A 115343-nucleotide genomic window follows, 5' to 3' on the forward strand; every position below is an offset into this window, starting at 1 on the left:
TTGTCGCGCTCATCAACGGGTATCGCCTCTATCGAGTCGTAGCGGCTGTAAATCTCATACAGCTTATTGGCGCGCATAGGGAACAGGGTGCCACGCTTGACGACCTGTAGCTTAACGCCCATCTCAAACATGTCTGCGGCCGGAGCCATGGTTACATCCGCCATTTCGGTTGTGGCCAGCAGCTTACGGGTGTGGTCGCTGGCGCCAGCCTCGACACAGGCTTGGTTGATGGAGCCTGTGACTATGTAGGCGGCGCCCATGTTAAAGGTGGCCAGGGCCGCATCTGGGGTACCAATGCCACCGCCACAACCCACGCGCAGGGGCGTCTCATATTGATACTTGGCCTGGATCTCCTCCTTAAGCGCTAGGATGGTGGGCAGCAGAGTCACCAGAGGACGGTTGTCTGTGTGACCACCTGAGTCTGCCTCGGCGGTGATATCATCCGCCATGGGCACCAGTTGAGCCATTGCCATCTGATCATGGGTGATCAGGCCTTCATCGACCAGCTTTTGCAGCATCTTGACGGGCGCAGGTTGCATAAACTTTTCTGCTACTTCGGTGCGGCTCACCTTGGCAATCACCTTGTTGCCGATAATGACGTGACCGTTGGCGTCGCGGCTTAGGCCTGCGGCGCGGTAGTAAACGATTTGCGGTGTTAGTCCCAGAAAGGCCGAGGCTTCTACTGTGCGTACCTTGTGTTTAAGGAAGAGCTCGACACTGCCGCGCTCGAGCGCAGGCTCGCTGGGGCTGTGGATCAGGTTAAACATGTAGGGGCCATTAGGTAGCGCGGTTTGGATACGCTCGATTGCCTGCTCGACTCGGCTTGGGATCAAACCTGCCGCGCCAAAGGAGCATAAGATCCCCGCCTTGCCCAGGGCGATCACTAACTCTTCTGATGAGATGCCGTTGGCCATGGCGCCGGCGTAGTAGGCGTATTTGACGCCGTGAACCCGGCGGAAGTTGCTGTCGCCCAGGCTCTCTGTGCCCAGTGCCGGGGTGAAGGCGCTGACAGGATGACCGGTTGCCTGCTCGCCTGTCGCCAGGCTGGCCTCTGTGGCGATACCTACGCCTTGGTCGCCATCGTTGACCACATAGCAGGCGCGGCTGAAATCTTTAAGCTGGCTCGCCATGGTGGCGCTGTCAAAGCTTATCTTGCTGTCGCTTACCTGCCATGGCCAAGGTGAAAGCTGCTCGTTTGCGGTAGTTGGATTCATTTAAACAAGAACCTTATTTAATGATGGCCGACTTAGGCAGTGCCTTGCACCTCTCCTAAGCCAGCCGCTTTTATTATGATTATTGGCTGAGCCGGATATCGGTCCGCTCAGTATCCCCTTAATTACTGCGCTTCTTCGATGCAGATCGCGATGTCGGTGATCTCGTAGATCCGCAGGCCATCCTTGCTCAGGCTGGCATTACCTGTGATCACTCTCTTACCGGCTTCCTCTTTAATGGAGGTGATGCTGACATCCATCGACATCTGCTTGTTCAGTGGGTTTATCTGACCACGATACTTCCACTTGATATTGGAGAGGATCTGACCAAATTTCGGGTTGGTAAACCCGGCGCCCAAGTCTTTGCTGATGGCATAAGTCTGCATGGTTTCTATGATAGCTTCAACGCCTAATGAACCAGGCATTACAGGATCCTGATGGAAGTGGAACTGGAAGAACCAATCGCTAGGATCTATGGTGCGCTCGGCGTAGAGATAGCCCAGGCCGTGGGTGCCGCCGTTATCGACAATCTCGACGCTGTCGATAAAGTTCAGCTGGCCGCCTGCCAGACGATAGTGGGGCTGACCTGTCGGCGCATTGAAGTGACGACTCTGTTTATCCAGCAGGTTGACCTTGATATCTGGTGCTATCCCTTTGGCCTGATGCCAAGGCTGAGTGACCTTACCATTGTCTAATCCCAGCTGATCTTTAAGCGCCTCGGCCTTGAAATAACCAAACACAGCTGTGCCACGATAGAAGGGTTCACCATCTGTGCTCAGCTCGAAGCTAAAGCTCTGAATGATGTTGGTGCCAGCCATCACGGTTGAGAGTAGGCGTGAATCATTAACTATGGTCTTGCCGCGAAGATCCACCTGACGCAGCAGTTCGCCACTACCGTCTAAGTTGCGGAAGAAGAGCTCGAGACCAGGGAAACCGAGTGTGGTGCCCATGTAGCCTGAGATAAAGCCGTTTGGCTGCAGGGCGATCTCCATCATCACAGAGTAGGGCATCAGCGCCTGATGGCTGTTGTTATCGAAATACCAGGCATCCTTGGGGACCTCATATTCGGCAATACAGCTGGCAGGGCGCTTGAAGTCGCCGCGCTGGCCGTTAACCTCTATCACACGCGTGGTGAGCTGCAGATCACCACAAGGAGTGCGCGGCGGGATCATGCCGCGGTAGATGGCAAACTCTGGGCCGAAGCATTTTTCGATATCGCCGGTGGCAAACTCGAACAGATGATACGGCGTAAAAGGCACAGTGTCTGGCACTCGATTTGGATAATCCGGGATGACAGGCGCTTCCACATGCGTTAGCGGGATCACCCCCTTGTTGGGCTCGGCGTTGAGATCGGGGATCTGAGCCATCAGCGGAGCATTAGTCATCAGCGGAGCATTAGTCATCAGCGGAGCATTGGCTGATACACCTTGACCGTTTTTGGCCTGTGTAGCGCCTTGCTTCGTCTCGAGAGCTGGGTAGCGGGTGCACTCAGATTCTTCTTTGATCATTACCCCCAGATTCTGGAAGTCCACCACCACCTTGCCATCAAGCAAGATATCGATATTCGCTTTGGCGTAAGGGCGTGGGCTAAAGCCTATCTCGGTCACTTCCATACGGTAGGTGAGACGGGCCGATTGCGGCAGCACCTGACCACGGCAACGTACCTTCTGCGAGGCATTCTCCAGAGGCTGGAAACGACCATTTTGGGTTTGGGTGTGCATACCAAGGTGCAGCATGTAGAACTGCAGTAACTGGCCACAACCTTCGGCCATCAGTGAGCCGGCCATCACCTGGTCCCCCTTGAAGTGACAAGGGAAGTACCAGTGGTTAGGCTCGAGCTGCTTATGGCCTTCGACCAGTCCAAGGCCCCAGGCGCCGCCGTTTCGTTCTATCTTGCTGACCTCTTCGATCATCAAGAATTTCTCGGAGGCAAAGCAGAGTGAGGGTTGCGCCGGGCCTGCGTGGGATGGACCGAAACAGCCTTGAATATCGGCCGACAAGAGTTTATGGATCGCAGCATAATCAAATTGGCTGCGCGGACAGTCCAGGAGTGGATTAAAGGTCTGCTTAGCGGCGCGGCTGCGAGCCAGCAGCTCCTCTTCGGTGCGGATCACCCCTTTGCCGTCAGCCAGCTCGGCGTCGGTGAAGAAGCCAGCGCAGCCGCCATCCATCTTGAGGATCATGGTATCGCCAACGAAACATTCGTAGGAGAAGAAGAACAGCAGGGTATCGCCATTTCGGGCGAAGTTGTTGATCTTAATCTCATACCTTAGGGTATCGCCGCCGCGGGGTAGGTCCCCTAAGAAGGTGAGGGTACAGTCAAGCAAGCGATAGACTCGCTCGCCCTTGTTCTCGAAGTCTATGCCCAGGTAGCTAATTAGCATGAGGTCACACTGACCCGATTCCACCGCGACTGCCCAAGGGATCTGACCATCGACCAGGTAGGGGGCATCCACTGGAATGTCGTATTCCGTGGTCATGGTGCTGGGCTTATATTCGCCCAGTTTGGCATCAAGCTCTGTGACCCGTGATACCAGCAGATAATCTGTGGTGGGCAGGCGCACACGGCGTGAATAACTGTCGATGACGTCATACTCTGGGCCGAATACTTTGGCAATATCGCCCTCGGCGTATTCCACCAGATCATGGTAGTCCCAGATGCAGGGCTTATGGGCCGGAACTGGCGCGCGGTAGGGCGAGACCAGATCATGCCTTGGCCTGAGTGGCATCTGGGTGACGCTTGAGGCCGCAGCTGACGCCGATGGGCTACCTATGGCTTGGGCCAGTTGCTGATTAAGCAGCAGGTCGGCCACTTTCAGGCCTGATTCACGGCTCTTGAGGAAAGCGAGATGGGCCTGACGGGCCTTTTGTTGATTGTCATGAAAGGCGCTGAGATCAGGGTTGCTGATCGGTGAGCCTGGTGGCTGAGCTGAATGCTGGGTCATAGTGGGTAAGTTACCTGTTGCATCGCCTGTCATCGACGGCGTGGCAAACTGTGATTCTTGAGTCGTGTTCGAATTAACCTGGCCTAAATAGCTTATAAGCTTGGCCACTTTTTTCGGTTTAGTCTGAACTTGTCCATTGGCCGCGGCCAACTTATCTTGCAGCGCTGACAGTTGCGTCAGCGGCTGGGTCAGTATGTGGTCTATGATGCCGCGTCCACCCAGGGTGACCCGCTTGATCAGGCTACGCCCCTCATGGGTGGTGAGATCCTGGTCTAGCCTTTGGGTCAGCGCGCTGCGTTGGGTATGGGTTTGAGTAAGGTGCACCAAGGCGCTCTGATCTTCGCTGAAGTTGGCGACCAGGGCATTGTCCGCGTTTTCTTGTGTCATGCGCAGCAGTGTGGCGATAAGGCTGGTCATGCCGGCGGCGGCAAAGCTGTGGCCCAGTTGTTGGTCGCTCTGCACCAGACGAGCCTGCGCCGTAGGCAGCTCTGCCATCAGTTGTTGGGGCTGATGCTGGCTGCAAGGCGCCACACTCATCTCGACCAGTGAGATCTGATCGGCATCTGTGCCATTGAGAGTCAATAGCTCATCGCACAGGCGCGGCAATTGGTGTTGAGGACCAAAGTTGAGGCTCTCTATCTTGCCATAGGCGCTAGCGCCACGCTGGCTTTGGTGAGATGAGGTTTCCAGCACCAGGGCGCCGGCGCCTTCCGCCAGTCGCCAGCCGTTTGGATGGCTCTGACTGGCCACGGGGGCGATAGCATTTTTCAGCATCACCTGCTCCAGGCTGCCACAGAGATCGACCGCGGCGATCACCACGGCATCAAGCTGCTCCTGCACCATGATATTTTCCGCCACATCCAGGGCGCGGCCCACAGATTGCTCGCCAGCGGAGATGGTGAAGGCCGGACCGCTGAAGTCCCACAGGGAGGCGATACGCGAAGCCATGATGTTGCCGATAAAGCTGGTGTATTGGTTTAGCTTGGCGGCGTCGAGCACGCTGTCCATGGCTAAGGCCTCAAGCTCGCGATACTGACTGTCACTCAGGCTGGCGCCCATGGCATCCAGACTCTGTTTGAGCTGAGTGTGCAGGTTTACCCGTCCGCGGAACTGGTGCAGTTCCAGCTCTGTCTCCATGGCGACCAAGACGGCCACTTTTTGCCCTGGCTGTAACGCTGCGTCGCGTATCGCTTCGTCGGCGACTTTCATCAGCATCAGCTGTTGGCCGATAAGGCGATCGTCTTCATTGGGAGGCAGTTTAAAGCGCAGAAAATCCAGCTCGAAGCTATCTACATAGGCGCCTTGGGGGGCCGAGTCGAGGCCAAATTTTGCTAGCAGTTCTGGGTGCTGATCTAACCCTTTCCAGCGCGCTGGTGGCAGGGGCACAAAGGCCTCTTGCTCTTGGCGAATACAGGTGTCGAGTGCGTTAATGCTGCCAAGAGGGCCAAGATGCGCCGCAATACCACTGATCACAAATTGCGGTGTCGAGCCGTTGTGACAAGGCGCAGTTAACTGCGGCGATGTCACTGTGGTTGAAGGCTCGCACTCTGTGGGCGTATAGGATTCTAACAACAGATGAGCATTACAGCCGCCGAAGCCAAATACCGACACCCCGGCTAATCGCGCCGCGTTATCGGCCTTAACTGGCCAAGGCGTCACCTGACTGGGCAGGGTATGAGCGCCAAATAGGCCATTTGGCGATTCGATGGCCTCACTGAGGTTGATCCCCGGTGGTAACACGCCCTGGCGCATGGCGAAGATCATCTTCATGATCCCTGGCATGCCTGCGGCGGTAAGTAAATGCCCTAAGTTGGACTTGGCCGAGCCTATCATGGGCGCGCTTGCACCTTCGAGCCTAGGGGCAAAAAATTGCTCCATAGAGGCCAGCTCTACCTTGTCTCCCAGCGGGGTGCCCGTGGCATGGCATTCGATCACTTCGATATGTTTAGGATCGACGCCGCCGTCGCGATAGGCACGCTCGAAGGCCTTGACCTGCCCCTTACTGTTGGGGCTGAGCACAAACTGTCCCTTGCCGTCATTAGACAGGCCGATGCCGCTGACAATGGCGTAGATCTTATCATTATCACGCTCGGCGTCTTCGAGGCGTTTGAGTGCCAGTACCCCAGCGCCTTCTCCGGCAAACAGCCCCTTGGTATTACGATCGAAGGGGGCCGAGAAGCCATGCTCTGGGTAGGCGTGGAAGATGGAGAAGCCCATGTTAATAAAGAAAGGGTCGGCGCCGGAGACGGCACCCGCCAACATAAGATCGGCCTTGCCTGTATTGAGATAGTCGCAGGCCAGTTTCAGCGAATAGACTGAGCTGGCGCAGGCGGCATCTAGGCTAAGCTGAACGCGTCCAAGGCCAAGGGCGTCGGCCACTAGCTTAGAGGTGTTGTGGGCAATAGCACCATTGGCAACGTCTAAGGTGGTGGCAGCCGGACTATGGGCGTTGTAGTCGCTCAGGCTGAAGTCTGGACAGGCCAGCTTCTGCTTAAGGGCTTTTTCTACCGCCTTATGGTAGAGGGGCAGAAACAGCTCATTCGATTTTGCCGTAGGGAAAGAGAGGGTGCCCATGATGATGCCGCAGCGTGATAGCTGAGGAGAGTCCAGGGCAATGCCCGCATCGAGCAGGGCATTGCGACTGGTGTCTAGCGCCCACAGCAGGCTATCGTCCATCCCCTGAAGTTGTTCGGGCGGCAGCTTATAGCCATAGGGATTAAAGTGAAAATCTTCAATATACCCGCCCTTATCGCAGTAGAAGCGATCGGCCTCGCCCTGTTCGCCACGATAGTCGGCTAAATGGGCGCCGAGCTTGTCATCGCTGAGTTGGGTGCGAGAGTCGCGTTTGTCGAGCAGGTTTTGCCAAAACTGCTTAGGGGTCTTGGCGTCCGGGTAGAGGTTTGCCAGACCCACGATGGCAATCTTGCCATGACCTCGGGTCTTGCTTGGCGCTTGTTTGGCAGAAGGCGCTTCATTTGAAGGCATTAGACTTCCTCTTGAAATAGGGTATTGGCGAGCGGGGGCTCACCTTGAGCGCTGCGCTGTTGCAGCTTAGCCAGTTCACGCTTGAGTCCCAGTTGCAGCACAGTGAGGCTGACGGGGACTCTGTGGCTGATCAGTGTGCCCAAGGCTTTGAGCAGGGTGATCACCTCGTTTGCGCCGCGGGCATTGACCGGCACGCTGACGTGGGGTGTCTCGCTGGCTTTTAGAATTTTATCTATCAGGGTGCAGTTTTGTCTGTCGGCACCGACCTCGACAAATAGCGCTGCGCCCTGATGGGTTGCGCTCTGGATGAGCGACTCAAAATCGAGGCGATGGCAGAAGGTCTTGGCTATCGAGGTTGCGATAGCTTCGGCACTCAGGGCCTGAGTCTCGTTGACGGCGCCATCTTGGCCATCGATGAGGCTGGCGGCGCTGATAAATTTGACCGGATGCTCGGCGGCTTCGGCCATGAGAGTCTGATGATAGAAGGTCTGCACCTGCGACTGCAGGCTTAAGGCCGGTGGCGTATGCATGGCGGTCACTCGATTGGCGGCTATGCCACGCTTACCCAGTTCCTGTAACAGGGCCTGGCAACTGGCCTGACAGCCAGCGATCACGCAGGTATCCCCCTGGGTGATAGCAAGATAGGCTCTGGGGTAACGCTCTAGCAAAGGCTGAATATCATCGCCTTGGCATCGCACCAGAAAACTGTTCCATTCGAGAGGGTCGTTCTCTGACAGTTGCCAGTGACGACGAACCGCCTTGAGCGGACCTGAGATCTCCTCGGTAAACAGGGGATCGCTCAGGGTCTTATCGATCAAGCTATGGGGATCTTGCCACACATCCAAGCTTGCCCACATGGCGGCTTCACCCATGGAGTAACCCAGGGCAAAGTGAGGCTGTACTGCAAATTCATCCACCAAGAGCTTAGTCAGCAGGTAACTGGCGCCCACACCGGCAATGGCCATCTTGCTTAGAGGCATCTGCTGAGTGTCGGCCTTATCTTCTTGATAGATCATATCGGCCTGCAGCATCGCCTTGAGATCTCCTTGCTGCTGCAAGCGGCTAAACAGGGCCGGAAAGTAGCTGTGCAGCTCATGCAGCATATCTGGGTAGATGGTGCCAACGCCGGGATAAACGAAGGCCAGCTTGGCCTGACCCAGCGGCGCGGCGCTGAAATAGCTACCCGATGGCGTACGGTATTCCCCTTTCTCCTTACAGATCTTGGCCAGCGCCTGGCTCATGGCGGTGATCTCCTGCCCAAGCGCCTCGATACTTATGGCCTGTAAACCGATCACAAAACGTGTCGGACCGCTGGTGACAAAGGCATCGAGATTTTGCTGCATCAGCTCAATGATCGCCATCTCCCGCGCTAAGGGCTCGGTCTGTGATAAGGCGAGCTTATCCAAGGCCGCCGCCAGGGCCCAGAGACCTTGGTTGAGCGCGGCTTCACTGCTACCGGGTAGCAGAAAGAACAGCTGGCTGGCCGATAGTAGCGAACGCGCCTTGAGCCGGCCTGTGCCCTGTGTCAGCACCATGGCCAGATGAGTTTGCGCTTTCCTTTGCTGAGGCTGGGTATTCTCCAGGGTAAGCGTCGCCACTCGCCCTTGATAGGGCTCGGTAAACCAATAGTGACGCCGAGTATCTGAACGCCTAATGGTTCGCTGTGCAATATCAGCGATCAGGCGACACAAGGCGTCGAAGCCCTTGTTCATGTCATTGATATGCACTCTGCACTGAACACTATCCGGTTGGCGTTTGGCCTGTGCCAGCGCGCCTTGCTGTGCACTGCTCTGGCTTTGACCATATTGCAGCGCCGCCAGATGGGCATGAGGGTGTAGCTTGTGCCGCGCTGCCTTGAGCGCTGGCATCAGCAGCAATGTTTGCTGGGCGCCTTGCAGGCAAACCAGATCGCCTGTGGCGACCCAGCTCACTGCTTGCTCTAGCGTCTGAGCCAGCTTATTCTCAGTAAGGTCAGTCTCAGTTTGGTCAACTTGCAGCTCTCGAACTGGCTGATTGGCTAAGGTATCGGGCAAGGCTGCATCTTTTGGCAACAGCAAGAGGGCTACCCGCAGTGGGGTAGCACCTTCGCTGTTAGCGTTAGCATTGCTTACCTTTTGGCCAAACTCCTGGGTCACTGCGTCGCCTCCTCGTTGGCCGTTTCACCGCGCGCGCCGTGTGGCACGAAGGCGGCATTGAGGGTTGAGCTGATGGTGATCCTGGCTCCTTTCATCAGGGCGCTCAGGCGGCCATCTTGATGGTAAAGCGACACATCGGCCGTCAGGCTTCTGCGATTGCTCTTGACCACGTTCAGCTCGATATAGCCGGTTTCGCCGCCGTGAATCGGCTGCACACTGATGAACTCGTCGATGGCCGATGGCAAACTGGCCGCCCCATAGCTGAGCCTTGCCCAGACTAACATGGCTTGGAGCAAGAGATCCTCGGCAAAAGGCTGACAGCCTGCGCTACTTAGGCTAGGTACAAACTCGCCGCAGTCGGCTTCGCGCACCTGGGGCAGGCTAACAGAGGCGATAAGGCCCTGCTCATCGAACCTCAGTACCTTATCCAATCCTTGCAGTCTTGGCCCATGAAACAGGGTGCCGTCACTGTAGAGCGTGCTGGCATCGGTCACCGCCTCGCCATTGTACTGCCCCTCGAAGGCCTCGATTGGCGCCGAGCTGTCCTCGCTATCCATCAAACAAAGGCTCGCCTGGTACTGCGGCCGTCCCTCGCTGCTTATTGAGGCCTGAATGGCCGTCAGGCTATCGCCCTTATATTCAGGGGTTAGCGTTAGCACTAAGTTTTGCGGTGCTTCAGTATCGAAAATAATGCCTTTGAGCAGCTTATAGCTGCGCACCTTTACCGGGGCGCCAATGTGCGCCCGAGCGGCTTCACGCATCCATTGGATAGCACAAACCGTCGGTAATACCGGGTTACCGCCGATCACATGGTCTGAGACAAAGGCCATGGTCGCGGGCGTTAACTGGCGCGTTAAGGTGACAGGCGGCAGCGGATGCTGTGCGACGTGCACCTCATCCGCATCAGGCTTTTTTACTGAACTTGCCTCATCGGCTTTAGCTGTGTTGCCTTGCATATCACTGCCTACCAGCAACTGCGCGCCACTTGGGCTTAGCAGCTTGGTGGCAAACAGCTCGGCACCCGCCAGCAGTGGGATCACATAGACGCCGCGATCGACAAACATCTTCTTCAGCGCAGGATTGACCATGCCGCCATCCCAAGGGCCCCAGTTAAAGCTCATCACCTTGGTCTGCTCGTTTAACTGAGTCAGTTGCAGTGCCGCCTTGTTGAGGATCTCGTTCGCCATGGCGTAGTCACTCTGGCCTGTGTTGCCATAGAAACCCGCCGCCGAAGAGAAGAGGGCAACCAGCTTAAGCTGGGTCATATCAAGTACAGAGAGCAGAGCTTGTAAGCCTCTGACCTTAGTGCCATAAACACGCGCTAGCTCGTCGAGCTGCTTGTCTTGAATATGCTTATCGGCCAATACACCTGCGCCGTGGATAAGGCCTGTGATAGGGCTTATCTGGGTGATGATCCCCAGCGCATGGGTGATAGACTCGCTGTTGGTCACATCCATGGCGAGATATTCGGCCGATGCACCTACCGCCTCGAAGGCTTTGAGGGCGGCGTCAATCTCAAGGCTGCTCTTGATCGGCCAGATTAAGGCATCTATCTGCTTAGGCGTTGGCTTGTCACCGCTAGCCATAATATGGGCGATAGCAGCCTGCTTGAGTTGATCGACAGACTTACCTTGTGCCCAGCTTGGTCTTTCTGTCGCCGAGAGATGTTGGCTGCGACCTGCGAGGATAAAGTGTGACTGACAACGCTTGGCCAGCGCTAAGGCGCATTCGAAGGTCACCCCTTTTGCACCCCCGGTCACCAGTATTTTATCTGTACTGTCTAGGTTGGCGGCTTGGGTGTGTATCGCTGCCTGCCCTGGCCGTAAAGCGTGGCGGGACAATTGTCCGTCGGTATCGACACTGAGCCCCACCTCGCTAAGCTGGGTCTGGGCATCGAATAACTCAGCTACTATGGCATCGCCCAGCTGAGCGGCGCTCATCGTTGGGGCGAGATCCAGCGCGCGGCAGAACACCTCAGGCCACTCGTGGCTTAGTGTCTTAGTCAGGCCCGACAGTGCTGCCTGATTGAGCTCACTCTTGGCCAGCAGTTCAGGTGATAGGTAGCCGAAACCGCCATCGATACGGCTGACGCTGAAGAAACAGCGGCGTCCAGTTTGTTGACTCAGTTGACCATGCAGGTGCTTAGCCCATAAAAAGGCTGAGCTGAGATGGTTAAACCCTGTCTCGGTTAGCGAAAGCGCTGGCGTGGCCTCACTGTCAGCCATGGGCTGCAGGTGAACAAAGCCTGTGATAGCGCCATGCTCGGCCAGGATCTCTGCCATGGTCTCCTGAATGTCGGCTTCGCTTAACCCTTTTGGCTGCACGCTAGACACGGCGCTGCTTAGCGGTGACTGTGGCATCCCCTGAGGAAGTCGCACCACCACGACATTGAGTCCTTTGTTGCTGAGTTTTTCGGCCAGTACCCCGGCATTGTGACCATCATCTTGGATCACCAGGGTAGCATTGGCGGCGAAACCCTCGGCATCAGGCTTCGCCGCTTCAAGCTTTTTTAGCGCCACCTCGCTGTGAGGCGGTAACTCGACTACAGGTTCGGCGGAGATGGCTTGCACCTGGGTAACCGCGGCGCTCTCCTCTTGCTTGCCTGTCGTTTCTGCCATAGCGCCTGCGGCGGCTTGTTGAACATGATAGCCCGCGGCGGCTTGCTGGCCATGAGCGCCCGCGGCGGGCAGCTTGCTATTCATGTAAGCGACGATTTCACCCAGGGTGCGGCACTCGGCCAGATCTTCTGGGTTGAGATCCGGTAGTCCCGGTAGCTCATCCTGAACTGTGCCTAAGATCTCGACCCGCTTGATAGAGTCGATACCAAGGTCGGCTTCCATATCCATCTCAAGGGCCAGCATTTCAGTTGGGTAACCTGTCTTGTCGGCCACCACGCTCAGCATGGTCTGCTGCACCTGTGATGATGACAAGCCAGCTTGAGTTTGTGCTGTCGGCTGTTGGCTGGTCATAGCGCCCGCGGCGGCTTGTTGACTATGAGCACCTGCGGCTGGCTGTTGGCTGTTCATAGCGCCTGCTGCGGGCAGCTTGCCTGCCATATATGCGACGATTTCACCCAGGGTACGGCACTCGGCCAGATCTTCTGGGTTGAGGTCAGGCAATCCTGGTAACTCATCCTGCACTGTGCCTAAGATCTCGACCCGCTTGATAGAGTCGATACCAAGGTCGGCTTCCATATCCATCTCAAGGGCCAGCATCTCAGTTGGGTAACCTGTTTTATCGGCCACCACGCTCAGCATGGTCTGTTGCACCTGTGTTGATGACAGGCTATTAGCAGGCGTAGTGCTCGTTTGTGTTTGTAATGTCGGCTGTTGGTTGGTCATAGCGCCTGCGGCGGCTTGTTGAACATGAGCTCCTGCAGCTGGCAGTTTGCTGTTCATATAGCTAACAATTTCACCTAGGGTACGGCACTCGGCCAGATCTTCTGGGCTGAGTTCAGGCAGTCCTGGCAGCTCATCTTGAACCGTGCCTAAGATCTCCACCCGCTTGATAGAATCGATGCCAAGATCGGCTTCCATATCCATCTCAAGGGCGAGCATCTCAGTTGGGTAACCTGTCTTATCGGCCACCACGTTCAGCATGGTCTGCTGCACCTGTGATGATGACAAGTCATTAGCAGGCGTAGCGCTCGCTTGTTGAATATGGGCATCTGCGGCCGGTAGTTTGCTGTTCATGTATCTAACAATTTCACCTAGGGTACGGCACTCGGCCAGATCTTCTGGGCTGAGTTCAGGCAGTCCTGGCAGCTCATCTTGAACCGTGCCTAAGATCTCCACCCGCTTGATAGAATCGATGCCAAGATCGGCTTCCATATCCATCTCAAGGGCGAGCATCTCAGTTGGGTAACCTGTCTTATCGGCCACCACGTTCAGCATGGTCTGCTGCACCTGTGATGATGACAAGTCATTAGCAGGCGTAGCGCTCGCTTGTTGAATATGGGCATCTGCGGCCGGTAGTTTGCTGTTCATGTATCTAACAATTTCACCTAGGGTACGGCACTCGGCCAGATCTTCTGGGCTGAGTTCAGGCAGTCCTGGCAGCTCATCTTGAACCGTGCCTAAGATCTCTACCCGCTTGATAGAATCGATGCCAAGGTCGGCTTCCATATCCATCTCAAGGGCGAGCATCTCGGTTGGGTAACCTGTCTTATCGGCCACCACGTTCAGCATGGTCTGCTGCACCTGTGAAGATGACAAGTCATTAGCAGGCGTAGCGCTCGCTTGTTGAATATGGGCATCTGCGGCCGGTAGTTTGCTGTTCATGTATCTAACAATTTCACCTAGGGTACGGCACTCGGCCAGATCTTCTGGGCTGAGTTCAGGCAGTCCTGGCAGCTCATCTTGAACCGTGCCTAAGATCTCCACCCGCTTGATAGAATCGATGCCAAGGTCGGCTTCCATATCCATCTCAAGGGCGAGCATCTCGGTTGGGTAACCTGTCTTATCGGCCACCACGTTCAGCATGGTCTGCTGCACCTGTGAAGATGAAAGACCGTTGACTGCTGCGGTGCTTGTTTGAGCTTGTACTGCTGGCTGCGCGCTATTCTTAGCGCCTGCGGCTTGTTGACTATGAGAACCTGCGGCTTGTTGAACAGGAGCGCCTGCGGCGGACAGTTTACTGTTCATATAGTCGACGATTTCACCCAGGGTGCGGCACTCGGCCAAATCTTCTGGGCTGAGTTCGGGTAGGTTTGGCAGCTCATCTTGTACTGTGCCTAAGATCTCCACCCGCTTGATAGAATCGATGCCAAGGTCGGCTTCCATGTCCATCTCAAGGGCCAGCATCTCGGTTGGGTAACCGGTTTTATCGGCTACAACGTTTAGCATGGTCTGCTGCACCTGTTCACTGCCCAGGTTAACACTTGGTGCAGTGCTCACTGGCTCAATGGCAGGTGATTGCACTGGTGCCATTGGTTGAGGGGCGATAGGCTGCACAGTTTGCTGCACCTTAGCAGGTGTAGCCACTGGCGGATTAACCGTCGCTTGTACCTGAGGTGCTGGCGTAACTGCTGGCGCGGCCGGCGGCACAGTGGCTTTTACTGGGTTTGGCGCCGGAGTCGATGCTGGCGTGAATGCAACCTGGCTAGGCGTGCTCGCCTGCTCAGCCACAGCTCCTTGGCTGAGCAGGCTTAAGGCGCTTTGATGGCTTTGGGCTTGCAGCTCAAGGAACTGGGTATGGCTCTGTAGTGTCTGGGCCTGGTGTTGGTGGAACTGCTCCATTGAACGTTGCAGACTCTCAGGGATCGCCACACCAGCGGCTGCCATTTGAGCTTGCGCCGTCATCAGCTGAGTGAAGGTGTCACCATATTGCTGAGGAATGGCGAGGAACTGCTGATGCAGCTGGGCCGTTTGTTGCTGCGCCGCGAAGAATTGGCTCAGGGCATCGCCATTGCCAGCTTGTAGCTGACTGCTTGCTTGGGTGTGGCTCTCGATGGCTGTTTGAGCCGGAGAGACCTGCTGTGCTGGGACTGATTTTTCCACTATCTTCTCTACTTCTACAATTTTTTCAACTTCGACCAGTTTTTCCACTTCCACGATCTTTTCTTCGATCAGGGTATTGGAAGAGATGGTGCCTGCATGGAGTGACTTTTCCATCTTGGCTTTGGTCGCCGGACTAATATAGTTGGTCGCGTTGAGGGTGATGTTCATTGGCGATGCTGGCTCAATCGGCGCCGGCTCGGCGCAATAGGGATCCAGTTGCTCGAGCGCTATGCCGTTGACGGCCAGCTGAATCGCCGCCTGGCGAAGTTGCAGGTCGCTGTCGCCCTTAGGGTTAGGGTTTAGGCTGATGGTACTGATGGAATCAAGCTGCTCGCTCAAGGTACCCTCGACCAATTTTTGCAGAATATTCTTAGGGCCAAACTCGACAAATATCCGCGCGCCATCGTCATACATCGCCTTTAACTGCTCGCTAAAGCGCACCGATTGCAGCATGTGCTGCTTAAACTCACTCTTGATGGTCTTGGCGACATTGGCATAGCGACCACCGCTGGCATTGGCATACACAGGGCGATGCGGCTTAGTAAACTTCACCTTATCGATCGCCTTGGCAAAAGGTGCCTGTGCATGGCCCACGAGTGGGGTGTGGAAAGCGCCGGAAACTGGCAGGGCAATCGCCTTAAAGCCGAGTTCGCTCAGGGCGCTGGCAGCTTGCGCCGTGGCCTGGGTTGGACCTGCGATGACCAGCTGAGTCGGTGCGTTGTAGTTGGCGACCTTAACCCCCTCAAAGGCGGTAAGGGTTGATTCCAGTCGAGTCAGATCTTCGGCGGTTTTGGTGATGATGGCATACATGGCACCGCGATCGGCACCCTCGGCACTTTGGCTGGCCATGGCATCGCCACGGGCAAATGTCAGCTGGTAGTAGTCTTCCAGGCTGATCACGCCGCCAGCGCACAGGGCGCTAAGTTCACCAAAGCTATGGCCGGCGACCATATCGGCTTCAAAGCCCGCGGCGCTCAGCAGAGCATATTGCCCCATGGAGATGGCGCCGATGGCGCTCTGGGCATTAGCGGTATTGGTCAGTAATGCCTCTTGTGCCTTGCGCTCCTCAGTCGTGAAGACTGGCACCGGGTACACAAGTTGCGACAACGGCGTCTTATCCTGGCTGGCAAACACCTTGTCGGCCAGTACAAATTGCTCGCGCATCTCAGGGAAGTGGCAGGCAAGCTCAAGCCCCATATTGAGGTATTGGGCGCCTTGACCGGCAAACAGGGCGGCAACCTTAGCCTCTGTTGGCGCGGCGCGGCGGTAATATACGCCTCCCGGTAGTGACCATTGTGCCTGGTCATCGCCTTGTAATTTGGCCTCGGCCTGACTCAGTAGTTTATTGAGTTCATCTCTGTCTCGTGCAACCAGACCCAGTCGCGGCGCATCGGCCGTCAGGGCGCGCAGCGGGTGTTGCTTGGCCAGGATTTCCAGAGACTCACTTGCGTTTGCCGTTAACAACTGACGCAGGTTTTTGAGCAGGTCAGCCTTATCGGCGCCGCTGATCAGCAAGCTTTGAGGCACGGCGCGCTGGCGGAATTGGGTCAGCTTGCCCTGATCTCGGCTATGTTCGCTCTGGTACTCTTCGAGCACAAAGTGGAAGTTGGTGCCACCAAAACCGAAAGAGCTGATCCCGGCGCGGCGCGGCGTGCCATCGGGACGCGGCAGCCAAGGGCGGGTCTCGGTATTGAGATAGAAGGGTGACTGCTCAATATTTAGCTTAGGGTTAGGCAGATTCACATTGATAGTGGGCGGTAACACCTTGTGGTGTAGCGCCAGCGCCGCCTTGATAAGGCCAGCGGTACCCGCAGTGGACTTAGTGTGGCCTATCTGAGATTTCACCGACCCCAGGGCAATATGTTGTTTGCTGTCGCAGCCTTCGCTAAACACAGAGGTCAGGCCGTTAAATTCGGCCACATCGCCAGCGGCGGTACCAGTGCCGTGAGCCTCGACAAGGCCGAGAGTGTGCGGCGCAAATCCCGCATCATCATAGGCGCGTTTCAGTGCCTTGGCCTGGCCTTCTGGGCGCGGTGCATAGATAGATTTAAACTTACCGTCCGATGAGGCGCCAACGCCTTTGATCACCGCATAGATGCGATCGCCATCGCGCTCGGCATCTTCCAGACGCTTAAGCGCTACCATGCCAATCCCTTCGCCTATCATCATCCCTTTTGAATCGACATCAAATGGTTGTATCGTTTCGTTGGTGGTAAAGGCTGGGGTCTTGGAGAAACTCATGTACATAGAGGGTGAGTTATCTGTGCAGACGCCGCCGGTGATCATCATCTCAGAGCGGCCTTCTACGAGTTCGCTGAGCGCCATACGCATGGCGGCCAGAGAGCCGGCGCAGGCAGCGTCGACTACGCAGTTCATGCCGCCTAAGTCGAAGCGGTTAGCGATACGTCCGGCGATCACATTACCCAGCGAACCGGGGAAAGAGTTTTCTTCCCAGTGGATATATTGATCCCGGAACTTCTTGATCAGCATCTCGCTGTCGGCGTCGCTGATGCCGCTGTGTTTAAAAACCTTTTTGAGCACAGGATATTGCAATCTGGCATTGAGGCTGTGGCTGATCTTCTGACCACCGCCCACCCCTAAGGTGATACCTATCTTGTTTCTGTCATAGTCGCCAGGCAGATTAGCATCGGCGAGTACCTCTTTGGCCACAATGAGAGACAACAGCTGCGAGGTGTCGGTGAGCTCCAAAATGTTGGGCGGCAGACCAAACTCCATAGGGTTGAAGTTAACCTCAGGCATGAAACCGCCACGCTTACAGTAGCTCTTATCGGGCGTGGATTTGTCGGCATCATAGTAATCTTCTGCCTGCCAGTGGGTGTCTGGCACCTCGGTAATGGCATCTATCTTGTCGCAGATAATATCCCAAAACTTGTTGAGATAGCGCGAGTTGGCAAAGATGCTGGCCATGCCAACAATGGCAACGGGCATATCTTTTAGACGCTTATTGAGTCGCTTGTCTTCGCTGTGCGTCGAGCTTGTTGTATCGGTTTGGCTCATTATGAGTCTCCGTTAACCACCTGAAGCTCAGGTGTTTGAATGTCAGCGCCGGGTGTTAGCTGTGCCATGGTGGCACCGGGGAAGCGCTGTAAAAATGTGTGGTAGTTGCGCACCAATAACTTACGCAGATGAAAGGGGCCAAAGCGCAGTACATGTTTAATGTAACGCTTGGTCGCCTGGGTATTACCGTCTTGATAGATATCTAAGTAGATCCAGTCACTATCGGGATCTATGCCCAGCAATACAGAATTTGGTTGTGCGTCTGTGAGCTGAGGCGGTAGCGTGAGCGAGGCCACCTGCAACACGCTGTCGCCATCTGCTTGGGGCAGGGCTAAGGTGCGAGCCAGTGTCTCTGGATTTAAGGTATAGGTGACTATGTCGCTGCCCTGAGCGATAGGTAGCTGGTTAAAATAGTGCTCGGGCACCTGAGGGGGTTCGATACTGCCGATGCGCGATACGCCATAACGTTTGAGGCAACGGGCGAGTCCAGAGCGTGACACATTGGGATTGATAAACTCCTGGGTCACCTTCAGTAGTCTGTCCAGGGGCATCTTAAGCTGATAGCGCAGGCCGACCACCACATATTCCTGCATAGGGGTCAGCGTGGTATTGAGGTGATGGGGCGTATTGGGCGTGTCGTTGATCGAGTCACGCCTGCGCCATTTACGCACCGTTGCCTCGCTGATATTGAGCACTTTTGCCAGCTGACTCACAGGTAGATCTGAGTCCTGAATAAAGCGCCTCATCTCGGGCGTGGTGGTGGCATTCTTGTGCCGGTACTCACTGGCGCTCAGTTTACCCCCGCTAGAATGGGTCTCGGCGGGCGGCGTCTTGTGATTGGGCTTTTCGCGCATAGATATTATCGGTTTCCATCAATAATCTATTGGGACAAATCATAAATCGGCCTATGTTACCGAGGACGAATTCCCCTAGGTATTTTCGCCTCTGGCCGTTTGTTCTATCGCTAATAGAGCAGCAGACTACAGTAGCTTGCTGACCAATACAATCACCTGGGACTTAAAAGTCATCAAAGCTACTATTTTGGCTTACACATGTTCACTATTTGTGGCGAAAGTTGGCAAAATTCTTCCTGTGAGTTAAAGCGTGATCTCGATCAAAAGTCCTTGCTGTTTACAGGCCTATACTGGTTGTTAATAGACCGATTACAACTCTCTGTTTTTGTTTGCAGCTAACACGATTTTTAGTGGCAGGTAAGGAGGTCGTGGTGCTGTTACCTATTGGAATAACAGATCAAGGAGGCCAATATGGCTGAGTTTACCACCGAGCAGATTCGGAATCTGGCGGTGCTCGGACACACAGGGGCGGGCAAGTCCACTTTGTTAGAGGCACTGCTGTTTCAGGGAAATGCGATCACTCAAAAAGGCAGGGTGGACAAGGGCACAAATCATGCTGATTTCACTGCCCAGGAAAAAGACCACCGACATAGCCTAGAACCTTCCTTCCTCAATCTCGATTTCGACAATCATCACATCAATTTTATCGACACCCCGGGCCTGCCCGATTTCTTCGGCCGAGCGCTCTTACCCCTCAGCGGTGTGGAGTCTGTGCTCTTGGTGGTTAATGCCGCAACCGGCATAGAAACCATCACTCAACGTGCGTTCGAGGCCGCCAGAGCCCAGGGCAAGGTGGTAATGATCGCCATCAACCATATCGACGGCAATGGCGCCAATCTGCCTGGGCTGCTCGATGAGATCCAAACCAAGTTTGGCCACCGTTGCTTGCCGGTCAATCTGCCCAATGTGGCGTTGGATGATGTGATCGACTGTTATCTGCACCCGCAGCCCGAGTTGCAGGGCCAGGCGCTGTTTCACGATGTGGCCAGTGCCCGTGATGAGCTGGTGGATACTGTGCTGGAGGAAGATGATGAGCTGATGGCACTGTATCTGGAGCAGGGGGAAAACCTGACTCCCGAGCAGTTACATGAGCCGCTGGAAACCGCTCTGCGTATGGGACACATTGTGCCAGTTTGCTTTACCAGTGCCGAAGAGCAAGTGGGTATTGGCGCGCTGCTGGAGCTGATTATTAAACTCAGCCCTAACCCGCTAGAGGCCAACCCTCCGCAGTTTATTAAGGGACAGGGTGAGTCGGCATTGCCTGTGGATGTGACGCAATCGAGTGATGATCATGCCCTGGCGCATGTATTTCGGGTGGCGATCGATCCCTTCTTCGGTCGTATGGGGGTCTTTCGGGTTTACCAGGGTACCATCTCTCTGGGGATGAAGTTGTTTATTGGTGATGGTCGTAAACCGATCAAGGTAAGTAACCTGTTTAAATTGCAGGGAGATAAGCAGATCAGCGTGACCTCAGCCGTGCCGGGCGATATCTGCGCCATCTCTAAGGTGGATGAGCTGACGGTGGGCGCCGTGCTTCACGACAGTCATGATGAAGATGAGTTTCATCTGCCTGAGCTGGTATTGCCCCAGCCGATCTTTGGTTTAGCGGTATCGGCCAAGCGCCGCGGCGATGAGCAGAAGATTGCCGAAGTGCTTAATAAGCTGGTGGTGGAAGACCCGAGTTTGCATATCGCCAAGAATGAGGCCGAAGGGCAAACCATATTACAAGGCCAGGGGGATCTGCATCTGCAAATCGCCCTTGAGAAAGCCCATGACCTGTTTAATGTCGACATGGAAACCGATGTGCCAGCCGTGGCCTATCGTGAAACCATCACCCGCAGCGCGACGGCGCGTTACCGTCATAAGAAGCAGTCTGGCGGCGCGGGCCAGTTTGGCGAGGTGGAATTAACCGTTGAACCTTTACCAAGAGGAACAGGGTTTGAATTTGTCAGCAAGGTGGTGGGGGGGGCGGTGCCCAGCCAATATATCCCAGCGGTCGAGAAAGGGGTCAAGGAGGCGATGAGTGGTGGCGCCTTGGCGGGTTTCCCGATGCAGGATGTACGGGTGTCTCTGCTCGATGGTAAACACCATAGTGTCGATTCGAAGGAGATCGCCTTTGTGATGGCAGGCAAGAAAGCCTTCCTGGAAGCAGTGCAGGCGGCCAATCCTGTGATATTAGAGCCCATTGTTGAGATGCAGGTACAGGTCGCCCAAGAGCACGTGGGCGATATTACCGGCGATATCAGCGCTAACCGCGGCATCATCTGTGGCACTCAGGCTCAGGGCAATGGCAAGGTTGAGGTTGAGGTTGAGGCGCCGCTGGCGACCGTCGACGACTACTCGACCCGACTTAAATCCCTCACCGGTGGTGATGGCCAGTTTGCCATGACCTTCAGTCGTTACGATGTGGTACCGGATCATGTGCAGAAGTCACTGGTTTCTGAGGCCAGAAGCCATTAGCGGCTCTTTAAAACAAAGAGCCATTAGCCAATAAGGCATAGCCGTAAGGTCGAAGAGGAGGAGCTTGGCTCCTCCTTTTTTATTGCGCTTGCCTGAGCGGCCGATTAGGGGGCTTACTCACGGTAGTCGATGACGAGGAAATGGACGATGGTGATAAGCAAAGCGAGCGCCGAGCATTATCAGTGGGGTGAAGAGTGTGATGGTTGGCATCTGGTGAAGTGCCCGGCGCTTAGTGTGATTCAGGAGCAGGTGCCGGTGGGGCGAGGTGAACAGCGCCACTATCACAGCGTGGCCGAGCAGTTTTTCTTTATTCTGTCTGGCTACGCGCTACTGGAGGTGGAGGGCGTTGAATATCGACTCTCGGCCCATCAAGGGCTACATGTCGCGCCGGGTCAAGCTCATTGCCTGCGTAATGGTGGTGAGCAGGTACTGGAATTTCTGGTGACATCGACGCCGCCAAGTCATGGTGACAGGGTAAATGTCTAAATAAAGGCCTAGAAATAAAGCGGCTCACACTTTCGACGGTTTCCTTTTAGGACAAGTAGTTATAGTCTATTTTTAATAAGCCAGCCTGGCACTTAGGCTATGATGGTTGACAGTCATCGGGAGGTTTTATCATGGAAGGAGTAAGACCTTGGCGCTTTGGTTTATTGGGCCTTTTGCTAGGGCTCATGCTGTGCCTGGCACCAACAATAGATGCTCTAGCCAGCGATGAAAGTGTCACTGCCGAGCAGGCCCGTGAGATAGTGCGCCGCGCCGATGAACAGATGCGTGGTAATTCCAGTTACGTGGTGGCGACCATGAATATCGTGCGGCCGAACTGGACGCGCTCGATGAGTATGAAGAGCTGGACCAAGGGGCAAGATCTCTCCTTGGTACTGGTGACGGCGCCAGCTAAAGATAAGGGTAGTGTGTCGCTCAAACGCTACCGTGAGATGTGGAACTGGGTTCCCGCCATCGAGCGCATCATCAAGATAGCCCCCTCTATGTTGAGCCAGTCGTGGATGGGCTCTGATTTTACCAATGACGATCTGATCAATCAGTCATCCATTGTGGTCGACTATCGTCATCAGCTAGTGAAGCGCGAGGCGATTGAGGGCGACGACTGTTTCGTTATCGACGCCTTTGCCAAGCCCGATGCGCCAGTGGTGTGGAGCCGCATCCGTTTATGGATATCGACGTCTCATTATCTACAGCGCCGGGTTGAGTTTTTCGATGAGTTTGACGACTTGGTCAATACCCTGACTGCCTCTGATATTCAATCTATGGGCGGACGTATGTTGGCGGCCAAGATGGTGATGATCCCCGCCGACAAGCCGGGGCAGCGCACCGAGCTTATCACCCATGAGGCGGCCTTTGATTTTGAGATTGGGGATGACTTTTTCTCGAAGCAGCAGATGAAGGCGCTGCGAGACTAGCGTTACCCCAGCAACAGGAGACGGCTAAGCATGTTAATCAAGCTGGCATGGCGTAATCTCTGGCGGCAGAAGCGGCGTACCTTGCTGACCGCCTTTGCCCTGTCGCTGGCGCTGTTTTTATCGCTCTTTACGCGCAGTATGCAAGAGGGAAGTTATGAGCATAATATCGATAACAGCGCCCGCTTCTCCACTGGCTTGATCCAGCTGCAATCTCCCGAATTTGCCATCACAGAGAGCATCGAAGACTTGCTGCCCGGTGATGATGCGTTTATCGCGCCGGCAAAAGCCTTACCTCACATCACTTTTGCCCTGCCCAGAATCGAATCTTTTTTGTTAGCATCGAGTGACGAGCGCTCTAAAGGGGTAATGGTGTATGGCGTGCGCCCCGAAGCCGAAAATGCTTATTCAGGCATAGCGGATAAGTTGGTGGCTGGTGAGTACTTAACTCCGAAAGCGCCACAGGTGTTGTTGGGGCAGGGGTTAGCCGAATACCTGAAGCTTGGTGTGGGTGATGAGCTGGTGCTCTATGGTCAGGGCTACCATGGCCAGACGGCGGCGGGTGTCTACCTTATCGTCGGCATACTGCGTTTTCCCTTGGCCCAGCTGGACAATCAGCTGGTGTATATGCCGCTCAGTGCGGCGCAAGAACTGTTTTCGACCGGCGAACAGGTGACGCAATGGGTATTGCATAGCGATAGGTTGGATCAGGTCGACCAGCTGACGCAGCAGCTGTCGCACCACTATGGTAGCGCGGTGAAGGTGCGCGACTGGCAGTCGTTGGCGCCTGAGATGGCGCAGCAGATCGCCTTAGACAGGGCCGGCGGCCTGTTTATGATCTGTCTGCTATACCTTATCGTCGGCTTTGCCCTGTTTGCGACCTTGCTGATGATGACCTTGGAGCGCCGACGTGAATTTGGTGTCATGTTAGCCACCGGCATGGGGCGGTTAACCTTACTGCGTTTGTTGGTGATTGAGTCGGGCATGATAGCCGCGCTGGGTATGGCTATGGGCCTGCTGGTCAGCCTGGTAGTGATCGGTTACTTCTATTTTCATCCTATTTCTCTGACTGGTGAAACCGCCAAGATGATGCTGGAGATGGGCTGGGAGCCGGTGATCCCCATGAAGGTGTCCCTTAACCTGGTTGGTACACAAGTCTTGATTGTTTTGGCGCTGATGACGCTCTGTCTGCTCTATCCACTGTGGCGGACCCAGCGTCTCGTGGTGGTCGCGGCGCTTAAGGGAGGTGACGATGCCCAATAGATCACAAATTCGTCTGCAGCCGCCCATGTTGCTCCTGCTGGCCTGGCGCAATTTATGGCGCAATCGCCTGCGTACCAGCATCATGTTGTGCGCCATGGTGGTAGGCTTGGTGGGCGTGGTGGTCATGATAGGCTTTCTGACGGGCATGAACGCCAACATGATCAATAATGCCATCGCCTGGCAGACCAGCCACCTGCAGTTGCACCACAAAGAGTATCTCATCGATCCTGACATCACTTCCCGAGTGACGGCTCCAGCCCCTGTGTTGGCTAAACTGGCTCAGCTTCCTGAGGTGACAGGCGTTTCGCCGCGATTCTTGGTGCAGGGGATGCTGGCCTCGCCTAGAGCGAGCCGCGGCATTCGCGTCAATGGTGTGGACCCTGTCGCCGAGGCTCAAGTGACGCCCATCGCTGGCAACATTATTGAGGGCGACTGGCTCAACGCCACGGGACGCCACCCCATAGTGATCTCAGAGAAAACCGCTAAGCGGCTCAAGTTAAGACTCGGCGCCAAGGTGGTGCTTACCTTTAGCAATGCCGATAAGGCAGTGAGCGGAGCGGCCTTTCGGGTGGTTGGGCTGTATCGCTCGCCCTCGAGCAGCTTTGATGACGGTAACGCCTATGTGCGCCGGGAGGAGTTGTCGCAGATAGCGGGTTTGGATGGCGTACATGAAATCGCTATTCGCCTTAATGATGCCAATACCTTATCTAACAGCGCCGCTAAGGCGGTGGCGAAACGGCTGGCAACTGCGGTGGCCCATGAGGATGTAGTGCGCGACTGGCAGCAAATCCAGCCCATGTTGGCGACCATCATCGCTCAGATGGGCACCAGCAACGGTATCATTTTGTTGATCTTCATCTCTGCCTTGGGGTTAGGGATAACCAATATCATGTTGATGGCGGTGTTTGAACGAACCCGGGAGTTTGGCGTCTTGATGGCGATAGGTATGGTTAAGGGCAAGCTGTTTCGGCTGATTTTATTGGAGTCTTTACTGCTGGGACTTAGTGGCGCGCTATTGGGGCTGGCGCTGAGCATAGTGGTGATAAGGATACTGGCCCATACCGGCATCGCCCTTGGCAACATGGCCGAAGGCCTGGGCGCCTTTGGGGTGTCGACGACCCTTTATCCTCAGGTATCGCCCGGCCAGTACCTGGCGACCCTGCTGATGGTGGTGATCGTCAGTCTGCTAGCGGCCCTCTATCCGGCCCGGCAGATCATAAAGCAGCGACCTGTGGATGCCATGTCGCAAAAGCACTAACACTATGACTACTGACGTTGAATATTGATGATGAATAGTTCTTGGAGTCGAATGAGATAATGACCATAGCAACCAAAGGATTAACCAAGGTCTATAACCCTGAGAGCGATTTTCCCGTCACCGCGGTTAAGCCGCTGGATCTGACCATAGCTCAGGGGGAGTTTGTTGCCATCATGGGGCCGTCTGGTTCGGGAAAAACGACACTGCTGAACATGATAGGTGGCATCGACAGTCCCAGCAGCGGCGCTGTGTTGATTGACGGTGAGAACATCGCTAAGTTGGGTGAGCAGGCATTAATCGCCTTTCGCCGCGATCACGTGGGCTTCATCTTTCAGGACTATAGCCTGTTGCCTGTGTTAACGGCGCTGGAAAATGTGGAATTTGTCATGCAGCTGCAAGGGCGCAGCGAAGCCGAATGTCGTGAACGGGCCACAGAGCTGCTCACTCAGGTAGGGCTTGAGAGTCAGATGCATAAAATCCCGGCCAAACTCTCAGGTGGACAGCAGCAGCGGGTGGCGGTCGCGCGGGCCTTAGCGTCTCGTCCCAGATTTGTAATGGCCGATGAGCCCACCGCCAATTTAGATGCCAAGAGCACCGCCGAATTACTGGATATCATGCAGCGATTAAACGAGCAGGAGGACACGACCTTTATCTTCTCAACCCATGATCCCAGGGTCATTGCCAGGGCGAAACGGGTCATTGTCTTTGAAGATGGTCAGTTGGTGGAGGACAGATGTCAGTGACGCGCAGCGCCCCGGCGCTGTTTGGGCTCTTGACCTTAGGGCTGGCCTTGCCATTGCTGGCATCGCCTATCCCGGGTGTCGCCCCTGAGGAGCCCTGGCAACTTGATGGTTATGTAAGTTACTTAGGCTCTGTCATTGACCCAGATAATGGTGACGCGCTGTCGGATAACCTGATACATCAGCGGCTCAATCTGGAATATCGTTGGGATGCAGGTGTTAGGATGAATCTGGGGCTGCGTAATCGCCTGACGGCGGGTGACTCGGCCCGATTGCCTGGTTATGGCGAGCTCTTGGGCTGGGATCCCGGCTACTGGGATCTGTCACTCAACTGGCTCGACAGGGATGGTTGGGTTGGTAATAGCCAGTTAGATCGCGCCTATCTTAGCTGGCAAGTCAATGCCGATTGGCAGCTAAGTGCGGGCAGGTTCAGAGTCAATTGGGCCATGAGCACCCTGTGGAACCCAAACGATATCTTTAACGCCTATTCGATTTACGATGTCGATTATGCCGAGCGCCGCGGAGTCGATGCCCTTAGGGTCAATCGCCGTTTGGGCGTTGCCAGTCACCTCGAGCTGGTTTATAGCCAGTCAGGGGAGCAGAACCATTACTACGCCGGTCGCTATCTCGGTCATTACTCGGGGTGGGATTGGCAGATTATTGCTGGCAAGGCCGCCGAGGATATCGTCTTGGGCTTTGGGTTTGCTGGCGATATTGCCGGGGCAGGGTTTCGCGGCGAATATAGTCATTTCGAGCCTCAAGAGGAGTTATCGGTTCAGTCAGGCCCTGATGTTGCGCCTTTGGGGAGCGTCACGCACTTCTCGAGTTCGGTGGCGACGTTAGAGCTGGATTACAGCTTTGCGTCTGAGGCCAACTGGCGCGTGCTTGGCGCCGCGCTCTATATCTCATCGCCTCTATCCATAGACAATGCCCTGCTGTATCTGAATCTGCCGTTAACTGCGCGCACGTTGAGCTTTACGCCGTGGACCTTTTACCTGGAGACTGGCTTGGATCTGTCGCCGCTGAGCCGCCTTAATGGCGCAGTAAGCTATTATGATGACGGCTCCTATTTCTACGGCGTCACCTACCAGTATTCCCTGGCCGATGATTGGCAGTTAAGTGTGATAGGTCAGCGTTTCGATGGTTCGCCCGTTAGCCTCTTTGGTCAATCGGCGTCTACTTTGGGTTATCTGCAGCTCAAATGGAGTTTTTAGGGGAAGTCCTGTTTTTAGTGAAAGTGGTGTTCCACTTGTCCGAATGATACCCTTGAGTCGACGCTATTTTTGATGGATATCCCAGTTTTTGAACACCTCTCTCGCTTCTTCGCTGCCCGTTAACCTATACCTATGTGAGTTGTCACAGCCTATTGGCGAGGACACGAAGCAGGCGCTGCGCCAGTGGTTACCCCAAGATGAGCGCAATAAAGTAGATCGCTATCTGCAGCCTAAGGCTCGAGAGAAAGCGCTGCTGGTGAGGTGTTACCTGCGCGCGCTGCTCTCTGAGGTTGATGCGCGCCAGCAAGCCGATGCCAGTCTGGCAATTAAACCTGATGCATGGCGTTTCGATTATCTGGAGAAAGGTAAGCCTGTGTTAGCCAGTGATTGCGCCGAGCGTTCGGGGCTGATATTTAACCTCAGCCATAGTGGCGACTATTTGCTGCTGGCTATCACTCAAGGAACTGATGCCTTGGCATTGGGAGTGGATATCGAGCGAAAGCGGCAAAACACCAACATCCATGCCATTCTCAATCATTATTTTACCCCCCAAGAAACCCAGGCTTTGTTGGCTTTGCCACAGCATCAGCAGCGGGATCGTTTTTTCGATCTCTGGGCGCTTAAGGAGTCGTATATCAAGGCGAAAGGGATGGGGTTGGCCTTATCCCTAAAATCTTTTTATTTTGAACTCGCTAGCATGCAATCTCAGACCTTAAGCTTTGTTGGGAGAGAGCCGCAAACGGCCAGTATAGCGCAGTCGGTAAGCCTGTTTTTGCAGGGGGATGAGGGGCAGGGTATTCCAGCAGGTCAATGGCAGAGCTGGCTCGGGCAACTTGAGCGGGAATATCGTTTTGCGCTTAGCATTAAGACGGAGCGTGAAATTACCTGGCATTGCCACAGCGTGGGTATCCAACAACTGCTGTTATCTTGTTAAGTTAAAAAAGCAGGAAAACCTCAGTTTTCCTGCAAAAGGGAGTATTGGCGGCCTGCCACCCCTTAGGGCGACAGGTTAAGGCTTAGTAGTTCGCCTGGAAGGTTAACCAGAGTTTGTCTGTGTCGTTAGAGAAGCCATAACCTTCATCGGCGCCGCTGAAGCTTGCGTATTTCACACCGACACTGTAGTGATTGAGGAAAGGATAGGTCGCCGATACGCCCCATTCCTTACCCATGTCCACGTCACCGTAGTCGGAATCGAATTTGTGGTATTTGGCCAGCAGCTTGAGTCCGGCAACTTTAGCCGTGAGGATAAGGTGGGTATCTATGATACCGTTTTCCCAGTTCCCTTTGCCGCCGAAGAGGAACTTATCTGTCCAACCGTTGAAGGCATGTAGGGTCGCCAGTGGGGTAATGAAGCCCGCCTTGCCATCGTCAGAACCTAGTACCTCGTAACCAATTTTGGCGCCAAAGAGATCCAAGTCCACTCCCGCCCCAAGTTTATAGTAAGCCGCTGAGTAGCTGACAGGGTTATCGCCGCCTTCAGACTGCTGGGCGTATTCAGCTTCATAGTTGAACTTTAGTTTATCGAGTTTGATATCGCCCGAGGCACGCAGACCATAGGTGTCGGTCGAGAAGGCTGCTACATTGACGTTGTCGATCAAGTAGGCGTAGCCACTGAGCTTGATAAACTCTAACCCTTTGTAGTTAACATTAACTAGGTGAGTCTTATTCTTGTGCTCATCTTTGCCTGAGCCTTCGGCGAAGATGCGATTTACGTTATTCACATAGGCGTAGTAAGCCGTTAGTCCTGCAACCTCAGTGTTCTTCACCGAGAAAGCATCGTAGGTCTGTTCATTTTGGCGGAAGCCAACACCACCGACGAAACGCTGGTTGTCGAGCAGGATGCGCTGACGACCATATTGAGCCAAGGTGTTAGCTGGGCCACGATAACCGATAATGGCCTGATTAATCTGTGTATATTCATAGTCTGCAATCAAAGGTTCGTCGTCGGTAGAGCGCACATCGTCCACTTCAGCCAAGGCAAACAGCTTGTAGAAGTCACCAGTTTGATAGGTCAGGCGCGTGCGCAGTGTGGTTTGGTTTTGCTGGTCGACATCGGCCAGATCCACATCTTCATAGCGCAGGCGAAATTTCACTTTTACCTGAGAGTCATCGATAAAAGCCTTTTTTAGTGGGTCAACACTTTCTGCACTAAGGGCTGAGGTTGAAAGACTGGCAAGTACGGCGAGGCTGAGGGCGTGAAGTTTCATTAATTGTAATCCTTTTGTATGGTCATTGCTCTTGAACTGTTATAGGTCTGCAAAAGGATTGATTTGTTGATCTAAAACAATGTTACATTGTGATTGATTTTTTCTGTTAATAATTGTGATAAAGATCATTAGCTTGTACTTAATCAGAGGTATCTCCAAAGTGGTATTCGTGGCAGCCATTAAATAATTCTGCTTGCACTCTAATAGTGCCGTTGGAAGGGGGGCTTGCTTTTCATCTGCAAGAAAAGTGACTGTATGAGGGGAAAAAGGGATGGTATGGATAAAAAACAGCCCGCTGTTGCGGGCTGCTGATTGCTATTGCCTTGCCAGACGATGGTTTTCCGGCGGATTTTCAAAGTCGCTACGATAAGGATTGATGTCTAAGCCGCCACGCCGCGTATAGCGGGCATAAACGGTCAGTTTAGCGCAGTGACACAGACGCTTGAGATCGACGAAGATCCGCTCGACACATTGTTCGTGAAACTCATTGTGTTGTCTGAAAGAGATCAGATAGCGCAGCAGTTTTTCTCTATCAATCTTGGGCCCTTGGTAGCGAATCATCACACTGCCCCAGTCAGGTTGCGAAGTAATTAGGCAGTTTGATTTCAAAAGGTTAGAGGTTAGTGTCTCGGCCACTATACTCTTGTCATCGGTGCTATCGATAAGATAATCGCTGCTGAAATCGTAGTCATCGACTTCGATATCCAGATCGTCGATACAGGTTCCTGGTAGCTCGACCACTCTTTGATGAGCAAACTGTTTCGGCTCGATGATCTTAACCACTACTTCACCACCAGCGCAGGCGGATAAATCTTTAGCCAAGGTCTGTTGCACCGCTTCGATAGACTCAAAACGAGTCTGGTTAAAGCTGTTGAGATAGAGCTTGAAGGATTTAGACTCGATCAGATTGTCGCTGTTAAAGTCGAGGATAAACTCTGCTATGGCGACCATGGGTTTGCCCTTGGCATTCAGCCAGGAGAGTTCATAGCCGGTCCAGATATCGGAGCCATGGAAAGGCAGGGTATCGCCTAAGGCTATGGCGTCACGATTGAGCTTGCGTGGTACACCCTGTAACAGTGAGGCATCGTAATTAGCCTGATAGCCAGTCGATTTGCCTAAGGTTAGTTGGGATAACGCGGGAGCGTCGTGATAAGGGTCATGAACCTGTGTCATCAATCGTTTTTCCATGTCAAAATAGAGGCACATTATACTTAAATTTTGGGTAACTGCTAAGTGTCTTCTTTGTCTGCGTTGGATCAATTTTTTACGCTTTATCATCAAGTCTATAGCGACAAACTGGGTGAGTCTCCTCGATATTATCCCTTGGGCGAAGCTTCTCCCTGTGTGCTTGAGTGTGATCTTGATAGGGTCACTCAATCGCCTGAAAACTCAGTGCAGTGGCAAGCGATAAAACGCGAAGATGAAGGTCAGTTTGACAATATTGAGCATGCATTATCCATGAAGTTGCACCCCAGTATTCAGCCATTTTATGGACGCTATTTTTCGGCTCCTGTGATGTTTGGTTCGGCATTTGGCGAAGGTGAGCTGTTACAGGCCTGGAATCAGCAAGATTTTGAGTATCTGCAGCAGAATTTAATTGGTCACCTTATGATGAAGGCGAAGTTAAAACAGCCGCCGACCTGGTTTATCGGTGTCCTCGGGGAGGGCGATGAGATGCTGGTGGTCGATAATGAGACTGGCGGAGTCTGGGTAGAGGTGCCGGGTGAACTGCCCCATAGGCAACTGGCGGAAAGCCTGGAGGCCTTCATTGAAGGCCTGACGCCTAGGGTGAGTCCAGCGCAAAAGCCTCTCGAGGAGTCGCTGCCTGAGACTGATCATCCAGGGATCTGGCAGCGATTAAAGATGATGTGGCGTCACCTGCGGCCCAAGAAGTAAGGGGTTAAGCAGGCTAAGTGCTGGCTAACCGTCTAGAGATGATCCCAAGAGATGTTGGAGACGATACGGCAGTTATCGCACTTGAAATGGAACAGATCTAACAGCGGCGATGGTTGAAGCCAGTCTGTATTACCGCAGCGCGGACAGGGTCTTTGCTGCTCAGAAGCCAGACTCTCACCACCCACTCGATACAGATAGTAATAGGTCGGGATTTTGGTGAGGTATTCAATGCGCCCGCGCAGATCCCAGCCGCGGCGAAACAGGTCACTGTCGCAGCGGCTCAGTTCATCGAGGGCGGCGAACTCTGCCTTAGTAGCGGCGGCCATCTGCAGTTCATCACAGGCTTGCCATTCGGTTTGCCATTTGATCACCCGTTTATGGTCGCCATTAAAGGTGGCCGGGATCTGATACAGAGGAATAGGCTGCAGCGTATCGCCGTTGCGAAGGGGCGAGCACATATGTACATAGCTGGTATAAAGCAGTTGCCAGCTAGGGGGCTCTGTGCTGCTAACTTCTGAGTTAATATCCTGGCCAATATACTTCTCTCTGGGGTGCAGCAGCTTAGCTTGAGTGAGTTCACCTAAGGCAACATTAACCCAGGGACTGTTGAAGCGCTTCGCCAGACTGCTCTTTTCTGGTAACAGCAGACGGACTCTAAACTCCCCCTCGTTAAACGCCACGGCAAATTCGCGTCCTAATACCTGACCGTTGGCTCGGTAGGCTTCGAGCAAACCGTTGATTGCACGTTCGGCTGCGGTGATCGTGGTGTTGTCAAAACACTCAAATCTGAGTTCTACCACGTGCATTAAGATGCGTCCTCATTGTTGAGTCGCGCTTCAAGCTTGGCGATACGGTCCATTAGGGTTTCTTGATTAGCACTTAGGCGGCTGACTTCTTGCTGCAGCGCAGCGAGTGTGGCCTCCTCTTGAGGGGACTGTGTAGGCGCTGCTGGCGTGGCATTATTCAGTATTATGTTGGCGCGATCTTCGCTCGACATAGCCTTAAATCGTTGTAGGCCTTGTACCAGGATGGGCATGGGAAGAGAGTTACCCAAGCTCGCCTTAATCAGTGCCAGGCTGGGAGACTTACCAGCCAGACTTAATTTTTGTGCGGCGGCGAGCACCTGTTCGATAGGACTCATGGTTAGTTAAATTCCTTACTTTTTAGCATAGCTGACACACACTTAAGGATGAGTTGTTCATAACTTGTTGATATTTAAGTTTTTACTTTTTTGGCATACGCTTTGCTTTATCTGTGTCCAGTTATAATAGATAAACAGGACGTGAAAGTGAAAACAAAATTAATAACCGCATTAGTCTTCGGTGCTACTAGTTTAGCGCTATCTGGGTGTGTATTAAACGTGGGTGAAGGCGACAAAGGCTGGAGCAGTGGAAACTCTTGGGAGCGTATTCAAGAGCAAAATCGTGCCAATTTGTCTAAATTGACACTGGGGATGAGTCGAGATCAGGTGATGACCTTGATGGGGACGGCAGACTTCAATGAGGCTTATACCAAGGAAGATAAGGCGATCAATGTGCTTTACTACCGTACTCAACGCACGCGCGGAGACGGCACCACAACCAAGGATGAGTGTACGCCAGTCGTGATTAGTGATGATCGCGTTGTGGGCTGGGGCGAGAAGGCCTACCACAATATGTAATGTAAGCCGCTAATTAAAAGGCAAGCCTTTCGAGCTTGCCTTTTTTGATCGGTCAATATCTTACATCTATATTGGTGTCAGCGTTTTTATCTTAATTGGAAACCTGATTAGGCGCGCAGCTGAGCGTCTAAGTGATCGATCACCTCTGTCCATTGGGCATCTTCGGCCAAGGCTTCGGCTAAGAAGTGACGCTGAGCGGTATTCCAAAAAGGAGCCTGCGCAATATGTACGCCTTGGGCGATCGAGTGTTGTTTGAGGAATTCCTCTATGGCGTCGGGGTCACTCGATAGCCCGAGTTGGTCAAATAGGGCGGCTAGATCCGGTGGTGTAATATCCATTTTTCCCTCACTTAATTAATTGAAGAGGCGCTCTCATAAGTATGCAATAAATTGATAAAGTGTCGAATCGATTAAAGTTTGCACTTTTTTACAAGCTTGTTACATTGAGTGTTGTTGATCTGAATCAAGGAATAACAGCAATGACGCCAACAGACATCCCACCTGTTCAAGAAACCTATAAAGCTGTCTATTTAACTGCTGAAGACCTAAGGGTTGCCGCCTCTATTCTCTACAATGCCTACCATGATGATCCCTTTTTTATCGCCGCTCTGCATAAGGGGGACAAGGCGCAATATGAGCAGAAGTTGCGTGGTGCTATCCGTGAAGAGTTACACACCCTTTGGCAGGAAGAGCAGGCGCTGATAGGTCTGTTTGACCAAGATCGTTTAATCGGCTTGGCCTGTATCGTGACTCAGCAGGTACCGCTGGGAGAGGCCAGATATTGGCATTGGCGACTCAAGATGCTGTTAAGTACGGGGTGGCAGTCGACTCAGGCTTTAATGAAAAAAGAATCATCGATTCTTGAGCATCTTCCTAGCACCCACTGCGGTATCTTGCAGTTTATCGCCGTGACCCCCATTGAGCAGAAAAAGGGGTTAGGAAAGCGCCTTATCCAGGCGGTGATGAGTTGGTGTGATGAGCAGCCTGAGTTAGAGGGAGTTGGTGTTTATGTGACCCATGATGAGCATACACACCTATTTTCAACCATGGGTTTTGCACCCATAGAGCGATTGACCATAGGCAGCGTAGAAGGTGAGCTGCTGTTTTACCGGAGTCCTGAAGTTGAGTAAGCAATATAAGAGTTTTAAGGCGTTTTATCCTTTTTACCTGTCGCAGCATAGTGATGCCAGATGCCGCGGGATGCACTATTTGGGTAGCCTCTTGGTGTTAGCTTTACTGCTGACGGCTCTATTATCATCCAGCTACTGGTTGCTCTGGTTATTGCCTGTTGTGGGTTATGGTGCAGCTTGGATTGGACACTTTGTGTTTGAGCGCAATAGACCGGCGACTTTCGAGTATCCCTTGTATAGCTTTTTAGCCGATTGGGTCATGCTGGTGCAGTGGTTAACCCGCCGTCGAGATCAATAGTTGTTTGAGTAAGCTCACATTTAGCCTGGCCTCTTGTGAGAGATCGCTTACAAATGTGTGAGCTATTTTCCAGATATCCTAGCTGTTTATGACTGAGGATAATTTTTATTCTTTTGTTTTCAACAGCTTAAGCATTGAACTTTGATTGGTTAAAAATCAAGCTATTCACAATTGTTTCTTATGGCGTACATTTTTAGATTGGTCTGGTTATACTGACTCCAAGTTAACCAGCTTGCTTTAATCACGCAGATATTGATGTTCTAGGAGATGAAGGTCATAGCGTGTCAGGGACGAACAAGGATATGGACGGTGGCATGGAATGACACCGCTATGGATGAATAAGCGTCAGGGATGTTAAGAGCTAGCTGAAATAAAGGACTATAGTGCAGGATGCGCTGGATCCCATAGGATATGGGAGTGCGGTAAAATGAATTAACCGTCCAGGGATGATAAAGACAGGACGTTTCAGGAGTTTGGGAGACGGCAGGATGTCGATGTGATCAGGATGATGCAGGGAGCACGGCGAAAGCAGGAAAGCTTACACAAGAGTATAGAAAAGGCGCACTTTTATCAGTGCGCCTTTTCTATTTGTGGCCTTTGATCATATGTGATCAGCTCTGTTGTCTTTTGCCTTTAAGTTTTAGCCATTATAAATGCCCGTCATCGTGTGAGACATTTCTTACATTAATGTGCGACATAAAGCTGAAGGCAAGCTGATTATATCTGCATAAAGATATATTTTAAAATTATATCAATGGCTTATTTGATTTTGTTGATATGACAATCATGTGGCAGTGATTATAGTGTTTTGCGAGGTACTTTGTTTTGTTGCGGCCTTCGCTAGAATTAACAGTGTTCAGGGATGAATGGTTAGGGAAAGGTCAGGAAGACCTAAACATCATCAGGAAGATGATGGCAAGGATGGTACCAGGATGGACGCTCAAGGATGAGTGGTAACTAGGGAAGGTCAAACATTCACGGATGATTGAATTCTGCTCAGGATGGTAGATAACACGGAGTGTATGGAATGGAATCCCATGGAAGAAACTGGACATGCTTAAGGATTAAGCATACTTGGTAAATGGATCACCAAGCACAAGGAAGGTACCTTAGCACTGATAATAAATACTTCAACGAGTATTTAAGTGTTAACAGGTACAAGGAATAAAGGGACCAAGGAAGATGCAAGGAGCATAAATTCGCAAGGATGGAGCAGGGAGCACTTTCATAGCTGGATTGCTTAGCGAAAAGATAGAAGGCGCGACTCATGATTGAGCCGCGCTTTTTTTTTGCCCAGAATAAGGCATTGGACGTGAAGGCTTGTCTGGGTTATTTACACCCGCCTGGCTTACAACCACCGCGACTGCCGCAGCCGCCACCAACCGAGCCTCTGGCCTCAGGGGCCTCAAGCCATTCTGGTTCCGGGAATATAGGCCATTGAATTTTTTCTACTTTCTTACCATGCATCCATATGTGCGCGCGATATTGATTAAGGCCGTCAGTACTAAATTCCAGCAAAAACTTTGCTTTCCAGGTCAAGCCGCTGCTGCCGCCTATGCTAGGACGGGCAGACTCCATGGCGATGGCCAGGAGTTGTACTCGCTGTTTTTTACATTCGCTGTTGGCAAAAAGGCGGCTTAGCTCTGCCATTTGTCTGAGTTGCCAGAAGAAAGCGGCAATGACCACTAAGGCGGCGATCATTAAAAAATCTGTCATCATGCTTTGGTTACCTTAAAGAGTCCGCCGATGGCATTGGCTAGGTTGGGACTACGCTCAGGATCTCTTAATGCCATCAAAAACTGAGTTCGTATTGCTGGAATAGCCACGATATCAGCAAAGATCTGATTAAAGAAGGCCTGTGGTTGTTTTGCTAAAGCTTCGAGATAGATCTTGCGAGTCTGATCGTCTTTTAATGCTGTCCAGTTTCTACCTGCGATGGTCACTAAGGCGACGTCATCTAACGCCTCTTGCTCATCTAAGTATTGAATCGCTTCTTGAGCCAATGCAGGCATAGAGGCTAAGGCGCGCAAATAATAGAGTCGATGTTCGCCGCTCGCCTGATAAAACTCACTAAGCAAGCGCTGAGCGAGGGGCTCGCTTAGCGTCAAATGTTCAAGCTGCTGACAGAGGGCAATTTTCACCTCAATGGCACTGTGATCAAAGGCGCTGAGTAGCTGAGCGTCGTGGTCAAGTTGATTGGCACGCACGCAGATATCAGCCAGGCCCTGTAAACCGACATCTTGCCACCGCTCAGGGGAAACCTGTCTTGACAGATATTGGTAGGCAAATTCATATTGCGCCGAAGCTGGCAGTCCTAACTGCTTACGTACCAAGGCATTGAAGAGCGCCAGCTTTTCTGCATTGGGTTTGAAAGCAAAAGGGTGGTTAGCCAGCTTATCTTGTTGCTCCTGAGAAAGTGTCTGAGTCGGGTCGCTGCCAAGGGCTTCGAGTACCATGCGAATAAATTGGGTTCTTGGTGCTGGTGACAGCAAGCCTCTCTCATCTAAAGGTAATTTGAGAAACCAGATGTAGTGTTGATTGGAGTTATCCCAGAAGATGATGGCAAACTGTGCGTGCCCCTGAATCGGTGACGGATAAGGTGCTGCCAAAGCTTCTATCTGAGAGAAGGCCATCATGTCGATATGCTGCACCCGACGGCCCAGATCATAGACTTGGAATTGAGTATTTGCCGTGCTGAGAAATTGAGTAAGGGTCGTGATTTCAGTCATTAGAATGCCGTTTGCTTACAGGGGACAGAATAAATGGCGCTTATTATATGGAGAACTTAGGTGAGATGGTACAATTTCCCGAGAATTAGCCTGTGGTCACGCGGGCAAAATGGCGTTAATCATTATAGAGGTGAGTGTGTCTCTCTACAGCGAAAAACAGTTATGGCTTATCGAGTCTGAGTTAAAGCGATTGGAGCTTTGGCAAGAGACGCCACCTTCTCCAGAGGCGATGGCGGATCCGACGCCATTTGCCTGTGAGACGATGGCCTTTGAGCAGTGGCTACAATTTATCTTCTTGTCAAAGATGAGGGCGCTCATTGCAGCGCGAAGTGCACTGCCCACTAAGATTGCACTGGGCCCAATGGCCGAGCATGTATGGCAAGGTAGGGCAGAGATGGCTACGTTAATTAACATTATTATTCAATTAGATGAGCATTTGAGTGGATCCAATTAACCCAGCAGATTCAGCATTAGCGGCGACCGATAGGCCGGCCAGTACAGATGAAACGATAGCAGAGCAGGCTGCACCGAAGATTGAGATCCTCTACGAAGATGAGGACTTGGTGGTTATTCATAAGCCAGCAGGATTGTTGGTGCATCGCAGCTATCTTGCGCGGCGGGAGAAGTATTTTGCAATGCAGATGACCCGAGACATGGTGGGGTGTCATGTGTTTCCCGTCCATAGGCTAGACAGACCCACCTCCGGGGTACTCCTGTTTGCCAAGAGTAGTGAGATGGCGAATCAACTGTGCGAGCAATTCGCCACTAAATCAGTGGAAAAGCATTATCTAGCGCTTGTGAGGGGTAATATGCATACCGCTGGCCTGCTAGACTATCCGCTTAAACAGGAACTGGATGAGCTTGGCGATAAAGATGTCGACCCAAACAAGGCTGCCCAAGAGGCACAAACCAGTTATCGGCCCCTGCTGAACAGTGAGATCCCTTACCCATCGGGGCGCTATGCTAGCAGTCGTTATGCTTTAGTGCATCTGACGCCGCATACTGGCCGTAAACATCAGCTTAGGCGGCATATGGCGCATTTACGCCATCCCATTATTGGTGACACCACCCATGGCGATGGTAAGCAGAATCGTTTTATGCGCGAGCATAGTGGCATTAATCGACTGTGGCTGATCGCCAAGAAGCTAGCTTTTAACCATCCCAGAACCGGCGAACGTATCAGCGTTGAAACTGAGTTGGAAACCGAGTGGCTTGAATTGTTTGCGCTTTTAGGTTGGGATGAGACGGCGTTAAGCGGCGAACAAGCTCAGTTGATCTGTTAGGCTCGATCTTCTTAACGTAAATGGCGCCAGAAGGCGCCATTTTTTTACTATTTGGAGAGCACGCAGGCAGATGTTACCGCCTTAAGGGGCGTGACTCTATCCTCTGATGGATCAGTTTCTGAAGGGGGATGCGGGTTGAGAGAAAGGGATTGAACGGTTCGGAAATAACACATACGTCTGATGTGCGCGCTACGCTGAACATGCTTTAGATGTTTCTGTCGGCTCGAGTGTCGCATCTAATTGATCCTTGAAACTCAATAACCTAGTGTAGCTATCAAGCTTTCAATAAAGTATGTTTAGAGTATAAGTAAATATTGGGCTGAGGGCTAAGTAAAACATGAGAAAAGTGAATCTGGTTTTTGGAACTGTTTATGGTAATGCGCAGTTTGTTGCTGAAACCCTGCAGGAGCAACTGAACGCTGCCGGTGTAGAAGTGACCTTGATGGCGCCAGAAACTCTAAATGGTTTTGTTCCTCCTCAAGAGGAGTTATTGCTGGTGGTGACCTCGACCACAGGCCAAGGCGATCTGCCCGATGATATTAGCCCTTGGTTTGAAACGTTAAGAGGTGAGGCGCCCTACCTGCCAAAGTTGCAATATGGTGTGGTGGCCTTAGGAGATTCGAGCTATGAAACCTTCTGCAATGCCGGAATACGATTCGATGAACTGTTAGCTGAGCTAGGTGCAACCCGCATAGGTGACCTACTCAAAATTGATGCCTGCGAGACAATGGAGCCAGAGGTCGAAGCAAAAGCGTGGTTGAAACAATGGACCCAACAAGTCAGCGACAGCAAGGCAGAGTAAGCCGCATAAGTCGTCAATGGTTTAAGTTTGCCCAGCGGCTGAGTCAATCTCTGCTGCTGCCCATTGCTATCTTGCCCGCTGCCGGGGTAATGATTGGCCTGGCGACTAACCCTATCCCTTTTATCTCCGCCGATGTAGCAACCCTGATGTGGACCGTGGGCAATCTAATCTTTTCCATGATGCCCATGTTGTTTGCGGTAACCATCGCCATCGGGTTTTGCCGGGATCAGGGGATAGCCGCCTTTAGTGCCGTGTTTGGCTATGGCGTGTTTTTTTCCAGCCTATCGGCGCTGGCTAAGATCCATCAACTGCCTACAGAGGTGATTTTGGGTCAAGCCACCATAGATACTGGCATTGCCGGGGGCATGATTGTCGGTGCCTTTACCTGCCTTGCGGTCAAATACAGTGAGCGACTTCGTCTGCCTGCTGTGTTCTCCTTTTTCGAGGGGCATCGCTCGGCGCCGCTCCTTATGTTGCCTGTGGCAATGTCACTCGCCTACCTGTTTCTCTTGCTTTGGCCGCTTCTATCTCAGTGGATTGAGCAGATCTCTAATTGGACAGTTTATCAAGAGCCTGCTGCGGCATTTGCCGTCTATGGCACGGTTGAGCGTTTATTGATCCCCTTAGGATTACATCATATCTGGAATGCGCCTTTTTACCTGGAAATGGGGCAGTACTTTAATGGCGATGAATGGGTTCGTGGTGAGGTGGCACGGTATCTGGCAGGCGATCCTATGGCCGGTAATCTTGCTGGTGGCTACTTGATTAAGATGTGGGGCTTGCCTGCGGCGGCGCTGGCGATCTGGCGCTGCGCCGACAAGCATGAACGCAATCGGGTGGCCGGCATTATGCTTTCTGCGGCAACGGCCTGCTGGCTAACCGGGGTGACTGAACCAGTCGAGTTTGCCTTTATGTTTGTCGCGCCCCTGCTGTTTATTCTACATGCCTTGATGACAGGTATTGCCTACGCTATTACCATCTCACTGGACATCCACCACAGCGTGGTATTTTCCCATGGCTTAGTTGATTTCAGTCTATTGCTGGCTCAGTCAAGAAATGTAGAATGGTTTTTGATACTCGGGCCCCTCACCTCAGTGATCTATTACCTTGTCTTTCGCGCGTCGATATTGGCCTTTAACCTGAAGACCCCAGGACGAATGGAAGTCGGTAGCGGTCAGCGAGCTGGGCTTATCTCTATGATATCGGCCCTTGGCGGTCAAGATAATATCCTTGAGTTGACAGCTTGCCTTACCCGACTGCGCATCAGTGTTAAACGCGCAGAGCTTGTGGATAAGGCTCAGTTAAACAAGCTAGGTGCCAAAGGCGTTGTCTTGGTTGGTCATGGCGTGCAGTTGGTCTATGGCACTAAAGCAGAGAGTATCAGGCGTTTATTACAGCGCTATTTAGACAGGCACAAATCGTGAAAAATTGAAGATAGAGGTAGAGAAAATGCAGCAGAGAGTGTTAATCACAGATTGTGCCGATGCGCCAGGGCTTATCACTAAGATCACCGGTGTCTGTTATGCTCACGGGCTCAATATCGTTAAGAATAGTGAGTTTGTTGATAATGCCCAGGGGCGCTTTTTTATGCGCACCGAGTTGGAAGGGACCTTCGATGAAGCGCAATTTCTTGCCGATATCGATGAGGTTCTGCCAGAGCAGCGACATCGAACCTTGGTGGCAAAGGGGACTAAACGTGTCGTGGTGATGGTAACCAAGGAAGCCCACTGTTTGGGGGATATCCTGATGAAGGCCTATTATGGTGGCTTAGATGTGGAGATCGCGGCCATCGTAGGTAACTATGACACCTTGAAACCTTTAGCTGATAAGTTTGATGTGCCTTTCTATGAGGTGTCCCATGAGGGGTTGACACGTCATGAGCATGAACAGGCGATGTTGACCATTATCAATCAATATCAACCAGATTATCTGGTATTGGCCAAGTTTATGAGGGTGTTAACTCCTGAGTTTGTCGAGCAGTATCCCAATCGCATCATCAATATTCACCACTCTTTCCTGCCTGCCTTTATCGGCGCGTCACCTTATCGTCAAGCGTGGGAGCGCGGAGTGAAGATCATTGGCGCGACGGCCCATTTTGTGAATAACTGCCTCGATGAAGGGCCCATCATCAAGCAAGATGTTATTCCTGTCGATCATAGTTATAGCGCCGAAGAGTTAGCCAAGTGTGGCCGAGATGTCGAAAAAAGCGTGCTTAGCAAGGCCTTACAATTGGTGCTTCAAGAAGATGTGATAGTTTATGGAAACAAAACCGTGGTGTTTTAGTTTCTTAAGCGAGAAAAGAAGCAATAAAAAAGAGCCTTAAGGCTCTTTTTTACGCTAAATGATAGGCTTAGTAGTTAACCGCTAGAATCTGATCGTCACCATAATTCATAGTGATATCTTTAATGGTTACCGTACCTAAGGTGTAACGTTCAATCTTGGCTGCGGTGCGATCAGCGCCGTTGCTCAGGGCAAACTGGTGGAAGCTTTGATCGTTACAAACCAGGCGTGGGAAGACGCGTTGCTTATTGATACGGTACTCTTTCAGTGTGCCGTTAAACTCAATCATGCTGTTACTTGCGCCAGCTTTGCAGACTGCAACTAAGGTTTTTTCCATCTGAGGCGACATGGCGGCTTGTGTAGAGAAGGCCAGTGGGGCTAAGGCGATGGTGGCAATCGTTAGTAACTTTCTCATTTCGTGCTCCTAGCATATTTTCGTTGGGATCGAGTATGAGTAAAGCGCGTTATTAAATGAAAAGCTGTTATCCATTTGTCGCGAAATGTATCGGTATGTGAGGAGTGGATCGGCATGTGTCTAGGCGTAACAGGATATGTCTGCATACCTCTTTAGGTATAAAAAAGCCAGGTGGATACCTGGCTTTTACGTTTATTGGCTGCGGAGATTAGTCGACAATACGCAGTAGTTCGTTGATACCGACCTTGCCACGTGTCTTAGCATCGACCTTTTTAACGATGATTGCAGCGTATAAGCTGTAAGTTCCGCACTTAGAAGGCAGGTTGCCTGACACGACTACAGAGCCCGCAGGAACACGGCCATAATGCACTTCACCAGTTTCACGGTCGAAGATACGGGTGCTTTGACCAATATAAACACCCATTGAAATAACTGAACCCTCTTCGACGATAACGCCTTCGACGATCTCAGAGCGCGCACCGATAAAACAGTTATCTTCGATGATGGTTGGGCCGGCTTGCAGCGGCTCTAAAACGCCACCGATACCCACGCCACCAGAAAGATGCACGTTTTTACCTATCTGTGCACATGAGCCGACGGTAGCCCAGGTATCGACCATAGTGCCTTCGTCAACATAGGCGCCTAGGTTCACGTAAGAGGGCATAAGGACAGTATTTTTACCGATAAAAGAACCCTTACGCACGGCGGCTGGCGGAACCACGCGAATCGCTTCCTGTTTGAAGCGGGCTTCATCATAGTCGGCAAACTTCATCGGTACTTTATCGAAGTATTTGGTTTCAGCACCATCGATCACTTGGTTGTCGAAGATACGGAAAGAGAGCAGTACCGCTTTTTTGAGCCACTGGTGTACATGCCACTGACCGTCAATTTTTTCAGCGACGCGCGCTTCACCTGTATCAAGCAGGCTGATGGCTTTTTCAACGTCGGCTCGAACACTTGGTTCAACCGTGCTAGGGGTAATCTCTGCGCGAGCTTCAAAAGCTGCTTCTATACGTTGGCGTAAAGCCTCCATTAACGTCTCCCAATTATCATGAAATAGTTTGTTAATTAAACATGGTTTTGCGTATCGAGCGCCTTGACCAGTGCCTCACTGAGCGCCTCTTGTTGTGTCTCGTTCAGTTGCTGCCCATCGTCCGTTTGCAACATAAAGAAGTCTTCGGCGCGCTCACCTATGGTGGTGATCTTTGCCGCCAGCAAGGTAATCTGACAACGATAGAAGATATCCCCCACCTTAGCCAGTAGGCCAGGGCTGTCTAGGGCGATCAGCTCCATCATGCTGGTGCCTTGCTTGCGTGCGGGTAAGAAGCTGACCTGAGTCGGTACCCTGAAAGGCTTCATCTTACGGGGAAGCTTCTTAAACTTAGGCAGTTTTGCCGTATCACTGCTCAATGCTTTAACCAAGGCCTTTTTCAGTCCGTGGATACGCGAAATCTGCGACACCGGGCTGCCATCTTGCTCTAAAATGACGAAAGAATCCAGTGCATAGCCATCTTTTGAGTTCATAATACTGGCGTCATGAACGTTGATATTCTTGTTATCCAATACCGCCATCACTGTGGCGAACAGCTTGGGTTTATCTGGGCTGTAGATAAAGAGCTCGGTACCGCCCCGTGTGGTGTGTTTCGAGATTAAGACCAAGGCCTCGTCATGTTTATGTTTTAAGATGGCTTCGGCGTGCCAGGCGACCTGATTGGGCTGGTGGCGCAAGAAGTAATCGGCCTTGAATCGCTGCCAAAGTGTATCCAGGCTTTTTTCCTTGATACCGCGGCGTAGCAGTTCTTTTTTCGCCTTGGCTTGGTGCTCCCGCACGCGGGCGCGAATATCCACCGGTTTCTCTTTACCTCTTGCCAGTACCCTCTGGGTGGAGAAATAGAGATCCCTCAGCAGTGAGCCTTTCCAGTTGTTCCAAGTCTTTTCGTTGGTCGCGCAGATATCGGCCACGGTCAGGCAGTAAAGATAACTCAGGTGCACGGCGTCGCGCACGCGATCGGCAAATTCGGCGACCACATCGGGATCGGAAATATCCCGTCGCTGGGCGGTGACCGACATCACCAGATGATTTTCGACCAGCCAGCTCACCAGACGGCCGTCGTGTTTGTTCAGTCCATGTAGATCGCAAAAGTCTTGGGCATCGACGGCACCGAGCTTACTGTGATCGCCACCGCGTCCTTTGCCTATGTCGTGGAAAATGGCGGCGAGCACCAGCAGACCCTTTTTAGGCAGTTGGTTGATCAATATCGACCCGAGGGGGAACTCATCTTTTTGCTCGGTTTGTGAGAAGCGCTCGATATTGAGCATCAGCCTGTGGGTATGTTCATCGACGGTATAGGCGTGGAAGAGGTCAAACTGCATCTGGCCTTCGATGTTGCGCCAAGCAGGCAAGTACGCCGATAAGATACCATGACGGTGCATCAGTGAGAGTGAGGCAATGCCTCGTGGATGGCGCAGGATTTCCAGAAACACCTTGCGACAGGCCTCGTTGTCCATCAAGGGCTCGGTCAGTGCACGTCTGGCGCGTCTTAGGCTGCGCAGAGTAGGGGCGTAGATCCCCTTAATGTTAGAGTTACGGGCCACATGTAAAAACACCCGCATGATCTCTACAGGATCGCTGAACAGGTCTGTCTGAAGCGACTCGATAAAACCGCCACGACGTTGGTACTGATCATCGATGGGCTGGATCTTAAGCTCTTTGGTGTGCCCCAAGGTGGCGCGCTTAAACAGCTGCAGCAACATCTGGTTTAGCTCCATCACCCGGCGCACGGTGCGGTAATAGCGCTTCATCATCTGTTCGACGGCTAGCTGGGTTTCATCTTTGTAGCCGAGTAACTCTGCGACCTGGCGCTGCAGATCGAACAGCAAGCGGTTTTCGTCGCGACCCGAAATCAGGTGCAGGGCAAAGCGTAGCTGCCACAGATAGCCTTGACACTCTAGCAGCTCTTCAAGCTCGTCTTGCTCCAGAAAACCATGAGCGACCAGCTCTTCGGCGCAGCTGGCGTCAAAATAGCGCATGGCGACCCAGGTGATAGTTTGAATATCTCTTAATCCGCCTGGACAGGATTTGAGATTGGGCTCTAGGTCGAAGGCGCTGGCCTTGGCATGACGGGTCACCTGCTCGTCGCGTTTGGCGACAAAAAATTCGCTGGCCGGCCAGAAATCCTGGGCGCGCACCATGTCATACAGGGTATTGAACATGGCTTGAGGGCCACAGAGTAACCTGGCTTCGAGTAGGTTAGTGGCGATGGTGATATCGTCTTTGCCTTGGGCTATGGTCTCATCCAGCGTTCTGACACTATGGCCGACCTCGAGTCCAGCATCCCATAGGAAGGCGATAAACTGGCTCAGTTTCCCTTCATCAGAGGTGCTAAGGTTTGCTTGGATCAGAAAGAGTAGATCGACGTCTGACTGAGGGTGCAGCTCGCCCCGGCCGTAGCCGCCAACGGCAATTAAGGCAACGGGGGAGGTATCGAGTTGATGAGCTTGCCACTGCTCAATTAGCAGTTCATCGACGAAGCGGCAGCGTTGATTCACCAAAGCAGTGACGGATTCGCCAGCACTGAAACGTTCGAGTAGTTCTTGATTTTGTTGTTTTAAGGCGTTTTTTGCTGTTAGCGCTGTGTTCATTGCAGTCCTTAACCTGAGAGCAAGAATAGCAGGCCGAGCAGCCTGCTATTCGAGTAAACCACAATTTAGCCTAGGGTGCGATTAGTGGTTGATGATGCGGGGGAAGTTTTCCTCTTCACGCAGGGTTAGCACCTCGACACCCGTTGGGGTGATCAGTAGCGTGTGTTCCCACTGGGCAGAGTTTTTGCCGTCAGAGGTGGTGACCGTCCAGTTGTCGTCTTTGTCGAGCACGCTGGTGTGGCGACCGGCGTTGATCATCGGCTCGATAGTAAAGCACATGCCAGGACGCAGTACCGTCTTGTCGTTGTTCTTGTAGTGCATTACCTGAGGCTCTTCATGGAAGCCCGCGCCAATACCATGGCCACAGTAGTCAGTGACTATGCTGTACTTCTCTAGGCCCGTCTTCTTGCTCTTCACATATTTTTCGATGATGGTGCCAATCTCGCCGAGCTTCATGCCAGGACGCACCTTTTTGATTGCCTCATAAAGACTCTCTTGAGCCACGCGGCACAGACGCTTGTCTTTGGCGCTGACATCACCGATCAGGAACATCTTAGAGGTATCGCCATGGTAACCATCTTTGATGACCGTGATGTCGATATTGATGATGTCGCCATCTTTCAGGGCGCGGTCGCTGGGAATACCGTGGCAGATCACTTCGTTGATAGAAGTACAGATAGACTTTGGAAAGCCATGGTAGTCAAGCGGTGCCGAAATTGCGCCTTGCTCTTCCGTGTATTTAGCGCAGATATCATTGAGTTCATTGGTGGTCACCCCGGCTTTGACATAAGGGGCTATCATCTCTAATACCTCGGCGGCAAGTTTACCCGCCGCGCGCATTTTTTCGATCTCTTCGGCTGTTTTTATCACTATACTCATTAAGCTTTCTCTGTTGTGTCTGTCGTCAATTTTGAGACGCCTTGGGGCGCTAAAAATTTGTGTTGGCGTCGATATTATGGTATAAAGCGCGCCGTTATGTTTGACTCTTGTTGATGACATCGCTTGATGCATCATTAAAGAGTGAATGTGGCGGCCATTATACATGGCTATGACTAAATACTAAATCACACACGTATCGACACGTTCTTCGGGGTGCCTATTTAGGTCGGAGATATGGGATGCGTGGAGGTCTAACCCCTAATTTTTAAGGTAAAAAAATGACTACAGTTTCAATGCGCGACATGCTTCAAGCCGGTGTTCACTTCGGTCACCAAACTCGTTACTGGAACCCAAAGATGAAGCCTTTCATCTTCGGTGCTCGTAACGGTGTACACATCATTAACCTAGAGCACACTGTGCCTATGTTCAATGAAGCACTAGCGTTCATCAGCAACGTAGCATCTAAGAAAGGTAAAGTACTTTTCGTGGGTACTAAGCGCGCTGCAAGCGAAGCGATCAAAGAAGCAGCAATTTCTTGTGATCAATTCTACGTTGACAACCGTTGGTTGGGCGGCATGTTGACTAACTGGAAAACAGTTCGTCAATCAATCAAGCGTCTAAAAGACCTTGAAAGCCAGTCTGTAGACGGTACTTTCGACAAGCTTACCAAGAAAGAAGCGCTAATGCGCACTCGTGAGCTTGAGAAGCTAGAAAAGTCTCTTGGTGGTATCAAGAACATGGGCGGCCTACCTGACGTTATCTTCGTTATCGGTGCTGACCATGAGCATATCGCTATTAAAGAAGCTAACAACCTAGGTATTCCAGTTGTTGCTGTTGTTGATACTAACTCTTCTCCAGACGGCATCAACTACATCGTTCCTGGTAACGATGATGCGATGCGCGCTATTCGTCTTTACGTTGAGTCAGTTGCAGCGGCTGCTAAAGCAGGTCGTGGTCAAGACCTAGCTGTACAAGCTGAGCAAGACGGTTTCGTAGAAGCTGAATAATAAAGGCGAGATGAATTTCATCGCCCTTATTAACCAAAGATAGTTTATTGGTGAACAGGGGCCCTTAAGGCCCCTGTTTTTTCACATTTGATTTGTAGAGTTACCTATAGAGGATTTAACAATGGCAATTACTGCTGCCCAAGTTAAAGAACTACGCGAGCGTACTGGCGCTGGCATGATGGATTGTAAAAAAGCGCTAACTGAAACCAATGGTGACATTGAGCTAGCGATTGAAAACATGCGTAAGAGCGGTGCTGCGAAGGCAGCTAAGAAAGCGGGTAACATCGCTGCTGAAGGTACTATCCTGATCAAGCAAGGCGAAGGTTTCACAGCGCTTCTAGAAGTTAACTGTCAAACTGACTTCGTTGCAAAAGACTCTAACTTCCTAGCATTTGCTAACGAAGTACTGGACGTTGCTGCAGCCGCTAAAGTGTCTATCGCTGACCTACAAGCTCAGTTCGAAGAAACTCGTGTTGCGCTAGTTGCTAAAATCGGTGAGAACATCAACGTTCGTCGCGTTGAGTACATCGATGGTGCTAGCCAAGCTTCTTACCGTCACGGCGACCGTATCGGTGTTGTTGTAACTGGTGAAGCTGACGAAGAGACTCTGAAGCACGTTGCTATGCACGTTGCGGCTTCTAAGCCTGAATACGTTAACCCAGAAGACGTACCAGCTGAAGTTGTTGAAAAAGAGAAAGCCGTTCAGATCGAAATCGCGATGAACGAAGGCAAGCCTCAAGAGATCGCTGAGAAGATGGTTGCTGGTCGTATGAAGAAGTTCACCGGTGAGGTTTCTCTGACTGGTCAAGCTTTCATCATGGAGCCTAAGAAGACTGTTGGCGAAATCTTAAAAGAGAAAGGCGCAACAGTAACTAACTTCATTCGTTTAGAAGTTGGTGAAGGTATCGAGAAGAAAGAAGAAGATTTTGCTGCTGAAGTTGCAGCGCAAATCGCCGCTTCTAAGGCGTAATCGCCAGTTGTAAGATACCCTAAAAACCGCAGCATTCGCTGCGGTTTTATTATGCCAATTAGATTACTGCACAGCGCACTTTTTTCGATATAATTGGCTCGTTACCCATCGGCATTTATCAGGATAAACAACTATGAGCACAAATCCAAAACCTGCTTTTCGACGTATTCTTCTCAAACTGAGTGGCGAAGCCTTAATGGGCGAAGAGGGCTTTGGCATCGATCCCAAGGTGCTAGATCGTATGGCACAAGAGATTAAAGAGCTGGTTGAGCTTGGTATTCAGGTAGGTGTTGTGATTGGTGGTGGTAACCTCTTCCGTGGTGAAGGCCTGGCAAAAGCGGGCATGAACCGTGTAGTAGGTGACCACATGGGCATGTTGGCTACCGTAATGAATGGTCTGGCGATGCGTGATGCGCTGCACAGAGCCTATGTAAACGCGCGTCTGATGTCAGCAATCCCGCTAAAAGGTGTCTGTGACGACTACAATTGGGCTGAAGCGATCAGCTTGCTCAAGTCTGGTCGAGTGGTGATTTTTGCGGCCGGTACAGGTAATCCTTTCTGCACTACAGATTCTGCGGCATGTTTACGTGGAATCGAGATTGAAGCCGAGGTTGTGCTCAAGGGGACTAAGGTTGATGGTGTTTACTCCGACGATCCAGTCAAAAACCCAGAAGCAGTAAAATATGATGAGATGGGTTATGGCGAAGTGCTCGAAAAAGAATTGAAAGTGATGGATCTTGCTGCATTTACCCTTGCAAGAGATCACGATATGCCTATCTTAGTCTTTAATATGAACAAGCCTGGTGCGCTTCGACGTGTTATTATGGGTGACCATGAAGGTACGCTTATTAGAAGTAGCCGTAAGACTGCCGAATAAATAAACCTGATACGAACGAATTAAAGGATATTAAACGTGATTAACGAAATCAAACAAGATGCCAAGAGCCGTATGGCGAAATGTGTTGAAGCGACTAAGAATCAAATGGCTAAAGTACGTACTGGTCGTGCTCATCCAAGTCTGCTTGATTCAATCAAGGTGCCTTACTATGGCTCGCTGACACCGCTTAAGCAGGTAGGCAACGTTTCTATTGAAGATTCTCGTACTTTGGCGATTACCGTTTTTGATACCACAATGATCGCAGCGGTAGAAAAGGCCATCATGAGTTCAGATCTGGGCCTAAACCCTATGTCTGCCGGTACGACTATCCGTATTCCACTGCCAGCATTGACTGAAGAGCGTCGTAAAGACCTGATCAAAGTGGTTCGCGCCGAGGCCGAAAACGGTCGTATCGCGGTACGTAACGTACGCCGTGACGCTAACTCTGACGTGAAAGCGCTAGAGAAAGAGAAAGAGTGTACTGAAGATGATGTACGTCGCACTGAAGATGAAATTCAGAAGTTTACCGATGCGCACATCAAGCAGATCGATGAGATCTTGGCGGCAAAAGAAGCAGAGTTGATGGAAGTCTAATCTCCCTGTTTCGTTACTAGAGTTCGCACGCCGTGTAGGGGTATACTACACGGCGTTTGCTATTTTTAAGGGTTGTAATAGATGTCAATCGAATCTCAATCTGGCTCTGAGTTATCTAATGAAGCACTCACAGAGTTAGTTAAACAGTCGATTCCCAAGCACGTGGCTATCATCATGGATGGTAATGGACGCTGGGCACAGGCGCAGGGTAAGCCTCGCGTTGTCGGCCATAAGGCTGGTGTGAAGACTGTTCGTCGTGCCGTAAGTATGGCGCGAGAGATGGGGATAGGTTCGTTAACCCTGTTTGCGTTTTCCAGTGAGAACTGGCGCAGACCCGAGAAAGAAGTCAGCCTCTTGATGGAGCTGTTTTTTACCGTGTTGCAGCGGGAAATCAAACTGCTGGATAAAAACGGTGTACGGTTAAATATCATAGGGGATACCAGTCGTTTTTCTGCCCGATTACAGAAGCAGATCGCCTCGGCGATGGAGAAGACAGCCAATAACGATGGCCTGATCCTTAATGTCGCTGCCAACTACGGTGGCCGCTGGGATATCATGCAGGCGGCGCAAACCTTAGCCCAAAAGGTGGAATCTGGTGAAATGAGCAGCAGTCAGTTCACCGAAGAGGCGCTAAGTCAGCATTTAAGCATGCAAAATCAGCCGGAAGTTGATTTAATGATTCGAACCGGTGGAGATTTTCGTATCAGCAACTTCGTGTTATGGCAGGCGGCTTATGCGGAGTTAGTCTTCACTGATGTATTATGGCCAGATTTTGACGAGCAAGCCTTTAAAGATGCGGTAGCCGTATTTGCTACCCGACAGCGCCGTTTTGGGTTAACGGGTTCTCAAGTTGAGACTTTACAGGCTGAGTAAATAAGAATAGAGGGAAAGTTTTGCTAAAACTTAGAATAATAACAGCAGCATGGTTAATCCCATTGGTTATTGGGGCCATTTTCTTTTTCCCTGTGGAGTATTTTTCATGGGCCCTGGTTGCGGTGTTTCTGATTGCTGCAAAGGAGTGGGGGCGCATTATCGACAAGCGCTGTAATGTGACACAATGGAGTTTTACGCTAACCATAGGTATTTTGTTGGTGGCACTCAACCTTCTGGTGCCAGCACAAGAAGTCTGGTTTAAAGGTCAAATGCATCCCGTCTACCTGGCGATCACTTTGATTGGCGCCATGTGGTGGGCTATCTCGCTGATATTGGTACTCACCTATCCTAAGAGTTCCGCCCTGTGGGCCAAGAGCCACATGTTAAAATCCATGTTTGGCCAATTGACCTTAGTTCCCTGTTTTACCGCGCTGATTGCGCTAAAAGCCCTGAGTTCGGCGAGTATGCCCTATTATGGCGGCGCCTTGGTCTTTTTGGTGATGCTCACCGTATGGGCCGCAGACTCTGGTGCTTACTTTGCCGGTAAGGCGCTCGGTAAACATAAGCTGATGCCGAATGTTAGCCCAGCAAAAACCCTTGAAGGGCTGATTGGTGGATTGGTCACAACTATGATTGTGGTTGCCGGCATCATGATGGTCTCACCCGAGCAAGAATTAGCCTTAGTCATAGGGGTAACCCTGTTTGTGGCATTGGTCTCGGCCCTTGGCGACCTGTCTGAAAGCATGTTTAAGCGTGTGGCCGACATCAAGGACTCGGGGACCATATTACCGGGTCATGGTGGTGTGCTAGATCGTATTGACAGCCTGACCGCGGCGCTGCCTATATTTACCCTTATTTATATCGCATTTTGGATGTAACCATGCAGAATATGGTGATTCTTGGTGCCACAGGTTCTATCGGTGCCAGTACCCTGAGTGTTATCGAGCAAAATCCTGAAGACTATTCGGTGCATACCCTAGTGGCGCACCGCAGTGTCGACAAGATGCTGGAGTTGTGTCTCAAACACAATCCATCGATAGCCCATATGGTCGACCCTCAAGCCGCTGCCGAATTGCAGCGTCGTTTACCGCCGCATATGGCGATAACTGTTTCATCGGGCGAAGATGAACTGGCAAGCATAGTGGCTTTGCCAGAGGTTGATACCGTGATGGCAGCAATTGTCGGCGCAGCAGGTCTACCTTCTACGCTAGCGGCAGTTAAGGCGGGGAAAAGGGTACTGCTGGCTAACAAAGAATCACTGGTGATGTCAGGGCGGTTGTTTATCGATGCCATGCAAGCTTCTGGGGCAACCGTGTTGCCCGTCGATAGCGAGCACAACGCCATTTTCCAGTGTCTGCCAGAAATTGTGCAGCAATCTGTTGGTGTGTGCGATCTCACCTCGGCGGGTATTTCCCATATTTTGCTGACGGGATCAGGTGGACCTTTTCTCACCTCGGATCTCGATACCCTTAGCCAGATGACGCCCGATCAGGCGTGCAAACACCCTAACTGGTCTATGGGGCGTAAGATTTCGGTCGATTCCGCCAGCATGATGAACAAGGGGCTTGAGTATATCGAGGCGCGCTGGTTGTTTAATGCCACCAAAGCACAATTAAAGGTTGTGGTGCATCCGCAAAGCGTGATTCACTCTATGGTGCAATATAAAGATGGTAGTGTGCTGGCCCAGATGGGCAACCCGGATATGCGCACCCCTATTGCTCATTGCATGGCCTATCCAGAAAGAATTTTGGCCGGTGTTGAACCTTTAGATTTTTTCAAAGTCGGACAGTTAAGCTTTCTTGAACCCGATTTTACGCGTTTCCCCTGCTTGAAGTTAGCTATAGATGCCTGTGAGCAGGGACAGGAAGCCACCACTGTACTAAATGCGGCCAATGAGATGTCGGTAGCGGCTTTTTTAGCGGGCCAGATACGCTTCACCGATATTGCGCGGGTAAACGAGTATTGCCTGACTCAATTGGCGCAGCAGAGTTTAGACAGCATAGAAGATATATTGGCACTGGATACCCAGGCCCGCCGAGTGGCGAACGAATACCTGAACAGGCTGTAATAACGGCCTGGCTATAAGCAGAGATAAGGAGAGGAATGCTAGACTTTTTGTGGAACTTAGGCTCATTTATTATTGCCTTAGGAATGCTTATCACAGCCCATGAATATGGCCATTTCTGGGTGGCCAGACGATGTGGTGTGAAGGTCGAGCGTTTTTCTATCGGCTTCGGTAAGGCTATTTGGCGCAAAGTGGGCGCCGATGGTACCGAATATGTCGTGGCCATGATCCCCCTTGGCGGTTACGTCAAGATGCTCGATGAGCGGGTCGATACTGTGCCAGATGAATTGAAAGAGCAGGCGTTTAACCGTAAGTCTGTGTGGCAACGCATCGCCATAGTGGGCGCAGGTCCTATGGCCAACTTTGTGTTTGCCATTTTTGCACTCTATATCATGTATCTCATCGGTGTTCCCTCGATTAAGCCCGTGATTGAGTCGACTCAGGTTGACTCGCCTGCGGCAGTTATTCAGGTAAACAAACCTTTGCAGGTGATTGCCGTTGGCGATCGCAGCGTGCGTAACTGGGAAGAGGTGACCTATGCCTTAGTAGGTCATATCGGCGATGACGCTATCGATGTGACTCTGGCGCCGCTGTCTGGCGTAATGGGCGAGGAGCGCACCTATCAGCTTGATACCCGCAACTGGAAATTTAATCCAGAGACAGAGTCTCCCATCACCTCTTTAGGGCTCAATGTTTTTAGGCCCGCTATCACACCCAAGTTAGGCCTTGTCGCTGAAGATGGTGCCGCCTACGATGCCGGCATTCGAGTGGGTGACACCTTAGTGGCGGTGGATGGCGAGCGCTACGGAGACTGGGGTCAGTTTGTTGCCAAGATAAAAGCCTCTGCCGATAAGCCGTTGACGGTCACCGTCAGACGCGATGGCGAGCAGTTAAGATTGAATGTGACCCCTAAAGCCAGAACCATAGAAGGCGGCAAGGTAGAAGGCGTGATAGGGGTTGCGCCCACTCAAGCTCCTTGGCCTGAAGAGATGCGTTTGCAACTCGAATATGGCGTAGGTGAATCCCTATGGGTGGCCGCAGATAAAACGTGGCAACTTGTATCGGTCAGCATTAAGATGATTGGCAAATTATTTACCGGTGATGTATCGGTGAAGAATCTGAGCGGACCTATCTCCATTGCGCAAGGAGCAGGGAATAGCGCTAACTATGGTTTAGTTTACTTTTTGGGATTCCTGGCATTAATCAGCGTGAATTTAGGCATTATTAATTTATTGCCTTTACCCGTGCTTGATGGCGGGCATCTGTTATATTACTTCATCGAAGTGATCACAGGCAGGCCTGTACCGGAAAAGGTGCAGGAAATTGGATTCAGATTTGGGGCAGCCTTGCTGCTAATGTTGATGAGTATCGCCCTTTTCAATGATTTTTCCCGACTCTGAGCAAGGACACACACATAATTAGAAGTGCTCTATGAGATTGAATAAAATTTTTGCCTCGATGTTATTAGTCGGTGCGTCTTTATCAGGGAAGGGTTGGGCCGACACATTCCAGCCTTTTGAAGTGACCGACATTCAGGTTAAGGGACTGCAACGCGTTGCGCTGGGTGCAGCTTTGCTCAATATTCCGATCAAAGTCGGTGATACAGTGGATGAGATGCGCCTGCAGCAGGCGATCAAGAGTCTGTATTCTTCGACTAACTTTGAGCATATCGAAGTCAGTCGCGACGGTAGCGTATTGGTGGTGACGGTCAAAGAAAGACCCACTATTAGCATTGTTACCTTTGAAGGCAACAAAGATATTAAGGACGAGCAGCTTCAAGAGAGTCTCGACGGCAGTGGCGTTAAGACGGGTGAGTCGCTGGATCGTACCATGCTCAGTGGTATCGAGAAGAGCCTGCAGGATTTCTACTATGGTGTGGGTAAGTATGGCGCCAAGGTTGAAGCCCAGGTGATCAACTTGCCACGTAACCGTGTCGAATTGAAGTTTAAGTTTACCGAAGGTTTGGCGGCTGAGATTCGCCAGATCAACGTGGTCGGCAACACAATATTTAGCGATGCTGAGCTGATCGGTATGCTGGAGCTGAAAGACTTTGTGGCGTGGTGGGATCTCTTTGGTGAGCGCCGTTATCAAAAGCAGAAGCTCCAGGCTGACCTTGAAACCATCAAGACCTTCTATCACAACCGGGGTTATATCCGTTTCGATGTGACCTCGACTCAGGTTGCTATGACGCCGGATCGTAAAGGCCTCTATATCACGATTAACGTCAATGAAGGTGAGCAGTATAAGGTTAAGGAAGTTAACCTGACTGGTGATCTCATGGGCCGTGAAGAGGTGATGCAGGCGATTTTGCCAATTAAAGCAGGTGATACCTATAACGGCGCAGACGTTACGTTCACCGAAGAGATGTATGGCAAATATCTGGGCCGTTTCGGCTATGCCTACCCTGAGGTGAAAACCTATCCAGAGATTGACGATGAGACCAAAGAAGTGGCGCTCAACGTTAATATCAAGCCGGGTAAGCGCGTCTACGTGCGTAGCATTAACTTCACTGGTAACCAAGTGACCAAAGATGAAGTGATGCGTCGTGAGCTGCGTCAGATGGAAGGTGCCTGGTTGAACTCGGCGCAGGTCGAGCAGTCCAAAGCCCGTCTTAACCGTCTAGGTTATTTTGAGACCGTTGATACACAAACCGTACAAGTGCCTGGCACGGACGATCTTGTGGATGTTGATTTTACCGTGAAAGAGCAGCCATCAGGCTCGTTTAACGCGGGTGTGGGTTATGGTACCGAATCAGGCTTAAGCCTACAGTTTGGCGTACAACAGAGTAACTTCTTAGGTACAGGTAACCAGGCCGGGATTAACCTCAATACCAACAAGTATTCTAAGAACGTCAATATTAACTATACCGACCCGTACTTTACCAAAGACGGTGTGAGTTTAGGTGGTAGCATCTACTGGAACGAGTTTGATGCTCAGGAAGCGAACCTTGAGCGCTATAAGAACAGCTCTTATGGTGTGGCGCTTAACTCAGGTTTCCCGATCAATGAATATAACCGTCTCAACGGTGGTATCGGTTATCGTCACAACAGTATTTCGGAGATCTCTGCCTACGAGCAGGCGCTGCGTTTCTACAACATCTACCGTGATGCTAACGATCCAAATGCTGATCTGTCGTTCGATAACTTCGAGCTAACCGCAGGTTGGTACCGCAGCACGCTAAACCGTGGTACTTTCCCAACCGATGGTTCATCACAGCGTCTGAGCGGAAAGATGACGATTCCAGGTTCAGATCTGCAGTACTTTAAGGCCGATTTTGATACCAGTTTTTACTGGCCAATCAACCGCAGCCACAGCTTCGTGCTCTTAACTAAGGCGCGTCTGGGTTACGGTAATGGCTATGGTCAGTATAACGATAACGATCAGATCCTACCTTTCTGGGAAAACTACTACTCGGGTGGTTCGAGCTCACTGCGTGGCTTCAAGTCTAACTCAGTGGGTCCGCGTTCATTCTATCTCTATCGTGGCAGCGAGCCTTGTTCGCCAGATCCAGCGGGTGATACTTGTACCTTGCCTGGGGATCCAAACCGTGTCACGGTAAGTGACGGTCGCTCTATTGGTGGTAACGCCATCGCGACGGCAAGCCTCGAGATGATTGTACCAACACCTTTCTTGGATGAGGCGTACACCAACTCGGTACGTACCAGCTTCTTTATTGATGCCGGTAACGTTTGGGATACTGAGTTCAACTATGACGCTTATCGCTTCCTACCTGTGGAGCAATTTGACAAGTTAGAGGACTATTCCGATCCCGGACGTATTCGTGCATCAGCAGGGATGAGCGTCCAGTGGTTGTCGCCTATGGGACCTATGGTATTTAGCCTTGCATGGCCAATCAAAAAATATGAAGATGACGATACAGAGATCTTCTCGTTCAACATTGGTAAAACTTTCTAAAGTAGAACTAATTTAATTTATAAATCATCGGCAAGTTTTGCTGATAATAAGGAGTTTATTTTGAATAAGATGTTTAATCGCGCAATGATGGTTTTGGTTCTTTTAGGTGCTCCTCTGGCGGCACAAGCTGAAAAAATTGCCGTAGTCGATATGCAGGCGGTTTTTGAGCAGCTACCACAGCGCGAAGAAGTGAGCAAAACACTGAAGACTGAGTTTGGCGATCGTGTTGCTGGTGTTCAGAAGATGCAAGAAGAGCTTCGTGGCATGCTTGAAAAGCAACAACGCGATGCAGCGCTGATGAGTGAAACACAAAAAACTGACATGCTGCGTCAAATGGAATCTCTCAAGGCTGAGCTACAGCTAAAGGGTAAGGCCCTTGATGAAGATATGCGTCGTCGTAACGGCGAAGAGCAGAACAAGTTGCTGGTTAAAGTACAAAAGGCGATCAGCGAGATTGCCGAGAAAGAAAAATATGACGTAGTACTTCAGCGTGGCGCTGTGATCTATGTTAAGCCTGAATCAGATATCAGCAGCAAGGTTGTTGAAGTCCTGAGCAAAGGCTAATACTCGATGACAAGTTATACATTAAGAGAGATAGCGACCCATCTTAATGCTGAGGTAAAGGGTGACGACACTGTAATGGTTCATCGTGTCGCCACGCTGGAAAAGGCTCAGGAAGGAGAGATCTCCTTCCTGGCAAATGCGAAATACCAGAGTCAGCTAGCTGGCACAAGTGCATCGGCGGTATTGCTATCACCAAAGATGGCCGAGCAATTTGATGGCAACGCCATCATCTTAAATGACCCCTATGTGGGTTTTGCTCGTGTCGCGCAGCTGCTCGATACCACCCCAAAGGCGGCCGAGGCGATTCACGCTACCGCCGTGGTCGATCCCAGTGCTCAACTGGGTGAAGGCGTGGCCATTGGTGCCAATGCAGTCATTGGTGCCAATGTTATCTTGGGTGAGAATGTTCAGATAGGTCCAGGCTGTGTCATCGGCCAGGATGTGATCATTGGTTCTAATACTATCCTCTGGGCCAATGTGACCCTATACCATGACGTACATTTGGGCACGGATTGTATTGTTCATTCGGGCACAGTGATCGGCTCAGATGGTTTTGGTTATGCCAATGAGCGTGGTCAGTGGGTCAAGATCCCGCAGACCGGTGGGGTACGTATCGGCAATCGCGTGGAAATCGGGTCTTCTACCAGTATTGACCGCGGCGCGCTGGATCATACAGAGATCCACGATGGTGTGATTATCGATAATCAGGTGCAGATAGCCCATAACGTGATTATTGGTGAAAACACGGCATTGGCCGGTAGTTCTACCTTTGCAGGTAGTTGTACCATAGGTAAATACTGTATCATAGGCGGCTGCAGTGCAGTGGCCGGGCATCTTTCGATTGCTGACGGTACCCACATCTCAGGTGGCACCAATGTGACGAGTGTTATTCGAGAGCCTGGTGTATACTCTTCTGCTACTATTGCGATGGAAAACAAGTTGTGGCGACGTAATACCGTCAGATTCAGGCAACTTGATGAGTTGTTCCAGCGCGTGAACAAGCTTGAAAAAAACGTTAAATCAGATGATTAACTGCCTGAGGGCAGCTAAGGAAGTTATTGAGTGTCAAATCAATTAAATACAATGGATATCAAAGAGATCCTGAAGTTTTTACCTCACAGGTATCCGTTTTTATTGATCGATAGAGTCCTGGACTTTACGCCAGGTGAAACACTGCATGCGATCAAAAATGTCACCATCAATGAGCCGTTTTTCCAAGGCCATTTCCCTGTAGCGCCCGTTATGCCAGGTGTCTTGATCCTTGAAGCTATGGCCCAAGCAACCGGTCTGTTAGCGTTTAAAACCATGAGCGACGTGCCTTCTAACGATACCTTGTACTATTTCGCCGGTATCGACAACGCTCGTTTTAAGCGTGTGGTCGAGCCAGGTGACCAACTTCATTTCGAAGTTAAAATGATCAAAGAACGCCGCGGGATTGGCGTATTTACAGGTGAAGCTAAGGTCGATGGTGAACTAGTTTGTTCAGCAGAGATCATGTGTGCCCGCAGAGAGATAGCCAAGTGATTGATAAGTTAGCATTTGTACACCCAGATGCCAAAATCGGTAACAATGTTACCATCGGCCCTTGGACCTACATTGGCCCAGATGTAGAGATCGGTGACGATTGTCATCTGAGTTCCCATGTGGTGGTAAAAGGCCCAACGGTTATCGGTAAGGGTAACCGAATTTTTCAGTTCGCCTCAGTGGGAGAGGATTGTCAGGATAAGAAATATGCTGGCGAGCCGACCCGACTCATTATCGGCGACAACAATGTGATCCGTGAGTCTGTTACCATTCACCGTGGTACTGTGCAGGATAACAGCGAGACCCGTATCGGCTCCAACAACCTATTTATGGCCTATGTGCATATCGCTCACGACTGTGTGGTGGGTAATAATGTGATTATGGCCAATAATGCCTCTATCGCCGGCCACGTACACGTGGGTGATTGGGCGATTTTGGGTGGCATGACAGGTGTGCATCAGTTTGTACATATCGGTGCCCATGCCTTTACTGCTGGTTGCTCACTCGTCCTGCAAGATGTGCCGCCTTTCGTGATGGCATCGGGTCAACCTGCTATACCTCGTGGCCTGAACAGTGAAGGCCTCAAGCGCCGTGGTTTTTCTAAAGAGAGCCAACTGGCCGTGCGCCGTGCATACAAGACCTTGTATCGTAAGGGCTTGACGGTTGAAGAAGCGGTTGCCGCTCTGGGAGAAGATGCCCAGGATGAGCAGGTTAAGTTACTGATGGACTTTGTGGTCAACTCGAACCGAGGCATTATTCGTTAATCGGTCGCGTTAATCGGTATTAGTTATCGAAGAAAAGCTCGTGTTCACGGGCTTTTTTATTTTCAGTAATACCAATCACAGTAAGTGATTAGAAATAGCGCAGGAAAAACGCTTGAGAACAAAGCAGGATTTTTTAGATAAGTAGTTATTCTACAATTAAAAATACTAATGCCGTTATCGAGCATTTTAACAAGCAAGAATGATCCGTTATTTATTACGATTGGTATAAGCAAGTAACAGAAGATGAATCAGAGCAATCAAAAAGTCTTTGCCATGGTGGCGGGTGAGCTATCAGGCGATATTCTCGGTGCAGGCCTGATTAAGGCGCTGAAACAGCAATACCCGGATGCACGTTTTGTTGGCATTGGTGGCCCGCAAATGGACGCTTTGGGGTTTGAGTCCCTGTTTTCTTTCGAAGAGCTTGCAGTAATGGGGCTGGTTGAGGTGTTGTCACGCCTGCCGCGCCTGCTTAAGGTAAGAAAAACCCTCATTGAAGAGATCACCACCTTAAAGCCTGACTGCTTTATTGGAATCGATGCGCCTGACTTTAATATCGGTTTGGAGCTGAAACTCAAGGCTCAGGGGATCAAGACGGTTCATTATGTCAGCCCTTCTGTTTGGGCCTGGCGTCCTAAGCGGATCTTCAAGATAGCCAAGGCGACCAACATGGTGTTGTCTCTGCTGCCGTTCGAGAAAGCCTTCTACGATGAACATAATGTGCCCTGTACCTTTGTTGGCCACACCCTGGCGGACGATATTCCGCTACAAAGTGATAAGCTCGCTGCCCGAGAAGTGCTGGGGTTAGATGCTCATGCCGAGTATCTCGCGATTTTACCTGGCTCGCGTGGCGGTGAACTTAAGCAGTTGGCTGAACCTTTTGTGCAGGCGGCGGTAAAATTAAGGCAAAAGTATCCTGACCTTAAGTTTGTGACTCCGCTGGTAAATGCCAAGCGCCGCGCTCAGTTTGAGCAGGCCCTTAAGGCCCACGCACCGGATCTCGACATTCATTTGGTGGAAGGCCAATCACGCACAGTGATGGCGGCTGCCGATGCAATTTTGCTGGCCTCGGGCACGGCGACATTGGAGGCCATGTTAGTCAAACGCCCCATGGTGGTGGCCTACCGCGTATCGCCAATAACCTACCGTATCGCCAAAGGAATGATGCAGATCGAGCATTATTCTCTGCCCAACTTGTTGGCTGGCAAAGAGATCATTCCTGAACTGATTCAGGCTGATTGCACTGCCGATAAGATAGCCGATGCCGTTGCCAAGCAGCTAGATGGCGATCATAAGCCGCTGATAGATACCTTTACCGCGCTGCATCATCAACTCAGATGTGATGCCAGCCAACGGGCCGCTCAGGCGGTTGTTACACTCGTTGAGGCAAAATAGATGGCTATATATAAAGATATTACCCAGGCGCAGATCGACGAGCTGTGCTGCGGATTTTATGCCGGCGTCGACGAGGTGGGCCGTGGTCCCTTAGTCGGTGATGTGGTGACGGCCGCCGTGGTGCTGGACCCCAATAAACCGATAGCCGGGCTTAACGACTCAAAAAAGCTGTCTGAGAAGAAGCGCGATGCCCTCTATGAGGCGATCTTGGCCAATGCGCTTGATGTCAGTGTCGGGCGCTGCTCACCACAGGAAATCGATGAACTCAACATATTACACGCCACCATGTTGGCGATGCAGCGCGCCGTGGCCGGCTTACGTGCCAGGCCCGATAGGGTGCTCATCGACGGTAACCGTGTGCCAGCATTTGAAGATGTGAGCCTTGAGGGACACGCAGTGATCAAGGGTGACGGCTTAATCCCGGCCATCAGCGCCGCCTCAATCGTCGCTAAAGTCGTGCGTGACCGAGAGATGGAAGTCCTGGATAAACGCTATCCAGAATATGGCTTTGCTCAGCATAAGGGTTATCCCACCAAGGCTCATTTCGAGGCGCTTGAGGCCCATGGGGTATTGCCCGAACACCGTAAGAGTTTCCGCCCCGTCAAGGAGCGTTTAGACGCTTGTTAAATGGCGAAGTGCCCTCGGCCCGCGACTGGTGCCTGGGGCGCGACTCTGTTACTCTTTCAAGGCGATAACCTGCCGATAAAAAAAGAAATTAGCTAACTATGTCAGAACCTCGTTTCGTGCATCTGCGCGTCCACAGTGATTTTTCCATGTCTGATGGCCTTGCCAAGGTCAAGCCTATTCTCGCCAAGGCGACCGAATATGAGATGGCGGCGCTGGCGCTGACCGACAATACCAACCTGTGTGGTTTGGTTAAGTTCTATAGCGGCTGTCATGGTGCGGGGATCAAGCCCATCGTGGGTTGTGATTTCGCTATGCTGGTGCCGGGGTTTGACGATGAATTTTGCTCGCTGACCGTGCTGGCGATGAACAATCAGGGCTATAAGAATCTCACCCTGTTGATCAGTGATGCCTATCTGCGTGGTCATGTTAAAGATAGGGCGGCGATCGACCAGGCCTGGCTTGAAAAATACAGCGAGGGACTGATCTTACTCTCGGGCGCCAAAGATGGCGATGTGGGTAAGGCGCTGCTTAAGGGAAACCGTGGCCAGGTCGAGTCCCTGGTGGATTTCTATCAAACCCATTTCCCAAACCGATACTACCTTGAGCTGATCCGTACAGGTCGCCCTGATGAAGAGCGTTACCTGCATATGGCGGTCGAGCTGGCGGGGCAGAAAGACTTGCCTGTAGTCGCCACTAACCAGGTGGTGTTTATGCAACCCGAGCAGTTTGAGGCCCATGAGATCCGTGTGGCCATCTCAGACGGCTTTACTCTTGCGGATCCTAGGCGACCTCGACGTTACAGTGAACAGCAATATTTCCGCAGCCAAGATGAGATGTGTGAGCTGTTTGACGATATTCCCGAGGCGCTGCAAAACAGTGTGGAGATCGCCAAGCGTTGTAACGTCACCGTGAGGCTAGGGGAGTACTTCCTGCCTAATTTCCCCACAGGCGATCTCTCCATCGAAGACTTTCTGGTCGAGGTGTCCAAGAAGGGCCTCGAGGAGCGTCTGGAGTTCCTGTTTCCCGATGAGACGGAGCGCGCCGAGAAACGCGGCGAATATGACGAGCGTCTCGATGTCGAGCTCACCGTGATTAACAACATGGGCTTCCCCGGCTACTTCCTTATCGTAATGGAGTTCATCCAGTGGGGTAAGGACAACGGTATTCCTATCGGGCCGGGGCGTGGTTCGGGGGCGGGGTCCTTGGTGGCCTATGCGCTGAAGATCACCGACCTGGATCCGTTGGAATTCGATTTGCTGTTCGAACGTTTCCTTAACCCCGAGCGTGTTTCCATGCCCGACTTCGATGTCGATTTCTGCATGGACAGGCGAGACGAGGTGATTGACCACGTAGCCGAACTCTATGGCCGCGACGCCGTATCACAGATCATCACCTTCGGTACCATGGCGGCTAAGGCCGTGGTGCGCGACGTGGGCCGTGTGCTTGGCCATCCTTATGGTTTTGTCGACCGCATCTCTAAGATGATCCCCGCCGAGCCGGGCATGACTCTGGCTAAGGCCTTCGAGGCCGAGCCAGCGCTGCCCGAGGCCTACGATGCCGACGAAGAGGTGAAAGATCTCATCGACATGTGCCGGGTGCTCGAAGGGGTAACCCGTAACGCCGGTAAGCACGCGGGAGGCGTGGTGATCGCGCCGACCGTGATCACCGACTTTGCGCCGCTCTATTGTGATGCCGAGGGGCACAACCCGGTCACCCAGTTCGATAAAAACGATGTGGAAACCGCAGGTCTGGTGAAGTTCGACTTCCTGGGGCTGCGTACCCTGACCATCATTGACTGGGCGCTGCAGATGATCAATCCGTATCTGGCGAAACAAGGTAAAGAGCCGGTGCGCATTGAGGCGATCGCCTTGGATGACCCGGCGTCTTTCCGCCTGTTGCAGCGCTATGAAACCACCGCAGTGTTCCAGCTGGAATCCCGCGGTATGAAAGATCTGATTAAGCGTCTGCAACCTGACTGCTTCGAAGATATGATCGCTCTGGTGGCCCTGTTCCGTCCGGGGCCCTTGCAATCGGGCATGGTAGATAACTTCATCGAACGTAAGCACGGCCGTGAAGAGGTCTCTTACCCCGATATTCAGTGGCAGCACGATAGCCTTAAGCCTATCCTAGAGCCGACCTACGGCATCATTCTCTATCAGGAGCAGGTGATGCAGATCGCCCAGGTGCTCTCTGGCTATACGCTGGGCGGCGCGGATATGTTGCGTCGAGCCATGGGTAAGAAGAAACCCGAGGAGATGGCCAAGCAGCGTAGCATCTTCAAAGAGGGCGCGGAAAAGAACGGCATCGACGGCGAGCTGGCGATGAAGATCTTCGACTTGGTGGAAAAATTTGCCGGTTACGGTTTCAACAAGTCGCACTCGGCCGCCTACGCCTTGGTTTCCTATCAGACCCTTTGGCTCAAGACCCATTACCCGGCGCAGTTTATGGCGGCGGTGATGTCTGCCGATATGGATAACACTGACAAGATTGTTACCCTGGTCGACGAGTGTGAGCGCATGGGGCTACCGCTGCTGCCGCCTGATGTGAATAAGGGCTTGTTCCGTTTTACCGTGGATGACGACCTTAATATCGTCTACGGCATTGGCGCCATCAAGGGCGTGGGTGAAGGCCCGGTAGAGTCGATTCTCAAGGCCCGTGAAGATGGTCCATTTGTGGATCTGTTTGATTTCTGTGCCCGGGTGGATCTGAAAAAGCTTAACCGCCGGGTGATTGAAAAGCTGATCTGCGCCGGCGCGCTGGATAACCTGGGGCCGCATCGCGCGTCCATGATGGCGACCTTGCCTGAGGCGATCCGGGCGGCCGACCAACATGCCAAGGCTGAGGCGATCGGCCAGCACGATATGTTTGGCCTGCTCAACAGCGAGCCAGAAGATAGCAAGCAGCAATTTGTTCAGTGTACCCCTTGGCCCGATAAGATCTGGCTCGAAGGGGAGCGGGAAACCTTAGGTCTATACCTGACAGGTCACCCGATCAATCAGTACCTGAAAGAGCTTAAACATTACACCTCAGGCAGGCTTAAGGATGTCCATCCTACCGAGCGCGGCAAGACCACTAAGGCGGCAGGCCTGGTGGTGGCGACGCGTGTGATGATGACCAAGCGTGGCTCTAAGATGGGGTTAGTGACTCTGGATGATAAGAGTGCGCGCCTCGAGGTGATGCTGTTTACCGAGGCCTTTGAGAAATTTGGCGAGCTGCTGGAGAAGGACAGAATATTAATCGTCGAAGGCGAAGTGAGTTTCGACGATTTCTCCGGCGGCAATCGCATGACGGCGCGTAACATTATCGACATGGGTGAGGCTCGCAGCCATTTTGCCCACGCGGTTGAGGTGGATCTGGACGGCGCCAGTGTGACTCCTGAGTGGCTCAGTCAGTTCCAGGCGGCCGTAGAACCTTGGAAAGCGGGCAGTGTGCCCGTGGTGATTAATTATGCCCAGCCGACGGCGAAGGCGCAGTTCAGGCTTGGGGATGAGTGGCGAGTGAACCCCACGGATGAGCTGATGTTGGCGCTTGAGACGTTGACCGGCTCAGATAAGGTCAGGATCCTCTTCTAAATGGCTATCGACAGCTTCTGCCCGTTTGATGCACTAAGCAAACTGGTTACCCAGATAGCGCCGCCGGCTGGCACTAAGTTAGTGCTGGCTTACAGTGGCGGCGTCGACTCTGAGGTGCTTGCCTATGGGCTGAGCCAATTGAGCAAGGTAAATAGCGAGCTCAGTTATCAGCTGGTGCATGTGCACCATGGCCTGAGTGATAATGCTGATGGCTGGCAGTCACACTGTGAGCGGCGCGCCCGTGAATATGGGCTGCCAATTGCGGTGAAACGTGTCACTGTGGCGCGCGGCGCGCGTATTAGCCTGGAGGCAGCGGCGCGGGACGCCAGATATGCGGCGCTTAGGGAGGAGCTTAACCCAGGTGACATCCTGCTGACCGCTCATCATCAGGACGATCAGCTCGAAACCTTGCTGCTGGCGCTTAAACGTGGGTTAGGGCCCAAAGGCTTAGCGGCCATGGGAGAGGTGCAAGCCTTTAGCCCGGATAACCTAATGCTCAGACCCTTGCTTGGGGTTGCTCGCGCACAAATTGAAGCTTTCGCTAAGGCGGCAGGAGTGACCCATATTCAGGATGAGAGTAATCTCGACAGTCGTTTCGATCGCAACTTCCTGCGCCTTGAGGTGCTGCCGACATTGACTGCTCGCTGGCCCGCTTTTGCCGCGACAGCCAGCCGCAGTGCCCAGCTTTGCGCCGAGCAACAGGCGTTGATTGACGAGGAGGTGAGCCTTCGCTTACCTGCCATGCTGGTAAGCGTGCCCCATGCTGAGTATCAGGTGTTAGATCTTAAAGCCCTGGCCAATGAGCGAGCGTTATGGCGACCTCATCTGCTGCGAGGTTTTATCGAGTATCGGGGCTTTGCCTTGCCCTCGGCGGCGCAGCTTGGCGAGATCCTTAATCAATTGCTGGCGGCGAAGAACGATGCCCAGGTGGCGATCCGCATTAAGTCGATGCAGCTGAGACGCTTTCAGCATCATCTCTATCTGGATCCTGTCGTGCTTGAACCTAGAGTCGGGAGAAGGCTTACTGGTGTTGGCCCTCATCCCGATACGCCCGAGTTAAGCTGGCCAATCGATAGCCGATTGCAGCTGCGGGCGACCTGGGCTGAGACCGGGTCCAGGTTAACCCTTGATGAATCTTTGCCTTTACGGCTGGCGTTTGGCGCACCTGGCGGGCTGCGCTGTCATCCGCATTCGCGGGACAAGGGAAGAGAGCTAAAGAAACTGTGGCAGGAGTTTGCCGTGCCGCCATGGGAGCGTAGTCGCGTGCCGCTGATCTTCGCAGGCGATAAGTTGGTGGCCGCTGTGGGTTATTGGGTCGAAAAGAGTTATCTGGCCGGTGAAGGTGAAGGGGGCTGGCAGTTCACGCTTGCGTGTTCAACCGGGTCTATTGCTAACCCTTGATTCTGAGACTCAATCTCAGGCCTCAATCTCAGGCCTTAAGCTCTAGCCTTAAAGCAGGGGGCTTTCTCTCGAAGTAGAAGCCCTCTAGGCTGGCAGCTTCAGAGCACAATCTTCAGTGCAGCGTCTTTGGCGTATAACCTTCAGTGTATAGTCTTCAGTGTATAGTCTTCAGCGCTGAGCGGGCTATCTTTATGAGGCTTGATCGATACGGTAGCAACGACGCCCGGCTGCCTTAGCGTGATAAAGCGCCCCGTCGGCCCGCAAGTAAAGCGCCTCTGCATCCTTGTCTCCATGCCACTGAGCGACCCCAAGGCTGCACTGAACCTGAAATTTGTTTAGCAGGTTATCCTGAGCCATTAGGGCGAGGATACGTTCACACAAGATACTTGCCGCGGCGGCATCCCCCTCGACGATAAGCGTAAATTCATCTCCGCCGATGCGAAATGCCTGATCGCTATCTCTGATCGCTTGATTCAGGGTTTTGCCGAATTGACACAGCACTTCATCGCCTACCAGATGGCCATACTTATCATTCAGACTCTTGAAGTTGTCTAAATCCAGCACCACTAGTGTGATCGCATCATCATGGCGCAGTGCTCGGGCCATAACCTGCTTGAGGCTCTGTTCATAGTAGCGACGGTTACCCAGCTGAGTGAGCGAGTCGTGCATCGCCTGTTTCGCCATCTGTTGGTAGGCGATGGCATTGACCAGAGGGCTTAGCAGCAGAGATTGCAGCTGATACAGCAGCTCTGTCTGGGGCTTGACCAGAGGCGCCGACAGACGATAAGTGATCATCGCGTTCAAACCATCATGGCTAAGGTTTTGTTTTATTAGTAGACCTTGCTCAGTGCCCCAGCTTAGCTGATACTCTTTATAGACAAGGCTGACACCTTGAACTGGCAAGTATTGTCCCATGAGTTTGCCGTAGCAGGCAAAAACCGTCCGTGGATCTAGGCTCTCATGCAACTGTTGCATAACAGACACCAGATTAGGGACACTGGCTGAATTGTGATGGTGATCTGGCTGATAGCGATATTCGTCAAACGAAAATTCTGTCGCTAAGGCAAAGTCCATAATCTTTACTCCACAATGTAACGGACCTGAGATAATGTTTATAAAGCAAAAAACGTGCCTAATACTAAATGATGACTTTGTCTTTATTAGTCATTAAGTTAGTCTGTAAGAGGTGAGTTCTTTCGTGGTGACAGTATTTTGACTTCGGTGAAAACTTGACGCTTTGAACTCATGCTCTGCGGCGATATAGGGGAATCCGACCTGGTACTTGGGTCGGTAGCAGATAATGGAGCGTTAATGGAACACGGCATACTGGTTAAGATCCTCTTGATGTTAATGATGGCTATCGTCGCGATTGCCCTCTTTAGACGTGCTGGGTTGCCGGCGATCTTGGCTTATTTGATCACAGGCGTGATCAGTGGTCCTTCCCTATTCAATTGGTTTACTCAGCAGCAGATCCACTCGGTAGCAGAGCTGGGGGTCGTACTTTTGATGTTCTCCCTCGGTCTGGAATTTTCTCTGCCCAGGCTATGGGCCATGCGCCGCACCGTATTTGGATTAGGCTCTGCCCAGATGACGGTTACCGTCGTTTTAACCATGTGTATTAGCATGTTATTCGGGCTTAATCTTAGCGAATCTATCGTGGTCGGCTCGGCCATCGCACTGTCATCCACAGCCATTGTACTGAAACTCCTTAACGAGCGTGGCTGGCTCAGGCGTCGCCATGGTGAGTTGTCAGTCAGTGTGCTCTTGTTTCAGGATCTCGCGGTTGTGCCTTTGCTGATCCTTATGCCATTGCTGGCCTCCGATGGTGAGGTGTTAAGCTGGCAAGAGATCGTTCTGGCCATGGGGGAAGGGGTTCTGGCCTTTATCGCCTTGATGGCTGTGGGTAAGTGGGCGCTTCCTAAGGTGTTTGATGAAGTGGCACGCTCGCGCTCCAATGAGCTGTTTGTGCTGTCGACCTTAGTGGTCGCTTTAGTCACCGGGGCATTAACTCAGTGGCTGGGACTTTCTATGGCATTGGGCGCCTTTATTGCCGGTATGCTGCTGGGTGAGAGCCAATACAAGCGTCAGCTAGAGGCTGACATTCGTCCCTTCAGAGATCTCTTGATGGGACTGTTTTTTATCTCTATCGGCATGTTGCTCGACTTTAGCCTGGTATTAGCCTTCTGGTGGCAGGTGCTGCTCTTGGTCGTGGCGGTGATCATCACCAAGGCACTGATCGTTTTCGGTCTGTTGAGGGCGGCCAAGGAGTCGTTTCGTACCTCGGTGGCGACCGCCATTAGTCTGGCTCAGGTGGGGGAATTTAGCTTTGTCGTGTTGGCGCTGGCGGTTAACTACCAGCTGTTGGAGATCACTGTCAGCACTAAGCTGGTGATGGTGGCGGTACTCTCTATGGCGGTGGCACCTTGGTTGGTGCGTCATAGCGTGGAGATCGCCAGACGTCTGCATGGGGCGAGATCGGCGCCGCTGGCCGATGGCGACACGATACCGCCGATGGAACAGAGCAGCGAGCTGGTGTTGATCTTAGGCTATGGCCGGGTGGGGCAAACCATTGCCCGTTTTATGAAGAGTGAGGCGATCCCCTATCTGGTGCTCGACAGAGACCCGACAAGGGTGACCGAAGCGCGCCGGGCTGGTGAACCTGTCTATTTTGGCGATGTGGCCAAACGGGCGATTCTTAAGCAGGCGCAGATAAAGCAGGCCAAGCTGATTGTGCTCACTTTTACCAGCAGTCATGTGCTCGATGAAGTGTTACCCCTGTGTCGTCAGCTGGCACCAGAGGCCAAGATCTTGGTCAGAACCCGTGATGACGAAGGCATGGAGGCGCTGGAGGAAGCTGGCGCCAGCCAGGTGATACCTGAAACCCTAGAGGGCAGTCTGATGCTGGTCTCTCAGGTACTCTATCAATGCGGCGTCCCCCTGACCCGAATTCTTAAGCGCCTGGAACATGAGCGCCGTAATCACTATCAATATCTGCACGGTTTCTTCTCCGGCGAGGACACAGATTTTACCCTAGAGCTACTGCATGCTGTCGCGCTACCCAAAGGGGCACAGGTGGTGGGTCAGCCGTTATCGGCGATTCCCTGGGAGCGACTTAGGGTAGAGCTGAGGGCGGTGCGCCGCAATGGCGCCGAGGTGGAAAGCCCTGAGCTGGATTGGCTAATTCGCCCCGGTGATATTCTGATCATTCTGGGTAAACCAAGGCGTATTGAGAAGGCCGAGCACTATCTGTTACAGGGCTAAACAGTTGTTATGCGGATGGTAAGACGTTATAGCTTGCTGATTTTGATCTCGCCCTTGCTGTTAGCACAGGCGCTGTGGGTCAAATGGCGAACCCCAAAATTGCCCGAGCCTTCTGGCCCAAGACGCGGTGAACTTGGCGAAGGGCCAAAGTTACGCCTGTTGATTTTGGGAGATTCGGCCGCCGCAGGTGTTGGAGTCATGACTCAGCAGCAGGCGCTGGCGGGACAAGTTGCTACACGTTTGAGCTGTCATTATCGTCTCCATTGGCAGCTTGAAGCCAAATCAGGCATGACTACGGCGCAAACCCTGGCGGTGCTTGAGCGTAGTCAGTTAGAGGTCGACTGGGTGTTAATTTCACTTGGGGTGAACGATCTGCTGTCGCCTTTAGGCGTCAAACGCTGGGTATTTAATACAGAAACATTGGTAGAAACCCTGCTGCAAGCCTCTCCCAATGCCAAGATCTTACTGACGCCCTTGCCTCCACTAGGGCACTTTCCCAGGTTTCGTCAGCCGTTAGCCGGCATGCTGCGTCGCCGTGAGGCGCTCTTTAATCAGGCATTAAGGGACTTTTGCCGTCAGCATAGGGCCTGTGAACTGCTCGCCTTGCAGCTGCCATTGACCTCAGATGCCTTGGCCAGCGACGGTTTCCACCCCAGCGCCATGAGTTATCAAGTTTGGGCTGAGGCCGCCTGTGACCAAATCTTAGCGCTACATCCCCGCAGCTAATCGATATTGAAGAAAGCTTTTATCTCATCTATTTGGCACATGGCATCTTGATAACCCAAGTTAATCAGCGCGCTACAGTAGGGTTGCTCAAACAACAGATAGGAGACGATACTCGAGTCCGATTGTTGATTGATGCCGATTAACCTCAGCAGCAGTTTGACCGCCATCGGCATCTCATGATAGTGCTGAGCGGCGATGAGGCTGAGATCTTCGCTGGGTTTTATCACTAAGGTGTTTATGGTCTTGAGCGACGCCTCATGTTTACGCTCCTTGGGGATCAGGTTGAGGGTGCTATTGATCCGCTGCAGGCGTTCCAGATCGCTATTTAAGGTGTCGGAGAAGATGGTATCGAGCAGGTGACCTGCGATAGTAGCCGTCTTAGGATGATGCTCAAACTCTTTGTGGACCTGCTTATGGGGGCTCTCTAAATTGATCACCATGATCTTCTCTGCGCCCAAATGAATAGGGCTGCTTAAGGGAGCCAACTGGTGCACCGAACCATCGCCATAATAGCCGCGATTAAGCTTGATAGAGGGAAACACCAAAGGGATAGCGGCACTGGCCAGCAGATGTTCGGTATTGAGATGCGTGCGCTGGCCACCTCGCCGGGCACGCTTCCACTCATCTATCTCCTTGGCTGCCTGAAAGAAGCTCACCGAACGTGAAGAGTTATAACAGGAGGTATCGACGCTCAGGGCATGCAGGGCGCCGCTGGCAATATTGCGATCGATTCGTTCAAAGTTTATCAGGTTATTGAGCAGCTCACGTAGCGGGTCGTTGTTGAACAGGCTGCCGGCATCGGTATTAATCTTTGCATCTTGGAGTCCCATCAATGCCATTTGCGCTAAATGAGAAAAGACGCCGCCGAAAGAGGAGCGGTAGACCTTGTGGGTGTTAAAGTGGCGCCAGACCCATTCGAGTTTGCGTACGCCGAGATGGAAACAGGAGGCGTGAGTCGCGATAGAGGTGCCATTGATGGCGCCAGCAGAAGTGCCGCAGATGATTTTGAAAGGGACGCCATGATTGCGGGGATAGAACTGAACTATCGCCTTGAGAACCCCTATCTGGTAAGCGGCGCGTGCGCCGCCGCCCCCTAACACCAATGCTGTTTTATCTGGCAAATGCGTTTCCCCTGTGTCCCAAAACTACCTGAGGCGAGCTCTATCGGGTTTATGCACCTTTATCTATTCGTACCTGTTTCGTGGGTAGCGTCCAAGACAGTGCTTCTTATTGATTAGAATATGTGAGCCCAGAATCTTGTTCAAGAGGCCTATATGTCTGAACTTTTGCTCTGCTTTTGTGCGCCATTTTAGTCAAATAAGGTGAAATAGGCGGCGTTAACCTCTTCTCTAGCATAAATAATACGGTGGCAATCTAGATAATAAGTCTATATTGACCTGGGCTCAGATATCGGCTTTTCACCGCGATATATCTCTATCTACTTGTAATGTAAATGTTAACTGACAAAACTGCACAGATACAATGATTTTGGGTCGGTTTGATAATCTTTAAGGTTCGCGTAGACTGAGGCTGAGTACATATGAGGGATCAAAAATGTTACAGCCACTAAAAATAATAATAGCTGATGATCATCCACTGTTTAGGCAAGCACTCGTTAATACCTTAACCACTCAATTCGATCAGCTGATGCTGTTTGAAGCGGAAACGGTAACGGCCCTGGATGAGATTTTACAGCAGCATCAGGATGCAGACCTGCTTTTATTGGATCTGAATATACCCAATGCTCATGGATTTAATACCTTAGTTAATATTCGCAACACCTATCCCCATATCGGGATTGTGGTGATCTCCGGCCAGGAAGATAAAGTCACCGTGGGCAAGGCGATGTCCTTTGGCGCGGCCGGCTTTATTCCTAAATCCTCCTCGGTCGAGCAGATGGTCAAGGCGATTAATGCTGTCATGGCTGGTCGGCAATGGACACCGCCGGGCTGTGACGATCTCAGCGCCATCACCTTAGACAGCGTGAGCAGTAAGATTGCCAGCCTGTCACCCCGTCAGCACAAGATCTTGATGATGTTTGCCGATGGCCTGCTCAATAAGCAGATCGCCTATGAGTTGGGTTTGTCAGAGGCCACCATCAAGGCCCACGCCAGTGCCATCTTCCTTAAACTTGGTGTTCATACCCGTACCCAGGCGGTGATCGCCATGAGTCAGCTCTATCTGGAAAAGACACCGCTAACCACAGAGGTGGAAGAAGCCTAGCTTTCGAGAGGAATGAAAACGCCCCGCAGTGGTTTAAGTCCGCTGCGGGGCGTTTGCTTTTAATCGCTCAGGGGATCCACCAGGCTATAATGGGGATTAGCTTGGGCCGAGTAGTTGTTATGCAGGCTATTGGCCAGGGTGGCGCTCATCACGGCGCGCAGGGCGATAGGCTTGATGATCTTACGCAGATAACCATAGCCCAGGGCCTTGGTGCGCTGCACCACCTCTTCGTCAATCGTAGCTGTGATCAGAATGGCCGGAATAGGGCGGCTGGATAGGGCTTGCAGCTCACCCATAAGGTCCAGGCCATTGAGGTTATTATCCAGCTGATAGTCCATCAATACGATATCGATTTTACTGGCGAACTGGTTAACACAGGCCTTGGCTTGCTGCGCCGAAGAAGCTGTATGCACCTGACACTTCCAGCCTTTTAATAACTCCTCCATGCCAGCCAGCACATTGGGGTCGTCATCGACACACAGCACCCTGACGCCATTGAGGGTGAGAATATCGGGCTGGGTTGCTTGTTCATCCTGCGGTTGAGGTTTCACTGCAGCCAGGCTCAGGCTAAAGATACTTCCCTGATTGACTTTCGATGACAGGGTGAGTCTGTGTTGCATCAACTCGGCGAGTCCCTGAGCGATATTAAGCCCCAGACCCAGACCATTAACCCCTTCATGTCCCGAGTGCTGTAGGCGGGTAAATTGCTCGAAGATCACCGCCTGCTTGTCATCAGGAATACCTGGGCCATCGTCCACCACTTGAATGGCCACAGTGTCACCGTGACGGCGACACCCCAGCAGAATGCGTCCGCCACCGGCGTAGCGAAAAGCGTTGCTGATCAGGTTCTGTAAGATACGTCTGAGCAGCACCTTGTCGCTGCGTACCCAGAGCTTGGTCTTGATGCACTTAAACTCGGCCTGTGTGGTGCTGGCCATGGCGCTAAACTCCTCCATCAGCGAATCCAGTACCTCTTGCAGGGCAAATTCGGTGATCTCGGGCACCACAGTGCCCCCTTCGATACGCGACACTTCATTGAGATCCAGCAGCAACTCGTTGGCCACCTGTAGGGCGTTGTCGATATAGCCTATCTGCTGCTTCTGTTTGTTTGACAGCTGCCCGCCCTGTACGAACGCAGAGGAGAACAACCGCGCCGCCGACAGGGGCTGCAGCAGATCATGGCTACAGGCCTTGAGGTATTGGCTCTTCTTCTGATGCGCCTGCTCTACTTTTTGTAGCGCTTCGGCCAGTTCGGCGTTAGATTTGGCCAGCTGTAGATTCGCCTGTTCTAAGCGCTTGGTGCGCTCAAATACCCTGGCTTCTAAGTCTAAGTTTTTCTCCTTTAGCAGCTTTTCCGCTTCGCGGTACATGCTGATGTCGGAGAAGATCATCACAAACCCTCCACCTGGAATAGGGTTACCCTGGATGCGTATTGTCTTGCCATCGGGCTGGATTCGCTCTGTGCTGTGGCGGCTGCCCTGGCGCAGGAAGTTGAGGCGCCGCTCAATCTGCTCATCCAAGTTAGGCACATAGCCCTTGCCAAATTTGAGGTTGTACTCAATGAGCTGCCTCACCGGGCAGCCGATATAGACAAGATCATCGGGATAATTAAACAGGCTCAGATACTGCTGGTTCCAGGCCACCAGATTAAGATCTTTATCGATAACCGAGATCCCTTCACTGGCGTTTTCGATGGCGCTGTGCAGCACGCTGCGGCTAAATTCCTTACGGTGACTGGAGGCTTCTTCTACCAGTTGTGCCACATCTTCGATAGCGATATCACGCCCATGCAGGGCGCAAGAAAGCACTAAACGCGCCGAAGCCGAGCCCATGACGCTGGCGAGCATATTTTCGGTGAAGAAGATCAGCGCTTGGTTATGGGCATTTTTATCTAAAATGGGCTGGGGCTGACAGGATAAAAAGGAGTAAAACCCCTGAGCCGCCTTGTCTTTGCCCACAAAGCGAGCCACCAGAAGTTCGAGTTCTGTTGGGTTCACATGCTTAGGTACGTCTGGCAGTGCCTTGTCCAGCTCAGGACGTTCGATAAAGTGACCTATCTGCATCTGCTCATGTACGCTCTGGCGGGTAAAGGAGGAGACCAACCAGATGGCCGTGACGTTGACAAACAGCCCCATCAGGGTGGATAGGGTGGTCATCGAATACTCACTACCGGCAAAGGGATGGCCGTAGAGCCCAAGTTGTGGCAGCAGGTTGAGCACCAGCCATAGGGCGAAGCCACTGGTGATCCCCACCAAGACACCGATCAGCGTGACCCGACGCCACAAAAAGGCGGCAAACAGGGCGGGACCGATTTGGGCTATGGCGCCAAAAGCCACCTCGCCAAGGGAGGCCAGGGTGTCGGGCGGGGCGATGAGAAACATGCCATAGCTCATAAAGATCACTAACAATACCAATGCTTTACGGATATTTAGCAAGTGCGAGCGAAACTTATGGAAGTCGTTGCTCTGGATATTGTTGATCTTAAAAAGGGTCGGGAAAACAATCTCGTTACTGAGCATGGTACTTAGGGCGATGGTTGAGATGATCACCATGGAGCTGGCGGCCGAGATGGCGCCAAGAAAGCTAAACAGCCCCAGCCAGATATCGCCGCTGAATACTGGCAGAAACAGCACATAGGCATCGGCTTCCAGCGAGTCACCATAGAGAATGTTGCCCGCTTGCCCGAGTGGGGTAGCGAAGAAGGCAAACACCAGCACATACAGGGGAAAGGTCCAGCGACTCCAGAGCATATGTTTCTGCGATTTTAGCTCGACGATCATCACCTGAAACTGTCTTGGCAGACAAAGAAACGCTGACATCACAATGATCAACAGGCCAAACAGCGAGATTAAATTGGGGTAAGTAAACTCATTTTCCATGGGATTGATCGCTGTCGCCTGACGCCAGATATCCATGGGGGAGTCGAATAGAAAGAAGGAGACAAAGATCCCTATGGTGAGGTAGGCGATAAGTTTCACTAAGGACTCGAAGGCGATGGCCAGCATCATGCCCGGATGGCGCTCGGTTACATCGATAGCCCGTACCCCAAACACTATGGTGAAACCAGCGAGGATCAGGCTCACCACTAAGCCTAATTGCCAGGAGGAGAGCAGGTGGTCTTGGCGCAAGATCTCATAGGAGTTCACTATCGCCTTTTGCTGCAGCGCGATATAGGGCAGGGTGCCAAACAGGGCAACGAAGGTGACCACTACGGCCAAGAGGGGCGACTTACCAAAACGGGCCGCCAACAGATCGGCGATGGAGGTGATATTGAGCTTAAGGCAGACACGGATCACCCGTTGAATAAAGGGCCAGGCAAAGATAAACAGCAGAATGGGCGCAATATATACGGGCAAATAGGAAAAGGAGTTATGGGCGGCCTGACCGGCGGTGCCGAGAAAGCCCCAGGAGGTACAGTAGACGCCTAGGGAGAGAGAGTAGATGATGGTGTGCTGTCCGGAGAACCACTTGCCACGGTACTTATCACCCAGAAATGCCATGATAAACAGCAGGCCGATATAGCTGATGCTGATGGCAACCAATAGCCAATTTGGGAACATCTATTACTTTTCCTATATTTTCAGGAGTTTATGTAAGCCATCCCGGCCGACTCCTTTTATTTTGTTATTCAAGTCAACATACCACAGTTAGCGCCAAAGTCGGCATTTCCCACCATCGACTTAAGTATTAGTGCTGACGGCTTAAGCCTCAGGTCTTGCGCCTTTTGGTCTACTACCGCTGCATTACTACCTATTCCCAATTGAGGCCAAGCGGGCATTTCTCCATCTTGGAGGCAACCACAAAAGGGGATAATCAAGATGATATCAACAATAAAAAAACTCACACTCGCAACTTCACTCGGCCTGATGGCCAGTTCTGCCATGGCCGGCTACGACTTTAATGTTGGTGACGATGGCAAGCTGTCCTTTGGCGGCTACCTTAAGGTGGACGCTCGCTATGTTAACGGCGATGTTGCCTATCGTGACTTCTGGATTGGTACGGGGGTGCCGCGCGAAGAGAGCGCGTCACAGTTCCGTATCTTCGCCAACGAATCTCGCTTCAATACCAAGTATGTTCATGGCGATGTGATGGGCTTCATCGAGATGGATTTTCTCGGTGGCGGTGGCAATCAGGTGGTGTCGAATTCGGCTAATCCGCGTCTGCGTCACGCCTTTATCAAGTACAAAGATCTTACCGTGGGTCAAACCTGGACCACCTTTATGAACACCAGCGCTATCCCTGAAACCGCTGATTTTGCTGGCGCTACCGTAGGTCTGGCTTTCGTGCGTCAGGGACAGATACGTTACGACATTGGCGGCTTCCAGGTCTCTATCGAGAACCCTGAGAGTCACGGCGGCGATACCGACAATGACGATCTGCCAGATGTGGTGGCCCGTTATAACTTCAAGGGTGATTGGGGTAACGTTTCTATCTCGGCCCTGGGCCGCAATCTCAATACCTTGGGTGGCAACAGTGAAACCGCCATCGGTGGTTCGATAGCCGGTCGCATCAACACCTTTGGTAAAGACGATCTGCGCTTCCAGTTCCACCAAGGTGAAGTGGGCCGCTACGTAGGTTTGGGCGTGACCAAAGATCTTATCGGTGAAGAGGTGGAAACCAGCACCTCTTACCTTGCAGCTTACCGCCACTACTGGACAGATACCCTGCGCAGTACCTTCCTCTATGGCCGCATCGAAACTGACGAGTCAGATGCCGACCGCAGCCAGTGGAGCGTCAACCTGTTCCAGAACCTGACCCCAGCATTGGCGGTGGGGATCGAAGTGGGTAACTTCGCCCTGGATGACCAGAACGTCGATTCCAACTACGCACAGTTCTCAATGCGATATGCCTTGTAAGTGCTCTTAGGGGAGGCTCTCTCCCCATTTTTTTTCCGTTTCATTTCGCCAGGGGCCATGCCCTTGGCTGCCACCGCCGAGACACCCAGGCATTGCCGTTTAAAGGAGTAGGGTTGTGAAAGATACCATTTTAAGTGTGGATCAGATCTCGCTGGCATTTGGTGGGGTAAAGGCCCTGACCGATGTGAGTTTCGAGGTCGAACGAGGCGCCGTGTTCTCGATTATCGGTCCCAACGGGGCGGGCAAGACCTCAATGCTTAACAGCATCTCGGGTCGCTACCGTCCTCAGAAGGGAACCATCCATTTCGATAACCAAGATGTGACCCATCTTAGACCCAATGCCCGCGCCGATCTCGGCATAGGGCGTACCTTTCAAAACCTGGCGCTGTTTGGCCACATGTCGGTGCTGGATAACATTATGGTGGGTCGTCATCACTTGATGAAGAACAACTGGCTTACCGGCCCCCTGTACTGGGCCTCGCCGGCACAAAAAGAGGAGTTGGCTCACCGCCGTCAGGTGGAGGAGATCATCGACTTTCTCGACATCTCCCATGTGCGTAAATCCATTGCAGGCACCCTCTCTTATGGTCTGCGCAAAAGGGTAGAGCTGGCGCGTGCCATGGCGCTTAACCCCAAACTCATCCTGCTCGATGAGCCGATGGCGGGGATGAACCTGGAGGAGAAAGAGGATATGGCCCGCTATATCCTGGATCTCAACGAAGAGTTTGGCATTACCGTGGTGATGATTGAACACGACATGGGGGTGGTGATGGATATCTCCCATGAGGTGATGGTGCTCGATTTTGGTAAGAAATTGATCTCAGGCCTGCCCGAAGCGGTGATGGCTAACGAGCACGTGAGACAGGCCTATCTAGGCCTTGAAGATGACGAGCAATTACAAGAGGTTGGCTAATGACACAGGTAAATAATGCGTCGACGGCGCGGGCCTTCGACATGGGCGATCTCGATACCTTTCCCAAGATCTTACGCCACAATGCGGCCAATTGGGGTAAAGAGGTGGCCATGCGCGAGAAGGAGTTCGGCATCTGGACCGAATTCAGCTGGCAAGATTATCACAACCGGGTGAAGTGGATGGCGCTGGCCTTCGATCACCTGGGCATCAAAGCAGAGAGCACCATAGCCCTGCTCGGCGAGAACCGTCCCGAGTGGGTCTGGGGCGAGGTGGCCGCCCATGCGCTGGCCTGCTTCTCACTGGGGATCTATCAAGATTCGCTTCACGAAGAGGTGGCTTATTTGCTTAACCGCAGTGAGGCTCAGGTGATTGTCGCCGAAGATGAGGAGCAGTGCGATAAGCTGCTGGAGCTGGGCGACAGCATCCCCTCGGTGAAATATATCGTCTACTGCGACCCACGTGGTATGCGCAAGTATGACGACCCACGTCTCATCAGTGTCGAGGAGATATATCGCCTCGGCCAGGAAGTGGATAACACCCAGCCGCGCCACTACGACAACCTGGTCGATGCGGGCAAGGCGGAGAACATCGCCATCTACTGCACCACCTCGGGCACCACTTCTAAGCCCAAGATTGTCTTGCTGCAGGGCAGCAAGTTTATCGACCACTGCTGCTCTTACCTCAGGGCCGATCCGCGTGCGCCGGGCGACAACTATGTCTCCGTGCTGCCGCTACCCTGGATCATGGAGCAGGTCTACGCCGTGGGCCAGGCGCTCATCGCCCGTCAGATCGTGAATTTCGTTGAAGAGCAGGAAACCATGATGGCGGATCTGCGCGAGATAGGCCCAAGCTTCGTCTTGTTAGCGCCTAGAGTGTGGGAAGGGATCCTCGCCGATGTGAAGGCGCGCATGATGGACTCGACCCCGCTCAAGCAAAAATTGTTCGACTTTGCCATGAAGCGCGCCGAGCAGCGACTTGCCAATGGCGGGCGTTCCAAGCTTGCCGACATCCTGCTGATGAAGGCGCTGCGCGACCGCTTAGGTTTTTCCTTCTTAAAATCGGCGGCCACCGGCGGCGCGGCTATGGGGCCTGATACCTTTAAGTTCTTCCAGGCGATCGGCGTGCCGCTGCGTCAACTTTACGGTCAAACCGAGATGTGCGGCGCCTACACCATACATGAAGAGCATGATGTGGATTACGACACTGTGGGGGTGGCCTTCGATACCGCCGAGCTTAAGGTGATCAACACCGACAGCGAAGGGGTGGGTGAGGTGATTGCCAAGACGGTAGGCATGTTCAACGGCTATCTGGGCGATCAGGCCGCTTATGACGAAGACGTCAAAGATGGCTGGATGCACACGGGAGATGCCGGTTACTTCAAGCCATCGGGCCATCTGGTGGTGATCGATCGTATCAAAGACTTAGCCAAGACCAGTCAGGGCATTCAGTACTCGCCGCAATATATCGAGAACAAGCTGAAGTTCTCCTCCTTTATCGGTGAGGCAGTGATCTTAGGTAAGGGTAAGCCGTATTTGTCGGCCATCCTCTGTATCCGATTCAGCATCGTCTCCAAGTGGGCCGAGCAGCAGGGACTGGCCTTTACCAACTACACCAATCTGTCGAGTCTGCCCGAGGTCTATGAGCAGCTACAGGCCGAGGTGGAGCGAGTCAATGAGACCCTGCCTGATGCGCAGAAGATCAACAAGTTCATCTTGCTTTACAAGGAGCTGGACGCCGATGACGGCGAGCTGACCCGTACCCGTAAGGTAAGGCGTGGGGTGATTGCCGACAAGTATGGCGAGATCATCGAAGCCATCTATGACGATCAGTCCCATGTGGATATCGACACAGTGATCACCTTCCAGGATGGCACTAAGTCGCGCATCAAAACCCAAGTTAAGGTGGCGACAGTGATCGCGCCAAGCCAGCCCATCGAGGGCGAGGCGAGTCAAAGGAGAGCATCATGAATTTTGAACTCTTAATTCAACTTATCATCAACGGCCTGATCGTCGGCCTCTTGTATGGTGTGGTGGGCATGTGTTTCGTGCTGGTGTACAAGTCGACCCAGATCGTTAACTTTGCCCAAGGGGAGTTTCTGCTGGTGGGGGCCTGGGTCTGCTGGGCGTTTCTGACCTATTTCCAGCTGCCGTTTTTCATCGGCTTTATTCTGACCCTCTGCTTTATGGCAGTGTTCGGTATCTTGCTGCAGATGATAGTGCTGCGCCCCATGATAGGTGAGCCCATTATCTCGGTGATCATGGTGACGATTGGCTTGTCTATCTTCTTCCAGTCGCTGACCAAGTGGATCTTTGGCGTCTCGCCCCAGAGCTACCCTCAGGTGTTCGATACTCAGTCCATCGCCATCTTCGGTCTGAACATAGAGCTGGCCTATCTGATGAGTACTGTGATCGCGATACTCATCATGGCGGCCTTCTTCATCTTCTTTAAATACTCCAAGCATGGTCTGGCGATGCGCGCCACCGCGTTTGACCAGCAGGTGGCACAAAGCCTGGGGATCTCGGTTAAACAGGTGTTTGCCATGAGCTGGGGCATCGCCGCCACAGTATCGGCGACGGCCGGTGTGGTGATCGGCATGGTTAATGGCGTGTCCGACTCCCTCTCGACCATAGGTATCAAGGTGTTCCCAGCGGTGATTCTGGGCGGACTGGACTCCATCATCGGTGCCATCGTTGGTGGTGTGGTGATTGGCGTGCTGGAAAACATCGCCGAGTTCTTTGACAGCCAGTGGCTGCATATCGGCAACATGTACGATATCGCGCCTTTCTATGTCTTGCTGGTGATCCTCTGGTTCAAGCCCTATGGCCTGTTCGGTACCCGTGATATCGAGCGAATTTAAGGAATACGGCAGATGACACACCTAATTGCGTTCGACCTTATTGCAGCTCAAGGAGTTTTTTATGTCTAGTTTAGCGATGCGCCCGTGCGGGGATTTTCGCACCAGCTATAAAGCTGACAACACGATTTTTGAAACCAAGACCATACGCCTGGTGACCTTTTTGGTGATCGCGCTGGCCTGCGCCGCGCCCCTGGTACTGGATGGTTATTTTCTGACCCTGTTTATTCAGATCTCATACTTAGGCATCGCTGCACTTGGACTGAATATCCTGGTGGGCTTTACCGGGCAGATATCCTTAGGTCACGGCGCCTTCTTTGGCTTTGGCGCCTTCGCCTCGGCCTGGCTTAATACCAGCTTTAATATCCCTGTGGTGTTTTGTATCCCCTTAGCGGGCTTTCTCACCATGGCGGTGGGCATGATGTTTGGTATGCCAGCGGCGCGTATTAAAGGGCTTTACTTAGCCATCGCCACCCTGGCGGCCCAGTTTATCATTCAGGACTTCTTCGGCCGCGCCGAGTGGTTCTCGGGTGGTTCCTCTGGGGCCATGGCGGCGCCGGTCAGCCTGTTTGGCTTCGATTTCGACACAGATAAGAGCTTCTACTTTATCGCTCTGTTTGCCCTGGTGTTTATGTATATCTGGGGTTGTAACCTGATGCGTAGCCGTGACGGCCGCGCCTTCGTGGCGGTGCGTGACCACTATCTGTCGGCCGAGATCATGGGGGTTAAGCTCAACAAGTATCGCCTCTTGTCCTTCGGCATCTCCTCTTTCTATGCCGGGATTGGCGGCGCCCTGTACGGCCACTACCTGGGATATGTCTCTGCCGAGGGCTTCACCATCTTAATGTCGATTCAGTTCCTGGCCATGGTGATCATCGGCGGTTTGGGCTCTATCAAGGGCACCCTGATGGGGGTGGTCTTTATGGTGCTGCTGCCCGAGGTGTTAGAGGGCATGGTGGGACTGATGAAGTACACCGACTTTGGCAATCTACCCATGGTGACCGACGGTCTGGCCTATATCAAAGAGATGGCTATCGGCCTAGTGATCATCTTGTTCCTCATCTTCGAACCTGAGGGGCTGGCCCACCGTTGGGGACAAATTAAGAACTACTGGAAGTGTTACCCATTCGCCTATTAAGTCGAGCACTGATAAGGGCGAGGACAAATAAATTTGATGTAAAACCGACACAGTTTGAATAGCAATGAGCGTTGATCCTGGCTGTAGCGCTGCCTTAACCGCATTCAATCTAAATGGATCATGTTGAAGGAAGATAACGATGACTAAAAAAATATTACTTAGCACCACGCTTGCTTGTTTCGCCTTTGCCTCGGGGGCTGCCCAGGCCGAGGATACGGTTTTTGTTGGCCATCTGGCCGATATGTCTGGCCCTACGGCCTTCGTGGGTAAGCCTTACGCCGACGGTGTGCGTGATGCGCTGGCCTATATCAATGCCAATGGCGGCATCGACGGCACTAAGCTGGAATATGAAACCATAGATTACGCCTACAAGGTGCCTCAGGCGATCGCCTCTTATAAGAAGTGGTTGTCGCGTAAAAACATGGTGGCTATGCAGGGATGGGGTACGGCGGATACCGAGGCACTGATCTCTTTCGCCGCCAAGGATAGGACGCCTATCTTCTCCGCCTCTTACTCGGGCCATCTGACCGACCCTCAGGGCAAGAACCCAAAGACCACTAAGCCTGCGCCTTATAACTTCTTCTATGGCGCCTCATACTCAGATGCCTGCCGTGGACTGGTGCAGTGGGCGGCCGAAGATTGGAAGACCAAGGGCGGCCAGGGCAAGCCTAAGTTTACCCATATTGGCGCTAACCATCCTTTCCCGAACGCGCCTAAAGAGGCCTGCGCCGAATACGCCACCGAGTTGGGTTTCGACGTACAACCTTCAGTGGTGATCTCCATGAAGCCGGGTGACTTTAAGGCCCAGTGTTTGAGCCTTAAGAGCTCGGGGACTAACTATGGCTATATCGGCAACCTGGGGGGCTCGGTGCAGTCGCTGATCAAATCCTGTGACACGGTCGGTACCGATATCCAGTTCATGTCTAACATCTGGGGCGGCGACAAGCTGGTGTTTAAGGCTGCCGGTGAAGGGGTGAAGAACTATATTTTTCCAACCATGACGCCCTTCTGGACCGATGATGTACCGGGTATGAAGCTGGTTCGCGAGATCTCTAAGATGTCTGATAGCTCGGGTCAAGAGGAGCGTCTGCACCACTATATTCGCGGCGTCTGCTCAACCTATTTCATGAAAGAGTCGATGGAGTGGGCCAAGGCCAACGGTGGCATTACAGGCGAGAACGTGAAGAAGGGCATGTATGTGCACAAAAACTGGGTGCCTAAGGGGCTAGAGGGCGTCTGCCTGGCTGCCACTTGGACACCAGAAGATCACCGTGGTATCAACCAGGTCAACATCTACAAGGGTAACTTTAACGATGGCGACATTAAGGTTGAGAAGGTTAATCAGGTGACCCTTGAGCGTCGGGTTGACTGGTTAGGCTATTAATCTCTTTTCCATCTGCCGGGTAAGCGAGTCTTGCCCGGCCCGCTTCTTGACCTTGGAGTTGTTATGACACAAGCAGTGCAGTTAAAGCCCGAGACACCACTTCTCTCGATCAACAATATCGAAGTGGTCTATGACGATGTGATCCAGGTGCTACGTGGCGTGAGTATCGATGTGCCACAGGGCGAAATCGTGACCTTGCTGGGGCCCAACGGTGCCGGTAAGTCCACCACCCTCAAGGCGATCTCTGGTTTACTTAAAACCGAAAACGGCGAGGTGTCTCGCGGTGACATTCACTTTATGGGGGAGCGTATCGATGTGAAAAACGCTGATGAGGTGGTGCGCTCTGGCCTGTTTCAGGTGATGGAGGGGCGCCGGATTATCGAAGATATGACGGTGATCGAAAACCTCAAGCTGGGGGCCTATACCCGCCGTGATGGTCAGGTGAACCAGGATATCGAGATGGTGTTCAACTACTTCCCGCGCCTCAAGGAGCGCACCGGGCTGGCGGGTTACCTGTCGGGCGGTGAGCAGCAGATGCTGGCCATCGGCCGCGCCCTGATGGCCAGGCCTAAGATGATCTGTCTCGATGAGCCCTCTATGGGGCTGTCGCCTCTGCTGGTGAAAGAGGTGTTTGGCATCATAGAGAAGATCAACCGCGAGCAGGGAATTACCATGTTGCTGGTGGAGCAGAACGCCAACTACGCCCTTAAGGCCGCCAACTATGGTTACATCATGGAGTCAGGCAAAATTGTGCTCGACGGCACCAAGGCGCAGCTGCTTAATAACGAAGATGTGAAGGAGTTCTATCTGGGGGGCGGTAACGAGACCCGTAAGAGCTTTAAGAACTTAAAGTCGTACAAACGCCGCAAGCGTTGGTTGTAGGGAGGCATGATGGCCGAGTATTACAAACCCGAAGAGACGCTCGCCCCTGAGCTGCGCGAGCAGCAGCTGATGGCGGCGCTGGCAGAGCAGCTCAGCTACGCCAAGGCAAACAGCAGCTATTACGCCGAGTTGCTGGCAGATATTGAAGTGACCAGCGTCGATAGCCGCGAGGCGCTAGCGACCCTGCCCATTACCCGTAAGGCAGATCTTATCGCCCTGCAGGCCAAGCAGCCGCCCTTTGCCGGCATGACGCCAGATAGGCCGAGTGGACGCATGTTCCAGTCGCCTGGGCCCATCTATGATCCCGAGTGTGATGGCCATGATTGGTGGCGTATGGGGCAAGCCTTCTTCGCCGCTGGGTTTAGAGCTGGGGATCTGGTGCAGAACTGCCTGTCTTATCACCTGACGCCTGGGGGATTTATCATGGACTCGGGCGCGAAGGCCTGTGGCTGCACAGTGATCCCGGCGGGCCCAGGTCAGAGTGAGATGCAGCTGGATCTTATCGCTTCGCTTAAGCCGACTGGCTACTGCGGCACTCCTTCGTTTCTTAATATCTTGCTGGAGAAGGGCAAAGCTTTAGGTAAGGACACCAGCTCTATTACCAAGGCCCTGGTATCGGGCGAGGCGTTAACGCCCTCCCTCAAGGCCAGCTTCGAGGCGGCGGATATCAATGTTAAGCAGGCCTATGCCACCGCCGATCTCGGCCTCATCGCCTTCGAGAGCGTCTCGGGTGAAGGCCTGGTGGTCGCCGAAGGCATCATTGTCGAGATAGTGCGACCCGGTACCTTAAGCCCTGTGCCTGAGGGCGAGGTGGGTGAGGTGGTGGTGACCAGCTTTAATCGTGATTACCCACTGGTGCGCTTTGCCACTGGAGACTTGTCAGCCATTTTGCCGGGCGCTAGCCCCTGCGGTCGCACTAATGTGCGCATCAAGGGCTGGCTAGGCCGCGCCGATCAGACCACTAAGGTGAAGGGGCTGTTTGTGCATCCCGAGCAGGTGGAGCGGATTCGCAGTCGCCATCCTGGTATCGCTAAGGTGCGTTTGGTGGTGAGCCGTCAGCATGAGAATGATGTGATGCATCTGCTGTGCGAGGTGGATGAGGCGATGCGACCTCAGGTCGATATTAGCGCGGTGCAGGACTCGATCCGCGCCGAGACTCAGCTGTCGGGGGAGGTGGCCTTGGTGGCACCTGGTGCCTTGGCGGATGATGGGGTGGTGATAGAGGATCAAAGATAATGGTCTAGGCTTCGTCTAGCCTGACATTGAGGATAATGCCCAGCCTTGGATGAGGTTGGGCATTGTTGTTTTTGTTGTTTAACTATTAACGTCTAACATCTACCGGAGTTTTTGTTGGAAGGATACTTGAAGGTCGCACCTTCATGGCAATCTAGCGCCTGTCCGGCGGGGAGCGTGCAAACACTATTTTGGCTCGCCACGAGCACTTCCTTGTGGGCTCTGCGAAATCATCCCTGATTTCGAAGGCCAAAATCGTGTTTGCACTGGGTATCTAACGTCTCTTCGATTTAGCGGTATTTGGCGCGAGTCGCGAATATAAATGCTGGGTTATTTTTGCCCCAAATGAGTTAACAAGGTATCGGTGAATCAGTAACGAACGGACTTTCTGGCCTAGCAATTTTCATCGTGACACCCGTGAGATGTAATTCACTTCTCCCTATCCAAAAACTGGATAAATACACAGTCATATTTAAATCATCAGGATTTTGAACGATTTTTATCCTGTATTTGTGCGCGTTTTCTCATTTTGGCTTAAATAAATAGCATTAAAATTAATCACTTAAAATATTCGTCAAGTAGATAATAGGTTTGGAAAACGCGCATGCGCGTTTTTCCAGATGGTGTATTTAGCAAAATGCTGATAAGTTCATTGTATACAGATAGTTAACTGTGCGCGTTTTTGCTGGTCCAACGAGGTAAACGCGCATGCGCACTAATAAGCTGTTATGTGCTCGGAGGAAATATGGAAATTCAGAAGGCTCTAAAAACGGATTTAGACGCAGTAACAAGGCTTGTTTCAGAGGTCTCTGCCAAGGATGTGCTTCCATTGCTTAATGAGCAAGGAAAGCAAGAATATAAGGACAGAGTATTACCTGACCTAGCGTCGACTCTAGATGATGAGAAGTTTTCATCAATTAAGGCGGTATCGGATGGGGAAGTTCTAGGTTTTGCCGCTTTGCGTGGTGGAAATTATCTAACCCATTTGTTTGTAGCAAATTCACAGCAGGGTTCAGGTTTAGGTCGTACTTTATTGAATCATTTGCTTAATCAGACAGATGCTCGTGAAGTTAGCCTACGTTCATCGGTGAATGCTGTTGGCTTTTACAATCGTAATGGTTTCGTAGCAACAGGTGAAGAAGCAGAGTTCAACGGAATTCGGTTCGTGCCAATGTCTTTAGTACGCACATAACAAGCAATTTAAGAGGGATTCACAACGCTTGGCACTTTTGCTTCTACTTCAAATTTAGTGTTTACGGTACAATGCGTTAAGTTGGGTGGAGGCGTTGTTCACCCCTTAATTGGGCGTTAGTTGCCAAGGAAGATATGTCAGCAATTTCCCAGATAGTAGAAAAGTTACAGAAATTTCCCGAACTTGATTATGAACAGAGTGAAGACTTCATTTCTGTTAATCCTCCTAACGGGTTTAATGTTTGGCTAACTGAAAATGAAAATAGTTTTACGGTTGGCTTCGCTGGTTGGCACGAAGATTTCTCGGAAATTGAAGACGCGCTAAATTGTTTTGCTTTTGGCCTCAGTGATAAATGTCGTCTCAAAGTGTATAAGCGTGGCTCATCCGAGTATAAATGGATAGTTCAGGCGTTGCGTGAAAATGAGTGGTATGACGACAGTGAAACAGGGTTGTTGTTTTTCCCTTTTTGGCGCAAGAAACAAGTAATGATTTTACAGAATACAGTAATTGGCAACTAACAAGGCCATCATGGCATTTGTGCGCCCCATATGGCGGCGCTGGGGGAGCCCCTCATAATTCAGGTCTTCCTGAGGGATATGTGGGGTCAGAGTAAACTTTATTTGATTATCATATTTTTCCTCATCCCCCCAGCTTTAGACTTTTTGCTCTATCGCATTTCTATCCAAAAATTATTTAGTATTTGATCGTTGCGGATACAGAAGTTACCACATCGAAGAGATGATAGGTTCAGTGTAAATACATTTGTGACCTTCCGAGGCATCGATGCCTCGTGTTCGTTCCCCTAGCAGATATTGGTTCAATTTACCATTTAATATAAAGTGGCCTGACATTTTTCTATGCTCATTAAAGGTATAAAGATAATGTTGTTTTGACATTTTATTTGTTTCTGGAATAAATAATTAAAATTATATGAGGGCGATTTTTGACTATAAATTCAGGCTGATTTAACTTTTATGCTGCCTTTAAAGAGGACTTTGTATTCATTCACATGTGTACGGATTTCTTCAAAGATCTTTAGAATGTAATCATCTATAGAGTTAATGCTGTGTTAATGAGGGTGTAAATATATCAATATCAATTAAATTAGCCAGTGCTTATGAAGGTGGTGATTAAATTGGTGCCATATTAGGTGGCGTTTCTTTCATGCTTTTAAATATTCTTGGTTAATATGCTTTAGCTGCTAAATTATCTTCAATGCGGCTGATTTTTTTGTGCCAGTCTTTATAAAAATTCGAATCCGTTTTTTCTCAGTGCAGACGTGATGTCTATCTCGTTATTTAAAACTCTGTACTCCTCCTTTAAATTATAGCTATAACCACTATAACTTTTATTCGTTGTAAAGCAGTGGTTTGGCGTTTTTTGGCAGATGTTTAATATTATTGGGTGGGGAATTTATGACCTACGCAACACTATTTATCTATGCAAGCTGTTAGGGGGGGGTTGGTTTGTCAAAACGCCAAAGGGTTTATCAATAAATCAGTGTTAATTAATTAAGGTTTTGATGTAGTAAAAAAATCTTATGGATTTTTATAAAAACAAGATCCAGCTCATAAAATGACCAATGCCATTAGTGTAAGTTCAACCCGAATAAGTAACAAAATTGTTAGCCATTATTTAAAGGTCTCATAAATTATGTCTACTTGGATTGTTTTGTTTTAACGGGCGTTAAACAATCAGCCTGAAATATATATGACGTCGAGCGTAATAGGTCGGCTTACGACTCGGTATATAAAGTGAATACCGGCAATCATAGCCGTTAACTGCGGTTTTAATTTTGGAAAAGACAATCGTTGAATTGAGTCTTTCAGATAAGTGCACCCTAAATATAAGTGACGCTGTGAGTGACTGTTGTAGGCAGTGTTTTTTTTTGCAGCCACTTTATTGAGTGTAACTGATGCTGAGGTAATAAAGACTTAAGCCTGTAATTTAGCGAATGAGTTAAATCCATAATTAAAGGTTAATAAAAATAAAATGGAGAAAGATGATGAGTAACACCAAAGTATCAGGATGCATAGGCTTGCTGGCCTTAATCCTAACGCTTCCGGCAAGCGCCGGAAAACCGATAGACAATGATGGAGATGGCTACAACGCTAATTTAGATTGTAACGACAACAACTCACTCGTCTGGGAGGTCAACTCCTGTGGCGTCTGCGAAGTTGAGCCCTTAAATGGCTGTAATGCTTCCAACCCGCACTCGGATTTGAGTTGGACCGACTACCCGACGGCTTGTATAGACTGCCACGATGGTGGGGTAGCTGGCTCGCAGTATGAGGAGATGTTTGGCTCTACCCATTACCAATGGACGGGCGATACACCGGACATGGTTAATCAGGGCGGTACATTGCAAGGTAAGTTGACCAATGCGGTTAACAGCTATTGCATCAATATCGAGGGAGATTGGCCTGTTTGTGGTTCATGTCATGCTGGCCGAGGGGTCAAGCCTGGCGAAGGCGACACCAAAGCCAATGTCGACTGTTTGATGTGCCATAACAAGGATTACGCGTTAAACCGCGTCAGAAAGCCAGACGGCAGTATGGGGCCATCGGATGGTACAGCGCAGGCCACGCTTGATACTTATGTGCAAAATATTGCCGCACCGAGTAGAAGTAACTGTTTGAAGTGCCACGCCTATGCCGGTGGTGGTGATGGGGTGAAGCGTGGAGATATCTCCTCTGCATTGGTTGGCAACTCAGATATGCACTTTGATGTTCATATGAATGTCGCTGGGGCAAATTTGCAGTGTCAGGACTGTCATAAGTTTGAAAGCCACAGGGTGATAGGTAAAGGCTCTGATCTACGTCCGACCGATGATGTTGTTCGCGGTTCTGAAGTGACCTGTAGCAGTGGTACTTGTCACCAAGGTATGGATTCAGGTTCAGGACATGCGACCTCAGGTCGTCGTGGTGAGCCCGATCGTCACGTGGCCAGAGTGGCTTGTCAGTCTTGCCATATTCCAACCTATGCCAAAGATTTAGGCGATCCATCACACGTGCCAACAGAGATGCACAGAGACTGGCGTTTCCATCATGACGGTACACCAGCGGATGGTGTTTCAGGCTCAGGTCACCCCCATGTCGATAAGCTGGCAAACCAGATCCCAGAATTTAAGTTCTGGAATCGTAAGAGTGATAACTACTTACTGCATGACTTAGGGGTTATCGATCCTGCTACCGGCCGTTACCCAACCTCTCGCCCTATGGGGGATGTGAACGATGGTAAGTTAACGCCATTTAAGTACAAGACCGCCACTCAGCCTATGACGGTTGCCGATGAGCGTATGATTGCCTTGGATACTTTCGAGTACATCAAAGGCTCGGGTGATGCGGTTACTGCAATCGAATCTGGTTTGGTCAACATGGGCTACCCTGTTAATGAACCCTACAAGTGGATAGAAACCGATACCTATCAGGTGATTAACCATGGTGTTAACCCAGCCAGTGATGTTGCGGCTTGTAGCCAGTGTCACGAGGAGACGCTGGACTTAACGACAGACTCTAAGCTAGATGCCTTGGGTTATCGCCTCAAGGGGCCGAAAGAGCAGGTATGTGCCCAGTGCCACGACGGTAGTAAAAACTTACCTCGTACTTGGGATCGCATGCACAATCATATTAATAAGGGCACCACTGGCATAGGTTGTAACTTCTGTCACGATATAGAACGTGTCGAGCGTAACCTATGTGATCCATGCGACTCCTCTTGTTCCATTGAATATGTCGATAACATTGCTTATCCGCATCAGTGTAATTAAATTAAGGTCGTTCAATAGAGAGTAATGAGTAAAAGGCTGGCACTGAGTCAGCCTTTTTTCTGCTGAAGATATTGTGAGTATTTAGCCTAGCCTTAATAGAAATGCCGGGTAGATAGCCATGCAGGGCTGTGTTTTGCGCCAGCTTAAAGATTGTCGCCACGCCATCTGCATTTATGCTGCGATTTGAATATGTAATTGCTTTATAGTGGATGGCTAAGCTAGAGCTCGGATAAATATTGCACGGAGGCAATCATGCTAGGCGCTTCAATTAAACCCAAAATACCTCTGCTATTTCTTGTCAGTGTGTCTGTCTGGTGGGCGTTTTACTATCAGAGTGATGGCCCTTTAAATGATTATGGCGAGGCTAACTTTGAATGGCTCTATCTGCTCGATGCCCTAATCGTCGCGCCGCTATTATGTTTCTTCTGTATTAGAAACAAGAAGGATGCGCTCATTAAGGCGCTAGTGTTGCTTTGTCTTGGGGTATTGCTTGGTAGCTATATTGTGCCGGAGCAAAACAAGTTTATCTGGCATCATCTGGAGCAGGGACGTTATTTGGTCGTTGCCGTCATAGTGCTTTTCGAGCTAGTGGCGATAACGAGTGTTATCTTGGCCATAAGTTCGGCTCTTGGTCAGGGCAGAGATCCCGACCTGGCGATTGACGAGCCTATAACTCGAGTCCTTGGTACAGGTGCAATCGCCGATCTGTTACGTTTCGAGACTCGTATGTGGACCTACGCGCTATTTGCCTCTCGTATCGATAGGCATCATTTTAGCGGCACGCAGCATTTTACCTACCATCAAAAAGAGGGGGCGCAGAGTAATCTACTTGGTTTTATCTTAGTGATCGCCTTTGAGGTGCCGCTGATGCACCTGTTGCTGCACTACCTCTGGTCGCCCTTGGCTGCCAACATTATCAGTTTACTAACACTGCTGAGCTTAGTGTTTTTTATTGCAGAATATCGTGCCCTGTCCAGACGGCCCATTTCTCGTTGTCGCAATGAACTCATTATTCGCAGCGGCCTCTCTTCGCCCATGGTGATCCCCCTTAGTAATATATTGCACGTCGCGCCCAACCAAGCCTTTGTTAGGCGATCAAAGCAGATTAAACGCTATAACTATGCTGGTATTCCCAATGTTGAAATCAGTTTAATCAGGCCCATGAAACAAGTAGAAAGGGTGTATCTCGGCGTGGATGACCCTGAGGGGTTTATCTTAGCCATGCAGCTTGAATAACCAAAGTATTCAACACTTTTAATCCATGAGTGGAGAGCTTGTTCGTTAAAGACGGGTCATCTTTCCAATCAATAATAAGTAGCAGTATTAATCTATATATGAGTATTTTTCTAAAATCTGCGCCGTGTTCGGGTGACACCGTGATGCTGCAGGGTTTTCCTGCCTATTTCCTCGCGCCACTGCCCGTGATGTCACCGCCTGGTGCTCCCTTGCTTCCCCCCGAGTTGATTCTGCACCATGACGAGGTGACTCTGGATATAGGTCAGGGAAAGGCCGACAGGGATATTGCCTTTCAGGTGCGATGCGTCATCGGTTTTCTCTACCTGTTTAGCGCGATTTTTATCGCGGCGGGTCTGCAAGACGGTGAGCTCGAGCGACTGGAAACTATTCTTATCCTAATTGCTCTCTTAATCGGTTTATTGGTGTCTGGGTTGCTGTTTAGCTGGCAGGTGATGCGTCGTCGGCAACGCCCCATGATCCGCTTTAATCGACAGCGGCGTGAGCTTTGTTATTGGAAGCCTGGTTGTGACACGCCGCGCTTCGTGCCCTGGGAATCCCTCGTGGCTTATGTCTATGCTGGTGAGGCGCTGGGGGCGACGGCCATAGGCAAACCCATAAAGATGGATGTCCACAGTCTGCGTTTGGCAGAATATAGAGAGCAGGATAGATCGCTGCACTGTTTCTATCAGGGGGAGGGCAACATAATAGTTAACTTTGCCGTGGAAAATTGGGAGGCCATTCGGCGATTTATGGATGAGCCCAAAGAGTGCTGGCTAAGCGTGAAGCCCTTACCCGACAGGCAAAGCTTCCTCAATCGGCGCCGTGGCTTATGGCAGCGCTTTGTGGCTAACCCTAACAAGCGTTGGCTGCATATCAATCTGCGGGATTACAGTGAGTCCTGGTTAGTCATGGGCTGCTACTATGTGATTCATATGCTTTTTTGGTGGCAGGTGCCCTATCTGATCTCTGCTTGGTATTTGCGACTTGCGGTGTTCAGGCCCTGGCCGCAAGCCGTGCAGCAGTGGTGTAAGCCATTACCTGAGCACGAATGGGCTAAACCTAGTGAACAGTATCTAAAGGCGAGAGCGGCGTTTTTAGCCCGGAAAGAGCATCAATAAATGGCTCATAGGATTAAGGAAAGCATTACAAACTAAATAAAAACGCCCGGCATTTGCCGGGCGTTTGTGTAAGCGAACTCTTGTTTGAGCGAACTTGCGCGTCTTAGTTAGCAGACTTGATGAAGTCGACGATCTCCTCGAATGGGATCTCCTGCTTCTCGCCGGTGCGACGATTCTTGTATTCGAATACGCCGTTGTCTATGTTGCGATCGCCAATTACGATGACGTGCGGTAGACCAATCAGCTCCATGTCGGCAAACATCACGCCTGGACGCTCTTTACGGTCGTCGAACAGGACTTCGATACCGGCATCGTGAAGATCGCTGTAGAGCTTCTCGGCCATATCTTTAACACGATGTGACTTGTGCATGTTCATCGGCAAGATACCCACCTTGAAAGGTGCGATGGCGTCTGGCCAGATGATGCCACGATCGTCGTGGTTCTGCTCAATGGCAGCGGCTACGATACGGCTCACGCCTACACCGTAACAACCCATCAGCAGGGTTTGTGCCTTACCGTTTTCATCCAGTACGCTGGCGCCCATGGCTTGTGAGTAGTTAGTGCCCAGTTGGAAGATGTGACCCACTTCGATACCGCGTAGCAAGCCGATAGTACCTTGACCACATGGGCTAGGCTCACCTTCGATAACGTTACGCAGATCGGCAACCTCTGCTTGTGGCAGGTCACGTTCCCAGTTGATGCCCACATAGTGCTTACCGTCTTGGTTAGCACCGGCAGCAAAGTCGCTCATCACGTTGACGCTGTGATCCACATACACAGGGATGGTCATGCCTACTGGGCCAAGTGAGCCAGGGCCTGCACCTAAGGCGGCGCGGATTTCAGCTTCGTCGGCCATCTCGAACGGAGAAAGTACCGCATCGAGTTTTTCAACTTTGACTTCGTTCAGTTCATGGTCGCCGCGAACGATCACTGCAACCAGTGGTGTGTCTTCGCTGGCACCCTTAACGATAATGGTTTTCACCGTCTTCTCGATGGCGATACCGTGCTGCTCAACCAACTCTTCGATGGTCTTGGCGTTTGGCGTGTCAATGACGCTCATTTCCATGGTGGCGGCGCCGCGTGGCTCGGTCGGTATTGGTGCCTCCGCCTTTTCGATATTGGCGGCGTAATCGCTCTCGGTTGAGTAGGCAATCAGGTCTTCACCACTGTTAGCCAGCACGTGGAATTCATGTGACATGCTGCCACCGATAGAGCCAGTGTCGGCCAGTACCGGACGGAAAGCCAGACCCATGCGGCCTAAGATGTTGCTGTAGGCTTGGTACATCGCCTCATAGGTATCATCCATGGTTTCCTGATCCAGATGGAAAGAGTAGGCATCTTTCATCAGGAATTCGCGTGAGCGCATCACACCGAAACGGGGACGGACTTCGTCGCGGAATTTGGTCTGGATCTGATATAGGTTCAGCGGCAACTGCTTGTATGAGTTAACCTCTTTACGAATGATATCTGTGATCACCTCTTCGTGAGTCGGGCCCAGTACGAAGTCGCGGTTATGTCTGTCTTGGAAACGTAGCAGCTCAGGGCCAAATTTTTCCCAACGGCCAGTTTCAACCCAAAGATCTGCCGGTTGCACCATGGGCATTAAGATCTCAACAGCACCTGCATTATTCATCTCTTCGCGAACGATCGCTTCGACTTTGCGCAGCACACGTAAGCCTGTCGGCAACCAGCTGTATAGGCCAGAAGCGTTACGACGTATCATACCGGCGCGTAGCATTAATTGATGACTGATCACCTCAGCGTTTGCCGGGGTCTCTTTTTGTGTTGAAAGCAGGTACTTGCTAACTCGCATTCCCAATATCCACTTGTGTTATGAAATAGGCCGACATTTTAGCACCCTGACGTTTGATGTCACCTAGTTTGTTGGCTCGACGCCGCGGGAGATTTGTGTCGGCCTGTCAGGATGGCAGCCCCATGTTGTCTGTTTATGCCGCAAGCTGGAGGTGATTTATACAAGGCCGAGTTTAGTGTGGTGTGATGAGTCGATATAAAGGTGTGATAAGCCGGCAGAGATGGCCTTTTAAGAGCCGCCCCAAGGGGGCGTAGAAACGCGCTCGGTTATTATTGTCCCGATTGCGCGCAAATCTAGATCACTCACCGTGCGCTATTGCCTACCTCAGTGCTCACTTCACAGGTCACCTGGCAAGCAAAACCCGCTTAGATTAATCAGAATTTAACCTGAAACATTAACAGCTCCTAGTGATCAACGCGGATAAATGGCGTAAAGTACTGGGCTTTTCGCAAACTGTCTCTGGCCAGTAAAATGGCTAGTAAAGTGGCTAGTAAAATGGCCAGTAAAAGGTAGACAACAAATGGAAGTGATCGCGCAAATCTATCCCGATCGTATCGTGCTAAGTAAAGGCTCGCAGCAAACGGCCCTGTCGCCGAGTGCGCCATTTACGACGAGGCGTTTGCTGGTGGGCAATTTTGCCCCAGCCGAGCAGTGTCTCAAACAAGGGCTGACTGAGCTGGGTTGCCTTGGGCTGTTTAAGCGGCCAAAACTTGTCATCCAGCCGATGGCCATGTGTGAGGGCGGGCTGTCTGAGGTCGAGGAGCGCTGCCTGATGGAGCTTGGCCTGAGCGCCGGCGCCCGTGATGTCAGGATACAGGCTGAGTGATTACGCCAAGTTTCCGCCTAATGGGCGCCGGAGAGAGCAGGTTGTAGTCATCAGCCATTAAGGACAGTTATTTAGGCCGTTAATTTATGGCGGTTATTGTAAGGATCGTTTTTTAAGGATAGCCATGAAAGCAAAATATTTTATCGTCATCGCATTGATCTTAGGGGTCTTAGTGCTAGTGCCCAGACTCGAGACCACCTATCAGAAGGCGACTCTGAGCAATGATAAGGGCGAGACGGTGGAGTGCGAGGTCAACTGGACAGGCCTTGGTTTCGGTGACACGCAATCAGATAGCGACTATCAGCAATGTATTGATGATTATGTTGAGCAGGGATATGTGATCAGTCGTAACGAGAAACGGGTTGAGAAGGTCGGCGCCCAGCTACTGAGTTTTTAATATTGGCCTTTTCAAATTGCCCCTAAGTACCAGACGCCAGACAAAAAAAATGCCAGCCTATTCCCTAGAATAGGCTGGCGAAAGGCTAGCTGGGATCGCTAGTTGCAGTTGATCGCCTCATACAGCTCCTGATACATCATCTCGCGCATCTTGAACTTCTGTATTTTACCTGTCACCGTCATGGGATACTGTTCGACGAACTTGATGTATCTCGGTACCTTGAAGTAGGCAAATTTCTCGGTGAGGAAGTGACGTATCTCCTCCTCGGTGACGCTGGCCCCTGGTTGCACCTTGATCCAAGCGCACACCTCTTCACCATACTTCTCACTCTTGACGCCGAAGATGGCCGCATCTTGCACTTGCGGGTGGGTGTAGAGCTTCTCTTCGATCTCCCTTGGGTAGATGTTCTCACCGCCCCGGATGATCATATCCTTGATGCGACCGACAATCTTGACATAGCCTTCACTGTCCATCTCTCCTAAGTCGCCCGAGTGGAGCCAGCCTTCGCTATCAATGGTGGCCGCTGTTTTCTCGGCGTCGTTCCAGTAGTATTGCATCACGCAGTAGCCACGGCTGCAGACTTCACCAGGCTGACCAACGGGTAGCACTTCGCCAAACTCATCGACTATCTTCACCTGGGTGTGGGCCAGGGCGCGGCCAACCGTAGTGACGCGTTTTTCCAGTGACGAGCCAATCTCTGTCATATTGTTGATAGGGCTGCACTCTGTCTGACCATAACCGATCAACACCTCTTTCATATACATGAGATCTTGCACCCTACGCATCACCTCCTCGGGGCAGGTGGCACCCGCCATAACACCTGTGCGTAGCGTGCTGAGATCGAAGCGTTTAAATTCGGGATGCTCAAGCTGGGCGATAAACATGGTCGGTACCCCATGCAGCGCGGTGCAGCGCTCGGCTTCAACCACTTCAAGGGTCGTTAGGGGATCGAAGGAGTCGCTCGGATAGATGGCCGAGGCGCCAACAGAGATGCAAGAAAGGTTACCCAGCACCATGCCGAAACAGTGGTACAGGGGCACAGGGATGCAGAGCTTATCTTCGAGGCCTAAGCGCATCGCCTTGGCGACCAAGAGCCCGTTATTCAAGATATTGTGATGGCTCAAAGTGGCGCCCTTTGGGCTGCCCGTAGTGCCTGAGGTGAATTGAATATTGATGGCATCGAAAGGAGATAGCTGGGCGGCGGTATCTTTGAGCGCCTTGCGGTCACTCTCGGTCAGCGGGCGCTTGATATGGCTAAAATTGAGCATGCCGGGAGACGCCTCATCACCCATACGGATCACAAACTCAAGGCTCGGCAGGTTGGTCGATTCCAGTTGACCCGGTAAGCAGATATTCAGTTCAGGGGCTAGCTCGTAGAGCATGGAGAGATAGTGGCTGGACTTAAATTTTTCGGCGCAGATGATGGCGCGGCAACCCACATTGTTGAGGGCGTATTGCAGCTCCTCTGGGCGATAAGCCGGGTTAATACATACCATGATGGCGCCTATCTTGGCGGTAGCAAATTGGGTCAGACACCACTCGATATTGTTGGGTGACCAGATGCCGACGCGATCCCCTGGTTTTATGCCTATGGCCAGTAGACCCGCGGCCAGTTCGTCGATATGAGACTGGTATTCCTGGTAGCTCCAGCGGATCCCTTGATGATGCATGACGATGGCGAGTTGGTCGGGGTGCTTTGCTGCCATCTCATCCAGGTAATGACCTATGGTTTGTTCGATTAGCGGCGTGCTGGTGTCGCCGTAAAATTGGCTCAGTTGTAAGGGAAGTTGGTTTTCAATTGCAGATGTCGTTACAGCAGACATAGAGCCTCCGTGCTTAGGGGGTGTCGATTGTGGTTTGATCACACACTACCCAAAGCCTCGGGGGACTCACAAGTGAAGATTGACCTATATAGACTAAAGAACTAAGGTCGGATAAGTCCGCTAAAGGCCCTATAAATTGGCTGTTTTTATTAATAAAAACAAGATGAAAACAGGAGGTCTAAGCCTCCTGTTTCACTGTGTCATCTTAATGAGGGGACGGCTGCCAATTTAGCGACCATCTTGGCCGCGGCGGGTCTTAAAGTCCGACGCTTCGAGCCATTTTGGCCAGTCATCATTGTTGGCGAGCTTCTGTAGAATATCGCTGATCAGCGCCAGATCTTGCTCGACGCCACCTAGGGTCCAACTGGGATCATAATCGTCGGCGCCCTGGTGGTACTTGTGGGCGATATAGTCTGGATCTGTATCCCCCAGGCTCATAAACATCAGGCCGGGGACACCTTGTTTGGCCAAGGCGAAATGATCCGAGCGGAACATCAAACCGTTTTGCGGCCTTGGATCGGCCTTAACCCAACGGCCTTGGGCCTTGGCGGCGGCATCTAGATAGTTTTCCAGCTCAGAAACGCCTTCGCCATAGCGCAAGATATAATCGACTTTGTTGCCGACATTCATACCGTCTATGTTGAGGAAGGCAACCAACTGCTTGGTGGGCACAGGTGCGTTTTCGGCAAAATACTGGGCGCCGATGAGGCCGGTTTCCTCGGCGGTAAAGGCGCTAAACAACATGGAGCGCGCAGGCGGCTGTGTCGCACTTAGAGACTTGAAGTGACGTGCCAGTTGCAATACACCCGCTACGCCTGAGGCGTTGTCCACCGCGCCATTGTAGATACGGGTCTGATCTTCATGCATCGTCTTGCCTAAGTGATCCCAGTGGGCGTGCATTACCAGCCACTCGTCAGGACGGGTTTTGCCCGGCAGCAGAGCGGCCACATTGTAGGAAGTAGCCAGCTCAATCTCATTTTTCAGAGTAAGGTCAGCCTTAAGCTTGAGCGATCGCGGTTTGAAGCCTGGTTTGGCGGCGGTGAGCTTAAGCTTGTCGTAATCTAAGCCCGCGGCGGTGAAGATCTTCTGCGCAACTTCATGTTGGATCCAACCCATCACCCCAATGTGAGAGCGATTCTTCTCCTTGTCCACCAAGGTGTACTTGGTGTTGGTGTTGCTGTTTTGCACTACATTCCAGCCGTAGGCGGCAGGGGCGGTTTCATGGACGATAAATACTGCCTTGGCGCCCTGTCTGGCCGCCTCTTCATATTTGTAGGTCCAGCGGCCATAGTAGGTCATGGCGTTACCCTTGAAGACCTCTGGGTCCTGCGTAGCAAAGCCGGGGTCGTTGACCATGAGGATCACGGTTTTGCCTTTGACATCTATGCCCTGGTAGTCGTTCCAGCCATATTCGGGTGCCTTGATACCGTAGCCGACGAAGACTACCTCGCTGTTATCCAGGCTGAGGCTTGGCTGGATCTGCTCGGTGCGGGCGGTAAAGTCACTGCCATTGGTAAAGCGCAGATCGCCCACTTTGAGTTGCATATTCTGGTCGGCAGTGATCTTGGCCATGGGGACACTCTGACGGTAGCTATCGCCAAATCCTGGCGCTAAGCCCATCTGTTTAAAGGCATTCTCTAGGTATTCCACCGTGAGGGTTTCGCCCTTGGAGAGTGGGCCGCGGCCCTCAAATTTATCGCTGGCGAGTGTTTTGACATCTTGACGATAGCTTTGCTGGTCGAAGATGAAGGGCGCGGCACTGGCGGCCGGTAGCAGCAACAGGCCGAGTAAGCCCAAGAGGCGTGGGGTATTCACAGACGACTTCCTTTTGTGATGATTGCTTTTTATGTTGTAGTCGTTGCCTGGTTAGGGCAATCGATTGATCATCATATGTGTATCAGAAAGGTAGATGCAAGGGCGGCGGCGATGGCGGGGCAAAGATCTGTTAAGTTTGTTTGCTTGTTCAAAAAATCTGCCTTACCTTCTAACTAATGGCTAGTGTCGATTTGCCATCTTTGGGCTAGTCATGTTTAGTGGATATAAAGGGAATGACGATGAAAGCCTCTCGGGTTAAGGAAAAGAGCATGAAAGTTACTATGACCTTGTTGATCGCCAGTCTCAGCCTAGGGCTGATGAGCGGTTGCGCCAGCAATAAATCCCTCGATCAGGCCTTTTACGATGGAGTCAAAAAGCGCGCGGAATCTCGGCCCAATAACCCAGATAATCAGGTCGAAGAGAAGGATTTAGCTGGTGGGATTGTCAATGTGATTTTCCATGGTGCCGGTAAGCTGATCCATGGTAATTAGCTTGGCACTCTGGGTTTAGGTAATTAGCTTGGCACTCTGGGTTTACTCATTAGCTAACTCGGCAGGCGTTTATTTCTTATCGCGCCTATCACCTATGATACGAGCGGGATTACCGGCGACAATAGCGAAGTCGGGAACATCTTTGGTGACGATACTCCCCATGCCGATCACGGCGCCGTCGCCTATGGTCACGCCATCGACTATGCCCGCCTGGGCGCCTATCCATACATCTTTGCCTATGACGATTCCCTTAGATTGACTGCTTTGTTGATATATCGGCGTGTCGGGGCGCATGCCATGGTTAAAGGCGTAGATGGTGACATTGTTGGCTATGCGGGTCTGATCGCCAATTACTATCTTGCCGCGACCGCCATCTAAGGAGCAGCCATGATTGATGGCCACCTCATTACCCATAACGATAGGCCCGTGCAGAAAGCTGTCGGCGGCGATCATGCAGCGATTGCCTATCTGAATATCCCGGCCCGGTTCGGCAAACAGTTTGGCCTGGGGAGCGATAAAGCACTCCGCTCCTATGCTCACCGTCTCAACGGCCATCAATTGCGTTTGTATCTCCTCTTGCCAGGGCTTGGCCCAGGAGAGGTGTTTAGGCTTTAAGGAGAAGTAGAGCCAAGGCATGTAGGCCAGGCGCTGTTTATGTTGCTCGCGGTAATCGATGGGCGTTTCCATGATTAATCTGCCTGCTCCAATGCCTCAGGTTTTACCGGGCGAATGGCATCGACCAGAATGCCTTCCTCATCCACATGCCAGAGGATATCCAGATCATAGAGGGCTATCTGGTAATCTTTTGGGTCTTCCTTGGCCTTTTTATAGGCTGGGCGGGGATCCTGTGCCAGCACGCCTTCGATGATGGCCTTGAGGTTGGGATACTTATCTTTGGGTAACTTGTCCAGCTGGTGTTGCACGGCCTCAGTAAAGCGCACATGGATCAGCACGGGCGCCTCATGGGCGATACCACCTATGGCGCCTTCGATGGCATCTGAGAAGGGGATATAGGGTTTGATATCCAGAATCGGTGTGCCGTCCAGTAGATCCATGGCGGAGATCTCAAGTTCTACCTTGCCTTTGCGCTGATGGATAGCGTGCAGTTTGACCACAGACTGGCCGATACCGTTGGGGCGGAAGGTGGAGCGGGTGGCAAACACCCCTAGCTTCTCGTTGCCGCCTAAGCGTGGTGGCCTAACCGTGGTTTTCCAGCCTTGGCTGAGGTTTTCATGAAAGGTAAACAGCAGCCAGATGTGAGAGTACTGCGACAGGCCGCGCACGGTATCTATGTGGTTATATGGCGGCTGCAGTTCAACGAAGCCGCGGGCGGCAGTAACCAGTCCTGGCTGTCTGGGAATGCCAAATTTCTGTTTGTAAGGGGTGCGGCAGATGGCCACCGCCTCAACTTCACGTTTGAGTGTCATGGTAAAGACTTCTGTTTACGCTAATGCGCAGGGCGATAAAAAACTACTTCTCTGTGGTGGGCAGCAAGATGGCCTGACCGACACACAGCGCCTGGGTGACACAGGTATTGCCCGGCTGTTCGACTAAGGTGCAGCCCTTGATGATAAGCCCGTTAGCCCCTTTATCTGCGGCGGCGCGGCGTGCTTGAGTTCGCGCGTCACTGATAGAGGCTGGCACATCTTGAGTACGCACCTGACATGACTCGCCTTCGACCATGCCTTTGAGTTCGTATGAGCCCTTAGGTAGCGTCTCTTGATACAACTTGACCTCGCCAACCTTAAAGTAGTCATTGATGGCCTTGCCATCTAAATTGCTGTTGAAGGTGTATTCGCCCGCACAGCCACTCAGTAGCAGGGCAGATAGGATCAGGGCGGTCTTTGTCATGGTATTGGCCTGTGTTATGAGGTGAGCTCAAATCTGGCCGAAATAACCAGCCAGATTTGAGTCGCTTAGAAACAAAAGTCTAACGCTTTAGGTACTTTTGATAAAGTTGTTGTTGGCGATTATTGAGATCTATTTGGCGACCGTCGATAAACACAGCTTCGATTTTACTGCTGGCGGGGTCGAGAATATCCCCCTTCGACAGCACCAGGTTAGCGCGGTAACCCACGGCGATGGCACCCATGTCGTCGACGCCTAAGATCTTGGTCGCATTGAGGGTGATGCTCTTGAGCGCCTCCTCTTTATTCAGCCCGTAGGCTGCCGCCTGACCCGCCGCAAAGGGCAGGTTACGAGTGTTCCAGTCGCCGCTAAAGCCAAGCGCAAAGGGAATGCCAGCCTGATCCAGCAGAGCAGGGATCTTAAAGCTCATCTCTACCGGCTCATCCTTGCGCAGTGGCAGGCTGAGGGTGCGGTTGTAGATCACCGAGGCGCCAATTTCGTTGAGTTGGTCCGCCAGGCGCCAGGCATCATAACCGCCGACAAAGACTAATTTAAAGCCGTAAGGACGCGTCATGGCGATGGCGCGCTCTATCTCCTGGCTGCGATTGGCGTGAATAAACAGGCTGGCTTTACCCTGATATAGGGGGAGCGCCGCCTGCCAGCGGTTATCTATCTTCGCGACAGTGCCGGCTTTTTCCGCCAGGAAATAGCGATAACCCGCTTCGAGTTGCTGACTCAGCTCAGTGATTTGTGCATCCCTTTCTTTAAGCTGTTTAGCGGCGACTTCTTCATCTTTGGAGAGATAACCAATGGTAGGCCAGTAGAGATGAAATTGTGGCGCGGTGGCCACCAGAGCATCTTCTATGGTCCAGCTATCTAGGGAGACCAGTGAGGATTGCCCCGCCAGCGCCTTCCCTTGGGGGACGACCTGGGCGTGGGTAATACCGTTAACTCTGATGGTAGGAATGAGCTCTGAGTCAGGATTAAAAGCACTGACGGCCAGCAGCTGCGGGTTGCTGTCGCCCACCTCGAAGCTGTCGTTACTGGCGCGCATCATCTCCACTTCGACCAGGCCTATGCTGCTGTCGAGAGCGATAAGGCCTGGGTAGAGTTCTTGCCCTGTGGCATCGATCACCTTGGCCCCTTCTTGAGGCAGTTGCTGGCCGATGGCGACTATCTTGCCTTGGTCAAACAGCACATCTGTGCCATCCAGAACACCGTCGATGGCAGTGTGTACTCTGGCGTTATGGATCAGGATTGGCTGGCTTTGGACGCTCGCGGGGACCATATCGTGAGCCATCAGCGTGGAAGAAACGAGGCCCAGGCTAAGGGCGAAGAGTGTTGGCTTCATTAGATGGCCTCCTTGTGTAACTTGCTGTGGGCGCTTGAGTGCTGAGCAGCCTGTTGGCCCAGGGCTGCTTGGCTCAGGGCTGCTTGCCCCCAAGCTTTGTAATGGGTGTCACAGTGCCATTGAGGCTCAGTGTTATCTGTAGGGGCTTCGCCCGGCACTTCTGGCTTATCACTGTTAAGTACCGCCTGGATCAGTGCGGCGCGTTCCTGTTCAACCTCATGTTGCAGCTGTTTGTCGAGTTTGCGATCGAAATAACGGCGCCCCGCCACCCAGGTGCTCTGCACTTTGGCGTAGACGGAGAGCGGCGAGGTATCCCACAGTACTAGGTCTGCCTGTTTGCCCTCTTCGAGGGAGCCGGTTAGCTGATCAATACCTAGTTGTTTCGCCGGGTTGATGGTGACCATGTTCCAGGCGTCAAGCGGTGACATGTTGCAATACATCATGGATTTGGCCGCTTCCTGATTGAGACGTCTCTGCATCTCATAGTCGTCGGAGTTGATGCTGGTGAGCACCCCTTTGTTGTGCATCAGACAGGTGTTTTGCGGAATGGCATCATAGACCTCGAACTTATAGGCCCACCAGTCAGAGAAGGTAGAGGCGTACGCACCATGTTTAGCCATCTCATCAGCAACCTTGTAGCCTTCGAGTATGTGGGTAAAGGTGCCGACCTTAAAGTTATAGGCTTCAGCAAGGCGCAGGAACATTAAGATCTCAGATTGTACGTAGGAATGAATATGCACCTGACGCTCACCGCGCAGCACCTCGGCAACCGCCGCCAGGCGATAGTTAGGCTTAGGGGCTATCTGTTTACGTTGCTGACTGCTGCGCAGGCGCTGGTAATCAGCCTTGGCCTTCTCATAGGCTAAGGCTTCGTTAAACGCCTCCTCGAACAGCGACTTGACGCCCATTCGGCTTTGAGGGAAGCGACGGTTGAACTGGTCTCCCCAGTTGGCCTGTTTGACGTTTTCCCCTAAGGCAAACTTGATGCTGGCAGGCGCCTCTTTAAGCTTCATCGCCTCGGCGCTTTCGCCCCAACGCATCTGGATCACCTGAGCCTGGCCACCTATGGGGTTGGCGCTGCCGTGAAGGAGTTGCGCCGTGGTCACCCCGCCAGCCAGGGCGCGGTAAATGGCGATATCCTCTGGGTTGACCACATCGCCGATACGCACCTCGGCGGTGACCGCGTCGGTATCCTCATTGGTGCCGCCGTTGAGGGCGATGTGAGAGTGTTCGTCAATGATCCCGGCGGTCAGGTGTTTACCTGTCGCGTCCAAGGTTTGGTAACCCGAAGGGGTACTGAGTGATTGACCTATCTTTTCGATGCGACCATCGCGGATCAGCAGATCATAGCCTACCAGTTGTCCGCGCTCTGTTGAGGTCCACAGGGTCGCGTTTTTGATATGCAATCGTTCAACTGTCGGCTGTGTGCTAATGCCAAAGGCGACATTGGGCTTAGTGAGCTTGGAAACCAAAGGCTGGGCTGGGCTCTCATCTGAGGTTGCTGCCTTGTCTGAGGCTGAGCTCTGCTCGGCGGCAATCTCTACACCTGCGATTGGGTGCTGACGATTGCTGCTATCGATCATTCTGCCGTGGATGCCCTCTGAGTCGAACCACAGGGTGAAGCGGCTGATGCCCGGATAACCCGCCTCACTGAGATCGGCGTGAAAGGTAAGCCGCGCTTTAGCATAGTCGAGTGCGCTCAGGGGGATCTCCTGCTCACCACTGGCCAGAATGCCGCTCAGCTTGTCGTCGTCCTCTAGGCTCAAATCCAGAGTGAGTTCACCTAAGGTCAGCTGGTATTCTTTCGCCAGCAAATGTCTGTCTCTGGGGATCTGTTGTGTCTCGCTACCTTGCAGCCAGACGCTGACTATCTTGCCCTGGGTAAAGATATCGCCATCGGTCACCACCAGATCGGCCATATAACCGGGCTTTAGCTTGCCGCTAAAGGCCGAAATACCTGCAATTTCGGCTGCCTCAGTGGTCAACGCCGCCAGTGCCGCGTCATGGGTTAGTCCTTGTTTCACGGCCTGTCTTAGCCTTGGCCAGAAGGCATCGGCTTTAATGCCATGCTGGGTAAAGGCAAAGGGAATGCCGGCACTTTCCAGCGCATGAGGATTGCTTGGCGCCCGCTCCCAGTGACGCAGCTGCGCCAGGCTTATCTCTCTTTCTTTATCGCCATCTTTAATATCGGGAGCCGCGGGAAAATTGAGCGGTGCAATAATGCTATAGCCTGTGGCCTTGACCTCATCGATACGCGCATATTCGCGGCCATTGCCGACTAAGCTTGCCGACAGTTCAAATTCGTTTAATAAGTGTGCCGCCCTAAGCTGATTATTTAAGTTCTTGGTTTCGAATATCGTCAGGCTCTTGTCTATATCAGCCAAGTGTTCTAGCGCAATATTAAACTCTATATTCTTCTCTTGTGTGGCAGAGTCAGCTTTGTTGATATTGGCCCGATACCAGTTGGCATCGGCAAGGGTTTGTCGAATAAGTGCGATGCTACCCATTAATGAATTGGGATAATCTTGAATCGAACTGCCTTTATCGAAGGCGAGCAGATGACTGGATTTCGCTCGGTAAATAATGTCATTAGCTTTTAGCGGCGCTAAAGAAACCGTTGCCGAACGGCCCCTGAATATCCCATCTAACATGCCGGTTTGTACGCTGGTAAAACCATTGTTTATCCATTGTTTGGCCGTCTCTTGGTCGGGGTATATATAGTTAAACCATTCTTTTTCTGCGTGAACAGCACCATTTTCGGCATTGCCACCTATGCGTTTAATTTCGTAAACCGGGCTAGCGACCTTCTGCTGCTCATATTTAAAGTCGATACCGTAATTGGTATAGGGATCGATAAATCCGGGATAAATAATTTTGCCACTCATATCGATGACAAAGGCATCTTGCGGGATCTTGTCATTGGTGATAATGGCTTTAATTTTATTATCTTCTATTAACAAGGTGGCATCTTGCTTGGTTTCACCCGGCGCTATCATTAAAGTTGCATGGGACAGCGCCGTTAATTTTGGCGTGTTATCAGTTAATTGAGCGTTCGCTATTGCGGACTGACTCACCAACAAGCAGGTGACTAGGCTCGCACTGACAGAGAGAGAATAGATTTGCATAGGGTTTATTATTGTTGGCTGGGATCAAAAAGTGGCTCAAGATTATCCTATTTTATGAACAATTTCCAAGGGCGTAACTGTATCGGTTTATGTCAATCTCGGGGCGGAGATTATGGGGGAGCGTAAGAGGTGAAATGAGTAAAAATGATGGCTAATAAAAAAGCCAACCTACTGGTTGGCTTTCAAACCTGTCTCCCAGATGGACTGGGATATTATGCATTAGATAAGAAACTCTTCCAAAGAACGGCCTTTATCTAATTCATTTTTAAATACGGTTGGTGTGCGACCTTGACCCGTCCAAGTGATCGTTTCGCCATCCACTTCAATTTTATATTTAGGTGGGCGTGGTGCACGTTTTTTAGGGGCAGGCTTAGCAGCTACGGCACCTAAATCGTCAATTGATAAACCAACAGCTTCCATTTGTTGGCGAATCTCTTCTATCTTTGCATTGCGCTCGGCCATCATCGCGCTTTCTTCTTCAGCTTGCTTCTCTTTCTCGGTGATGATTTTTTCAAGCTTAGTCGCTACATCTTTTAAATCTTCTACCGACAATTCTTTAACAGCAGCCTTAAAGCGACGACCGTGCGTCAATATATCTAGAAATTCGCTCATATTAATTATGTCCTGCTTAAAAAATAAAATAGTAAATAGGATTACAGGGCTAATAATAGGAACTAAAAAAGATTTTATCAAACGAATTAAATGAATATTTAGTCTTTATTGTAAATTTCATTTCGAGATATCTCTTTATTAGCCATTTTGGTGCAGCGACTCAGGTAAAGATAAGGGGTTATTGATGTAGGACAAAGATGTCGACGACTTCCTGTTGACGTTAACGTCAACAGCACGTAAAGTGGCATCAGTTTGTGATAGTTTTGCTATGCACTATTTGTTGTTATCCAGAATAAAGACGTAAGAAGGAAGCCTTATGAAAGTATTGGTGCCAGTTAAACGCGTCGTCGATGCTAATGTGAAGGTCAGGGTCAATGCTGACAATACAAATGTCGATACCGCAAATCTGAAGATGGCCATTAACCCATTTTGTGAGATTGCTGTAGAAGAAGCGGTACGTTTGAAAGAAGCAGGTATTGCGACCGAGATTGTGGTAGCAACCATAGGGCCTAAGGCGTCGCAGGAACAACTCCGTACGGCAATGGCACTAGGGGCTGACCGCGGTATCCATGTGGAAACCGACGAAGAGCTTGCGCCACTGTCTATTGCAAAATTACTTAATGCAATTCAAGCCAAGGAGCAGGCTCAGCTGATCATGCTGGGCAAACAGTCAATCGATGGCGACAACAACCAGACGGGTCAGATGCTGGCTGCACTGGCAGGTCTGCCACAGGCTACATTCGCCTCTGAGGTGAAAGTCGAGGGCGAACACTTGGTCGTGACTCGTGAAATTGATGGGGGTCTGCAGACGCTCAAGATGCCACTGCCGGCGGTAGTTACTACTGACCTGCGTCTGAACGAACCTCGCTATGCCAAATTACCTAACATCATGAAGGCGAAACGTAAGCCGCTCGATACCGTGACGGTTGAAAGCCTGGGTGTGACCCTCAAGCAGCATCAGAAGGTGCTCAAGGTAACACCGCCTGCTGAGCGTCAAGCCGGTATTATGGTGGCTTCTGTCGAGGAGCTAGTGGACAAGCTAAAGAATGAAGCGAAGGTGATCTAAATGGCGATTCTAGTAATAGCAGAACATGATAATGCGACTCTAAAACTCGACACGGCTAAAGTCGTGGCCTGTGCCCAGGCTATCGGTAGTGAAGTCGATGTGATGGTAGCGGGTCACAACTGCGGCGCCGCTGTCGAGAGCGCCAAGCAGCTTAGCGGTGTGCGTCAGGTCTTGGTGGCCGATGGTGCCGTTTATGCCAATGCCATCGCCGAAAACTTGTCTCAGCTGATTGTCTCTGTGGCCAGCGAGTATCAACATATTCTGGCTGCGGCATCGAGTATTGGTAAAGATGTGTTGCCTCGTGTGGCCGCACTCTTAGATGTTGCCCAGCTCTCAGAAGTGGTCGAGGTGGTGAGCGAAGATACCTTCGTGCGTCCTATCTATGCCGGTAGCGCCATGGCAACGGTACAGAGCCTAGATGCCATCAAGGTGATGACGGTTCGTGCCAGTGCCTTCGATGCAGTTGCTCAAGAGGGAAGTGCCTCGGTACAGACACTGGAACATGAATACAGTGGCGATGTGGAGTTTGTATCGCAAACTCTGTCTGAGTCTGAGCGTCCCGATCTGGGCGCTGCTTCAGTCGTGGTCTCTGGCGGTCGCGCCATGGGCAGTGCTGAGAACTTTGCCATTTTGGAACAGTTGGCTGATAAGCTTGGTGGTGCACTGGGCGCGTCTCGCGCGGCAGTGGACGCCGGTTATGTGCCAAACGATCTGCAGGTGGGACAGACAGGTAAGATTGTCGCGCCAGATCTCTATATCGCCGTAGGTATTTCTGGTGCCATCCAGCACCTGGCGGGGATGAAAGACTCTAAGGTGATCGTGGCGATTAACAAAGATCCTGAAGCGCCTATCTTCCAGGTAGCCGACTATGGTCTGGAAGCGGATCTGTTCGAGGCCGTGCCTAAGCTACTCGAACTTATTTAATAAAATGTAAATGCATGGTGAATACCTTGGTGTTCATCTAAAGTTTAGTGTGATATAGATCACGTGGAGCGGCTTTGAGGTAGCATCCTTAAAGCCGCTTGTGTTTTTATGTGCCTCACGTTTGCCGATAGTGACATTGGCAGGCGTCCTGAGACGTAGAGGTGCATTAAATATCAGTAGTATTCGTTAGGGTGATGCCGTTAAGCGAATATGAAAGGATTTGGTGCCGAAGTGGTGGAGTTGATCAAGGCTCGCCGCTGGGGCTGTCATCGAATAGAGGCAGCACTGCCATAGTGCTTCTTATCCGGACTGATAAGAGGAAATTATACCGATAATGGGTATCACTATGGAGCGCTACTGATAGGACAGGTGTAATATCTATTGCTATATCCCACCAGTTCAGTTGCCCTCCATTCGTATTTTAACGAAGACAATATTTAACAATGACAACTTTGAGTTATGCCGATTCGGCACTTTCTTTGCTGCCACCCTTGGTAGCGATTCTGCTGGCGATCTTCACTCGCCGTGTATTGCTGTCCTTAGGCTTAGGGATCCTCTTGGGGGCACTCTTAATTGCCGATTTTTCGCTGCTGGATATGGGTCAGTATCTGGGCCAACAGGTGGTGGGCCTGGTGTGGGATGATGGTGCCCTGAATAACTGGAACGTCTACCTGCTTGGCTTTTTGATTCTCCTCGGGATGATCACCGCGCTGATCACTGTGAGCGGGGCGGCAAAGGCCTTTGCCGATTGGGCGCGCCAGCATATTCGCAACAAGCGTGATGCCAAGCTACTGACCATGTTCCTGGGTTGCGTGGTGTTTATCGATGACTATTTCAACAGCCTGGTGGTTGGTAGTGTCGCCCGTCCACTCACCGACAGATATTATATCTCTCGCAGTAAGCTGGCTTACCTGCTGGATTCGACCGCCGCGCCTATCTGCGTGATTTCGCCAGTGTCGAGCTGGGGCGCTTATATTATTGCGCTGATCGGCGGCATCTTAACTGCCCATGGTTTTACCGACAGCGGTCATCTGAGTGTGTTTGTGCAGATGATACCAATGAACTTCTACGCCATCTTCGCGCTGCTGTTACTCCTATGTGTTGCCTTTATGGGGCTGGATGTGGGCCCGATGCGCCAGCATGAACTGAACGCCCAAAAAGGCAATCTGTATGATGAGTCTAAGGGTTTACCTCCTGGGGCTAACAGCGACCTGCCTGAGGCTGATTCGGGCAAGATCTTAGGCTTATTTTTACCTATTACGGTACTGGTATTTGCCACCATCTACTTCATGATCAGCAGCGGCGCCGATGCCTTAGCGGCAGAGAGCCTGCCCTTTAGCGTAATTGGTGCCTTCGAGAAGACAGATGTGGCGTCATCACTCTTCTTTGGTGCCGTGATAGGTTTGGTGGCCACCTTAATGCTAGTGATCAGTCAAGGTCTTGAGAAATCTCTTATTCTGAAAGGCATTATTGCCGGCGCGCGCTCTATGCTGCCTGCCATTTATATTCTACTGTTTGCCTGGACCATTGCCGGCGTGATAGGCCAAATGGAGACGGGTAAATATATGGCCAGTCTGGCATCGGGGAACATTCCTTTTGCCTTGCTACCTGCCGTGTTGTTTGTACTGGCTGGATTAACCGCTTTCTCTACCGGTACCAGCTGGGGCACCTTTGGTATCATGCTGCCTATTGCTGCCGATATGGCCATGGGCACCCACAGCAACATGATGTTGCCTATGCTTGCCTCAGTGCTGGCTGGCGCCGTGTTTGGCGATCACTGCTCGCCTATCTCTGATACCACCATTTTGTCTTCTACCGGGGCGAACTGTCACCATATCGACCATGTGCTGACTCAGCTGCCTTATGCGCTTATTGTGGCGGGGATCAGTTTGGTGGGTTATACGGTGTTGGGCTTTACCGAATCTGTAGGCGCCGGACTAGCGGCCTGTAGCGCGTTATTTGTGGTGAGCATATTGGTGCTGCGTCACAAGGCTAATCGCCCGGTTTAAGTAAGCTTGAGCAGACGTAAGCACTGTAAGCACTCGCATTGATTAAAACCTGAGAGATAAAAATGCCGCTCATTGAGCGGCATTTTTTATGGGCGTTCCCTAGTTTAAGGGGGAGTTCTTAGTTCAGACCACGGCGTTTAAGCAAGGCATCAGTGGTTGGCTCCTGACCGCGGAAGGCCTTGTAGGCTTCCATCGGCGGGACGCTGTTACCCACTTCACGTATTGTCTTGCGATACTTCATACCGATCTCGCGGTTTAGACCACCCTGTGTTTGCACATAGGCAAAGGCGTCTGCCGCCAGGATCTCACTCCACATATAAGCGTAGTAACTGGCCGAATAGCCGCCTGGGAAGGCGTGGGCAAAGTAGGTCGACTTATAGCGTGGTGGTACGGCTGCGATATTGATGCCGTGCTTTTCCAGCGCCTTAGCTTCGAACTCAGCCACATCCTGTAGCTGTGTATCGGCGCTCAGTGAGTGCCACTCAAGGTCAACCAGCGCCGCGGCCATATATTCCAAGGTATCGAAGCCCTGGTTGAAGCTACGTGATTTGAGCAGCTTCTGCAGCAGTGCTTCAGGGATCACTTCACCGGTTTGATAATGCTTAGCATAGTTAGCCAGTACTTCAGGGTGCGCAGCCCAGTCCTCTTCGAAGGTCGACGGGAACTCAACAAAGTCACGAGATACAGCGGTACCTGCCAGGCTAGGGTAGGTCACCTTAGAGAACATGCCATGGGTACCGTGACCCATCTCATGGAACATGGTGGTGACTTCATCGTAGCTGACGAAGGTGGGCTCACCCTCAGGGGCCTTCTTGATGTTCATCACGTTGACGACCACTGGCTTTTGGTTCAGCAGTTTAGATTGAGTGACGAAAGAGCTCATCCAGGCCCCGCCGCGCTTGCCTTCACGGGCAAAGTAGTCGGCGTAGAAGATCGCCATCGAGCTGCCGTCGGCGTCAAACATCTCGTAGGCCTTCACATCTTCATGGTAGACAGGCAGATCTGGACGTGGCTTAAGCGTGACGCCATAAAGACGCTCTAGGGTAAAGAAGACGCCATCTTTAAGTACGCGCTCAAATTCGAAGTAAGGCTTGATGGCGGCGGCGTCTAGGTCGAACTTCTCTTTACGCACTTTCTCGGCATAAAAAGCCCAGTCCCATGGCGCTAGGGTGAAGTCACCGCCGGTTTTGTTGATCATCGCCTGAATATCGTCGGCTTCTTTTTGGGTGTTAGCCACAACCGCTGGCACCATAGAACCAAACATCTGATAAACGGCTTCTGGCGTCTTTGCCATCTGCGGCGTTAGGCGGTAGTCGGCCCAGCTGTCGTAGCCCAGTAGCTTAGCTCGTTCTGCGCGCAGCTGTGCCAGACGAGAAACCAATGAAGCCGTTTCGTTTTCACCACTCATGCCACGGGTGGCAGAAGCTTGCCATACCTTTTGACGCAGTTCGCGATTTTCCAGTTTGGCCAGCACAGGCTGGCGTGTGGTGTTGGTGATGTTGAGCAGGTACTTGCCTTCATGGCCTGCAGCCTTGGCATCGGCCTTGGCGGCGCGAATATCACTGTCTGACAATCCTTTTAGCTCATCGACATTGTCGACTACAACGGCGATCTCTTTGGTGAGTCTCAATAGGCGCTGGCTAAACTCGTTGGTGAGTTTAGATTGCTCTTCGTTTAATACGCGGATCTGTGCTTTTTGATCTTCGGTCAGCTTGGCGCCAGCCATGACGAAACGCTGGTGGTAGACCTCGATGAGACGAACCTCTTCGTTAGTCAGTCCCAGGCTGTCCCTCTGCTGGTATAGACTGTCGATACGAGAGAACAGCTTGCCATTGAGGTGGATGTTGTCAGAGTGGGCCGCCATTTTTGGCGCCATTTCGCCTTGGATCTTGCGCAGGGCTGGGTTGCTGTTAGAACTCGTTAGGTTGTAGAACACCTGAGAGGCGCGAGTGAGTAACTCGCCGCTGGTTTCCATTGCCACTATGGTGTTAGCAAACGTCGGATCATCCTGGTTATTGGCGATCGCGAGAACCTGTTGGTAGTGCTCTTTGATGCCTTGCTCTAGCGCGCTTTGGAAATGTTCATCCTTGATCTGGCTAAAGTTGGGTGCCTGATACTGTAGCGTGCTGGCCACCAAGAGTGGGTTTTCTGCCATTACGGCTGCTGCTTGGGCATCTTGTGTCTGAGTGGATTGGCAACCACTAAGTAAAAGGGTGGTCGATAAGGCGCCGGCAACGGCAAATGCGATAAGATTGAGTTTCATCTATTTGAACTTCCTTAGATTGCGCTTGTTATTTTTATGTGGAGAGAGTTTGGCTTTAATGTAGCCATTGTAAATTAACTCAGGCTGAAAATGAGAGGTAAGACAATAAAAAAGGAGCCTGGCGAAGGGCTCCTTTGGGTGTTACTCGGGATACTAAGTCATTACCTAGCTATTACCATAAATATTAGCGGGTAAAGTTATGGTACTTTTCGATACCAAAGCTACTACCTTCGGCGTGACAAGTCGCACATGACTCTGTGGTGCTGAGCTTGTACCACTCGGTAGCCGGTACATCTTCAGTAGTAGTACCGCCGTTTTGCATCATATGGTTCAGCGCGCTTTCATCGTTATGGCAAGCGTAACAGTTGGCCGTGATTGGGCTGGCCATCTTGTCATTTACGCCATAGGCACGTGCCTTGATGAACTGATTTGGTACAGCATTCAGATCAACCACACCGCTGTCATGACAAGCCACACAGCCTGTTTGCGGTGCGATCACGCTTGCAGAGTTAGACACTTCCTTACCGTCTTCATCCAAGCTCTTGCTGCCTACACCCCAGTGCATGCTGTGCACCATAGGGCCGAAGCCTGGAGAGGAGTAGCCGGCACGGCGATCTTGACCATTGTTATGACAAGCTACACAGCCCAGGCCACCTTCGGCAAAGTTACCGTTCTTGTGGAAGTTGGCTTCGCTGTTGTGACAAGTCGTACAAGACTCACTGCCGACGTTATGACGACGGTCGTAGCTGCTCACCTCTCCTGAGACAGGATTAACAACATCTGTGTAGCCATGGATGGTGACCACGTCGGTTTCATCACCCTGATAGTCTTCAGTGGTGAAGCTAACTCTTAGTGACGCCATTAAGCCTGCATCAGGCACACCGCTTAAGTCCACACCCGTAAAGCACATGGTTTTACTGCCATCGGCTTCATAACTGTAGTCGTAAGAGCGGGTTAAGCGCGCTACGATTGAGTCATTGTATACGGCATGCGGGTAAGAGCCAGCGTAGATGATCGGCTTCTCTGGGTTGTAGGCCACATTTTGCTCTTCATACAGGGCATGCAGATCTACTAAGGTTTCAGTTTCACCTTCCACTTGGTAGAGCGACATAGTGGTACACCAGAGGCCAGCATCGTTAAGTGCTAGTGGTGTGCCTTTCACCTTGTATGATTCTTTAATGACCTGTTTCTTATCAAGTTTAGCCTTAGCTTCATGTAGCTTACGCAGATCTGAGCCGTTACCAGGAACGATATCTCCCGGAATGCCACCAGTGTCGTGACAGTCGGTACAGCCTGGGCCCGCGATGTTGACATTAACTGTTGGCTCGGCGTGGCAAGAGCTACAGTTCATAGCACTAAAGCCGGTCTCAAACGCTTGGTGGTTGATATGACCTATCTTTGAGAGTGTATTGCTGGCGTAACCGCCAACGGAGAAGCCTTGTTCGTTAACCGCGGTGCGGCTTACCGAGCCGTGACAGACCATACAACCTTCGACGAAGGTGACTTCACCGTCCATGCCTTGGGCCACATAACTTGAGTGGCGATTAGGGCTGGTAGAGTAGTCGACGTGACAAGAGAAACAGGCCTCAGTCGTGGTCGAGAAGGCACCTTCTGGCTTGTTAACCACATATTCACCAGATCCAGCAATGCCTGATTCGCTATGGCCGCCGACACGTAGCCAGACAATTCCTTCGGTTCCCGCATTAACGCCTTTCAAAGGTAGAACGAATTCATAGTGACCATCGCTTATTTGAGTAAGCGTTGCTCCTTCGGTGTCGGGTGTTCTGGAAGACTCCATGTTTACCCCACCGTAACCACCGATATGAACATTGTC

The 115343-nt window shown here is 51.7% G+C and carries 86 protein-coding genes and 1 riboswitch (2 of these 87 only partly in view); of the genes, 56 read left to right on the forward strand and 30 right to left on the reverse strand.

What is annotated here, in order from left to right; all coding sequences use genetic code 11:
- From pfaD to NY07_RS01355, 5 genes are all read right to left on the reverse strand, one after another.
- Positions 1-1214, reverse strand: the 5' portion of a protein-coding gene (gene pfaD, locus NY07_RS01330; RefSeq protein WP_033537530.1) for an eicosapentaenoate synthase subunit PfaD. The gene continues 409 nt to the left of window position 1, outside the view; 1214 of the gene's 1623 nt are visible here — the first part of the coding sequence; it begins with the start codon at positions 1212-1214; the stop codon falls past the left edge of the window.
- Positions 1215-1336: 122 nt separating this feature from the next.
- On the reverse strand, positions 1337-7141 hold the full coding sequence (locus NY07_RS01335; protein ID WP_033537531.1) for a hotdog fold thioesterase: 5805 nt from the start codon (positions 7139-7141) through the stop codon (positions 1337-1339).
- The gene (locus tag NY07_RS01340) at positions 7141-9276 is read right to left on the reverse strand and encodes a PfaB family protein (RefSeq protein ID WP_052125445.1); all 2136 of its coding nucleotides are present in this window, start codon (positions 9274-9276) and stop codon (positions 7141-7143) included. Before NY07_RS01340 ends, NY07_RS01335 begins: the two co-directional genes overlap by 1 nt.
- Positions 9273-17792 (reverse strand): type I polyketide synthase, encoded by an 8520-nt coding sequence (locus NY07_RS19115; protein WP_081953746.1) that lies wholly within the window; start codon positions 17790-17792, stop codon positions 9273-9275. The genes NY07_RS01340 and NY07_RS19115 overlap by 4 nt, the downstream gene beginning before the upstream one ends.
- Positions 17792-18646: a helix-turn-helix domain-containing protein gene (locus tag NY07_RS01355; RefSeq protein WP_033537532.1), complete on the reverse strand. Its 855-nt coding sequence runs from the start codon at positions 18644-18646 to the stop codon at positions 17792-17794. Before NY07_RS01355 ends, NY07_RS19115 begins: the two co-directional genes overlap by 1 nt.
- Positions 18647-19057: 411 nt before the next feature.
- On the opposite strand from NY07_RS01355, the gene fusA reads away from it, so the two are divergent.
- From fusA to NY07_RS01395, 8 genes are all read left to right on the forward strand, one after another.
- The gene (fusA, locus tag NY07_RS01360; protein WP_033537533.1) at positions 19058-21106 is read left to right on the forward strand and encodes an elongation factor G; all 2049 of its coding nucleotides are present in this window, start codon (positions 19058-19060) and stop codon (positions 21104-21106) included.
- A gap of 147 nt (positions 21107-21253) precedes the next feature.
- On the forward strand, positions 21254-21592 hold the full coding sequence (locus tag NY07_RS01365; RefSeq protein ID WP_033537534.1) for a cupin domain-containing protein: 339 nt from the start codon (positions 21254-21256) through the stop codon (positions 21590-21592).
- 131 nt (positions 21593-21723) lie between these two features.
- Entirely contained in the window at positions 21724-22524 is an 801-nt protein-coding gene (locus NY07_RS01370; RefSeq protein WP_181404203.1) for an outer membrane lipoprotein-sorting protein, read from the forward strand.
- A 30-nt stretch (positions 22525-22554) separates the two neighbouring features.
- Positions 22555-23784: an ABC transporter permease gene (locus NY07_RS01375; protein WP_033537535.1), complete on the forward strand. Its 1230-nt coding sequence runs from the start codon at positions 22555-22557 to the stop codon at positions 23782-23784.
- Positions 23774-25042, forward strand: a complete 1269-nt coding sequence (locus NY07_RS01380) for an ABC transporter permease (RefSeq protein ID WP_235363876.1) — start codon at positions 23774-23776, stop codon at positions 25040-25042. Before NY07_RS01375 ends, NY07_RS01380 begins: the two co-directional genes overlap by 11 nt.
- Positions 25043-25101: 59 nt before the next feature.
- Entirely contained in the window at positions 25102-25785 is a 684-nt protein-coding gene (locus tag NY07_RS01385; RefSeq protein ID WP_033537536.1) for an ABC transporter ATP-binding protein, read from the forward strand.
- Positions 25776-26996 carry a hypothetical protein gene (locus NY07_RS01390; RefSeq protein WP_140946875.1) on the forward strand — a complete coding sequence of 407 codons (1221 nt, stop codon included), beginning with the start codon at positions 25776-25778 and terminating at the stop codon, positions 26994-26996. The genes NY07_RS01385 and NY07_RS01390 overlap by 10 nt, the downstream gene beginning before the upstream one ends.
- A gap of 88 nt (positions 26997-27084) precedes the next feature.
- Positions 27085-27930 carry a 4'-phosphopantetheinyl transferase family protein gene (locus NY07_RS01395; RefSeq protein ID WP_033537537.1) on the forward strand — a complete coding sequence of 282 codons (846 nt, stop codon included), beginning with the start codon at positions 27085-27087 and terminating at the stop codon, positions 27928-27930.
- 82 nt (positions 27931-28012) lie between these two features.
- Here the strand turns inward: NY07_RS01395 and NY07_RS01400 are convergent, their stop codons facing one another.
- On the reverse strand, positions 28013-29203 hold the full coding sequence (locus NY07_RS01400; protein ID WP_033537538.1) for an alginate export family protein: 1191 nt from the start codon (positions 29201-29203) through the stop codon (positions 28013-28015).
- A 315-nt stretch (positions 29204-29518) separates the two neighbouring features.
- A complete protein-coding gene (gene queF / locus NY07_RS01405) occupies positions 29519-30376 on the reverse strand; it encodes an NADPH-dependent 7-cyano-7-deazaguanine reductase QueF (RefSeq protein WP_181404206.1) in 858 nt (285 codons plus the stop codon).
- Positions 30377-30436: 60 nt separating this feature from the next.
- Here queF and syd point away from each other — a divergent pair, with 60 nt between their 5' ends.
- Entirely contained in the window at positions 30437-31099 is a 663-nt protein-coding gene (syd, locus tag NY07_RS01410; protein ID WP_033537539.1) for a SecY-interacting protein, read from the forward strand.
- Positions 31100-31131: 32 nt separating this feature from the next.
- Here the strand turns inward: syd and NY07_RS01415 are convergent, their stop codons facing one another.
- Together NY07_RS01415 and NY07_RS01420 are read right to left on the reverse strand one after the other, a co-directional pair.
- The gene (locus tag NY07_RS01415) at positions 31132-31905 is read right to left on the reverse strand and encodes a Zn-ribbon-containing protein (protein ID WP_033537540.1); all 774 of its coding nucleotides are present in this window, start codon (positions 31903-31905) and stop codon (positions 31132-31134) included.
- On the reverse strand, positions 31905-32240 hold the full coding sequence (locus NY07_RS01420) for a hypothetical protein (protein WP_033537541.1): 336 nt from the start codon (positions 32238-32240) through the stop codon (positions 31905-31907). The genes NY07_RS01415 and NY07_RS01420 overlap by 1 nt, the downstream gene beginning before the upstream one ends.
- 147 nt (positions 32241-32387) lie before the next feature.
- Between NY07_RS01420 and NY07_RS01425 the strand changes: the two genes are divergently transcribed.
- On the forward strand, positions 32388-32759 hold the full coding sequence (locus NY07_RS01425; protein ID WP_081953753.1) for a DUF3192 domain-containing protein: 372 nt from the start codon (positions 32388-32390) through the stop codon (positions 32757-32759).
- A gap of 107 nt (positions 32760-32866) precedes the next feature.
- Here the strand turns inward: NY07_RS01425 and NY07_RS01430 are convergent, their stop codons facing one another.
- A complete protein-coding gene (locus tag NY07_RS01430) occupies positions 32867-33097 on the reverse strand; it encodes a DUF2789 domain-containing protein (RefSeq protein WP_033537542.1) in 231 nt (76 codons plus the stop codon).
- A gap of 140 nt (positions 33098-33237) precedes the next feature.
- On the opposite strand from NY07_RS01430, the gene NY07_RS01435 reads away from it, so the two are divergent.
- Complete coding sequence (locus NY07_RS01435; RefSeq protein ID WP_033537543.1) at positions 33238-33888, forward strand: GNAT family N-acetyltransferase; 651 nt, start codon at positions 33238-33240, stop codon at positions 33886-33888.
- The gene (locus NY07_RS01440) at positions 33881-34186 is read left to right on the forward strand and encodes a DUF962 domain-containing protein (protein ID WP_033537544.1); all 306 of its coding nucleotides are present in this window, start codon (positions 33881-33883) and stop codon (positions 34184-34186) included. The genes NY07_RS01435 and NY07_RS01440 overlap by 8 nt, the downstream gene beginning before the upstream one ends.
- A 1329-nt stretch (positions 34187-35515) precedes the next feature.
- On the opposite strand, the gene NY07_RS01445 is transcribed toward NY07_RS01440, so the two are convergent.
- Both NY07_RS01445 and NY07_RS01450 read right to left on the reverse strand, forming a co-directional pair.
- Positions 35516-35905: a DUF3301 domain-containing protein gene (locus NY07_RS01445; protein WP_033537545.1), complete on the reverse strand. Its 390-nt coding sequence runs from the start codon at positions 35903-35905 to the stop codon at positions 35516-35518.
- Positions 35902-36915, reverse strand: a complete 1014-nt coding sequence (locus NY07_RS01450) for a DUF3549 family protein (RefSeq protein WP_033537546.1) — start codon at positions 36913-36915, stop codon at positions 35902-35904. The genes NY07_RS01445 and NY07_RS01450 overlap by 4 nt, the downstream gene beginning before the upstream one ends.
- 109 nt (positions 36916-37024) lie before the next feature.
- Here NY07_RS01450 and NY07_RS01455 point away from each other — a divergent pair, with 109 nt between their 5' ends.
- The 5 genes from NY07_RS01455 to purU all read left to right on the forward strand — a co-directional run bounded on the left by NY07_RS01455 (position 37025) and on the right by purU (position 41283).
- Complete coding sequence (locus tag NY07_RS01455; RefSeq protein ID WP_033537547.1) at positions 37025-37369, forward strand: YqcC family protein; 345 nt, start codon at positions 37025-37027, stop codon at positions 37367-37369.
- A gap of 55 nt (positions 37370-37424) precedes the next feature.
- Entirely contained in the window at positions 37425-38198 is a 774-nt protein-coding gene (truC, locus tag NY07_RS01460) for a tRNA pseudouridine(65) synthase TruC (RefSeq protein ID WP_232479548.1), read from the forward strand.
- 337 nt (positions 38199-38535) lie between these two features.
- On the forward strand, positions 38536-39000 hold the full coding sequence (locus tag NY07_RS01465) for a flavodoxin (protein WP_033537548.1): 465 nt from the start codon (positions 38536-38538) through the stop codon (positions 38998-39000).
- Positions 38964-40424, forward strand: a complete 1461-nt coding sequence (locus NY07_RS01470) for a PTS transporter subunit EIIC (RefSeq protein ID WP_033537549.1) — start codon at positions 38964-38966, stop codon at positions 40422-40424. The genes NY07_RS01465 and NY07_RS01470 overlap by 37 nt, the downstream gene beginning before the upstream one ends.
- A gap of 25 nt (positions 40425-40449) precedes the next feature.
- The gene (purU, locus tag NY07_RS01475; protein ID WP_033537550.1) at positions 40450-41283 is read left to right on the forward strand and encodes a formyltetrahydrofolate deformylase; all 834 of its coding nucleotides are present in this window, start codon (positions 40450-40452) and stop codon (positions 41281-41283) included.
- A 67-nt stretch (positions 41284-41350) separates the two neighbouring features.
- Here purU and NY07_RS01480 read toward each other — a convergent pair whose 3' ends face one another.
- From NY07_RS01480 to map, 4 genes are all read right to left on the reverse strand, one after another.
- Positions 41351-41695, reverse strand: coding sequence for a DUF3718 domain-containing protein (locus NY07_RS01480; RefSeq protein WP_033537551.1), 345 nt, complete (start codon positions 41693-41695; stop codon positions 41351-41353).
- Between the two features lie 208 nt (positions 41696-41903).
- Positions 41904-42728 carry a 2,3,4,5-tetrahydropyridine-2,6-dicarboxylate N-succinyltransferase gene (dapD, locus tag NY07_RS01485; RefSeq protein WP_033537552.1) on the reverse strand — a complete coding sequence of 275 codons (825 nt, stop codon included), beginning with the start codon at positions 42726-42728 and terminating at the stop codon, positions 41904-41906.
- Between the two features lie 35 nt (positions 42729-42763).
- Positions 42764-45337: a bifunctional uridylyltransferase/uridylyl-removing protein GlnD gene (gene glnD, locus NY07_RS01490; protein ID WP_033537553.1), complete on the reverse strand. Its 2574-nt coding sequence runs from the start codon at positions 45335-45337 to the stop codon at positions 42764-42766.
- Between the two features lie 81 nt (positions 45338-45418).
- Entirely contained in the window at positions 45419-46246 is an 828-nt protein-coding gene (map, locus tag NY07_RS01495) for a type I methionyl aminopeptidase (RefSeq protein WP_258311761.1), read from the reverse strand.
- Between the two features lie 248 nt (positions 46247-46494).
- On the opposite strand from map, the gene rpsB reads away from it, so the two are divergent.
- The 17 genes from rpsB to tilS all read left to right on the forward strand — a co-directional run bounded on the left by rpsB (position 46495) and on the right by tilS (position 66361).
- Positions 46495-47223: a 30S ribosomal protein S2 gene (rpsB, locus tag NY07_RS01500; RefSeq protein WP_033537555.1), complete on the forward strand. Its 729-nt coding sequence runs from the start codon at positions 46495-46497 to the stop codon at positions 47221-47223.
- 121 nt (positions 47224-47344) lie between these two features.
- Positions 47345-48193: a translation elongation factor Ts gene (gene tsf / locus NY07_RS01505; protein WP_033537556.1), complete on the forward strand. Its 849-nt coding sequence runs from the start codon at positions 47345-47347 to the stop codon at positions 48191-48193.
- A gap of 133 nt (positions 48194-48326) precedes the next feature.
- A complete protein-coding gene (pyrH, locus tag NY07_RS01510; protein WP_033537557.1) occupies positions 48327-49070 on the forward strand; it encodes a UMP kinase in 744 nt (247 codons plus the stop codon).
- Between the two features lie 36 nt (positions 49071-49106).
- A complete protein-coding gene (gene frr, locus NY07_RS01515) occupies positions 49107-49664 on the forward strand; it encodes a ribosome recycling factor (RefSeq protein ID WP_033537558.1) in 558 nt (185 codons plus the stop codon).
- Between the two features lie 81 nt (positions 49665-49745).
- Positions 49746-50537, forward strand: coding sequence for an isoprenyl transferase (locus NY07_RS01520; RefSeq protein ID WP_033537559.1), 792 nt, complete (start codon positions 49746-49748; stop codon positions 50535-50537).
- Positions 50538-50557: 20 nt separating this feature from the next.
- Complete coding sequence (locus tag NY07_RS01525; protein ID WP_033537560.1) at positions 50558-51415, forward strand: phosphatidate cytidylyltransferase; 858 nt, start codon at positions 50558-50560, stop codon at positions 51413-51415.
- A gap of 2 nt (positions 51416-51417) precedes the next feature.
- Positions 51418-52605, forward strand: a complete 1188-nt coding sequence (gene ispC, locus NY07_RS01530) for a 1-deoxy-D-xylulose-5-phosphate reductoisomerase (protein WP_033537561.1) — start codon at positions 51418-51420, stop codon at positions 52603-52605.
- A gap of 35 nt (positions 52606-52640) precedes the next feature.
- Positions 52641-54002, forward strand: coding sequence for a sigma E protease regulator RseP (gene rseP, locus NY07_RS01535; protein ID WP_033537562.1), 1362 nt, complete (start codon positions 52641-52643; stop codon positions 54000-54002).
- Between the two features lie 31 nt (positions 54003-54033).
- A complete protein-coding gene (bamA, locus tag NY07_RS01540; RefSeq protein WP_033537563.1) occupies positions 54034-56517 on the forward strand; it encodes an outer membrane protein assembly factor BamA in 2484 nt (827 codons plus the stop codon).
- Between the two features lie 69 nt (positions 56518-56586).
- Positions 56587-57081 carry an OmpH family outer membrane protein gene (locus NY07_RS01545; RefSeq protein ID WP_033537779.1) on the forward strand — a complete coding sequence of 165 codons (495 nt, stop codon included), beginning with the start codon at positions 56587-56589 and terminating at the stop codon, positions 57079-57081.
- Between the two features lie 6 nt (positions 57082-57087).
- Positions 57088-58113: a UDP-3-O-(3-hydroxymyristoyl)glucosamine N-acyltransferase gene (gene lpxD / locus NY07_RS01550; RefSeq protein WP_033537564.1), complete on the forward strand. Its 1026-nt coding sequence runs from the start codon at positions 57088-57090 to the stop codon at positions 58111-58113.
- A 30-nt stretch (positions 58114-58143) separates the two neighbouring features.
- On the forward strand, positions 58144-58605 hold the full coding sequence (gene fabZ / locus NY07_RS01555) for a 3-hydroxyacyl-ACP dehydratase FabZ (RefSeq protein ID WP_033537565.1): 462 nt from the start codon (positions 58144-58146) through the stop codon (positions 58603-58605).
- Positions 58602-59369 (forward strand): acyl-ACP--UDP-N-acetylglucosamine O-acyltransferase, encoded by a 768-nt coding sequence (gene lpxA / locus NY07_RS01560; RefSeq protein WP_033537566.1) that lies wholly within the window; start codon positions 58602-58604, stop codon positions 59367-59369. The genes fabZ and lpxA overlap by 4 nt, the downstream gene beginning before the upstream one ends.
- A gap of 243 nt (positions 59370-59612) precedes the next feature.
- On the forward strand, positions 59613-60761 hold the full coding sequence (gene lpxB, locus NY07_RS01565) for a lipid-A-disaccharide synthase (RefSeq protein WP_033537567.1): 1149 nt from the start codon (positions 59613-59615) through the stop codon (positions 60759-60761).
- Positions 60762-61388, forward strand: coding sequence for a ribonuclease HII (gene rnhB, locus NY07_RS01570; RefSeq protein ID WP_033537568.1), 627 nt, complete (start codon positions 60762-60764; stop codon positions 61386-61388).
- Positions 61389-61486: 98 nt separating this feature from the next.
- Complete coding sequence (gene dnaE, locus NY07_RS01575) at positions 61487-64960, forward strand: DNA polymerase III subunit alpha (protein WP_033537569.1); 3474 nt, start codon at positions 61487-61489, stop codon at positions 64958-64960.
- Complete coding sequence (tilS, locus tag NY07_RS01580) at positions 64961-66361, forward strand: tRNA lysidine(34) synthetase TilS (RefSeq protein ID WP_033537570.1); 1401 nt, start codon at positions 64961-64963, stop codon at positions 66359-66361. It begins immediately after the preceding gene.
- A gap of 189 nt (positions 66362-66550) precedes the next feature.
- Here tilS and dgcS read toward each other — a convergent pair whose 3' ends face one another.
- Positions 66551-67435 carry a diguanylate cyclase DgcS gene (gene dgcS / locus NY07_RS01585; RefSeq protein ID WP_033537571.1) on the reverse strand — a complete coding sequence of 295 codons (885 nt, stop codon included), beginning with the start codon at positions 67433-67435 and terminating at the stop codon, positions 66551-66553.
- Between the two features lie 237 nt (positions 67436-67672).
- Here dgcS and NY07_RS01590 point away from each other — a divergent pair, with 237 nt between their 5' ends.
- Complete coding sequence (locus NY07_RS01590) at positions 67673-69622, forward strand: monovalent cation:proton antiporter family protein (RefSeq protein WP_033537572.1); 1950 nt, start codon at positions 67673-67675, stop codon at positions 69620-69622.
- A 9-nt stretch (positions 69623-69631) separates the two neighbouring features.
- Positions 69632-70348, forward strand: coding sequence for an SGNH/GDSL hydrolase family protein (locus tag NY07_RS01595; RefSeq protein ID WP_052125446.1), 717 nt, complete (start codon positions 69632-69634; stop codon positions 70346-70348).
- On the opposite strand, the gene NY07_RS01600 is transcribed toward NY07_RS01595, so the two are convergent.
- Entirely contained in the window at positions 70345-71469 is a 1125-nt protein-coding gene (locus NY07_RS01600) for a patatin-like phospholipase family protein (protein ID WP_033537573.1), read from the reverse strand. The two genes, NY07_RS01595 and NY07_RS01600, sit on opposite strands and share 4 nt — an antisense overlap.
- A 433-nt stretch (positions 71470-71902) precedes the next feature.
- On the opposite strand from NY07_RS01600, the gene NY07_RS01605 reads away from it, so the two are divergent.
- Positions 71903-72571 carry a response regulator transcription factor gene (locus NY07_RS01605; protein ID WP_033537574.1) on the forward strand — a complete coding sequence of 223 codons (669 nt, stop codon included), beginning with the start codon at positions 71903-71905 and terminating at the stop codon, positions 72569-72571.
- 59 nt (positions 72572-72630) lie between these two features.
- On the opposite strand, the gene NY07_RS01610 is transcribed toward NY07_RS01605, so the two are convergent.
- The gene (locus tag NY07_RS01610; protein ID WP_033537575.1) at positions 72631-76131 is read right to left on the reverse strand and encodes a hybrid sensor histidine kinase/response regulator; all 3501 of its coding nucleotides are present in this window, start codon (positions 76129-76131) and stop codon (positions 72631-72633) included.
- 258 nt (positions 76132-76389) lie between these two features.
- Between NY07_RS01610 and NY07_RS01615 the strand changes: the two genes are divergently transcribed.
- From NY07_RS01615 to NY07_RS01675, 13 genes are all read left to right on the forward strand, one after another.
- Positions 76390-77427 (forward strand): DcaP family trimeric outer membrane transporter, encoded by a 1038-nt coding sequence (locus NY07_RS01615; RefSeq protein WP_033537576.1) that lies wholly within the window; start codon positions 76390-76392, stop codon positions 77425-77427.
- 115 nt (positions 77428-77542) lie between these two features.
- Complete coding sequence (locus NY07_RS01620) at positions 77543-78340, forward strand: ABC transporter ATP-binding protein (RefSeq protein WP_033537577.1); 798 nt, start codon at positions 77543-77545, stop codon at positions 78338-78340.
- Positions 78340-80307, forward strand: a complete 1968-nt coding sequence (locus NY07_RS01625; RefSeq protein ID WP_052125447.1) for a long-chain fatty acid--CoA ligase — start codon at positions 78340-78342, stop codon at positions 80305-80307. Before NY07_RS01620 ends, NY07_RS01625 begins: the two co-directional genes overlap by 1 nt.
- Positions 80304-81197 (forward strand): branched-chain amino acid ABC transporter permease, encoded by an 894-nt coding sequence (locus NY07_RS01630; protein WP_033537578.1) that lies wholly within the window; start codon positions 80304-80306, stop codon positions 81195-81197. The genes NY07_RS01625 and NY07_RS01630 overlap by 4 nt, the downstream gene beginning before the upstream one ends.
- A 61-nt stretch (positions 81198-81258) precedes the next feature.
- Positions 81259-82332: a branched-chain amino acid ABC transporter permease gene (locus NY07_RS01635; RefSeq protein ID WP_033537579.1), complete on the forward strand. Its 1074-nt coding sequence runs from the start codon at positions 81259-81261 to the stop codon at positions 82330-82332.
- Between the two features lie 139 nt (positions 82333-82471).
- Positions 82472-83716: an ABC transporter substrate-binding protein gene (locus tag NY07_RS01640; protein WP_033537580.1), complete on the forward strand. Its 1245-nt coding sequence runs from the start codon at positions 82472-82474 to the stop codon at positions 83714-83716.
- A gap of 63 nt (positions 83717-83779) precedes the next feature.
- Positions 83780-84598, forward strand: a complete 819-nt coding sequence (locus NY07_RS01645; RefSeq protein ID WP_033537581.1) for an ABC transporter ATP-binding protein — start codon at positions 83780-83782, stop codon at positions 84596-84598.
- 6 nt (positions 84599-84604) lie between these two features.
- Positions 84605-85834 carry a phenylacetate--CoA ligase family protein gene (locus tag NY07_RS01650; protein WP_309147291.1) on the forward strand — a complete coding sequence of 410 codons (1230 nt, stop codon included), beginning with the start codon at positions 84605-84607 and terminating at the stop codon, positions 85832-85834.
- A gap of 742 nt (positions 85835-86576) precedes the next feature.
- Complete coding sequence (locus tag NY07_RS01655) at positions 86577-87023, forward strand: GNAT family N-acetyltransferase (RefSeq protein ID WP_033537583.1); 447 nt, start codon at positions 86577-86579, stop codon at positions 87021-87023.
- Positions 87024-87157: 134 nt separating this feature from the next.
- Positions 87158-87541: a hypothetical protein gene (locus NY07_RS01660; protein WP_033537584.1), complete on the forward strand. Its 384-nt coding sequence runs from the start codon at positions 87158-87160 to the stop codon at positions 87539-87541.
- Positions 87542-89025: 1484 nt separating this feature from the next.
- Positions 89026-90792 (forward strand): hypothetical protein, encoded by a 1767-nt coding sequence (locus tag NY07_RS01665; protein ID WP_235363877.1) that lies wholly within the window; start codon positions 89026-89028, stop codon positions 90790-90792.
- Positions 90793-91044: 252 nt separating this feature from the next.
- On the forward strand, positions 91045-92028 hold the full coding sequence (locus NY07_RS01670) for a hypothetical protein (protein WP_033537586.1): 984 nt from the start codon (positions 91045-91047) through the stop codon (positions 92026-92028).
- A gap of 143 nt (positions 92029-92171) precedes the next feature.
- Positions 92172-93146 carry a hypothetical protein gene (locus NY07_RS01675; RefSeq protein WP_033537587.1) on the forward strand — a complete coding sequence of 325 codons (975 nt, stop codon included), beginning with the start codon at positions 92172-92174 and terminating at the stop codon, positions 93144-93146.
- Between the two features lie 103 nt (positions 93147-93249).
- Here the strand turns inward: NY07_RS01675 and NY07_RS01680 are convergent, their stop codons facing one another.
- Complete coding sequence (locus NY07_RS01680; protein ID WP_033537588.1) at positions 93250-94959, reverse strand: proline--tRNA ligase; 1710 nt, start codon at positions 94957-94959, stop codon at positions 93250-93252.
- Between the two features lie 520 nt (positions 94960-95479).
- Between NY07_RS01680 and NY07_RS01685 the strand changes: the two genes are divergently transcribed.
- Both NY07_RS01685 and NY07_RS01690 read left to right on the forward strand, forming a co-directional pair.
- Positions 95480-95785, forward strand: a complete 306-nt coding sequence (locus tag NY07_RS01685; protein ID WP_033537589.1) for a hypothetical protein — start codon at positions 95480-95482, stop codon at positions 95783-95785.
- 124 nt (positions 95786-95909) lie between these two features.
- A complete protein-coding gene (locus NY07_RS01690; protein ID WP_033537590.1) occupies positions 95910-96182 on the forward strand; it encodes a hypothetical protein in 273 nt (90 codons plus the stop codon).
- Positions 96183-96280: 98 nt separating this feature from the next.
- Here the strand turns inward: NY07_RS01690 and NY07_RS01695 are convergent, their stop codons facing one another.
- Entirely contained in the window at positions 96281-98005 is a 1725-nt protein-coding gene (locus NY07_RS01695; RefSeq protein ID WP_033537591.1) for an AMP-binding protein, read from the reverse strand.
- 228 nt (positions 98006-98233) lie between these two features.
- Positions 98234-99787 (reverse strand): M28 family metallopeptidase, encoded by a 1554-nt coding sequence (locus NY07_RS01700; RefSeq protein ID WP_052125456.1) that lies wholly within the window; start codon positions 99785-99787, stop codon positions 98234-98236.
- Positions 99788-100089: 302 nt separating this feature from the next.
- Here NY07_RS01700 and NY07_RS01705 point away from each other — a divergent pair, with 302 nt between their 5' ends.
- On the forward strand, positions 100090-100311 hold the full coding sequence (locus NY07_RS01705; RefSeq protein WP_033537593.1) for a hypothetical protein: 222 nt from the start codon (positions 100090-100092) through the stop codon (positions 100309-100311).
- A 69-nt stretch (positions 100312-100380) separates the two neighbouring features.
- On the opposite strand, the gene NY07_RS01710 is transcribed toward NY07_RS01705, so the two are convergent.
- The 6 genes from NY07_RS01710 to NY07_RS01735 form a co-directional block, all read right to left on the reverse strand.
- Positions 100381-100998 carry an acyltransferase gene (locus tag NY07_RS01710; protein ID WP_033537594.1) on the reverse strand — a complete coding sequence of 206 codons (618 nt, stop codon included), beginning with the start codon at positions 100996-100998 and terminating at the stop codon, positions 100381-100383.
- Positions 100999-101000: 2 nt separating this feature from the next.
- The gene (tsaA, locus tag NY07_RS01715) at positions 101001-101738 is read right to left on the reverse strand and encodes a tRNA (N6-threonylcarbamoyladenosine(37)-N6)-methyltransferase TrmO (protein WP_033537595.1); all 738 of its coding nucleotides are present in this window, start codon (positions 101736-101738) and stop codon (positions 101001-101003) included.
- Positions 101739-101781: 43 nt separating this feature from the next.
- Entirely contained in the window at positions 101782-102162 is a 381-nt protein-coding gene (rcsF, locus tag NY07_RS01720; RefSeq protein WP_033537596.1) for an Rcs stress response system protein RcsF, read from the reverse strand.
- 79 nt (positions 102163-102241) lie between these two features.
- The gene (locus tag NY07_RS01725; RefSeq protein WP_033537597.1) at positions 102242-103510 is read right to left on the reverse strand and encodes an amidohydrolase family protein; all 1269 of its coding nucleotides are present in this window, start codon (positions 103508-103510) and stop codon (positions 102242-102244) included.
- Entirely contained in the window at positions 103510-106635 is a 3126-nt protein-coding gene (locus NY07_RS01730; RefSeq protein WP_033537598.1) for an amidohydrolase family protein, read from the reverse strand. Before NY07_RS01730 ends, NY07_RS01725 begins: the two co-directional genes overlap by 1 nt.
- A gap of 219 nt (positions 106636-106854) precedes the next feature.
- A complete protein-coding gene (locus NY07_RS01735) occupies positions 106855-107247 on the reverse strand; it encodes an H-NS histone family protein (protein ID WP_033537599.1) in 393 nt (130 codons plus the stop codon).
- Between the two features lie 316 nt (positions 107248-107563).
- On the opposite strand from NY07_RS01735, the gene NY07_RS01740 reads away from it, so the two are divergent.
- From NY07_RS01740 to NY07_RS01750, 3 genes are all read left to right on the forward strand, one after another.
- On the forward strand, positions 107564-108313 hold the full coding sequence (locus tag NY07_RS01740; protein WP_033537600.1) for an electron transfer flavoprotein subunit beta/FixA family protein: 750 nt from the start codon (positions 107564-107566) through the stop codon (positions 108311-108313).
- Positions 108314-109237, forward strand: a complete 924-nt coding sequence (locus NY07_RS01745; protein ID WP_033537601.1) for an electron transfer flavoprotein subunit alpha/FixB family protein — start codon at positions 108314-108316, stop codon at positions 109235-109237. It abuts the gene before it with no gap.
- 148 nt (positions 109238-109385) lie between these two features.
- A riboswitch (Lysine riboswitch) is annotated at positions 109386-109602 on the forward strand.
- 78 nt (positions 109603-109680) lie between these two features.
- On the forward strand, positions 109681-111246 hold the full coding sequence (locus NY07_RS01750; protein ID WP_033537602.1) for a Na+/H+ antiporter NhaC family protein: 1566 nt from the start codon (positions 109681-109683) through the stop codon (positions 111244-111246).
- 118 nt (positions 111247-111364) lie between these two features.
- Here the strand turns inward: NY07_RS01750 and NY07_RS01755 are convergent, their stop codons facing one another.
- Positions 111365-113509, reverse strand: a complete 2145-nt coding sequence (locus NY07_RS01755; RefSeq protein WP_033537603.1) for a M3 family metallopeptidase — start codon at positions 113507-113509, stop codon at positions 111365-111367.
- 184 nt (positions 113510-113693) lie between these two features.
- Positions 113694-115343: the 3' portion of a multiheme c-type cytochrome gene (locus NY07_RS01760; RefSeq protein ID WP_033537604.1), read on the reverse strand. The gene runs 351 nt beyond the window's last position; 1650 of the gene's 2001 nt are visible here — the last part of the coding sequence; its start codon lies off the right edge, out of view; it ends in the stop codon at positions 113694-113696.

It is taken from the genome of Shewanella sp. ECSMB14101 (assembly GCF_000773485.1).
Lineage (GTDB): Bacteria > Pseudomonadota > Gammaproteobacteria > Enterobacterales > Shewanellaceae > Shewanella > Shewanella marisflavi.

Bases quoted from the DNA above. Each gene is read 5' to 3' on its own strand.
- NY07_RS01335 (WP_033537531.1), bottom strand. From the start codon at position 7,141: ATGCCTTCAAATGAAGCGCCTTCTGCCAAACAAGCGCCAAGCAAGACC.
- NY07_RS19115 (WP_081953746.1), bottom strand. From the start codon at position 17,792: ATGAGCCAAACCGATACAACAAGCTCGACGCACAGCGAAGACAAGCGA.
- NY07_RS01355 (WP_033537532.1), bottom strand. From the start codon at position 18,646: ATGCGCGAAAAGCCCAATCACAAGACGCCGCCCGCCGAGACCCATTCT.
- fusA (WP_033537533.1), top strand. From the start codon at position 19,058: ATGGCTGAGTTTACCACCGAGCAGATTCGGAATCTGGCGGTGCTCGGA.
- NY07_RS01365 (WP_033537534.1), top strand. From the start codon at position 21,254: ATGGTGATAAGCAAAGCGAGCGCCGAGCATTATCAGTGGGGTGAAGAG.
- NY07_RS01370 (WP_181404203.1), top strand. From the start codon at position 21,724: ATGGAAGGAGTAAGACCTTGGCGCTTTGGTTTATTGGGCCTTTTGCTA.
- NY07_RS01375 (WP_033537535.1), top strand. From the start codon at position 22,555: ATGTTAATCAAGCTGGCATGGCGTAATCTCTGGCGGCAGAAGCGGCGT.
- NY07_RS01380 (WP_235363876.1), top strand. From the start codon at position 23,774: ATGCCCAATAGATCACAAATTCGTCTGCAGCCGCCCATGTTGCTCCTG.
- NY07_RS01385 (WP_033537536.1), top strand. From the start codon at position 25,102: ATGACCATAGCAACCAAAGGATTAACCAAGGTCTATAACCCTGAGAGC.
- NY07_RS01390 (WP_140946875.1), top strand. From the start codon at position 25,776: ATGTCAGTGACGCGCAGCGCCCCGGCGCTGTTTGGGCTCTTGACCTTA.
- NY07_RS01400 (WP_033537538.1), bottom strand. From the start codon at position 29,203: ATGAAACTTCACGCCCTCAGCCTCGCCGTACTTGCCAGTCTTTCAACC.
- queF (WP_181404206.1), bottom strand. From the start codon at position 30,376: ATGACACAGGTTCATGACCCTTATCACGACGCTCCCGCGTTATCCCAA.
- NY07_RS01415 (WP_033537540.1), bottom strand. From the start codon at position 31,905: ATGCACGTGGTAGAACTCAGATTTGAGTGTTTTGACAACACCACGATC.
- NY07_RS01420 (WP_033537541.1), bottom strand. From the start codon at position 32,240: ATGAGTCCTATCGAACAGGTGCTCGCCGCCGCACAAAAATTAAGTCTG.
- NY07_RS01430 (WP_033537542.1), bottom strand. From the start codon at position 33,097: ATGGATATTACACCACCGGATCTAGCCGCCCTATTTGACCAACTCGGG.
- NY07_RS01435 (WP_033537543.1), top strand. From the start codon at position 33,238: ATGACGCCAACAGACATCCCACCTGTTCAAGAAACCTATAAAGCTGTC.
- NY07_RS01445 (WP_033537545.1), bottom strand. From the start codon at position 35,905: ATGATGACAGATTTTTTAATGATCGCCGCCTTAGTGGTCATTGCCGCT.
- NY07_RS01450 (WP_033537546.1), bottom strand. From the start codon at position 36,915: ATGACTGAAATCACGACCCTTACTCAATTTCTCAGCACGGCAAATACT.
- NY07_RS01455 (WP_033537547.1), top strand. From the start codon at position 37,025: ATGGCGTTAATCATTATAGAGGTGAGTGTGTCTCTCTACAGCGAAAAA.
- NY07_RS01465 (WP_033537548.1), top strand. From the start codon at position 38,536: ATGAGAAAAGTGAATCTGGTTTTTGGAACTGTTTATGGTAATGCGCAG.
- NY07_RS01470 (WP_033537549.1), top strand. From the start codon at position 38,964: ATGGACCCAACAAGTCAGCGACAGCAAGGCAGAGTAAGCCGCATAAGT.
- purU (WP_033537550.1), top strand. From the start codon at position 40,450: ATGCAGCAGAGAGTGTTAATCACAGATTGTGCCGATGCGCCAGGGCTT.
- NY07_RS01480 (WP_033537551.1), bottom strand. From the start codon at position 41,695: ATGAGAAAGTTACTAACGATTGCCACCATCGCCTTAGCCCCACTGGCC.
- dapD (WP_033537552.1), bottom strand. From the start codon at position 42,728: ATGGAGGCTTTACGCCAACGTATAGAAGCAGCTTTTGAAGCTCGCGCA.
- glnD (WP_033537553.1), bottom strand. From the start codon at position 45,337: ATGAACACAGCGCTAACAGCAAAAAACGCCTTAAAACAACAAAATCAA.
- rpsB (WP_033537555.1), top strand. From the start codon at position 46,495: ATGACTACAGTTTCAATGCGCGACATGCTTCAAGCCGGTGTTCACTTC.
- tsf (WP_033537556.1), top strand. From the start codon at position 47,345: ATGGCAATTACTGCTGCCCAAGTTAAAGAACTACGCGAGCGTACTGGC.
- pyrH (WP_033537557.1), top strand. From the start codon at position 48,327: ATGAGCACAAATCCAAAACCTGCTTTTCGACGTATTCTTCTCAAACTG.
- NY07_RS01520 (WP_033537559.1), top strand. From the start codon at position 49,746: ATGTCAATCGAATCTCAATCTGGCTCTGAGTTATCTAATGAAGCACTC.
- ispC (WP_033537561.1), top strand. From the start codon at position 51,418: ATGCAGAATATGGTGATTCTTGGTGCCACAGGTTCTATCGGTGCCAGT.
- rseP (WP_033537562.1), top strand. From the start codon at position 52,641: ATGCTAGACTTTTTGTGGAACTTAGGCTCATTTATTATTGCCTTAGGA.
- bamA (WP_033537563.1), top strand. From the start codon at position 54,034: ATGAGATTGAATAAAATTTTTGCCTCGATGTTATTAGTCGGTGCGTCT.
- NY07_RS01545 (WP_033537779.1), top strand. From the start codon at position 56,587: ATGTTTAATCGCGCAATGATGGTTTTGGTTCTTTTAGGTGCTCCTCTG.
- lpxD (WP_033537564.1), top strand. From the start codon at position 57,088: ATGACAAGTTATACATTAAGAGAGATAGCGACCCATCTTAATGCTGAG.
- lpxB (WP_033537567.1), top strand. From the start codon at position 59,613: ATGAATCAGAGCAATCAAAAAGTCTTTGCCATGGTGGCGGGTGAGCTA.
- rnhB (WP_033537568.1), top strand. From the start codon at position 60,762: ATGGCTATATATAAAGATATTACCCAGGCGCAGATCGACGAGCTGTGC.
- dnaE (WP_033537569.1), top strand. From the start codon at position 61,487: ATGTCAGAACCTCGTTTCGTGCATCTGCGCGTCCACAGTGATTTTTCC.
- tilS (WP_033537570.1), top strand. From the start codon at position 64,961: ATGGCTATCGACAGCTTCTGCCCGTTTGATGCACTAAGCAAACTGGTT.
- dgcS (WP_033537571.1), bottom strand. From the start codon at position 67,435: ATGGACTTTGCCTTAGCGACAGAATTTTCGTTTGACGAATATCGCTAT.
- NY07_RS01590 (WP_033537572.1), top strand. From the start codon at position 67,673: ATGGAACACGGCATACTGGTTAAGATCCTCTTGATGTTAATGATGGCT.
- NY07_RS01595 (WP_052125446.1), top strand. From the start codon at position 69,632: ATGCGGATGGTAAGACGTTATAGCTTGCTGATTTTGATCTCGCCCTTG.
- NY07_RS01605 (WP_033537574.1), top strand. From the start codon at position 71,903: ATGTTACAGCCACTAAAAATAATAATAGCTGATGATCATCCACTGTTT.
- NY07_RS01610 (WP_033537575.1), bottom strand. From the start codon at position 76,131: ATGTTCCCAAATTGGCTATTGGTTGCCATCAGCATCAGCTATATCGGC.
- NY07_RS01615 (WP_033537576.1), top strand. From the start codon at position 76,390: ATGATATCAACAATAAAAAAACTCACACTCGCAACTTCACTCGGCCTG.
- NY07_RS01625 (WP_052125447.1), top strand. From the start codon at position 78,340: ATGACACAGGTAAATAATGCGTCGACGGCGCGGGCCTTCGACATGGGC.
- NY07_RS01630 (WP_033537578.1), top strand. From the start codon at position 80,304: ATGAATTTTGAACTCTTAATTCAACTTATCATCAACGGCCTGATCGTC.
- NY07_RS01635 (WP_033537579.1), top strand. From the start codon at position 81,259: ATGTCTAGTTTAGCGATGCGCCCGTGCGGGGATTTTCGCACCAGCTAT.
- NY07_RS01640 (WP_033537580.1), top strand. From the start codon at position 82,472: ATGACTAAAAAAATATTACTTAGCACCACGCTTGCTTGTTTCGCCTTT.
- NY07_RS01645 (WP_033537581.1), top strand. From the start codon at position 83,780: ATGACACAAGCAGTGCAGTTAAAGCCCGAGACACCACTTCTCTCGATC.
- NY07_RS01650 (WP_309147291.1), top strand. From the start codon at position 84,605: ATGATGGCCGAGTATTACAAACCCGAAGAGACGCTCGCCCCTGAGCTG.
- NY07_RS01655 (WP_033537583.1), top strand. From the start codon at position 86,577: ATGGAAATTCAGAAGGCTCTAAAAACGGATTTAGACGCAGTAACAAGG.
- NY07_RS01660 (WP_033537584.1), top strand. From the start codon at position 87,158: ATGTCAGCAATTTCCCAGATAGTAGAAAAGTTACAGAAATTTCCCGAA.
- NY07_RS01665 (WP_235363877.1), top strand. From the start codon at position 89,026: ATGATGAGTAACACCAAAGTATCAGGATGCATAGGCTTGCTGGCCTTA.
- NY07_RS01670 (WP_033537586.1), top strand. From the start codon at position 91,045: ATGCTAGGCGCTTCAATTAAACCCAAAATACCTCTGCTATTTCTTGTC.
- NY07_RS01675 (WP_033537587.1), top strand. From the start codon at position 92,172: ATGCTGCAGGGTTTTCCTGCCTATTTCCTCGCGCCACTGCCCGTGATG.
- NY07_RS01680 (WP_033537588.1), bottom strand. From the start codon at position 94,959: ATGCGAGTTAGCAAGTACCTGCTTTCAACACAAAAAGAGACCCCGGCA.
- NY07_RS01685 (WP_033537589.1), top strand. From the start codon at position 95,480: ATGGAAGTGATCGCGCAAATCTATCCCGATCGTATCGTGCTAAGTAAA.
- NY07_RS01690 (WP_033537590.1), top strand. From the start codon at position 95,910: ATGAAAGCAAAATATTTTATCGTCATCGCATTGATCTTAGGGGTCTTA.
- NY07_RS01695 (WP_033537591.1), bottom strand. From the start codon at position 98,005: ATGTCTGCTGTAACGACATCTGCAATTGAAAACCAACTTCCCTTACAA.
- NY07_RS01705 (WP_033537593.1), top strand. From the start codon at position 100,090: ATGAAAGTTACTATGACCTTGTTGATCGCCAGTCTCAGCCTAGGGCTG.
- NY07_RS01710 (WP_033537594.1), bottom strand. From the start codon at position 100,998: ATGGAAACGCCCATCGATTACCGCGAGCAACATAAACAGCGCCTGGCC.
- tsaA (WP_033537595.1), bottom strand. From the start codon at position 101,738: ATGACACTCAAACGTGAAGTTGAGGCGGTGGCCATCTGCCGCACCCCT.
- rcsF (WP_033537596.1), bottom strand. From the start codon at position 102,162: ATGACAAAGACCGCCCTGATCCTATCTGCCCTGCTACTGAGTGGCTGT.
- NY07_RS01725 (WP_033537597.1), bottom strand. From the start codon at position 103,510: ATGAAGCCAACACTCTTCGCCCTTAGCCTGGGCCTCGTTTCTTCCACG.
- NY07_RS01730 (WP_033537598.1), bottom strand. From the start codon at position 106,635: ATGCAAATCTATTCTCTCTCTGTCAGTGCGAGCCTAGTCACCTGCTTG.
- NY07_RS01735 (WP_033537599.1), bottom strand. From the start codon at position 107,247: ATGAGCGAATTTCTAGATATATTGACGCACGGTCGTCGCTTTAAGGCT.
- NY07_RS01740 (WP_033537600.1), top strand. From the start codon at position 107,564: ATGAAAGTATTGGTGCCAGTTAAACGCGTCGTCGATGCTAATGTGAAG.
- NY07_RS01745 (WP_033537601.1), top strand. From the start codon at position 108,314: ATGGCGATTCTAGTAATAGCAGAACATGATAATGCGACTCTAAAACTC.
- NY07_RS01750 (WP_033537602.1), top strand. From the start codon at position 109,681: ATGACAACTTTGAGTTATGCCGATTCGGCACTTTCTTTGCTGCCACCC.
- NY07_RS01755 (WP_033537603.1), bottom strand. From the start codon at position 113,509: ATGAAACTCAATCTTATCGCATTTGCCGTTGCCGGCGCCTTATCGACC.